This window comes from Actinoplanes sp. KI2 (assembly GCF_025630775.1).
Taxonomy (GTDB): Bacteria; Actinomycetota; Actinomycetes; order Mycobacteriales; family Micromonosporaceae; genus Actinoplanes.
Genome location: NZ_JAOSZE010000043.1, coordinates 1 through 91,876 on the forward strand (window position 1 = coordinate 1; position 91,876 = coordinate 91,876).

The following is a 91,876-nucleotide window of genomic DNA, read 5'->3' on the forward strand; positions in this document are numbered from 1 at the left end:
CCCCGTACGCGACGGACGGCAACCAACCACGCACGGAATGCTAAACCGCCGACGCCAGCAGCCGATCGGCCACCTCCGATCTGCGGTAGAGCACCGAGCGGCCGTGCCGGGCGCTGACCAGCAGCCCGCCGGCCCGCAGCGCCCGCAGGTGCTGGTTGACCGCGGTCGTGGTGACCCCGAGCCGGGCGGCCAGCTCGGTCGACGACGCCGGTGTGCCCAGCTGCACCAGCAGGCCGGCGCGCACGGTGCCGAGCAGCGCCGCGAGCGCTCCCGGCGACGGCAGCGGCTGCGGTTCCCAGAGCGTGCCCACCCCGCGAGCGGCGTAAATGATCAGCGGCGGCTCCTCGGGGGAGATGGGTGTCGAGGCGTTCCGCGACCAGACGCTGGGCGTCAGGGTGAGCTCGCCCGCGGTTGGCCGGGTCCAGGTGACCTCCGTCGTTCGCAGCCGCACCTCGACCACGTCGCCGACCAGGCTGACCCGCCCGGCAAGACCGGCGAACATGGCGGCCAGCCCGCGCTGGGCGATCTCCCGCCCGCGGTAGGTCACATCCGCCTCGAGCAGCGCCCGCATCCGCGGCCAGTGCGGAGCGAAACACCGCTCCCAGTAGCCCTCGAGCGCGGACAGGATGCGCGACAGCGGGGGCGGCCGATAGCCCGGGCCGTGCAGGCTCCGCAGGTCGCGCTCGACCACCGACGGCGGGGTGGCGGCGACGACCGCGAACTCGTCCTCGAGCCGGGCCACCGGCGAGGTCGGCAGGGGGTTGAGGAAGTCGGGGGTCCACAGGTCCCCGTTGACCATCTGATCCAGGGTCTCGGTGTCCAGATGGGAGCGCGCCCGGGTCAACTCGTGCAGCCATGGCAGGTACAGCGGATAGCGCCCCGGGTCGCGCCAGGCCCGCAGCGACAACGACAACTCGTTGAGCGGCGAGATCGCGAACCGGACGCCGGCAAGATCCTGGCCGACCAGCACGTACCGAACAACCATGAAGCAGAACGCTACATCGTTAGCCCTGATGAACATAGGCTGCGACAACTAGCGCGTGACCTTGGTGATGACGCGGCCCGGCCGCAGCCCGATCGAGCAGGCCCTGACCTGGGGCACCGCGACCTCGTCCTTGGCCAAGGGGCTGCTGTTCGGGGTCAGCGCGCTCTTCTTCACCCGGGTGATCGGGCTGTCCGCGCCCACCGTCGGGCTCGGACTGACCATCGCCGGCGGGGTGGGCCTGGCCGGCGCGTTCGGCTCGGGGTACCTCGCCGACCGGCTGGGCGCGCGGCGGGTGCTGCTGGCCACGACCGTCGCCCAGGGTGCGGCGCTCGGCGCGTACACGATCGCGCGCAGCGCCTGGGTCTTCGTTCTGATCGCCGGTGTCGCGGTGGGCTCGGAAGCCGCCCAGCGGACGGCCCGCACGACCCTGCTCGCGCGGCAGTTCACCGGCGGCGACCGGGTCGAGGTGCGCGCCCGGCTGCGGGTGGTCACGAACGTCTTCATCGGCATCGGGTCGCTGGCCGCCGCGGGAGCGCTCACGGTCGACACCGCCGCCGCCTACGCCGCCACGATGGCGGTGGCCGCGGTGCTCGTGCTGTCCGCGACGATCCCGCTGCGCCGGCTGCCCGAGCCGCCGCGGGCCCACGAGGACCGGCATCGGACGCCGCTGCGCGACTACCGGTACATCGGCATCGCGGCGCTGAACGGCCTGCTCACCATCCAGTTCGGACTGCTCACGGTGGGCGTCCCGCTGTGGGTGACCGGCCACACCCGGGCCCCGGCGGCCACCGTCGCGGCGCTACTGGTGATCAACACGGCGTTCGTGGCGCTGTTCCAGGTGCGGGCCGCGCGGCTGGCCACCGACGTCCGCACGGCCGGCCGGGTGGTGTTCGCCGCCGCGGGAGCGCTCACGGTCGCCTGCCTGCTGTACGCGGCCGCCGCGGACGGACCGGTCGCCGTGGCCACCGTCCTGCTCGTGCTGGGCGTGCTCGCGCACAGCACCGGCGAGGTCCTGGCCGAGGCGGGCGGCTGGGAGCTGGCGTTCGAGCTGGCCGACCCGCGCAACGCCGGCGCCTACCAGGGCGTCAGCCAGACCGGCCCGGCGGTCGGCGCGATGCTCGCCCCGGCCATGGTGACCAGCACCGCGATCGAGCACGGTGGACCGGGCTGGGCGGTGCTGGCCGGCACGTTCCTGGTCGCCGGCGCCGGCACCGCTGTTCTCGCGGCCACCGCGGTGAGAAGATCCGGTGAGTGAGCTGGTTGCGGCGGCACGACCCACAGCTGATGGCGGTCCGCCGGTCCGCCCGGGTCACGCTGGTCGCCTGCCTCGGCTTCTACCTCTGCCGGTATGTGCTCGACGCGCCCGCGATGGCCCCGTACGCGCTGTTCGGCGCGGTCGCGCTCGGTGCCCTCTCGCAGATCCCCGGCACCCCGTGGCAGCGCGCCCGCACGCTGCTGCTGGTACTGCCGGTCGCCTGGGTGCTCGTCTCGCTCGGCACGCTGCTGTCGGTCAGCACCGTCGCGGCGACGGCCGGCATGTTCCTGCTCGGCTTCACGGTCAGCTATGTCGGCGTGGGCGGCCCGCGGCTCGCCGGGCTGGCCGCGGGCATGCAGCTGCTGTACATCCTGCCCTGCTTCCCGCCCTACGACCCGGGCTCGCTGCCGGCCCGGCTGACCGGCGTGACGATCGCGATCGGCCTGCTCGCGGTGGCCGAGGTGACGCTCTGGCCGGACCCGGCGCCGACCCCGTACCGGGTGCGGCTGGCCGACGCGCTCGGCGCGCTGGCCGGTTGCCTCCAGGCGGTCGCGGACACCTGGGGCGGCGACGCGACCGGGCGGGACCGGCTGGCCGCGCTGCTTCCCGAGGCCACCGACGCCGCCGAGGCGCTGCGCCCGTCCCGGCTGCCGCCGCTGCAACGCCCGGCCTCGGCCGGCCGGCGCGACCGGGCGCTCAGCTCGGCGGCCGGCACCGCGCGGCTGCTGCTCGGCCGGGCCGTCGACCTGTACTTCACCGAGGAGCGCGGCTCGATCACCCGGCCGGCCGCGACCCATCTGGTGCGCCAGACCGCCGGCTGCACCGCCGCGGCCGCGGCCTGGCTGCGCGGCGAGGGGCCGCTGCCCGACACCGGACGGGTCGTCCAGGCGCTCGGCGAGTTCCGGATCGCCCGGATGAACACCGACCCGAACGGCGTCCCGCCGGAGCGATTGCGGTTGGGCGCACTCGCCCTCGCGCTGGGGGAGTGGACCAAATCGCTCGTCTTCGCGATCCGGATCGCCGCCGGCGAGAAGCCGGGCCATCCGGATCCGACGCTGCCGTCCGCGCGGCCGGGACCGTTCTGGTACGCGTACCGGAAGGCTCCGGCTCTCTATTGGCACCGCCTGCGCGAGAATCTCACGCCGCGCTCGGTCGCGTTCCAGGGCGCTCTCCGCCTGGCCGCCGCCCTGGCGGTGGCCCGGCTGCTGGCCGGCGAGCTGGATCTGTCGCACGGCTTCTGGGTGCTGCTGACCATCCTGACCGTGCTGCGCACCTCGGCCGCCGAGACGCGCTCGGCGTTGCGCCCGGCCCTGGTCGGCACGGTGGCCGGCTCGCTGGTCGCGGCGCTGCTGCTGATCGGCGGCATCGACCCGACCGTGTTCGCGATCGCGCTGCCGATCGTCATGCTGGTCGGTTTCGCGGCCGGCCCGCTGCTCGGCCTCGGCTGGTCGCAGGCCCTGTTCACGCTGGTCATCACGTTCGTGTTCGCGCAGGTCACGCCGGTCGACTGGCGGCTCGCCGAGGCGCGCGTGCTGGACGTGCTGCTGGGCGCCGCGATCGGGGTGCTGATCGGGCTGTTCGCGTGGCCGCGCGGGGGCGGCGGTGAGCTGCACCGGGCGGCGAGCACGTTCCTGTCCACGGCCGCCGAGGTCGTGCGTGAGACGGTCGCGGTGATGGCCGACGGGCGGCAACCGGGCGTGGCGCTGCCCACGGCCCGGCTGAGCGGGCAGCTCGCGGACGCGTCGTTCGCCCTGTACCAGAGCGAACGGCACTCGCCGGCGTCGGTGGACTGGCAGGCGACCCTGCTGGCCGGGCACCATGCGGTCCGCGGGGCGGAGGCGCTCGTCCGCTCGTGCCCGGCCGGTGGCCTGCTCCCGTGCGTCGAGCCGCTGACCGCGCTGGCCGCGGACGTCGCCGCACGCTACGAGGACGCTTCGGCGGTGCTGGCCGCGCACGCGACGGTGCCCGCCGCCGCGCCGGCGCCGGCCGGCCTGGTCTGGCCCACCGACCTCGGCCAGGACCTGTACGTCATCGCCGACCTGCGGACCTGGCTGGACGGGCTGCGCGAGGACCTCGCCGCGATCGGCGGCCGGCCCGAGGGGGCCGGCGGGCTGCGCGACCGGGTGACGCAGCTGGCGGACGGGGCAAGCTGAACTTCTGCCGTTTTGTCCGTATTGTCCGCTTGACTGCGCGATCCTGCGCTGATGGCACAGTTGACTCGGTCCTCGGCGATCCGCGGCGTGCAGGACCGCCTCGACGCGACCGTGCAGGCGTACCCCGGCCTGCGCCTCGAACCGGTCCCGGCGCAGTTCCTCCGGGTACCGCAGACGACGGCCGGCCGGCGGGTGACCCGCGGCGGCCGGCTGCCCGAGGCCGACGACGAGGTGTTCGAGGTGGTCGGCGAACTGTGGCGGGAGGCCGGCAGCCTGGTCACCGACGTCGCCACGCCGGACGGGCGGCAGTTCGAGGCCACCGACCCGGCCGGGTACGTGATCTCGCTGGCCCGCTACGGGATCGACGAGCCGGTGCTGAGCGTGGCGTCACCGCCGTTCCCGGCGCCGCTGCTGGACCGGGGACTGACCGCGGGCCTGATCGCGGGGGCCGGGGTCGGCTGTCTGGGGCCGTGCGTGGCGCGGATCGGGCCGTCCAGGGCGGTTCCGGCGCTCGCGTCGTACTGGGGGTGGGTGCCGCTGTTCGTGCTGGTCGCCGGCGGGAGCCTGTGGCTGCCGGAGACCCGCCGCTTCGGCTTCGGCCTCGCGGTGACCGGCACGATCATCGGCCTCACCGTGGCGCTGGTCCTGTCGAGCTGACCGCGGCCGGCCAGTAACAACCGACCTGCGACCCACCTTCTTCTGCCCGGGGCGCGCCTTCCGCCGAACGAGGGGGGCATGCGAATTCGCCTCGCGCTCGCCGCCCTGATGGCCGTGCTGTCCGTACCGGCCGGCGTGCCGGTGGCGGCCTCGGCCACGCCGGCGGCGGTCCGGGTGGTGACCTTCAACGTGTGCGGGAACGTGTGCCGGCACGGGGAGGTCTCCGCCACCTCGAGCAACGTCGCGTACCGGATCCGCAAGGCCGGCGCCTCGATGGTCATGCTGCAGGAGCTCTGCTACTCGCAGTTCCTCGGCATCCAGGGCCTGCTCGCGCGCTACGGCTACACGGCCGAGTTCGCGGCCGCGACCCGCGGCGGCCACTGCGACGACGACGACCGCAAGCACGGCCGGGCGTTCGGGATCGCCCTGCTCACCCGCGGCACGGTCACCGGGTGGCTCTTCCATCGGTTGCCCAACCCGGAGGGCGATGCGGAGGAGCGGGTGGTGCTCGCCGCCCGGGTGCGGCTGCCGGGGCGGTGGATCCTGGCGGCGACCACGCACACCTCCCGCGGGGGTAGCCTGCCGGCGCAACTGGACGCGATCCGGCGCTGGCTGGTGCCGCTCGCGGCCAACCGGCCCCTGGTGTTCGGCGGCGATCTGAACATCTCGCCGGAGGACCCCGCGATGGATGCCTTCTACGCGGCGTTCCACGAGGCCAACGTCGACCGCGAGAATCCGATGCCCACCTTCATCGAACCGGCCCGGAAGATCGACTATCTGTTCGGCAGCAAGGGATACCTGACGCCGGTCGGGGTGGGACGGTCCGACACCGGGTACTCGGACCACGACATGTACATAGGTGCGTTCCGGTAGGTCTGCGGGATCATGGCCGGATGGATCAGACGTTACGGAGCTGGATCGAACAGGCCCTCCCGGGGCGGCGGGTCGTCGCCGAACGGGACCTCACCGGCGGGTACAGCAACCAGAACACCGCGATCACCATGGACGACGGCGGACAGTTCGTGCTCCGCCGGTATCGGGGCGCCAACGCCTGCGCCGTCGAGGCCGCACTGGCCCGGCGGCTGACCGGCGTCGTCCCGATTCCCGGTGTCGTGGCCGCCGACGACACCGGCAAGACGGCCGGGGAGCCCGTCCTGCTCTCGGCGTTCGTCCACGGCCGGCAGCTCGGCGAGGTCCTCACCGGCGAGACGGCCGCCGAACTGGGCCGGGAGGTGGGCGCCACGCTGGCCGCGATCGGCTCGGTGACGTTCGCGGCGCCCGGGTTCTTCGCCGACGCGCGCCTCGAGCCCGGGCCGGCCGGCGCCGAGCCGACCGCCGGTCTCGACGCCTGGGTGGATCGCTGCCTGCGCGAGGGCAACGCCGCCGGCCATCTCACCGACGCCGAGCAGCGACAGCTGCGCCGCTACGCCGAACAGGCCACCCCGCCGCTGACCGCCCTGGCCGGCAGCAGCCGGCTCGTGCACGCCGACTTCAACCCCAAGAACCTGCTGGCTGCGCGGGACGGTGCCGGCTGGCGGGTGGTTGCGGCGCTCGATTGGGAGTACGCGTTCAGCAGCTCCCCGCTCTACGACGTCGGCAACATGCTCCGCTTCCCGCGGCCGCCCGGCTTCGAGGACGCGTTCCTGACCGGCTTCCGCGACCACGGCGGTGAGCTGCCCCCGGACTGGCGGCAGCTGAGCCGTGCTCTCGACCTGTACTCGCTGGCGGACTTCCTGACCCGCCCGGTCGAGCACCGCTACTTCGGCCGCGCGATCACCCGGATCCGGGCCCTGCTCACCGGTGACTGACCAGCCCGGTCGAGCACAGTCACTTCGGCCGCGCGATCACCCGGGCCCTGCTCACCGGTGACTGACCAGCGGCCCGGGACGGAAGTCCACAAAGGCCGGCGCGTCACCCAACCCGGTCGCCAGCGCCGCCTTCTGTAGGCCGCGGGTGGTGGCCGTGTGATCCCAGCGACCGGTCACCGCCCGGTGCTCGGCGGCCTGCACGGCGGCCACGAGCTCCGAGGCGGTGAACGCGCAGTGTCCGCGCCGGGCCACGAACGCCTGCCGCAGCAGCGGGCCGGACACCTGCTGGGCGTACCGGTTCTCGTACTCGACCGGCGCCAGCTGGTCGTACAGCGTGTGCACGGTCAGCGTGGGCACCTGCAAGCGGCCGGTCAGCGTCGAGGTGCGGGCGAGCGAGACGAGCGCCGGCCGATCGGCGCGCACCGAGGCATGCCGGGTCAGGTCGGCCAGGTCGGCGCGCAGGTCGAGGCCGGCCGCCCGGTAGAGGGCGGTCACCGTCGACCGGTACGGCGACCGGGCGAGCAGCGAGCCGTAGTCCACGCCGGTGTTCCAGGACGCGTTGCCGCCGGCGCTGAGCTCGATGAAGTACCGGGACGGCACGATGAACGGCAGCGTCGCGACCAGCCACTCGTACTGGGCCTGCGCGATCCCGGCGGCCCCGGTCGGCGGCGTGGCCTGCGACGCCGACCAGGTGGGCATGTTCAGCAGCGCGGTGCCGAGCGCGACCCGGGCCCGCCCGGCCGCGGTCGACTGAGCGGCGGTGGCGAGCGACGCGAGCTGTGCGGCCACGGCAGCACCGTCGGCCGGCGACGCGTAGCCCTCGAGCGCAATGGACTGCGCCGGGGCGAGCAGGCGGGCGATCGCGTACTCGCCGTCGAGCTGGTAGTTGTTCAGATCGATGCCGCCGCCGAGCAGGCCGCAGGTGGAGACCGCGGCGTCGAGCCGGCCGTGGGACCGTTCGGCCTCCTGGGTGCTGATCAGCCCACCCATCGAGGTGCCGAGGGCGATCGTGGTCCGCGGTGGCCCGATCAGATCGGTCACGGCCGCAAGGGCGCCGAACTGATCGCGGGTGGCGCCGGCCAGGGCCCACAGCGATCCGGCGGGGTCGTAGGACGAGCCGGCCAGCGCGTACCCCCGGTCGAGCAGGGCCTGCCGGTCGGCGTCGGAGGGCGCGTCGGCCGCGGTCAGCGTGCCGAAACCGTGGCTGTAGAGAAGGAGGGTGCCGCGCCAGTCCGCGGGGACGTCGGCGACCCAGGTGGCGCCGTCGGCGAGCGTTCCGGTGTAGTGCGTGACGACGGCGGTGTCGGCGTGGGCCGGGGCGGCGACGAGTGCGACAGCGAGCGGAACGGCGGCCAGCGCCGCCACGATGCGAGCCATCCGGCAAAGTTAGGCGTCAATATGACGTTCGTCAATATTTTGCCCGACGTCGCGGCACATGCCGCCAACATCGCCCGGGTAGGGTGCGGACGTGCCTCCCGTATCGGCCTCGGCGATCATGCTGACCTTCCTCGGCGACCACGTGCTCGACCGGCACATCTGCGTCTACTCGGGGAGCGTCATCGACGTGCTCGGCCGGGCGGGTGTCTCCGCGGAGGCGACCCGCTCCACGCTGACCCGGATGACCGGGCGCGGGCTGCTGCGCCGGCAGCGCAGCGGCCGGCGGATGTACTTCGGGCTCACCGAGCGGTCGGCCCGCATCCTGCACGACGGCTCGGTGCGTCTCTGGCAGACCGGCGCGGTCAACCGGGACTGGGACGGCACCTGGACGCTGCTCGCCTTCTCGCTGCCCGGCGAGCGCCAGCGGGAGCGGCACGACCTGCGTGCGGCGCTCGCGTGGGCCGGCTTCGGCCCGGTACAGGGCGGGTTGTGGATCGCACCGGGCGCCCCGGACGTCTCCGATCTGCTGTCCGAGCACATCCGGGTCTTCCGCGGCCGCACCGACCCGTCCACCGACATCGCCGAGATGATCGCCGGGGCGTACGACCTGGCCGCGCTCGCCGACCGCTACGAGGACTTCCGCACCCGCTGGGCCGGCGTCCGTCCGACCGACCCCCTGGCCACCAAGCTGCTGTTGATCACGGATTGGCTGCAGATCATCCGCCGCGACCCGCGCCTGCCGGCCGAACACCTGCCCGCCGACTGGCCCGCGGCCGGAGCCCAGGAGCTGTTCCGGGCCCTCAACGACCGGCTGACCGGACCGGCCGCCGAGATCGCGGCCGGCCTGCTGGACACCCTGCCCGACGAGGGCTGATCAGGCCGCCGTTCCGCGTTCGCGCTGGGCGCGCCGGGAGCCGCCGCCGAGGCGCTTGGTGTCCCGCTTCGCCACGTACATCGCCGTGTCGGCGCTGCGCATCAGGTCCTCGTAGGCGTCGGCGTCCTCGGGGAACATCGCGATCCCCACGCTGCCGCCGATCCGCACCTCTTTGCCCTCGATGGTGAACGGCTCGCGGAGGCGCTCCACGATCCGGCCGGCCACCGCGGCCGCCACCTCCTCGTCCGGGTCGCGGGTGAGCAGGATGGCGAACTCGTCGCCGCCCAGCCGGGAGACCACGTCGACCTCGCGGACCGCGCCGAGCAGCCGCTTGGACACCTGCTGCAGGAGGGCGTCGCCGGCGTGGTGCCCGGCGGTGTCGTTGACCTCCTTGAAGCCGTTCAGATCAAGAAGCATCAGCGCCGTACGGGTCCCGGTCGCCGCGGCCAGCTCGACGGCCTGTTCGGCCCGCTCGAGCAGGTACGAGCGGTTCGGCAGCCCGGTCAGCGAGTCGTGGAACGCCTGGTGGGACAGCTGCGCCACGTGTGCCTGGGCGGCCTGCCGCATGCCGGCGCTGTCCACGATCAGGCCGCCTTCGACCGACAGCTGCTCGGCGAGGATGCGGTCGCGGCTGGTCCATTCCCGGCGCGTGCTCTCGCCGCACACGATGGTGCCGACGGGGCCGTGGGCCGACCGGATCGGAATCGCCACGTACGACTTGAGGCCCATCAGCTTGACCGGCCCGTTGGGCATCGACGCGGCGCTTGCGGCGTCGGCGATCAGGGCGGGCTTGCCGTCGGCGGTGGCCTTCCACACCGGCACCTCGGTGGCCGGCATGCCGAGCAGGTGGGCGAGCTGCTCGTCGCCGTCCTCCAGCCCGACGCTGTGCATGTGCCGGATCCGCCCCTCGGGGTCGATGAGCCCGACCACGGCATATTCGGTGCGGAACGCCTCGGCGAACGAGGCGACCAGGATGCGGGAGGCCTCCTCGACGGTGTTGGCCTCCATGCCCTGCTCGAACAGGCGCCGGATGATCGTCGAGGTGTGCGCGAGGAACTGCCGCTGCTTCTCCGCGGCCAGGCCCTGCAGGGTGGTCGCGAAGTGCAGGGCGAGCGGGTAGAGGGTGTCCAGCCGGAGCAGGTCGAGGTTCGGGCCGGTCAGCAGCAGCACGCCGACGGTCTGCCCGCCGATGCGCAGGCGCACCGCCATCTTCTCGCCGTCGACCAGCGGCTTCGCGCCGGCGGCCATCCGGAACACCTTGCCCGCCGTGATCATGTCGCGGCTGCCCGGCTCACCGAGGCGGGCGACCGGGTTGAGCAGGCCGGTCTCCGAGTCGAGCTCGAAGACGGTGGCGGCGGTCATCCCGGAGGCGGCCTGGAGATAGGGCGCCGCGAGATCGAGCACGTGTTGTACCGACGGGGTGTCCTTGGTCATGAACCCGACCAGGTCGGCCAGCAGCGCGTCCTGTGGATCGCTCGGATTGTCCGGCGAATCCAGGACGGCGCCCCCCGGTCGCATTTCGCTGCTCACGCTCACGGCACTATGAGTCGGCAGGCACGACGTGAGATTAAGGGAACCACCCACCATCGCTTCGTGGCCGTTCGGTTGCGCTCAGTTACATCGTGCCCTCGTGTACATAGATCGGGATGAAACCTTGACGTAACCTGAGAAATATTGTTGGACTGTGTTGGCTCATGGCGAAACACGAGCGCACTCTTCCGCTCCGAAGGGAATTTCGCGCGTGAAAACACATGTTCGGGGCCGCTGGCTGCTCGCCGCCGGGTCCGCAACCGTCCTCCTCCTCAGCGTCGCCTCGTCCGCATCCGCCTCGGCCTTCGACTCCTTGCAGGCGGCCGTCACCCCGCAGCCCGCGCCGGTGATCCAGGCCGCCGACGGCTGGCACGCCGGTATCCCGCCGCTGGCCACGCCGTGGACAAGTAAGGTGGGGCCGGACAACGCCCTGCCCGAGTACCCTCGCCCGCAGCTGACCCGGGCCCGCTGGCAGAACCTCAACGGCGTCTGGGAGTTCGGCAAGGCCGCGGTCGGCGAGGCGGTGCCGACCGGCAAGACCCTCGGCGAGCGCGTGCTCGTCCCGTACCCGATCGAAAGCGCACTCTCCGGCATCCAGCGGCACGAGGACCGGATGTGGTACCGCCGCGCCTTCACCGTGCCGGCCGGGTGGAAGGTGGGCAGCGGCAACCGCCTGCAGCTGCACTTCGGTGCGGTCGACTACGACGCCAAGGTGTTCGTCAACGGCACCCAGGTCACCACCCACCGCGGCGGGTACGACGGCTTCGACGTCGACGTCACCGACGCGCTGACCGCGAGCGGGCCGCAGGAGCTGATCGTCTGGGCCGAGGACCTGACCGACGCGACCGGGCAGCCGATCGGCAAGCAGCGCCGCAGCAGCGACCACGGCATCTTCTACCAGGGCAGCTCCGGCATCTGGCGGACGGTCTGGATGGAGCCGGTGCCGGCGGCGAGCATCTCCTCGCTGTCGCTGACGCCCTCGGTCACGGATGGCGTTCTCAAGATCAAAGTCAACACCTCCGGCGGTACGGGGCTTCGCGTGCGTGCGGTCGCCCGTGGCGGCGGATCGATCACCGGCGCGGCCGACACCGAGTTGACCCTGCCGATGCCGCGCGCCCGGCTGTGGTCGCCGGACAATCCAAATTTGTACGACTTGTCGGTCGAGCTACTCAACGGGAACAAAACGGTCGACGCGGTCGGCTCGTACTTCGGGATGCGCGAGATCGGCACCGCGCTCGGCGCCGACGGCAAGCGACGGATCACGCTGAACGGCAAGATCCTGTTCAACATGGCCAACCTCGACCAGGGCTTCTGGCCGGACGGCCTGTACACCGCGCCCACCGACGACGCCCTCAAGTGGGACCTGCAGCAGGACAAGGCGATGGGCTTCAACGCCGTCCGCAAGCACATCAAGGTCGAACCCGACCGCTGGTACTACTGGGCCGACCGGCTCGGCCTGCTCGTCTGGCAGGACATGCCGGCCGCCAACACCGGCCCGATCCCGGCCGACTGGCGGGCGCAGTTCGAGTCCGAGCTGCACGAGATGGTCCGCGAACACCAGTCCTGGACCTCCATCGTCGCCTGGATCCCGTTCAACGAGGGCTGGGGCGAATGGAGCCGGGACGACACCGGCCGGATCGCCTCCGCCGTCAAGGAGCAGGATCCGTCCCGGCTCGTCAACGCCCACAGCGGCGTCAACTGCTGCAACTCGCACGGCGACTCCGGCGCCGGCGACGTGATCGACTTCCACCAGTACCTCGGCCCGGCGTCACCGGCGCCGTCCGGCAACCGGGTCGCCATCGACGGCGAGCACGGCGGGTTCGGCCTCAAGACGTCCAACCACATGTGGTTCGGCGACGGTCAGGCGTACGAGATGGAGCCCGACTCGGCCACCCTGACGTCCAAGTACGTCGCCAACCAGGAGGGCGTGATCACCTCGGCCCGGTACTGCGGGATCAGCGCGGCGATCTACACCCAGATCACGGACGTGGAGGCGGAGCTCAACGGCTTCTTCACCTACGACCGGCAGCTCGCGAAGATGGATCTCAAGCAGGTCCGGGCCATCAACCAGAAGATCATCAGGACGGCGGACGGCAGCGGGGCCAATGTGCCGCAGCCGCCGGCGGGGACGCCGGGGTTGACCGGGATCGCGTTCTGGCCGCTCGACGGGGACTATGGGTCGTTGACCGCGGTCGGCGACGCGCCCTTCGCCGACGGGCACACGGGTCAGGGCGTACACCTCAACGGTGGTTATCTGGACGCCGGCAAGCCGGTGCTGGACACGGGGTCGGACTATTCGGCGGCGGCGTGGGTCAAGCTCGACAAGGCCGACGGCGCGTTCCAGACGGTGGTCAGCCAGGACGGCGCCACGAACAGCGACTTCTATCTGCAGTACTCGGGGGCCGATCAGCGGTTCGCGATGAGCTTCGCGGGGGTGCGCGCGCTGGCGCCGGTGAAGCCGGAGGTCGGGCGTTGGTATCACCTGGTCGGTGTCCGGGACACGGTGAAGGGGGAGCTGCGTCTCTATGTGGACGGGCAGTTGGCGGGGACGGCCAGTGCGTGTATGCCGCAGGCGGCGCCGAGCGGGAACACGGTGATCGGGCGCGGGAAGTATGGGGGTAACAAGGTCGACTTCCTGGATGGGACGGTTGATCAGGTGCATCTGTATGACCGGGCGCTCAGCGCGGACGAGATCAGTCAGCTGTATTCGTCAGGTCAGTAGTGGTTGTGGCGAGGGGCGGTCCGGTGGTGGGCGCCCCTCGCTCGTTCGGCTCGATCAACCCTGGGGCGCTGCCCCAGACCCCGGCCATCGCTGCGGAGATCTCCCTGGCGTGTTTCTTGCGGTGGGGAGTGGGTGATCTCCTTGCGGCGGCTGCCATAGGGAATCTGAAGGTGGGAGGTGGCGCAACCAAACCCCGGTTGCGCCACCTCCCACCTTCAGATGGCGTTCGGCTGCCGTCGCAAGGAGATCACCCACCAACCGGTCAGTCGTTGGGGTCGCCTATCTGGTTGGCTCGGTCCAGGGCCAGGTCCATGGCCAGGACGCTGGCGATGATCAGCAGGGGGTCCGTGCCGGGGGAGACCCGGACGGCGTAGGTGTCGCGCATGGTCAGCCAGCGTTTTGAGACCGCTGCTACCTCTTGGCCGTCTTGTTCGATCACGTATTCGTGGTCGGTCAGGTCGCCCTTCATCTCCAGGTCGTGGGGGCCGGGGACGTCGATGGTGAACTTGTCGCGGAACGGGGTGAAGAGCTTCTTGCGGAGTTCGGCCGCCTTCTCGCCGCCGATGCGGATCTCGTAGGTCTGGCGTAGGGCGATCAGCTGGCGGTGGACGGAGGCCACCTCGTCGCCGTTCAGGTCTTCGATGACCAGTTTGTCGCGGACGGTGAAGACCTTGCCGTCCACGTGCAGGACCTTGGCGCCGTGTTCGTCCAGCACGTCGAAGTCGTCGCCGAGCGAGAAGAAGCGCTCCCTGATCACGAACATGTCAACCTCGTACGTTGTCGGTGGTTTGTGCCCTTGCCTCGGCCACGTCGGCCAGCAGCTGGTCCCAGACCGGGTCTCGCTGCAGCGGGATGGTCTCGCGGGTGCGCGAGTTCGTGTACGCCCACCAGGCGGCCACCCGGACCGGCCACAGGCCGACCCGGATCGCGCCGCGCAGGAAGCAGCGGTGGGCGACCAGGGTGGCGGCCAGCATCAGCGGGTCCAGGTCGTCGTCGGAGTCGATGGCCTTGCCCAGGGCTCGGACGTCGCGGTGCATCTCGGAGTAGGCGATCAGCGACGGCATCGCGGGGACGATCAGCTCGGTGTCCTCGGCGATGACGTCGTCCGCGTAGGACGGGGTGAAGACCAGGTCGTCGGGGGTGACGATGAGGGGGAGGATCTCGCGGTTGCGGCGGATGTCGAGCTGGACGGCCGGCTGCTGGGAGGGCACCCAGACGTCGGCGGTCTCCACCACGTCGTCGGGGTCGAGGGACGCGGTGTCGCCCAGGGCCGGCACGTGGATGTGCAGAGCACCCCGGCGGATCGAGACGTCGATGCCGGGGACCTCGGACAGCGCCTCGGTCAACTCAAAGCTCCGCATGCGTCCCTTATACGGCACTGACGCAAGATCAATGTGGGGCGGTTAAACAAATGTTTCTCGGGGGTATCTCAGTGATTGCGGTGGGAGCGCTCCCATGCGATGCTGTCCGAACAGCCGGGAGCGATGCCCCTCGATACGCCTCCGGCTGATCCCCCCGGCGCGAGGGTGCGCCATACGCAGCATGTCTCGAGGAGCCACCACATGAGACCTGTCCTCATCCGCGGACTGACCGCGGCAGCCGCGACCACACTCGTCGCCGGTCTTGGCATCTTTGCCGCGACCAGCGCGAGTGCCGCCGCCGGCTGTCGGGTCGACTACTCGGTGAACCAGTGGAACGTCGGGTTCACCGCCAACGTCACCGTCACCAACCTGGGCGATCCGATCTCCGGCGGCTGGAACGTCACCTGGACGTTCCCGGGCAACCAGCAGGTCACCCAGGGCTGGAGCGCGACCATCACCCAGTCGGGTGCGAACGTGACCGCGGCCAACCCCTCCTGGTCGACCACGATCGCCACCAACGGGACCGCCAACTTCGGCTTCAACGCCAGCTACTCGGGCACGAACACCGCCCCGGCGACGTTCAAGCTGAACGGTACGGCCTGCACGGGCACGGTGCCGACCACGCCGCCGACGACGGGTCCGACCACCCCGCCGACGACGCCGCCGACCACCCCACCGACCACCCCGCCGACGACGCCGCCGACCTCCACGCCGCCGGGCACCAAGGCCGACAACCCGTACGCCGGGGTCAAGGGCTACGTGAACCCGGAGTGGAAGGCCAAGGCCGACGCCGAGACCGGCGGCAGCCGGGTCTCCAACAACCCGACCGCGGTCTGGCTGGACCGGATCGCCGCGATCAACGGCACCACCGACTCGAGCTCCAACGGGTCGATGGGCGTGGCGGCCCACCTGGACGCCGCGCTCGCCCAGGGCGCCGGCTACATCCAGTTCGTGATCTACGACCTGCCCGGCCGGGACTGCTCGGCGCTCGCCTCCAACGGTGAGCTCGGCCCGAACGACCTGCCGCGCTACAAGTCGGAGTACATCGACCCGATCGCCGCGATCGAGGGCAACGCCAAGTACAAGAACCTGCGGATCATCAACATCGTCGAGATCGACTCGCTTCCCAACATCGTCACCAACACCGGTGGCCAGGCCGGCGCGACCGCGATGTGCGACACGATGAAGGCCAACGGCGGATACCAGCAGGGCATCGCGTACGCCCTGAACAAGTTCGGCGCGATCGGCAACGTCTACAACTACGTCGACGCGGCCCACCACGGCTGGATCGGCTGGGACTCCAACTTCGGTCCCGTCGCCGACATCATGTACCAGACCGCGGTCCTGTCCGGGAGCGTCAACAACGTCACCGGCTTCATCACCAACACCGCCAACTACTCCGCCCTGCAGGAGCCGTACTTCACCATCAACACTTCGGTGAACGGCACCAGCGTCCGGCAGAGCAAGTGGGTCGACTGGAACCAGTACGTCGACGAGCTCTCGTTCGCCCAGGCGTTCCGCACCAAGCTGATCTCGGAGGGCTTCAACTCGAACATCGGCATGCTGATCGACACGTCCCGCAACGGCTGGGGCGGCTCGTCCCGCCCGACCAAGGCGAGCACGTCGACCAACGTGGACACCTTCGTGAACGAGTCGCGCATCGACCGCCGGATCCACGCCGGCAACTGGTGCAACCAGTCCGGCGCCGGCCTCGGCGAGCGCCCGAAGGCGGCCCCGGCCGCCGGCATCGACGCCTACGTCTGGGTCAAGCCCCCGGGCGAGTCGGACGGGTCGAGCTCCCTCATCCCCAACAACGAGGGCAAGGGCTTCGACCAGATGTGCGACCCGACCTACAAGGGCAACGCCCGTAACGGCAACAACCTGACCGGCGCGCTTCCCAACGCTCCGATCTCGGGTGCCTGGTTCTCCGCTCAGTTCCAGCAGCTGATGGCGAACGCGTACCCGCCGCTCTCGTAACCCGCCCCCATAACCGCCGCCCCCCGCTCTCTTCCCACGAGGAGCGGGGGGCGGTGCATTTCCTGCTAACGGTGCAGTTCAAAACCCCCAAAAATCCTAAAACATATAATACGGGGTTTTCGACAAGTCCCGTTTTGACGAGCCCGGCTCCGTCGCTGGTCACCCTCCTCGCGCGGCTGCCGGGTTGTCTTGCGTGGTGATAGTGAGCTACGCTCACTGTGATGGACGCTCACGATACTGCCTTCGCGGCCGCGCTCGATCGGCTGCTGTTGCTGACGGTGCTGCTCAACGACGACATGGAGCGTGAGCTGCGAAAGATGGGGCTGACGCCGTCGCGCACGTCGCTGCTCTGGATGTTGCGGCGGCTCGGGCCGGCGCCGCAGAAGGCCCTCGCGGAGGCGATGCACATCGCGCCGCGGACGGTTACCGGGCTGGTCGACGGGCTGGTCGCTACCGGGTTCGTCACCCGGGAAGCGCATCCCGAGGATCGCCGGGCGTTTCTGGTCACCTGCACCGCGAAGGGGACCGCGGCGATCGAGAAGCTGGAGGCCGACCAGCGCGAGTTCGGCCGGCAGCTGTTCGGGCGGATGCCCGCCGAGCGGCTGGACGGGCTCGTCGCCGGGCTCGACGACGTACTCGCCACGTTGCACGGCCTGGGATTGAGGAGCCCGTACTGATGAGATCGCTGATGCGGTACGAGATGATGCTGTGGATCGCGCTGTACCGGTGGGTGTTCCGCCGGCCGGAGCCGGTGCCGCCGGGGAGCGTGCCGTTCTCCTACTCCGGCGCCGGTACCACGCTGCTCATGGCCTTCATCGTGGTGTCGGCGATCGAGATCCCGGTGCTCCACCTGCTGCTGCCGTGGACGGTGGTGCGCATCATCGCGTGGATCGTCGGCGTCTACGGTCTGCTCTGGATGATCGGGCTGCTGGCCACCCTGCGCGTCTACCCGCACCTGGTCGGCGAGCCGGGCATCCGGATCCGCAAGTCGATGTCGACCGACCTGACCGTGCCGTGGGAGAACGTCCGGGCCGTTCGGTCGCGGGGCCGTTCCCTGCCGCCCGGCGGCCAGACCCAGTTCGAGAACGGCGTGCTCTCCTTCGGCGTGGCCGGCGGCACCACGGTCGACCTCGTTCTCTCCGAGCCGATCACGCTGCCCGAGAAGAAGACCGGCGGCGAGCCGGTCACCGAGATCCGCTTCCACGCCGACCGGCCCGACGAGTTGGTCGCCGCCGCGCAGACGAGGCTGACCGCACGCACCTGACGCTCCCGCCGATGCACTAGAAAGGGTGGGTGGAGATTGAGAAGGTCGCCTGGAACGAGGCGAACCGGCGGCTGACCGCGGCCGCCGGGTCGGTGGTCGGCAACCGGTACGACGACAACTACGACGTCGTGCACCTCGACCCCGGGCGGGCCTTGGCGGTGGTGGCCGACGGCATGGGTGAGGGCGCCGGCAGCGCCGCCGCCGGCCGGACGACCGTCGACGTCTTCGTGCGGGACGTGCCGAAGGGGTGCGTCGCGGCCGCGCTGCGGGTCGCGGTCGACCAGGCCCAGCAGGAGGTCCGCCGGGCCGCCCGCACCCTCGACGAGCTGACCGGCTGCACGATGACCGCGTTCGTGGCCGACGCCCATGCGGCCGCCTGGATCGTGCAGATCGGCGACTCCCGGGCGTACCGCCTGCGGGGCGGCCTGCTCGAACTGCTCACCACCGATCACACGATCGCCTGGCTCGGCCTGCTGAACGGATGGTTCACGCCGGACTCGCCGGAGGGGCAGACGGCCCGGTACCGCCTCACCCGGTACGTGGGTCACCCGGACAGTCCCGAGCCGGACGTGCTGAACGTGAGCCTGCAGCCCGGCGACGTCTACCTGCTCTGCACCGACGGGGTGACCGACCAGCTCTCCTACGAGCGGTTGAACCAGTTGCTCGGCACGACTCCGGACCCGGCCGAGGTCGTGCACCACCTGCTGACCGACACCATCGAGGCGGGCGGCGCCGACAACGCCACCGCGGTGGTGATCAGAGTCGAGCCGACGATCTGAGCTACCTCGTCGCGGCGAAGTTGCCGTAGACGTGGATGCGTTTGCGATCGACCGAGAAGGCGTACGCCTCGTAGGTGTCGTCGGCGGCGTCCCGCGCGCCGCCGCCGTACCGCGCGGTGAGCTCGTACGTGCCGGCGGTCAGCGTCGATCCCGGGCGCAGCACGAAGTGGTAGAGCAGCGCGTCCGGCTGCTTCTCGACCGTCGCCGTGACGGTGTCCACCGAGGACTCGAAGCCGCCGGGGGTCAGTCCCGGCGTCGTGGTCACCCGGATGGTCAGGTCGAGCTCGGTCAGGTCGGCGCCGGCCTGGAGCGTGACCCGGCTGCGGCCGGTGGCGACCAGCGAGCCGTCCGACCGGAGGGTGCCCTTGGTCACCTGGGTGTCGCCGGGGTGGCCGCGCACCGGGCTCGCCGGCGGCGGGGCCGGCGTGGTCGTGGTGGGCGCGGCCGGGCGCGTCCGGCCGGTCGCACCGTGGCTCGGGGACGCGGTGGCGGTGGCGACCTCGCCGAGCGACGACGACGGCGCCGGGGCGGGGGTGGTGACCGCGGGCGGGGCGGCGGGCGTGGCCGGGGACTGGCCGGCGATCGCCCACTTCGCGACGCCGCCGAGCCCGAGCACCGTGAGCACGGCCAGGGCCGAGCCGGCCAGCCGGAGGAACCTCCCCCGAGGGCCGGTCGGCTCTGCGTGGTTGGCGGCGATCCGGTTGAGCATCGCGGTGCGGTCCGGCGTGTGCTCGTCCAGCGCCGATCGCAGCTGATCGCGGAGGAAGTCGTCGTTCATCGGGCCACCTCCGGGTCGAACTCCAGGTCCGCGAGCAGCTCGGCGAGCTGTTTCGCGCCGCGCGAGGTCTGACTCTTCACGGCGCCGACCGAGATGCCGAGGATGTCGGCGACCTCGCGTTCGGGCAGGTCGAACGCGTACCGCAGGACGACGCAGGCACGCCGCCGGTAGGGCAGGCGCTTGAGCGCGGTGCGCACGTCGAGCACGGCTGGCACGTCGGGGGCGGCGGCGCGCTCCCCGCGCAGGCCGAGCAGCGCCAGGCCGCGCCGGGCGCGACCCTGGCGGCGGATCCAGTTGCGGGTGAGATTGGCGACGATTCCCCGGGCGTACGCGGCGGGATCGCCGGCCGCCGAGACCCGGTCCCAGTGCTTCCACACCTCGGTCAGGGCGTCCGCCGCGAGGTCGTCGGCGACCGCCGGATCGCCGCTGAGCAGGAACGCGAGCCCGGCGAGCGAGGCGTGGTGCTGCTCGAAGAACCGGTGGAAGGCCTGCTCGCGCACCGGCGTCGCCCTCCACGAGATCGGACAGATCAGCCCGACGACGATAGCGGAAGCCGGTCCAGCAAGCCATCGGCGACCGTCAGTGCCGGTTCCCGGTACGCCTCGGCCAGGTCGCGGAAGACCTTCTGCGCCCGGGCGGCGGGCCAGTCGGCCGGCAGATGCTCGACCGGCAGCCTGGGGTCGCGCCGGATCGCGTCGAGCCATTCCGCGGTCAGCCGCAGCCGGATGGCGAGGGGATCGTCGCCGGCGGCCGAGCCGTCCCATCGCGACAGGAACCCCGCGTACCGACCGGACAGCTCGGGTAGGTCATAGGTGTCGCTGATCAATGACGAGATGTCGCTGTCGGTGGTGGCGTGGAAGACTCGGGCGTGTGCCGCCAGCCCGAGCGAGGCGACGATGCCGGCCGCGTCGACCCGGCCGGGCGCGATCCACAGGCCGCCCTGCACCGGCCCGAAGCCCGACCACGCCAGACGGGAGCGCAGATCGTGCCGCTCCCGCTGCATCGACTCGGGCAGGGAGAAGCTCAGCAGTGTCCACGTACCGTCCCAGCGGTCGTTGACCGCGCCGTCCTGCCAGATCCGGGCGCGCCCGTCGCGCAGGATCGCCGCCGAACGCTCGGTGAGACCGAAGTACATCCTCCGGCCGACCGGCCGCCGGTGCAGCAGCTCGCGCCCGACCATCCGGCTGAGCGTCGAGCGGGTGGCGTGGGTGGAGACGCCGGCCCGCCCGAGCGCCTCGATGATCCCGCCGGCGCCGAGGCAGACGCCCTGGTCGAGCGCGTACGTGCCGAACAGCATGAGCATCAGGTCCTGCGGTTGCATGTCCCAATGTTAGGCACATTCTTGACGGCCGTGAAGGACACGCCTAACTTCGAGGGCGTGGACATCACTCTCAACGGGAAGGTCGCGATCGTCACCGGCAGCGGTCGGGGCCTGGGACTCGCGTACGCCAAAGCTCTGGCCGCCGCCGGCGCGAAGGTGGTGGTCAACGACGTCGATCAGGCCACGGTCGACGCCGCCGTCGCCGAGATCAAGGGCGACGTGGCCGGCGTGACCGCCGCGGTCGGCGACACCGAGAGCGCCGAGCGCCTGGTGCAGGCCGCGGTCGACGCCTTCGGCCGGCTCGACGTCCTGGTCACCAACGCCGGCATCCTGCGCGACCGGGTGCTCTGGAAGATGAGCGACGACGACTTCGACGAGGTCGTGCGGGTGCACCTGCGCGGCACCTTCACCTGCGCCCGGGCCGCCGCCGTCCGGATGCGTGAGCAGGGCGAGGGCGGGCGGATCCTGCTGATCAGTTCGCCGGCCGGCCAGCGGGGCAACTTCGGGCAGACCAACTACGCCGCGGCCAAGGCCGGCATCGCCGCGATGGCCCGCACCTGGGCGATGGAGCTGGCCCGCAACGAGATCACGGTGAACGCCGTGGTGCCGGTCGCCGCCACCGCGATGACCCGGACCATCCCGGCGTTCGCGCCGCTGATCGACGAGTCCGAGCGCACCGGCGAGCCGTTGCCCGCCTGGGTGCGCCGCGACGAGGGTCTGGGCACCGTCGAGGACGTGACCGGCCTGATCGTCTTTCTCGCCAGCGACGCCTCGGCGGGCATCACCGGCCAGGCGATCGGCGTCGGCGGCGACCGGCTGGCGCTCTGGGCGCATCCCCAGGAGAGGACCGTCGCCTTCAGCGACGGCGGGTGGAGCGCTTCCGACATCGCCGCCGGCTGGTCGTCGACCTTCGAAGACCTCGAGTCGTACGGGATTCCCGCCCCGAAACCACCGGCGGCCTGAGATGGATCTGGACTCGCTCGTCGCCATCGACGTCCACACGCATGCCGAGGTGAGCAAGGACGGCCACACGTCGCTCAGCCCGCAACTGCTGGCGGCTTCCGGTGCGTACTTCAAGGCGCAGGGCCACCGGCAGCCGAGCATCGACGAGATGGCCGCCTACTACCGGGAACGCCGGATGGCCGCGGTGGTCTTCACGGTCGACGCCGAGCACCTGACCGGGCAGGCCCGGATCGCGAACGAGGAGGTCGCCGAGAGCTGCGCGGCCCACCCCGACGTGCTGATCCCGTTCGCCAGCGTCGACCCGCACCGGGGCGCCGCCGGCGTGCGCGAGGCCCGGCGGCTGGTGCGCGAGCACGGCGTCCGCGGCTTCAAGTTCCACCCGAGCCTGCAAGGGTTCTCGCCGGACGACCGGATGGCGTACCCGCTCTACGCGGCGATCGAGGAGCTGGGCGTGCCGGCGCTGTTCCACACCGGGCAGACCGGGATCGGGGCGGGTGTGCCCGGCGGTGGCGGGATCCGGCTGCGCTACTCCAACCCGATCCTGGTCGACGACGTGGCCGTGGACTTCCCGGAGCTGCGGATCATCCTGGCCCACCCGTCGTTCCCCTGGCAGGACGAGGCCCTTGCGGTCGCGACCCACAAACCGTACGTATATATCGACCTCTCTGGATGGTCGCCCAAGTACTTCCCGCCCCAGCTCGTCCGGTACGCCAACACGCTGCTGCGGGACAAGGTGCTGTTCGGCTCCGACTATCCGGTGCTCACCCCCGACCGCTGGCTCGCCGACTTCGACCAGCTGGACATCAAGCCCGAGGTCCGGCCCCGGATCCTCAAGGACAACGCCGCCCGGCTCTTGAACCTCACGAAGGAGACCCCCGCATGATCACCGTGAACGGCATCGACGAGCTCAAGGGCCTGGCCGGGCAGGACCTCGGCCACAGCGAGTGGCTGGAGATCACCCAGGAGCGGGTGAACACGTTCGCCGACGCGACCGGCGACCACCAGTGGATCCACGTCGACGTCGAGAAGGCGAAGGCCGGGCCGTTCGGCGCGCCGATCGCCCACGGTTACCTGACGCTGTCGCTGGTCATCCCGCTCTTCGGCGAGCTGTTGAGGGTGGACGGGGTGAAGATGGGCGTGAACTACGGCCTGGAGAAGGTGCGCTTCCCGCACCCGGTGCCGGTCGGCTCGAAGATCCGGCTGCACGCCACGGTGGTCTCGGTCGAGGACGTTCCCGGCGGCACGCAGAGCACGTTCGACTTCACCGTCGAGATCGACGGCGTGGCCAAGCCGGCCTGCGTGGCCCGCACGGTCTACCGGCAATACGTCTAGCCATGCGCAACGCAGGCTTGGGGGCCTGGCCCGCACGGCGAGCGCTGATCTCGCCGGACCGGGTGGCGCTGGTCTTCGGCGACCGGCCGACCACGTACGCGCAGCTGCACGACCGGGTCGCCCGGCTCGCCGGCCGCCTGCGGGTGGCCGGGGTCGGGCCGGGGGACCGGGTCGCGTACCTCGGCCCGAACCATCCGGCGTTCGTGGAGACGATGTTCGCCACGTACACGATCGGCGGGGTGTTCGTGCCGCTGAACTTCCGGCTGACCGCGTCCGAGATCGACTACCAGCTGGCGGACAGCGGCGCGAAGCTGCTCGTCTACGGGCCGGAGTGCGCTTCGACGGTGGCGGCGTCGAGCGCCGAGGTGGTCCGGGTGCCGCTCTCGGCGTACGAGGAAATGGTCCTGGACGGTGAGCCGGCGGCGGACGACGTGGCCGTCACCCTCGACGACCCGGCCTGCATCCTCTACACCTCCGGGACCACCGGGCGGCCGAAGGGCGCGGTGCTCACCCACGGCAACGTGATCTGGAACAGCTACAACGTGCTGGTCTGTGTGGACGTCACCGGCGACACGGTGACCCTGACCAGCGCGCCGCTGTTCCACGTGGCGGCGCTCAACCAGTGCCTGCTGCCGACGTTCCTCAAGGGCGGGTGCTCGGTGATCATGCCGGCCTGGGACGTCGGCGAGTGCTTCGACCTGATCGAACGGCATCGGGTGACCTGGATGTTCGGGGTGACCACGATGTTCGCCGGGCTGGCCCAGTCGCCGCGGTTCGCCGCGGCCGACCTTTCCTCGGTACGCAACATGATGGTCGGCGGTGCGGCGGTGCCGAGCGCGTTGATCCGCACGTATCAGCAGCGCGGCCTGACGTTCTGCCAGGGCTACGGAATGACCGAGACGGCGCCGGGGGCGACCTTCCTGGAGGCGCCGGAGAGCGCGGCGCACGTGGGGTCGGCCGGGGTGCCGGTGATGTTCGCCGACGTGCGGTGTGCGGGGCCGGACCTGTCGCCGGTGGCGGCCGGAGAGCCGGGGGAGGTGCAGGTCCGGGGGCCCAACGTGTCGCCGGGATATTGGCGCGATCCGCGGGCGACGGCGCAGGCGTTCACCCCCGACGGCTGGCTGCGGACCGGCGACCTCGCGGTGGTCGACGCGTCGGGCCACTACTTCATCGTCGACCGTTTGAAGGACATGTTCGTCTCCGGCGGGGAAAATGTGTATCCGGCCGAGGTGGAGGCGGCCATCTTCGAGCATCCTTCGGTCCTGGAGGCCGCGGTGGTGGGGGTGCCCGACGCGAAGTGGGGTGAGGTCGGGCGGGCGTTCGTGGTGCTGGCGCCGTCCGCCTCCCTCGACATATCTGACTTGTCCGACTTCCTTGCTTCGCGGCTTGCTCGGTACAAAATCCCGAAATATCTGGATGTCATGGAAGCGCTGCCGCGCACCGGGTCGAACAAGGTCCGGAAGGCGCCGTTGCGGGAGTTGCCGCTGCCGTCCTGATCAGCCCGGGGACGGGTCGTCGCGGAGCCGGCTGTACAGGTAGCCGTCCCGCCACCGGCCGGCCCGGAACTCGCAGGCCCGGATCACGCCCTCCAGTGTGAAGCCGGCCTTCACGAGCGAGCGCTGCTCGGCGAGGTTCTCCGGGTGGGTGCCGGCCTGGATGCGCTGCACCGGGGTGTGCGCGAAGAGGTAGTCGCAGAGCATCGCCTGCGCCCGCCAGCCGATGCCGCGGCCGCGCCACTCCGGCAGCAGCGCGATCCCGATCTCGTAGTGCGGCCCGGCCGCCCCGAACTGGCCCTTCCGGTAGCTGACGAACCCGGCGGCGGTTCCGTCGTCGTCCACCGACACCATCAGCCACGTGTCGTCGGCGTCCAGAAACCCGTCGGTGGCGAAACGGCGGGAGATCTTCCCGGCGTCGCGGAAACCGGCCCAGTCCAACCCGATCAGGCCGGGCTCGGTCAGGAACCGCCGGAGCAGCGGCAGATCGTCCTCGGTGACCGGCCGCAGCGCGACCGACGGCTCAGCCACGGGACGGCGGGGTCAGGTCGAGCGACACCACCCGGCACCGCTGGGCGAGCGGGAACCGGGCCAGCACGTCGGCGATCAGCTCGCGGGTGCGCTCCCCGGACGGGCCATAGTGGTAGCGCTCGCCGCGGTCCAGCGGTTGCAGCCGGGCATTGAGCGTCACGAACATTCGGCTGGGCACCGCGGCATGCTACCCGCTACCCCCGTGTGCCGGCCGCCCGCCCGCGGAAGCGTCGCGAGTGGAAGGATCTACGGCGTGGATGCCAGCACCCAGGAACTGCGAGACGCGCACGACGTGCTTTCGGACTGGTACGCGAAGAACCTGGTCGGTGTGCTCGAGAGCATGCCGGTCGAACGGGCGATGCTCGACCTGTTCGCCGAGCTGACGCTGGCCGTGGGCACCGAGGTCGCCGACGTCGGCTGCGGCACCGGACGACTGCTTCCGTACCTGGCCGGCCGGGGTCTGGCGCCGCGCGGAGTGGACCTGTCGCCCGGGATGGTCGAGGTCGCCCGGCGGGAGCACCCCGGATTCGCTTACGAGGTCGCCGACCTGCGGGAGCTGCCGTTCGCGGACGGGTCGCTGGCCGGGGTGGTGTGCTGGTTCTCGTTGATCTTCCTGGCGCCGGACGCGAGGGCGGTCGCGTTCGCCGAACTCGGCCGAGTCGTGCAGCCCGGCGGCTACCTGGTGACCGCCTTCAAGCACGGCGACGGCACGTTGCGCCGTAACGGCCGAAGCACCGATCTCGGTGTCGACTTCGATCGGTACTGGCTCTCGCCTCAGGAGATGCTGGACCGCTTCGCCGAAGCCGGCTTCGCTCCGATCTTCCAGGGCAGCACGCCGCCCGAGGAGGGCGAGCCGCCGTACGGTTACCTGCTGGTCCGCAGGACCGGCTCCGGCAGCGCCGGCTGATCGCTTTGGATCGGGACCGGTCCGTCAACGCCACCAGCCGTCGAGCGGCGTCACCGGCTGGGCCCGCTTGTGGCGGGTCGCGCGGAACAGCGCCTCCACCCGGGCGGTCACCTCGGGCGTGACGTCGGCGCCCTCGAGGTAGTCGTCGAGCTCGCGGTAGGTCAGGCCCAGCGCCACCTCGTCGGGCAGGGCCGGGCGGTCGTCCTCGAGGTCGGCGGTCGGCACCTTCTCCCAGACGCTCGGCGGCGCGCCCAGCTCGCGCAGCAGGGCGGCACCCTGGCGCTTGGTGAGCCCGGTCAGCGGGGTGACGTCGACGCCGCCGTCGCCGTACTTGGTGAAGAAGCCGGTGACCGCCTCGGCGGCGTGGTCGGTGCCGGCGACCAGCATGTTCAGCTGGCCCGCGATCGCGTACTGGATGACCATGCGCTCGCGGGCCTTGATGTTGCCGCGAACGAAGTCGCGCAGGCGCGGTTCCTCGCCGAGCAGCTCGCGCAGGCCCAGCGCCGCCTCGGCCGCGACGGCGTCGGCGCTGGGCTTGACGTTCACCGCGATCGACCGGTCGGGACGGATGAACTCCAGGGCGATCTGCGCGTCGTGCTCGTCGGCCTGCACCCCGTACGGCAGCCGGACGGCGACGAAAGTCGCGGCGCGACCCTCCGCGCGCAGCTGTTCGACGGCGAGCTGGCAGAGCCGGCCGGCGAGCGTGCTGTCCTGGCCGCCGCTGATCCCGAGCACGAAGCCCGCGGCCGCGGTGGAGAGCAGGTACTCCTTGAGGAAGTCGACGCGCCGGCCGATCTCCGCGCCGGGGTCGATCTCCGGCCGGACGCCGAGCTCGGTCAGGATCTCCTGCCTCAGGTCTGCCATGCCCGCACTGTACCCGGGATGATCACGTCAGCTCGCCGTCGGACGGACAGGTCAGCTTGATCGCCAGGCGTCCCTCAGCCGCACCCGGGCGCCGCTGCGCAGCACCGCGTTGCGGTAGATGCGGGCCGCGACCCAGAGCAGCACCGGGATCACCACGATCATGCCGGCCAGCGACACCACCGCCTGCCAGGCCGGCACCACGCCGAGCGCCAGGCGGACCGGCATCAGCGTCGGCGCGAAGATCGGGATCATCGAGAGCACCGCGGCGATCGGCGAGCCGGGGTTGCTCGGCAGGATCGAGATGCCGATCACGTAGCCGACCACCAGCAGCATCAGCACGGGGGTGGTCGCGGCGGCCACCTCCTCCTGCCGGGAGACCAGCGACGCGACCGCGGCGAACGCGAGCGAGTAGGCGGCGTAGCCGAGCAGGAACCACACGATCAGCCAGACGATCGCGCTGACCGTCGAGATCGAGTGCAGGTGCAGCACCCCGGTGGCGACGGCGGCCGCGACTCCGGAGAGCGCGATCGCCGAGACCTGGACCAGCCCCACCGTGCCGAGGCCCAGGACTTTTCCGATCATCAACTGCCATGGGCGTACGGTGCCCAGCAGGATCTCGACGACGCGACTGGTCTTCTCCTCGACCACGCCCTGGGCCACCGCCTGGCCGTTCAGCAGCAGCGCCATGTAGATCAGGATGCTGGTCAGGATGCCGATCGCGAGCTGTTCGCTGTTGGCCTTCTTCGGCGGTTCCAGAGCGGTCACGGTCACCGCCGCGGCGGAGATCGCGGTGGCCACCTTGGCCGGGTCGCCGCCGAGCGCGGTCACCTGCTGGTCGAGGGCGGCGCGCTGGGCGACCAGTTGCAGGACCGAGCGCAGATCGTCGCCGAGGGTGGTCTTGACCACGACCCGGATCGAACCCGGCGCGCCGACCAGCAGCGCGTCCAGCTTGCCGTCGGCCACCTGTTGACGGCCGGCCTCCTCGGCGACGTCCCGGGTGTGGATGTCGACGTGGATCGCCTGCGCGGTCGAGGTGAGCGCGGCGGTCAGCGGGGCGGTGCCGGGGGTGAGGCCGACGTCTTGATAGGACGGTCCGCCGCCGGCGAGCTTGGTGGCCACCGCGATGCCGACCAGGATGAGGACGCTGACCAGGGTCGCGATCCGGAAGGCCTTGGAGCGCAGCCGGGTGGTGATCTCGCGGTTCGCGATCAGCCGTACGGTGCCGAGACTGGTCATGACTGGTCCTCGATGCTCGCGATGGGCTTTTCGCCGGCGCTGACTGTGGGCTTTTCGCCGGCGCTCACGGTGGACTCCTCATCGGCGCTCACGGTGGGCTCTTCGCCGGCGCTCACGATGTGCCGGAACAGGTCGGTCAGCGACGGGCGGGCGCGGGTGAACTCGTGCACCGGGCCGGTCGCCAGGGCCGCATGCAGGATCGCCTGGTCGTCGGCGCCGTCGTGCAGGGCCAGCCGGGTGCCGCCGGCGGACTCGGCGAGCACCGTCACGCCGGTGAGCGCGGCGGCCCAGCCCGGCGGGGCGGCGGGCGCCCGTACGATCAGCTCCTCCGGCCCGCCGGCCCGGAGCTCGTCGACCGTGCCCACGGCGACCATGCGACCCTGCCGGACGATGCCGACCCGGTCGCACAGGCGCTGCACGAGGTCGAGCTGGTGGCTGGAGAACATCACCGGCACGCCGGCGTCGGCCTTGTCGCGCAGCACGCCGCTCATCACGTCGACCGCCACCGGGTCGAGGCCGGAGAACGGCTCGTCGAGCACCAGGATCTCCGGGTCGTGCACCAGCGCGGCGGCCAGCTGCACGCGCTGCTGGTTGCCGAGCGACAGCTTGATCACGTCGTCGTCCCGGCGGCCGGCGACGCCCAGCCGCTCGACCCAGCGATCCACCGAGGCGTGCGCCTCCGCCGGCGACATGCCGTGCAGGCGCGCCAGGTAGACCAACTGCTCGGCGACCCGCATGCGCGGGTAGAGGCCGCGCTCCTCGGGCATGTAGCCGATGCGCCGGCGGGTCTCCAGCCCGATATGGCGGCCCTCCCATCGGATGGCGCCCTCGTCGGCCTCCAGCACGCCCAGCACGATGCGCATGGCGGTGGTCTTGCCGGCGCCGTTGCTGCCGACGAGGCCGAAGATCTCGCCGGAGCGCACCTCGAACGTGATGCCCTGCAGCGCGACCACGTCCCCGTAGCGCTTGCTGACCCGATCGATTTCCAACTGGCGGTTCATGGGAAATGTGATATCACTATGATAGGCACCGGAGCAAGGAGGATTCCATGACCACCTACCAGGAGCGCCCCGCGAACGGGGTGCCCGGCATTCCCGTGTTGTTCGGCGGCCTCGCCGCGGTGGTGGTGGGGGTTGCCCTGATCGTGGTGGCCGCCCCGGTCACCGTGACGATCGGTGTCGTGCTGCTCGTCGCCGACGTGATCGTGCTGCTCGGGCTGACCCCGGTCCGGCCCGGCCAGGCCCGGGTCGTCCTGCTGCTCGGCAAGTACACCGGTACCGTCCGGGAGACCGGGCTGCGCTGGGTCAACCCGTTCACCACGAGGCAGGCGATCTCCACCCGGATCCGTAACCATCAGACCGAGGTCACCAAGGTCAACGACGCGGACGGCAACCCGATCGAGATCGCGGCGGTCGTGGTGTGGCAGGTCAGCGACACCGCGAAGGCGGTCTTCGACGTGGACTCCTTCGAGCAGTTCGTCGCGATCCAGGCCGAGACCGCGGTGCGGCACATCGCGAACAGCTACCCGTACGACGCGCACAGCGAGGGCGAGATCTCGCTGCGGGACAGCGCCGACGAGATCACCCGGCGGCTGGCCGAGGAGATCGGCGACCGGGTGGCGTCGGCGGGGGTGTCCATCGTGGAGGCGCGGCTGTCGCATCTCGCGTACGCCCCGGAGATCGCCCAGGCCATGCTGCGCCGGCAGCAGGCCAACGCGGTCGTGGCGGCCCGGCAGCGGATCGTCGAGGGCGCGGTCGGGATGGTCGACCTGGCGCTGACCCGGCTCTCCGAGCAGTCGATCGTCGAACTGGACGAGGAGCGCAAGGCGGCCATGGTGTCCAACCTGCTGGTCGTGCTCTGCGCCGATCGGGACACCCAGCCCGTGGTCAACACCGGCACCCTCTACCACTGATCCGGCGCGATGGCAGAGCGCAAGAGCATCCTGCTGCGCCTCGACCCGGCGGTGCACGATGCGCTGGCCCGCTGGGCGGCTGCCGAGTTGCGCAGCACGAACGCCCAGATCGAGTTCCTGCTGCGGGAGGCGCTTCGCGAGGCGGGAAGGCTGCCCACCGAGGCGGGGAAGATGCGCCGGCCGGGCCGCCCGCGCCGCGCCGACCCGGACGAGCCCGAGGCCTCGGACAACCCCCAGTAGACCAGCAGAGGCGCCGCCGCCCAGCCGATCACCAGTACCGCGACGAGGGAAAGCGCTCGGAGCATCGGTTACCTCCCGGGCGGCGTCGGACTCCACAAGCGACGGTGCTGGACCGAAACGTAGATACGCGACCCTAGCCTGCAGGTACCGTCTCGCGCCGACCCTTCGGGGCAGCGCTATGCGGGTGGGTGTTCGGCTTCGGCGGCCAGCGCGCCCTTGGCGTGCCGGTACCAGACGGCCGGCACCGCGCCCGCCAGGAACGCCTGCTCGACGAGCCGTTCGCGGCGCTCGGCGTCGGTCTCGGCCGCTGCCCCAGTGTTCTCGCCGGGCCGCGGCAGTCGCGACGGGGTCGTGATCAGGGACCGGGCGGCGCGCCGGCGGCGCAGCACGAGCCGGACGAGGGCGATCGTCGCGAACGGCGCGACGACGATGGCCAGGAGCAGCGACGCATTGCCCATCCTCGATCGCCTCCCCGCTGCGAAGGATGTCGCCATCGATTGTGATCCCACTTCCCATGCGACGCGAGCGGTCTGTCCCGTACCGGAAAATTGCGGTACCGATCGCCCTCGGAGTGACCAGCCGCCTTGACGTTGGCGGCGCGACGGCGGAAGATTTCTCCGGGAGAAACCTACTTTCGGAGAGTGAGAACTCGATGCGGCTGATCACCTTCGACGACGGGCGCGTGGGGCGGATCGACGGGGAGACCGTGATCGAGCTCGGCTGCGGGTCGATGCGGGAGTATTTCGAGCGCGGCGGGAGCGTGCCGGAGACCGGTGCGCGGCCGGCGCTCGCGGATGTGACGCTGCGTGCGCCGATCCAGCCGAAGAAGTTCTTCCACACGGCGGGCAACTTCGCCGTGCATCACGAGGAGTTGCAGAAGGTCAACTGGTCGCACCCGGTGCACAAGGGGATCGTGTTCTTCCAGAACGTGGACGCGATCATCGGGCCGGAGGACGCGATCGTCTACCCCGAGGGGCTGACCAGGGAACTGGACTACGAGCTCGAGCTCGCGGTGATCATCGGGAAGAGCGGGCGCTGGTTCGGGCCGGAGGAGGCGGTCGACCACATCGCCGGTTACACGGTGTTCAACGACATCACCGCCCGGGACATCCAGCGGCGCGAGATGAAGTCGGGCGTGTTCTCGTTCTCGAAGGGGATCGACACGTTCTGCCCGATCGGGCCGTGGATCGTGACCGCCGACGAGGTTCCGGACGCGCAGAAGCTGGCGATGGAGCTGCGGGTCAACGGCGAGGTCCGGCAGTCCGGCAACACCGACCAGATGGTGCTGTCGATCCCGCACCTGGTCGCGTTCCACTCGCCGCAGGGCTACACGGCCGGCGACATCATCACCACCGGCACGATCTCCGGGGTCGCCGCGGTGCAGCCGAACCCGTTCGACTTCTACCTCAAGCCGGGCGACGTCGTCGAGGCCGAAATCGCCGGCGTCGGCACGCTGCGCAACCACGTGGTGCCGTGGAGCGCCGCGCACGACACGCCTCCCTACTCCGGGTCGCTGTACTCCGAGGACCTCTGATCATGCGATTCGGCACGATCGACGGGCGGCTCGTTCTCGTTCGCGACGGGCTGGCTCTGGACGTGGCGCGGCACGGCCCATTTTCGAGCGATCCACTCGACGTCCTGGCCAACTTTGCCGCGTTCGTCACCTGGGCGCGGGAAACCGACTATGCGGGCGCGGTGCCGGCGGAGAAGCTCGGGCCGCCGGTGCCCAACCCGCGGCAGGTCTTCGCGGTTGCGCTCAACTACCGCCCGCACGCCGCCGAGGCCGGCTTCCAGCCCCCGGACGAGCCGCTGGTCTTCACCAAGTTTCCGTCCTGCATCACCGGACCGGACACCGAGGTGACGCTGCCGCCGGGCAAGCCGGACTGGGAGATCGAGGTGGTCGCCGTGATCGGTCGTGGCGGCTACCGGATCGCCCGCGATCGGGCGTGGGACGCGATCGCCGGGCTCACCGTCGGGCAGGACCTCTCCGAGCGGGTGGTCCAGTCGCGCGGCGCCCCGGCGCAGTTCTCGCTGGGCAAGTCGTTCCCGGGGTTCGGCCCGATCGGCCCGGTCGCGGTCACGCCGGACGAACTGCCCGACCGCGACGACCTGGCCTTCGAGTGCCGCCTCGACGGCGAGGTCGTGCAGCACGGCCGCACCGGCCAGATGATCTTCCCGATCGACGACCTGGTGGCGCGCATCTCGGCGATCTGCCCGCTGCTGCCCGGCGACCTGATCTTCACCGGTACGCCGGCCGGGGTCGGCAACCGCCGGACTCCGCCCCGCTATCTGCGGCCGGGCGAGACACTGGTCAGCACGGTCGACGGGATCGGCGAGATCCGCCAGCGGTTCGTCCAGGCGGCGCTTGGGGATTGACGGCCGGTGCGGCGTCGGAAACTAGAGCAGGAACGAAACCGATCGGCGGACCACCTCCCGGGCCGCCGGCTGGTCCAGCTCGGGGAACATGTGCGTGGCGCCGGGGATCAGCTCGACGATGGCGGCGGCGCCCACCCGGGTGAGGGCCGACGCCAGCCGCGCGCTCTGCCGGGGTGGGACGGCCCGGTCGGCGGTGCCGTGCAGCAGCAGGAACGGCGGCGCCCCGGCGTGCGCGAAATTGACCGGGCTCGCCGCCGCGGCCAGGTCCGGGCGATCGTCGAGACCGGCGCCGATCAGTTGACCCTCCCGCGACGCGGCACTGCGATCGCCGGTCCCGCCGGCCTCCTCGATGTCCTTGGCGAGCGCGTCGAAATCGGTCGGCGGATACCAGCAGACGGCCGCCGCGATCGGCGAGCCGGGCGCGAGGGCGGCCAGCGCCGCCAGCTGACCACCGGCCGACGTCCCCCAGCACACGATCCGATCAGAAGCGATCCCGTACGCCCGATGTGACTCCCTGAGGAAGCGCAGCGCCGCCTGCACGTCGTCGAGCTGGGCCGGGAAGACCGCCTCGCCGCTCAGGCGGTAGTCGACGGCGGCGACGGCCAGCCCGAGCGACGCGACCTCCTCGAAGAACCAGGACGCGGCCGGCCCGGGGCCCTCTCGCCGGCTGCCCGTCCGCCATCCGCCGCCGTGCAGGTAGACGCAGAGCGTGCCGGCGCCGGGCGGCACGTACAGATCGAGCGCGAGCGGCCGGAACCCGTTGTGCCGCGCGTACACGACGTCCCGGTGCACGGAAATGGTCATGCGGCTGCGGGAGCCTTGTGGAACCGGCCGGCCTGCATGATGACCCGCAGGTTGTCGGCGTCCTGCAGGATGCGTACGTCCTCGGCGGGGTTGCCCTTGACCACGAGCAGATCCGCGACCCAGCCCGGCTTGAGCATGCCGATGTCGCCGAGGCCGAGCAATTGACCGCCGTATTGGGTGACGGCGGTGAGCACTTCCAGCGGCGAGTAGCCGAGAACGTCCACGAACAGCTCGAGGTCGCGGGCGTTGCGGCCGATCGGGTTGTTCGGGAAGCCGTAGTCGCCGCCCGGCAGCGCGCGGATGCCCCGGCGCCGGATCTCGGGGTACACGGCGGCCATGCCCTCCAGCGCGGCGACCGATCCCATCTTCTCGGCGACCTCGCGGGTGATGCCGAACTCCTCGCCTTCGTAGACGTTCGCGTAGATGATGCCCGGCGCGGGGGAGACGAAGACCGAGTCCTTCACCGATTCGAGCAGATCGAGCGCCTCCTCGTCCGCGTACGTGCAGTGGTAGATCGATCGGAAACCGGCCTTGACCGCGATTTTGACCGACTCGGCCGACTGGGCGTGGCAGTTCAGCCAGACGCCCGACTCGCGGGCCTGCGCGCCGGCCGCCATCGCCTCCTCGAGCGTGTACTGGGTGAGGTGCGAGCCGCCCTCGATGAACACGTCGTCGTTGCTGAGCAGGAACTTCACGCTGTCGTAGCCCTGGGCCGCCATGTCGCGGACCCAGCGCGCACAGGCTTGCGGCCCCTGCCAGTCCGGCTCCACGTGCCCGTCCGGGCGTACCGGATGATTGTCCCGCTCCATGCTCGCCGCGCGCATGCGCGGACCCGGCACCGCACCCGCCTTGATCTTGTCGCGCAGGATCACCTCGACCGGCATGGGCAGGATCGATCCCGCCGAGTACGCCGAGGTGAAGCCGGCGTCGAGCAGGATCGACGCGTTCCGCTCGGCGCGCGCGAGCTCGCTCGGGAGGCCCTCGATGTGGTGGAAGAACGACACGTCCAGCGGCGGGTTGAACGACGGGTCGAGGTGACCGACCGCCGAGGGGAAGGTCAGGTGCGCGTGCGACTCCACCATGCCGGGCATGACCGTGCAGCCGGTGGCGTCGAACACCTGGTCGTCGCCATGATCGTCCTGCCAGGCCGCACGCACCTCGACCACCCGGTCACCCTCGACGACCACCTCGCCCGGCGCGGGCGCGCTGCCGCTGCCGTCGAAGACGAGTCCGTTGGTGAAGACCGTGCGCGTCATGACCTATCACTTTCACCAGGTGATAACGGCTTTCCGGAGCGTTGCCACCCGAGTGTTTCCGGTTCCGACTCGAGTGTCAATGGTCGTACGGAAGCTTGTTTTTCTCACTCTCCGAAAGTAACTTCCGCCGCATGACCGAGTCACGAAGATCCGGCACGCCCGGATGAGCCCGCGCGACCCGGCCGGCGAACAGCGGGTCGGGAAACCCCGGCTGCCCCGCATGCGGCCGTCGTCGTTGTCGGACGACCAGCGCGCCCTGTACGAGGCGATCGCCGGCGGCCCGCGCGCGTCCGGGCCGTTCCCCCTCGTCGGCGAGGACGGCGCGCTGGAGGGGCCGTTCAACGCGATGTTGCTGCAGCCCGCGCTGGGTGCGGCGCTGCAGGGCCTCGGCGCCGCGGTTCGCTACCGTACGGGGTTGACCGCCCGGGCCCGGGAGATCGCCGTCCTGACCGTGGCCCGGGTCTGGGACAGCGCCTTCGAACGGCACGCGCACGAGGCCGTCGGCCGGGCCGCCGGCATGTCGGACGCCGAGCTGGCCGCCCTCCGCGAGGGCGACCCGAGCGCTTTCCCCGACCCGTACGAACGAATGGTCCTTTCGATCGCCACCGCCCTCGCGTCCCGCTCCGACCTCACCGATCACGAATACGCGGAAGCGGTCGGCGTGCTCGGCCGCCCGATCGTGTTCGAGCTGACCACACTGGTCGGCTACTACGCCACGCTCGCCCTGCAGCTGCGGGTCTTCCGAGTCTAGGATCGACGCCTATGAGCGTCATGGACTACGACGAGGTCTACCGCTCGAGCCGGCCGCCCTGGCAGATCGGCGGCCCGCAGCCCGCGCTCGTACCGGTGCTGGAGGATGAGGTCCGCGGCCCGCGGGTCCTCGACGCCGGCTGCGGCCAGGGCGATCTGGCGATCGAGCTGGCCCGCCGCGGTTTCGAGGTGACCGGCTTCGACATCTCCGCCGTGGCGATCGACCAGGCGCGTGCCAAGGCGGCCGCGGCCGGCGTCTCGATCACCTTCGGCGTTCAGGACGCGACCCGGCTGTCGCTGCCCGCCGCGTCCTTCAACTCGATCTTCGACTCGGGCCTGCTGCACAGCCTGCATCGGATCGGTCCCGACCAGGTCGACGCCTACCTGGCCCAACTCCCCGTCGTGGCCGCCCCGGGCGGCGCGCTTTTCATCGTCGCCGTGTCGGTGGAGGCGGGCGAGGGATGGGGCATCACCGAGGACTTCCTGCGCGAAGCCTTCGGACCGCCGTGGTGGACGGACACGACCGTCGAGCCCGTCCGAGTGACGGCGATGCCGGAGGGAGAGTCGCCGCTCTCGTTGCACGCCCACCTCTTGCGAACGGTCCGAACCTAGGCCATCGCAGGGGTGTGCTTGGCCCGGACGCGGATGCGGGTCGGGCCGCTCAGGACGGTGAGGTCGACGGCCAGGTGGACGGTCGCGTCGGTGGGCTGGATGGGGATGTCGAAGGTCCAGCCGGGGCCGGCCTCGACCTCGGGCGGCCCCGCGGCCGCGCCGGACCAGTCGCCGGCCGGTTCGTAGTAGCCGCGCCAGGCGGTTTCCCGCCAGTCGACGGTGCTCAGATCGAGCCTGATCGGGTCGGTGCCGCGGTGGGACAGCCTCGCGATGGTGGGCTCGGGGTGGGACACCGCGACGGCGGCGTGCGGGAAGTCGGTGAGGCGGCTCAGCAGGTGGCGGGCGGCGGTGGCCAGCGGCGACGACACGCCGGCGATCGCGGTCGGCTCCGCGCCGGGCAGTTCGAGCGTCTCCTGGCCGGAGACGGGCGGCGGGGGAGCGGACGGTGGCGCCGGCCGATCCGAGTCGATCAGCGCCCGGAGCTCGGCCAGTTCACCGGACGGGAGCACACCGGCGAACCAGCCCACGCCGCCCTCGCTCACGCTGCGCCAGCCCGAGATGGCGCCGTCCTCGGACACCTCGACGCTTTCCGCGACGGCCGGTGTCTGGCTGCCGTCCGTGACCACCAGTCGCAGGATCATCGACGCTTCGCCTCCCAGGTGCCGCCGAGTGCCTGGCCGAGGATAGCCATGAACTCGGCCACGTGGCGCGGTTGCGCGCCGTGGTCGTGCGGGTCGAACTCACGGCCGGGATCGCCCAACAGCGAGGCGCTCGAATAGCTGAACACCTGGATGGTGGCGTAGCGGTCGTTGTCGTCGGGCAGCGCGGCGTTGAGGTCGAAGATCAGATCGCCGGTCAGCGCCACGGCCGGCTGGGCCGGGACCGGCGGCGGGCCGGGTGCGGCGGCGACCGCGGGCACCGTCGTGGTCGCCAGCTTCGCGTACGCGGCCACGACCTGCTGGGCGAAGGCGCCCTCCCGCACGCCCGCCCCGGTGCTGGCGGCCCGGGCGTTGGCCGAGTTGCGGGCGACCATCGCGTTCTGCAGGTTGGTGGCGATCGTCGCGGGCGGGATGCCGGGGCCGGTCGCGTCGCCCACCGGCGGTTCGTGACCGGTCGCCCGCACGTAGTCGCCGGGGTGCAGTTGGTACTCGTCCTGCAGGCCGATCAGGTGGCCGAACTCGTGCGGGACGGTCGAGGACGCGTTCGGGTCGGCGGCATACCACGTGCCGGCGTTGGCCCGGCCGGTGCCGGCCACCACATTGACCGTGCTGGCGTCGCCGCCGGCGCCGCGGACCATGCGGAAGTCGACCGGCATCTGTTTGCCCGAGGCCGGCTCGACGCCCATGTACTGGTTCCACGCCGTCTGGACGTGCGAGAACCAGGCGGCGGGGGCGGGCAGACCGGTGAAGTTGACCTTCACCGTGACCAGCATGCGCTTCGCCTGAATCTCCCAGGAGTACCGGGACGCGCTCGCGCCGGTCATGCCGTAGGTGGCGCCGCCGACCACCTCCGTCCACTGCCGCTCGACCGCGCCCACGGTCGAGCCGGGCGCGACCGCGTCGAGCGCGTCCCAGGTCGCCTTGTCCGCGGTGCCGGTGACCGGCACCTTTCCGGTCTGGAACGCCTGCAGCGCGGCGGTCGTCTTCGGTCCGAAAACGCCGTCGACGACCAGCGGCGGCGCGGCGCCCGCCTTGTTCAGCTTCTGCTGCAGCTCCTGGACCGCCGGGCCCTGGGTCAGCCCGCCGACGCCGGTGACCGGATGCAGCGAGGTGCCGGCCACCTGCGTGCCCAGCGAGTTCGCGGTGTCGCTCGGGGTGTCCTGCTCGACGTTGCGGGCGACCGCCCCCTCCGGCGCGACGAACCCGCCCTTCACCTTCGCGTCCAGATCCGCCCACATCGCTGCGTCGACCGTACCGGTGGGAAACCTTTTCAAAGCGGCGATTTCGTACGCGATGACGGCGACCAGCATGCTCCCGTCGAAGACCGCGTTGACGGCCAGCCGGGGACTGGCGCCGAGCGCGTTCAGCTTCTGCTGCGCGAACGCGACGTCGGCGCCGGTCGAGCCCATCGTGAGCACCGCGCGCACCGGGGGTGGCAGGGCGGCGAACGCCGCGTCCAGCCGGGCCTGGGTGACCGGGTCGAGCACGCCGGTCACCGGCGTGATGCCCGCGGTGGTCTGGAAGGTCCGCACCGCCGCCTCGGTGAGCGGCCCGAACCGGCCGTCCTCGGTGAGCGGCAGCGCCGAGGCCTGCACCCGGCTGAGCTTGACCTGCGCGTCCCGCACCGCCTCGCCGTGCGCGCCGAACCGGACGCCCGCCGCGGCGGGAGCGCCCACCGGCGGGGCGGGCGGCGCGCCGGCCCCGTCGCCCTGCTCGGCGAGGCGGGCGATCTGTGCGTTGCCGGCGAACGGGGACAGCTCGGCGAGGGCCGGCGCGGCCGGCGTGCCCGAGAGCATCCGGGCGATCGCGGCGTTGCCCGCTCCGGGCAGCACGTCCGGACCGGGCCGGCGGGTGGTGATCGGATCTGGCGGTTTTCGCTCGGGCGGGAGGCGATCCAGCGCTTCCGAGGCGTCTGTCATGGCACGCCTCCGATCATTTCTGCTCGACGGCCGACAAGGAGAGGGTCGACCGCCGCGCGGCATCTGCCAAGGGCAGTCGGGGCGTCCTTTCGAGCATTCATCCGCGGGAGAACGTGTCCGGCGTCACGGACGCGCCGCTCTGTCCGTGCGGTCCTGGTTTGTGACGTTCATTGCTAATGGATCAGCGGCTCAGTTTGCGCCGTGGCCGGTCGAACCCACGGGGGACGAATTTCTATCCTCCGTCCGTTCGGGAAAGGCGCTTGATGACTAGCACCACCACGGAACTACGCCGCCCGGCACCGCCCCCGGCCGACCCCGCCGCCGGGCACACAGGCCGCTGGTGGGCACTGGTCGTGCTGGCGATGGCCCAGCTCATGGTGGTGCTGGACGCCACGATCGTGAACATCGCGCTGCCCACCGCGCAGCGTGACCTGGGCTTCGACGACGCCTCCCGGCAATGGGTGGTCACCGGCTACGCGCTCGCGTTCGGCAGTCTGCTGCTGCTCGGCGGGCGGCTGTCGGACTTCTTCGGCCGTAAGCGGATGTTCCTGATCGGCCTGATCGGTTTCGCGCTCGCGTCCGCGCTCGGCGGCGCCGCGAACGGTCTGGAGATGCTCATCGTCGCTCGTGCCCTGCAGGGCGCGTTCGGCGCGGCCCTCGCCCCGGCCGCCCTGTCGCTGCTGTCCACCACGTTCACCGAGCCGGCCGACCGGGGCAAGGCGTTCGGCATCTTCGGCGCGATCTCGGGCGCCGGCGGCGCGGTCGGCCTGCTGCTGGGCGGTGTCCTGACCGAGTACGCGTCGTGGCGCTGGTGCCTCTACGTGAACCTGGCCATCGCCGCGATCGCGGTGGCGGGAGCGCTCACGAAGCTCCAGGACGAGCCGGTCACCAGCCGCAACAAGCTCGACATCCCCGGCGTGATCACCGCCGTCGGCGGCCTGGTCGGGCTGGTCTTCGGTCTCGGCAAGGTGGAGACCGACGGCTGGAGCGCCGCGATCACGCTGATCCCGATCATCGTGGGCGTCGCCCTGCTGATCGCTTTCGTCGTGATCGAGACCCGGGTGGAGCACCCGCTGCTGCCGCTGCGCGTCGTTCTCGACCGCAACCGCGGCGGCTCATACGCCTCGATCGGCATCGCCGGCGCCGGCATGTTCGGCATCTTCCTGTTCCTCACCTACTTCCTGACCGTGTTCCTCAAGTTCTCGCCGATCCAGACCGGTCTCGCCTTCCTGCCGATGCTCGGCGCGATCATGCTCTCGGCGACCACGGCCGGCTCGATCCTCACCCCGAAGATCGGCCCGCGCCCGCTCGTCCCGGTCGGCGCGCTGATCGCGGCCGGCGGCATGGCCTTCCTGACCCGGCTCGACCTGACCTCGACGTACGCGGCGAACGTCCTGCCCGGCCTGCTGATCATCGGCTTCGGGCTGGGCCTGGTCTTCGCCCCCACGCAGAACGCCGCCACCAGCGGCGTCGAGCACCGTGACGCGGGCGTCGCCTCGGCAATGATCAACACGGTCCAGCAGATCGGCGGCTCGATCGGCACCGCGCTGCTCAGCTCGTTCGCGACCAGCGCGGCGACGCACTACGCGAGCAGCCACAAGCCGTCCGCCCTGCTCGCGGCGCAGGCTCAGCTGGCCAGCTACCACACGGTGTTCTGGTGGTCGGCCGGCTTCTTCGTGCTGGCGGCGATCGTCGCCACGCTGCTGTTCCGCACCGGACCGCTGGACGTGGACCCGGACGCCCCGCCGGCCATGGCCCACTGATCCGACACACCACCCATCGCCCCGGTCGCGCTCACCGCGCGGCCGGGGCGATCGGCGTTCGGGCCGTGTGCGCTCACGGCGCGGGCGGGGTGGTGGGGGCTTGGGCCGTGCGCGCTCACAGCGCGGGCGGGGTGGTGAGGGCTTGGGCCGTGCGCGCTCACGGCCCGGGGCGCTGTGGTGGGGGTTCGGGACGTGCGCGCTCACGGCCCGGGCGGTGTCGGGTTGGGACGTGTGCGCTCGCGGCTGCGGTGCGGCGCTATCGGCGGCCGTGCGGCACGTGGCGGCCCGTCCGTGGGTGGAAGACCCGGCGCAGCAGATGCCAGGTGCCGGTCACGCCCCAGCCGGTCGTGGTGATCAGGCGGTCGCCGACGATGGCGAACTCGGCGACCAGCGACGCCGCCCGATCCATTGCCCGCCGGGCCTGCTCGAAGTCTTCCGGGTCGTCGCGCAGCGCCCACAGCCGGCGGGCCTGGTCCCAGGCGTGCGCGCGGGTCACGGTGACCAGCATGCGCTGACTCCAGTCGTCGAGCGGGCCGACGAACTCGTCGATCTCCAGCTGCCACCGGGTGGAGAAGCCGCGCCGCAGCGGCGGGATCTCCTCGTAGAAGATCTGGTTGACCAGCAGGTAGTCCGGGTGGATCAGATCGTCGGTGGGTGCGCCCAGGTCGGCCCAGGTGCCGATCAGCGCGAGCGACAGGTCGTGGTTGATGTGCGCGTTGACGCCGAGCATGGCCGCGGTCAGCTTGCTCATCTTGAGGTCCTTGCCGCGCTTGAACAGCACCTCCCACACGTCGGGGGTGTCCTCGTCGTCCTGGTTCCACAGCTCGAGCGCGTCGAAGTAGCGCTTGGCGAACTGGACGTCGAGCAACTCGAGGAAGTTGGGCTGGTTGACGCCGTCGCCGCGCAGGGCGCCGTCCACCCGGCGGGTGATCCGGTTGTAGAGCGAGTTGAACGCGGCCACCCGGTTGGCGGCCGGGCTCGGCGGCAGATCGTCCAGGATCGCTTGGATGGTGTCCAGCTTCTTGATGACGTCGGTGATGCCGGCCGGCTGGGTGGCCAGCACCTCGGCCATCCGGTCCCGGCACGGATCCCACCCGCGGCCCGCCGGGATCGCGAGCGCGGACAGCTCGAGGCGCTTGTCCTTGAGCGTCTCGGCGCTGCCGCGAACGCTCTCCCGGTCGAACGTTGTCGTCATGCCAACAGGGTGCTGACCTCGGGCCGATACCGCCAGCACCCTGTCGGCTACACGTCGCGCGCGATCGGCCACTGTGGTGCGTCGCATCGACGGGAAAATCGGCTGACGACCGCACCGGCGACCGATACGGTGGCCGGATGTCGGTGACCTACCTGGTTCTCGCGCCCTCGCGGGGACCGCTGCACTCGTTCCGCACGCGCGCCCGGGGCCTGGCCCTGGCGATCGCCGCGTAGCCGAACCGTTCCTCGCCGGGGCCCACGAGTCCATTCCGGATCGGACGGGCCTTTCCGCACCTGTCGCGTCGCACCATCGGACCGACGGGTTCGTGCCGGGCTCGCCCGTGTCTCTCAGACGGGACCCACGGCCTCATGGCAACACCGACCCGGCGCGAGCATGCCCGCGCCCGGCGCACTCTGGGACAGAACTTTCTCGCCGACCCCGCGCAGGCCCGCCGCCTGGCGGCGCTCGCCGTGCCGGGGCCCGGCACGCTCGTCTACGAGGTGGGGGCCGGCCGGGGCCACCTCACCCGGCCGTTACTGGCGATGTGTGAGCGGCTGGTCGCGTACGAGATCGATGTGAGCATGACCCGGCACCTGCCGGACGATCCGCGGCTGAGCGTGCGGACGGAGGATTTTCTGGCGGCGCAGCCGCCCGGCGAGAGCTTCGTCGTGGCCGGCAACATTCCGTACGCGTTGACCGCGGCGGTCGTGCGCTGGTGCCTGGCCGCGCCGACGCTGCGCCGGGCGACGCTGCTCACCCAGCTCGAATACGCTCGGAAACGATCGGGCGACTACGGCCGGTGGAGCCGGATGACCGTGCTGACCTGGCCGGAGTTCTCCTGGCGGCTGGCCGGGCGGGTGCCGCGCACGGCGTTTCGCCCGGCGCCCCGCGTCGATGGCGGCATTCTGCAGGTCGAGCGGCGGCCGGTGCCGCTGGTGCGACCCGAGCTGATGCCCGCGTGGCACCGGCTGGTCGCGGACGGTTTCAGCGGTGCGGGTGGGTCGCTGCACGCCACCCTCGTGCGCCGCTACGGCCGGCGGGCCTACGGCGTGACGAGGGCGGCGCGACTGGACCCCGACGCGCCGGTCGGCGAGGTGTGGCCGGAGCAGTGGCTCACCCTGTTCCGGCTGCTGGGGCCACGATGAGCGGGCCGAGGCCGGAGCGGTGGCTCACCCTGTTCCGGCTGCTGGGGCCACGATGAGGGTGCCGAGGCCGGAGACCGCGTCGATGGTCAGGCCGCCCGAGTCGTTGTCGCCCCCGCCGGCGCGCAGCGTCGTGTTGCGATCGATGCCGTCGGTCTCGTCGCCGTTGAGGATCACCCGGCCGCCGCCGTCGCGCAGCAGCGCCTTGACCGGCACGCGCACCGGCGTGGTGATCCGCCAGGTGTTCACACCGCCGACCATCCGGATCGGCAGCGTCTCGTCCGGCGTCGGCAGCGCCATACTGATCCGGGCCACGCCGCCGATCAGGTCGATCCGCCGGATCCAGCCCTTGGCCAGCGCGAAGTTCTCCTCGCGAGCGCCGCCGGTCATCCGCACCGACCAGGTGACCTTGCTGTTCAACCGCACGTCGAGCCGGCCGGAGCCGTTCTTGTCGACGGCCTGCGCGGTCAGCTGCATGCTGCTGCCGTCGCGGGTCAGACGCGTCTTGAGTCCGCTGCCGGCGGGCGTGCTGACCCGTACCGGATCGGTTCCGATCGCGGCGACCGTGACGTTGATGACGGCCACATCGGACGCCAGCTCGAACGTGCCGGAGGTGAACGGCAGCGTCGCGGGCGGTGCGGTCGTGCCGGTCGACGGCGCGGCGCTCCCGGTGGCCGTCGCCGAGGCGGATGCCGGGGCCGGCGCGATCGACACCGGCGGGCTGGGCGCCGGCTCGGAGGCCGCGGCCGAGGGCTGGGGGGCGCCGGCCACCGGGGTGGCGGTGTCGCGCTGCACCAGCCGGGTCAGCACCACCACGCTGCCGCCCAGGAACACCATCGTGGCCAGGGCGCCGAGCAGCAGCCGCAGGCCCTTGCGGGCCGGCGGGGGCGGCGGGCTGATCAGGCGTTGCGGTTGCGGATCTTGCGGGTACGCCGGGGGAGCGGCCGTCGCTCGGTTGTCGGTGTCGGGGTAGTAGTCGGCCTGCGGGCTCATCCGATGTGGAGCGTCTGGCCAGTAATCGGAGATGCGCGGCCACTCGGCGGTGTTGGGTAGGTCGGAGGCGTCCACGCGATCGTCTCCTCGAGTGCGGCTACGGATGGCGTCGACTGGCAATACGCAGCGCACCCGGCCGGGAGTTCATTTTCTCGCCACGGACTCGGGAAGACGGCCAAAGAAGGGCTTAAATCTCACTCTTGCCCTTCGTGCCCTTCGCCGCAAGAATGCCTTTTCGAGAGTTTAAGAGTGCCTTAGGCGACGGCCGTAGGAGCGGATGCTACATGCGTCACGACAGCTATCGGAGCGTCGCCTATCGCGCCCTTCCGTCCGGTCCCGCCGCGGCTCAGGCCGCCCGGGCGCGGCGGGTGCTCGTGGCGTGCGCGCTCGCCGTGGCGTCCGGGGTGGCCGCCCTGCTGACGTTTCTCTACCCGCCCGGCGATCCCGCCGGGCCGGAGCAGGTGGTGCAACAGCTCATCAACCCGCCGGTGGACTGGATCCCGTCCCCGCCGGTGTCGGTGCTCCCGGCGCCGAGCAGCAGTTTCACCACGGCTCCGGTGGACGCCGGTCCGACCCGAAGCCGCGCCACGCCGCGGACGACGTCGGCGTCGACGTCCCCGAAGCCGTCCGCACAGCCGGCCCCGGCGGCCGAGCTGAAGGTGGGCGCGACGGTCGGCCTGGCGGTCGCGGCGGCACCGGACTACCGGGTGCGGCACCGCGACTTCATCGGCCGGGTGGACCGGTTCGGATCGGGCACCGACGCTCGGGAACGCGCGGATTCCCAATTCGTGGTCCGAAACGGACTCGGCCGGGACGGCTGCATTTCGCTCGAATCAGTAAACCTTCCGGGCTATTTCCTGCGGCACCGGGACTTCGTTCTCCGGCTCGACCGGCGCGACCGATCGGAATTGTTCGCCCAGGACGCCACCTTCTGCACGGCGCCGGCCCGCGGCGGGACCGCCTTCGTTCTGGAATCGATCAATTATCCGGGGCGGGCGCTGGTCGTGCACCGGGACTACGTCATCTACCTCGACACGGGCCAGGGTACGGCGTTCGTTGTGCGCTCGCCGGTCTAGATTTACCGGTCATGACTGACCTTCTGCTGGCCGTCGTGGTGGAGATGCGGGACGGCGCCGTCGCGGCCGGGCAGCGGTACGAGGACGAGGTGCTCGGGCTGCTCGGCCGGCACGGCGGGACGCTGGAGCGGCGCCTGCGCAGCGGTGACGGTGCCACCGAGGTGCAGCTCATACGGTTCGGCGCGGCGGCCGGGCTGGAGGACTTTCTGGCCGATCCGGATCGGCTTGCGCTGCGGGCCGCGGTCGGCGAGGACGCGCCGGCCGCGCGCGTCGTCGAGGTGCGCGACGTGTAGCGCGACCGGCGATGCGTACCGTCTAGGCTCCTGCCTGCTCCAGGCGGTTCAGCTGCTCCTCGGTCAGCTTGACGTCCAGCGCGGGCAGGGCGTTCTCGAACTGCTCCGGCGTGCGCGGGCCGATCAGCGGGATGACACGGGGGCCGGTCTGGTGCAGCAGCCAGGCCAGGACCAGCTGGTTCGGGGTGACGCCGGCCTCGGCGGCCACCTCGGTGACCGCGGCCAGGCGGGCGTCGGCGTCGGGCCCGGCGTAGCTGTCCATCATCCAGTGGCTCGCACGCTTCTCGGGGCTGTCGTAGATGCCCTTCACGATCGGCGAGTAGGCGACCAGCGTCTGATCGTCGTTGTCCCGCAGGTAGTCCAGCTGCTCGGCGTCCACGATGGAAGCCGAGGCCAGGCCGGCCCGCGGGCGCAGGTAGCTGTGCTGCTGCTGGACGGCGACCGGGAGCGGCCAGCCGTTGCGCGCGCACAGTCCGCGGATGCGCTCCAGGCGCCAGGTGCGCACGTTCGACCAGCCCAGGTAGCGAACCTTGCCCTGCTGGACGAAACCGGCCAGCGCCTCGAGCGTCTCCTCGGGCGGGGTGGCCCGGTCGTCGACGTGAATGTAGTAGAGGTCGACGTGGTCGGTGCCGAGCCGGCGCAGGCTGCCGTCGAGGGCGTCGCGCAGGGTCTTCGCACCGGCGCCGGCGAAGGTGCGACGGGCCAGCTCCCAGTTGGCGGTGCCGTCCTCGGCCCACAGGTCGGGGGAGTAGTGCGGCAGCGCGCTGCCCTTGGTGGCGAGGAAGACCCGGTCCCGCTTGCCGCCGTCGCGCATCCAGCGGCCGAGCAGTTCCTCGCTGTCGCCGCCGCGGCCGCCCTTGCGGGCCCACCATTCGTAGCAGTCGGCGGTGTCGATGAACGAGCCACCCACCTCCAGGTACCGGTCGAGGATCCGGATCGAGTCCGATTCGCCGGTGGCGTTCCCCATCTGCATAGCGCCCAGGGCGAGCTGGCTGACCTGCCGGCCGGTGCGGCCGAGTTCGATCGTCTGCATGACGACGACGCTATTTCCTGGAGTGCGCTCCAGGTCAAGCGCCAGTGTGCGTGGGTCCGGACGGTTCGGGGTATGTCGATGGCATGACCACCGCCGGGCCGGGACTGGTGGCCGGGCGGTATCGGGTGACCGAATCGCTCGGCGAGGGCGGCATGGGCCGGGTCTGGCGGGCCCGGGACGTGGTGCTGGACCGCGACGTGGCGGTCAAGGAGGTCGTGCTCCCCGCCGAGCTGCTCGCGCGCGAACGGGATGCGCTGCGCCGGCGGACGCTGCGCGAGGCGCGGGCGGCGGCGCGGCTGACGCATCCGAACGTGGCGCGGGTGTTCGACGTCTTCGAGGTCGACGAGCACCCATGGATCGTTCTCGAGCACGTCCCGTCGCGGTCGCTGCAGGAGGTGCTGGACGCGGAGGGGTCGCTCGAACCGCGGCGGGTGGCGCAGATCGGGCTGGCGCTGCTCGATGCGCTGCGGGCGGCGCACCGGGCCGGGGTGCTGCACCGGGACGTGAAACCGTCCAATGTGCTGCTGGCCGCGGACGGCCGGGTGGTGCTGACCGACTTCGGGATCGCGACGATCGAGGAGGACGGCGGCACCACCAGCTCCGATCTGCTGCTCGGGTCGCCGCAGTACATGGCGCCGGAGCGGGCGCTGCGCGGAGAGTCGGTGGCGGCCTCGGATCTGTGGTCACTCGGGGCGACGTTGTACGCGGCGGTGGAGGGGCGGCCGCCATATCAGCGGCCATCGGCGGTGGGGACGTTGATGGCGCTGGCGGCGGAGGAGCCGGAGGCGCCGCGGCAGGCCGGTGTGCTGGGAGCAGTGCTGGCGGGGCTGCTGCGCAAGGATCCGGAGCGCCGCATCGATGCGGACGAGGCGGGGCGACTGCTGCGGGCCGCCGCGGCGCCGGTCGAGGAATCGTCCGCCGTCGTCCGCTCGTGGCTGCGGCGCTGGCGGTGGGTGCTCGCGCTGTCGGTGACGCTTCTGATCGTCGCCGGCACGGTCGTCGTCCTGGCGGCCACCGCGGAGCGCGCGGGGAACGGCGAGCGCGCGGGGAACGGTGAGCAAGCGGGGAACGGTGAGCGAGCGGGGACCGGGCTGGCACCGTCCGCCGGGCCGACCGAAGCGACGTCCCCGAGCCCATCGGTCACCCCGTCGGTCCCCTCCTCGGCCGCGGCGCGTCCGGATGCGAGCTCGGGCAGCCGGGTGACCCTGCCCGCCGTGCCGAGCGGATGGACCGACTACCGCGATCCGACCGGGTTCTCGGTGTACGTGCCGAAGGGGTGGACCAGATCGCGGGAGGGGTCGATCGTGTACTTCCGCGGCGCGGGCCGGGTCCTCGGCATCGATCAGACCACGCACCCGAACATGAACCCGGTCGCGGACTGGCGGGGCAAGGCGGACTACCGCGTCGCGCACGGTGACTTCCCGGGATACCACGAGGTCCACATCGTGGCGGTCAACTACTTCGTCAAGGCCGCGGACTGGGAGTTCACCTTCGACGGGTCGCACGCCCGGCAGCACGTCAACAACCGCGGCGTGGTGGTGAACGATCATCAGGCGTACGGAATCTATTGGCAGACGCCGGATTCGTCGTGGGGCGACGCGTACCCGGACCTGCAGTTGGTCTTCCGTAGTTTCCGGCCCCGGCCCTGACCAGGCAGAATAGCCGAGCGGCTAGGTGCCCGCATTACCCGGTAGCATCCCGGAATGCACGAGAACCGGCCCGGCACGGCCCGCGAGCGGTTGCTCGCCGCGGCGCTCGACCTGTTTGCCGAGCACGGGGTGAGCGGCACGTCGCTGCAGATGATCGCCGACCGGCTCGGCGTCACCAAGGCGGCCGTCTACCACCAGTTCCAGTCCAAGGACGACATCGTGCTCGCAGTGATCCATCCGGCGCTCGAGCGGCTCGGGCCGCTCGCCGACCACGCCGAGGCGCAGCGGGGGCAGACCGCCCGCCGGGAGACGGTGCTGGCCGGGATCGTCGACCTGGTCGTGGACGAGCGCAAGGTGACGACCACGCTCAGCTTCGATCCGGTCGTGAAACGCCTCGTCAGCGCGCATCCGGCGCTGCGCTCGCTGCACCGCATCCGGCAGCTGCTCGGCGGCAGCGCGCCCGACCCGGGCAGCCGGGTGCGGATAGCGGTGCTGAGCGGCGGGCTGATCATGGCGGGGGCCGACCCGGCGGTGAAGGGCCTCGACGACGAGGACTTCCGCGACCACCTGCTGGCGGCGGCCCGCCGCATCCTGAAAGGCTGACCGGGGCGCGATCCTGAAAGGCTGACCGGGGCGCGATCCTGAAAGGCTGACCGGGGCGCGATCCTGAAAGGCTGACCGGGGCGCGATCCTCAAAGGCTGACCGCGGCGCGATCCTCAAAGGCTGACCGCGGCGCGCCGAGCCGCTGATCGGGAAGTGCGCGGGCCGAGTGCAGCACCCCGCCCACCCGGTCATTTTCGCGCTCTTAGCCAACTCTTAGGGAAGCGTGCGGCACCTTTAACCTGCGCCGTCGATGGTAGGAGCATGTCCATCGCGTCGCCGCCGATCGTCCGCCGTGCTCCGGCGGCTCCACGGTGGTGGGCGGATCTGGGTGGCCTGGCGGCCGGGACGTCGTTGCTGGTCGTGACGGCGCTCTGGGTGTCGGATGGCGGCGTGCAGGCGCTGTCGGACGGCAGCTTCGCGCTCGCCGCCGGCCAGATCACCGGGCTGTGGGCGGCCGACCTGCTGTTGCTGCAGGTGCTGCTGATGGCCCGGGTGCCGATCGTGGAGCGCGCGTTCGGTCAGGATCGGCTGGCCCGGTGGCACCGGTGGGTCGGTTTCAGCTCGTTCTGGCTGATGGTGACGCATATTGTGCTCATCACGATCGGGTATGGCAGCCTCGTCCGGTTCGTCCAGACCTTCTGGGAGCTGACCGTCGACTATCCGGGCATGCTGCTCGCGGTGGCCGGCAGCGCGCTGCTCGTCCTGGTCGTGGTGACCTCGCTGCGCGCGGCCCGTCGCAGGTTGCGCTACGAGTCGTGGCATCTGCTGCACCTGTACGCGTACCTGGGCGTCGGTCTGGCACTTCCGCATCAGCTCTGGACCGGTCAGGACTTTCTCGCCTCGCCGGCCGCCACGGTCTACTGGTGGACGCTCTACGCGGTGTCGGCGGGGGCGGTCGTCGCATACCGGATCGGCCTGCCCGCCTGGCGCAACTGGCGGCACCGCCTGGTCGTCTCCCATGTGGCCGTGGAGGGGCCGGGTCTCACCTCGGTCTACCTGAGCGGGCGGGAGCTCGATCGGCTGCCGGTGCGGGCCGGACAGTTCTTCCAGTGGCGGTTCCTGGACGGTCCTGGTTGGTCGCGATCGCATCCGTACTCGCTGAGCGCCACGCCGCACGGCGGCCTCCTGCGGATCACCGTGAAGGATCTGGGCGACGGCAGCGCCCGGGTGGCGAGGCTGTCACCGGGGACGAAGGCGCTGGTCGAGGGGCCGTACGGAAAGCTCACCAGCGAGACGTACGCCGGCGGCCCGGTCACCATGCTCGCCTGCGGGATCGGCGTGACCCCGCTGCTGTCGCTGCTCGGCGAGCTGCCGTACGGGCCCGGCGAGGCGACGCTGATCTACCGGGCCCGCAGCGAGGCGGAGATCGCGTTCCGGTACGAGCTGGAGTGGTTCGCGGCGCGGCGCGGCGTCCGGGTGGTCTACCTGCTCGGCCGGCGCGCGCAGCGGGAGTCGTGGTTGCCGGCGCAGTACGCGGACCACGCGGACGCGGCGGCGCTGACCGAGATCGCGCCGTACGTGGCGCGGTCGGACGTGTACATCTGCGGGCCCGAGGTGTGGGCGGAGGCGGCCCGGGCGGCGGCGCGGCAGGCGGGGACGCCGGCCGAGCGGGTGCACACCGAACTGTTCTCGTGGTGAAGACGGAAGGGACGAGATGCGGCGGATAACACTGTGGCTGTTCTCCACGGTGGCGGCGGTGGTGTTGCTGTTCAGCTATCGGACCAGCTTGGCAGGGCCGTCCTCCGCCCCGGCTGTCGCCTCGGCGCCGCTGAACGCCGGTTCCGGCGGGGAGAGCGACGACGACGGGCCGGCGACCGGCGGCGCCTCGACGAGCGGCGGCAAGACGTACGCCGGGTCGGTCGCGCAGACCCGCTGGGGGCCGCTGCAGGTCAGCATCACCGTCTCGGGCGGAAAGATCACCGACGTGGCGGTGCCGACCTACCCGAGCAACAACGGCCGCGACGTGGAGATCAACTCGCAGGCGCTGCCGATCCTGCGCCAGGAGACCCTCGACCGGCAGAGCGCCGACATCGACGCGGTCTCCGGCGCTACCGTCACCAGCGACGGCTACAAGGAGTCGCTGCAGTCCGCGCTGGACGCCGCGAACCTGAGGTGAGAGGGGACCCGTGCGGATCCTGGTGGTGGAGGACGACGCGGCGGTGCGTGACTCGCTCGCTCGTACCCTGCGGTTCGAGGGCCACCGGGTGGACACGGCCGCCGACGGGGTCGAGGCGCTCGACGCGGTGCGGGAGGCCGAGCCGGACGCGATGATCCTCGACGTCAGCATGCCGCGGCTCGACGGCCTGCAGACGTGCCGCCTGCTACGCGCCGACGGCGTCGTCCTGCCGATCCTGATGCTCACCGCCCGCGACAGCGTGGGCGACCGGGTGGCCGGGCTGGACGCGGGCGCCGACGACTACCTGGTCAAACCGTTCGCGTTGCAGGAGTTGCTGGCCCGGCTGCGGGCGCTGCTGCGGCGCTCGGTGCTGACCGCGCCGCCGGGTCCGTCGGAGCCGGCCGGCGACGACTGGCTGACCTTCGCCGACGTACGCCTCGACCCGACCACCCGGGAGGTGTGGCGCGGGGCGCGGGCGCTGCGGCTGACCCGCACCGAGTTCGCGATTCTCGAGGCGTTCCTGCGGCACCCGCGGCAGGTGCTGACCCGGGCGGCGCTGTTCGAGCAGGTGTGGGGGTACGACTTCGGCGAGTCCTCCAACAGCATCCACGTCTACCTGGGATATCTGCGGCGCAAGCTGGAGGCGGAGGGCGAGCCGCGGCTGTTGCACACCGTTCGCGGGGTGGGTTTCGCGCTGCGGGAGGAGCCGCTGTGACTACCCCGTCGGCCCCCGCGGCCTGGTGGAACCGGCGCAGCCTGCATTCGCGGCTGGCGCTGCTGGTCGCCGGGACGGTCGCGCTGGCCCTCGTGGCGTTCGCGGCGGCGTCCTGGATCGCCGTGCGGGAGCTGCAGGAGCATCGGATCAAGGCCCAGCTCAGCGCCGACGCGCAGGCCATCGCCCAGGCGCCCGGCCAGTGGGCGGCCGCCCGCCCGGAGCGGCCCGCCCCGGGCTTTCCCGGCGCCGGGCGGCCGGGCCGGGGCCCCCATCGCGGGGAGCTGGGGCCGCGCTGGCAGATCGTCGACGGGTCGGGCACCGTGATCAGCTCGCCGGACAACCCGCTGCCGGTGACCGCGCGGGGCCGGGCGGCGGCCTCGGGGCAGACCCGCCGGCACCCGGTGCAGGAGCGGGTGTCCATCGGCGGCAGCCACTACCAGATGCTGACGTTCCCGCTGAACGGCGGCGGCGCGGTGCAGGTGGCGATCAGCGAGGACGATTCCCGGCGTACGCTCACGGTTCTGGCGTTGCTGCTGGCCGCCGGTTGCGTGATCGGCATCGCGGCTGCGGCCCTCGCCGGCCGGGCGGTGGCCCGCACCGGCCTGCTCCCGGTGGAGCGGCTCACCTCCGCGGTCGAGGACGTCGCGGCCACCACCGATCTGACCCGGCCGATCGAGGTCACCGGCGAGGACGAGGTCGCCCGGCTGGGCCGCTCGGTGAACACGATGCTCGCCGCGATCGACAGCTCCCGCCAGGCTCAGCGGGCGCTGGTCGAGGACGCCGGGCACGAGCTGCGCACGCCGCTGACCAGCATCCGCACCAACGTGGAGCTGCTGCTCGCGGTCGAGCGGCAGCCCGAGCTGGCGCATCGGCTGCCGCCGGAGGACCGCGCGAAACTGCTCTCCGATCTCGACGCGCAGGTGCGCGAGCTGGCTACGCTGACCACCGAGCTGGTCGAGCTCGCTCGCGAGGAGACCACCCGGGAGGAGCCGGAGCCGGTCGAGCTGAGCGATGTGGTGACAGCCGCGATCAATCGCGTACGGATCAGAGCGCCCGGCCTCACCTTCGACGCGGACCTGTCCCCGGTGACGGTGACCGGGCGCCCGGGCGAGCTCGAGCGCATGGTCGTGAACGTTCTCGACAACGCGGCCAAGTGGAGCCCGCCCGGCGGCGCGGTGACCACGACGCTCACCGGCGACGGGACGCTGACCGTCTCGGACACCGGGCCGGGCATCGCCGAGGACGACCTGCCGCACGTCTTCGATCGGTTCTACCGGGCCACCGCGGCGCGCTCGATGCCCGGATCGGGCCTGGGCCTGGCGATCGTGGCGCAGACCGCCGCCCAGCACGGCGGAACGGTCACGGCCGGTCCGAACCGGCCCCGGGGCACCACCGTGACGATCAGCCTGCCGGCGGACTCCTGATCGGAGCGTCAGGCCGGCCCGCCCAGCTGGTCGATCGAGCGCAGCGCCTCGATCACGCTGGAGATGTGCTCGCGCATCGACTCCTCGGCGACCTTCGGGTCGCCGGCGCGGATCGCCGCGATGATCCGCTCGTGCTGGGGCAGCGACTGCCGCGGCCGGCCGGGCAGCAGGGAGAGCACGAACTGGTGGCGGACCAGCTGGCCGCGCAGCGTGCCGACGATCCGATCGGCCGTGCGATGGCCGGCGATCTCGCGGATCAGCGCGTGCAGCCGGCCGTTCAGGTCGTGGTAGCGCCGATGCTCGCCGGCCTCGACCGCGCGCCGCATGAGCAGGCCGATCTCGTCGAGCTCGGAGGCGCGCCGGTCGTCGATCCGCTCGGCGGCCCGGGCGGCGATCAGGCCCTCGACCACCATGCGTACCTCGGTGATCTCGACCGCCTCGTCGAGTGACACCTTGCGCACCAGGGCGCCCCGGTTGCGCTGGGTCTCCACCAGGCCCTCGGCGGTCAGATCCTGCAGGGCGGCGCGCACGGTGAACCGGCTCGCCGTGAACCTGGTCATCAGCTGGGCCTCGACCAGCCGCTCACCGGGCAGGAACTCGCCCTTGAGGATCGCGTCGCGCAGGGCGTCGCTCACCTGCCGACGGTCACCGTCGCGCTCTGCCGCCATCGATATTCGTCGTCCTTGTAGTCGCCGCCGGACCGGGTGCGGGCAAGAATACCGCCCACCTGCGGCAACGCGCTGTCAGGCCGGGGACGGCGGGTCGTGTTCCGGGAACGCCAAAGGTACGACCAGTATCGGCCGTATTCTGCCGATATCCGGTCCGGGTAACCGGCACCAGTTTCGCGGGAAGGCCGCCCGACGATGGAGGTCATCAAGCCGGCACTAGGCCGGAGCGCTGTGCCGCGGCCCCGGTACGCGCTGATCGCGGTGATCGCGGTGACCGTGCTGGCGGTGGTGGCCGCCGTGGCGCCGGCGCACATGCTCATGTTTGGCTGGGTGGCGCTGGGTCCCGCGCTCGCCGCCGCCTCGGCGAAGCCGAAGGTGGTGCTGGCCGTGGGCGGCTACTCGCTGGTCGCCGGATTCGCCATCTCCACCTGGCAGGGCCTGCTGGGCACGGCCGACCAGATCCTGCGGCTGCTGGTGCTGTTGTGCGTCACGGCGATCGGCTGGGCGATGGCCCGCCACCAGCTACGGCTGGAGCTGTCCGCCGCCAGCGCCGCCGAGGAGCGGGAGATGCTGGCCGCCCTGACCGAACAGTCCGCCGACGCGATCATCGGGAGCACGCTCGACGGCAACATCACCACGTGGAACGGCGGCGCCGAGCGGATGTACGGCTACCGGGCGGACGAGGTGGTCGGCCACAAGCTGGCGACGTTTCTGTCACCATGGCACGCGGCGCGGGTGCCGGAAGCTCTGGAGCTGCTCCGGAAGGGCGAGCAGGTCCGCATCCCGGAGACGGAAGGCCGGCGCAGCGACGGCACTGTCTTCCCCTTGTCGATGGTCGTGTCGCCGATCCGGGACCGGCACGGCCGGGTGGTCGCGGCGGCCGCCACCGAGCGTGACCTCACCGAGGTGAAGCGGCGGGAGGCCGAGGAGAAGGCGGCCAAGGAGCGGCTGGAGCGGGCCACCCGGCTGGAGAGCCTCGGCCAGCTCGCCGGCGGCGTCGCTCACGACTTCAACAACCTGCTCGCGATCATCCTCAACTACACCGACTTCCTCGCCGAGCAGGTCACCGGGGACGGCGCCGGCGACCTCGCGCGGATCCGGGACGCGGCCGAGCGCGGCCGGACCCTGACCGGCGAGCTGCTGCTGTTCGCCAAGCGGGAGCCGACCCAGACGGAGATCGTCGACCTCAATGTGGTCGTCACCGACGCCGGCGACCTGCTGAGCCGCACCATCGGCTCCGGCGTCCGGCTCGAGTGCCGGCCGGGCCCGGACCGGGTACCGGTGCGCGCGAACCGCGGCCGGCTCGACCAGATCCTGCTCAACCTCGTCGTCAACGCCCGGGACGCGATGCCCGACGGCGGCGTGGTGACGATCGGCACCGAGGCCGCCGAGCCGGCCGGCGACGCGGCCGAGTCGTTGCCGCCGGGGCGGTACGCGACGCTGACCGTCCGCGACACCGGCACCGGCATGACGGACGAGGTGAAGAACCGGTTGTTCGAGCCGTTCTTCACGACCAAGCCGGCGGACCGGGGCACCGGACTGGGGCTCGCGACCGTCTACGGCATCGTCGGCGACGCCGGCGGGCACATCGGCGTGGAGTCCGAACTGGGCGTGGGCACGACGTTCCGGATCCTGTTGCCGCTGGCCGAAGAGCCGGGCGAGTCGTCGGCGGAACCGGCCCGGACCCCGCCGGCGCAGGGCCACGGCGAACGGGTCGCGGTGCTCGACGACGACCCCAGCGTGCGCGACCTCGTCGTCCGCATCCTGCGGGACAACGGATATCAAACCGTCGAGCTGACCGAGAATGCGCTCGCGGAGGCGGACCTGAGTGGCGTCGCGCTGCTGGTCACGGAGGCCGTGGGGCCCGCTGCCGCCGAGCACCTGCGCAGCCGGTTCCCGGGACTGCGCGTGCTGTACCTGTCCGGCCGGAGCGAGGCCGACCCGGCCCTGGTGGGCAAGCCGTTCACGTCGGCCGAGCTGCTCGCCGCCGTGGGCGACGCGCTGACCGCGCTCAGTCCCGCCCCATCCGGTCCCGCGGAGACAGGTGCTCCACGGTGATCCGGCCCCCTGCGTAATGTCCGATCCGCCACTCGCACCTGGCGCCCGGAACGATCTTTGTGCAGCATGGCGGGGTGCCGCCGTCATCTCCGTTCTCGCAAGCCCGTCAGCAGGCCCAGGCCCTCGCCGAGGGCGGGAATCCCGACGGGGCGCGGGACGTGCTCGAGCGGGCGATCGAGCTCGGGCGGGCCGATCTCGCCGCGGGGGACCGGGAGCTGCTGACCACCATGCAGCAGCTGGCCGCCCTCCATCGGCGGGCGGGGGATCCGGCCGCGGCGCGCCGGTTGCTCGAGGAGGCCTACGAGGCGGGCCGGCGGGTCGGCGAGGCGGATCCGGTGCTGGTGACCGTCGCGTACGACCTGGCGGTGGTGGCCGGCGAGCTCGGTAACCGGTACGAGGCCGGCAAGAACTACGGTCGGGTGGCGCAGTTCGGGCCGGGCGTGCTCGGTGCGGACCACCCGATGGTCGACCAGGCGCGCGCCTACCTCGCCGCGGAACCAGAGGCGGCACCCGCGGCACCCGCGTCGTCGCCTCCTGCCTCGCCGCCGGCGTCTGCCTCGTCAGCTCCTGCGTCGGCGCCGTCGTTCCCGGTGACGGCACCGCCGATGCCGCTGTCGCCGGTCGTCTCGGCCGCGCCGGCGCCCGTGCCGGTCGAGTGGACGGCGCCCGCCCGGCGCTCGCGGACGCCGTGGGTGCTGGGCGGTCTGGGCGCCGTCGTCCTGATCGTTCTCGCCGTGGTGGGTGTCGTGGTCCTCCGGCCGGGCGGCTCGTCCGGCGACGGCACCGCGCTGGGCCGGCCGGCCGGTCCGGGAGCGGCCACCACCGCGCCCACGAGCGCCGCCATCACGCCGGCGCCCACGAGCGCCGCCACCACGGGTCCGGCATCGGCGCCCGGGACGACCCGCATCGTCACGCCGGCCGACCGCAGCAAGGTGTCCTGGCCGTTCGACGCGCGTTTCACCGTCTCCGCCGCGGACCTGGCAGCCACCTCGTCCGACACCGTGCTGGCGGTGTCGGTCTGCGTGGCCGGGATCTGCTACCTCGACGGGAACATCAAGTTCACCGACGGGGTCCCGGACCCGTACACGATCTATCTGGGCGACCGGAAGGGCGGCAACCACCAGGCGTGGGTGCTGCGCGTCGACCGGATCTCCAAGGTGACCTACGCCAAGCTCGTCAAGGATCGGGAGGCCGCGTTCGCGGACGGCACCTGGGGCGCCCGGGGCACCTCGATGTCCGACCTGAACGACCACCCGGTCAGCAGGGTCACGGTCATCAAGTCGGCGTGAGTCGGGGCCCGGCATGGCCCGCGCGGGCTGCAACCAGGGCATGCCGCCGGGCGCGTGGTCGATCACGATTAGGGTTCCTACTATCCGGCCTTGCCCACGCGGACCCGAGGAGTGGTGATGTTCGTACGTACCGACGAAATGCTTGCCGGAGGGGAGCGGACCGGCGCGGGCACCTGGGCCGACGTGCGACAGCCGGTTCCCGCGCTCGCGATCCACTTCGGGCGGTGACCGGGATGTCGGACGAGACGATCGGGATCATCGGGGCCGGCATCGTGGGCCTGGCCATCGGCCGCGAGCTCACCAAACGCCGTCCGGGCGCGCGGGTCGTGGTGGTGGAGAAGGAGAGCCGCGTCGCGGTGCACCAGACCGGGCACAACTCCGGGGTCGTGCACGCGGGCATCTACTATCAGCCGGGCAGCCTCAAGGCCCGGCTCTGCACCCGCGGCGCGGCGATGCTGCGCGAGTACTGCGCGGACCGCCAGTTGCCGTACGACGAATGCGGGAAGTTGGTCGTCGCGGTGACGGCGGACGACGTGACCCGGCTGGACGCCCTCGCCGCCCGTGCCGGGGTGAACCTGGTACCGGGGCTGCGGCGGGTCGGGCCGGAGGAGATCCGGGAGATCGAGCCGCACGGGACCGGGCTGGCCGCGCTGTACTCGCCGAAGACCGCGATCACCGACTACGTGCGGATCGCCCAGTCGTTCGCCGACGACATCGTGGCGGCCGGCGGCGAGGTGCGGTTCGCCTTCCCGGTCACCGCCGTGCGGCAGGATACCGGCGGCCTGTCCGTTTCCTCCCCGGCCGGCGAGGTGCGGGTCGACGAGCTGATCGTCTGCGCCGGCATCCAGAGCGACCTGGTGGCGGGGCTGGCGGGCGACACCGCGGCGCCCCGGATCATTCCGTTCCGCGGCGAGTACATGAAGGTCAAGCCCGAAAAATCCGATATGGTACGCGGGCTGATCTACCCGGTGCCCGACCCGCGGTACCCGTTCCTCGGCGTGCACTACACCCGTCGCGTGGACGGCACGCTCGAGGTGGGCCCGAACGCGGTGCTCGCCACCGCCCGCGAGGGCTACCGGCTGGCCGACTTCTCGGCGCACGACCTGTGGGGGATCGCGTCCTGGCCGGGGGCCTGGCGGATGGCGGCCAAGCACTGGCGGACCGGCATCAAGGAGATGTACGGCTCGGTGTCCAAACGCGCCTACATGAAGGCGGCGCGCCGGTACGTCCCGGAGATCGGCGTGCAGGACGTCGTGCGGGCCGGCGCCGGCGTCCGGGCGCAGGCCCTGGACCGCGACGGCAGCCTGGTCGACGACTTCCGCATCCACCGGCTGGGGCGGGTCACGGCGATCCGCAACGCGCCCTCGCCGGCCGCGACGTCCAGCATGGCCATCGCCGAGCACGTCCTCGACGTGATCGAGGGGAGGGCCGGATAGGGCACGTTCCTGCCACCACTGCGTTAACGTGACCTTTATTCACGTATGAGTTTTAGCGGGCGCATTCCATCGACGACCGTGAAAACCTACTGTCCGGTACATGTCTCGGATCGCGGCCGGTCTGGCCGCCGTCGTCACGGTGGGCGCCGTCCTCGTCCTGCCGCCCCACCCCGCCCTCGCCGCGAGCGGTTCCTTCACCGCCCTCACCTACAACGTCGCCGGGCTCCCCGAGGGCCTGTCCAGCGCGCCGACCCCGCGCGACACGGCGACCACGGCCGTCGGGCAGCGCCTCGAGCCGTACGACATCGTGCACGTCCAGGAGGACTTCAACTACCACGCCAACCTGTACGCCGCCGACACGCACCCGTACCGGACGCCGACCAGCGGCGGGGCCGGGATCGGCAGCGGGCTCAACACGCTGTCGGACCTCGCCTACGACGCCGACGACTTCGAGCGGGTGCACTGGAACTCGTGCCAGCTCGACTCCGGCGACTGCCTGACCCCGAAGGGCTTCACCTTCATGCGGGAGCGGCTCGCCGAGGGCGTGTACGTGGACTTCTACAACATCCACACCAACGCGGGCACCAACGCCGGCGACCAGTCCTCGCGGGCGGACAACCTCAGCCAGCTCACCTCGTTCATCGCGTCCCACTCGGCCGGGAACGCGGTGGTGGTCATGGGCGACTCCAATGCCCGCTACACCCGTACGGGTGACACGATCTTGAATTTCGCCCGGAGCAACGGCCTCACCGATGCGTGGGTGCAGCTGGAGCGCGGCGGCGTGCCGCCGGCGATCGGCACCGACGCGCTGCTCTGCGACGAAAACGCGATCACCGACACCTGCGAGGTGGTCGACAAGGTCCTCTACCGGAGCAGCAGGTTCGTCACCCTCGACGCCACCGCCTACCACAACGAGCACGCCGGTTTCCTCGAGACGTCGTCCGGGCTGATGCTCAGCGACCACGACCCGATCAGCGTGCGGTTCACCTGGTCGACCACCGCGGCGTTCCAGATGAGCGAGCAGTTCGGCGGCCCGCACGGCGACTACTACACCGACATCGACCGCGTGCCGGCGGCCGGCCGGGCCGGCGTGCTCTCGATGCGCGCGGGCAGCCGGGTCGACCAGGTCGCGCTCACCCTGAGCACCGGCACCGTGCTCGCACACGGCGGGACCGGCGGCACCGCCAGGTCGCTCACGCTGGGCAGCGGCGAGTACGTGACCTCGGCGAAGCTGTGCGAGGGCAAGTACAACGGCACCACCCGCATCTTCTACGCCCAGTTCACCACCAGCACCGGCAACACCCTGGCCGGCGGCACCACGACCTCGGACTGCGTCACCCGCACGGCGCCCGGCGGCTGGCAGGTGGCCGGCTTCCAGGGCCGCTCCGGTGCCGAGGTCGACAAGCTCGGCTTCATCTACACCCAACGCTGAGCCGACTGACTGATCACAGACAGTTATCTACCGGCGCCGCCCGGGCCGGGTCTACCGTGCGGAGGGGCGGTGTCGCCCCGACGCTGCGCTGCTGGGGAGACGCCGCCGGGAGGTCAGGGTGCTCGCTGATGCCAGAAAAGAAAAGGCACTCGGCCCTTCCGTGCCGGTCGGGCTGGAGATTCCGGCGATCGGCGTACGGACCGACGTGGTGCCGATCGGGTCGCGGCCGGAGCGGGCACTCGACGTGCCGGCCGCGAGCGCGGACGCGCCGGTCGGCTGGGACCGCCGGACGCCCGCGCCGGGGGAGGCCGGGTCGTCGGTGATCGTCGGGCAGGCCGACGCGGTGGCGGACGGGCCGGCCGCGTTCGCCCGGCTGCGGCTGCTGCGGCCGGGCGACGAGATCCTGGTGGACCGGGCCGACGGGGTCCGCGTCCGGTTCGTGGTGACCGGCGTCGGCCTCTACCCGCGCAAGGCCTTCCCGAACGAGCGGGTCTACGGCCACCGCGACCACCCGGAGCTGACCCTGGTGACCCGCGGCGGCACGATCGACAACACCAACCTTGTCGTGTACGCCCGGAGCGTGCCGGACTGAGCCTCGGGCGGCGCTCGGAGTCCCTCGGGCGGCGCTCGGAGTCCCTCAGGCGGCGCTCGGAGTCCCTCAGGAGGCGCTCGGAGTCTCTCAGGAGGCGCTGGGAGTCCCTCAGGCGGCGGCCGGGCCGACCGATGCTGCGGACGTGGAACTGGTGCGCCGGATCCCGCCGCGGGCCGGTGGGCTGCTGATCGTCCTGGTCGCCGCGATCTTCGTCGGGCTCGGGGTCAACGACGTGCTCGGCGGCTGGGTCGCGATCGGGATCGACTACCTGCCGATGCGCAACGCGGCCCAGGCGCTGCTGGCCGGCCACTCCGTCTTCACCGATCCGCTCTTCGTCTACCCGCCGACGGCGGCCGTCGTGCTGCTGCCGACCGCGCTCGGCTCGCTGACCGCCGGCTTCGTCGCCTGGGTGCTGGCCGGACTCGCCGCGCTGGTGCTGACGGCGGCGATCGTGACCCGCCAGGCGCCGCCCGGTCGCCGCCCGGCCGTCTTCGGCGTCGCGATCATGGGCCTGCTCGGCGGCGTGATCGCGACCCGGTCGATCTTCCTGGGCAACCTCAGCGAGCTGCTGGTGCCGATCGCGGTCGGCGCACTGCTCGCGTTCCGCCGCGGTCGCTGGCTGCTCGGCTGCGCCTTGCTGGCCGCCTCGCTGCTGGTGAAGCCGCTGCTCGCGCCCCTGGTGCTGGTGCCGGTGCTGCACCGGCAGTGGGGGTCGCTGGTCAAGACGATGGTGCCGGGCGGCGCGCTGCTGCTGCTCGCGATGGCCCTGGTGCCCGGCGGCGCGACCTTCCCGAGCGTGCTGCGCTACTGCCTGACCGGCACCAATTTGCACGGCGAAAACGCGGTCAACAACCTGTCGCTGCGCGGCTGGGCCGAGGGGCAGCACGCGCCGCACCTGCTCGGCGTGGCGGCGGCCGCGGTGACCCTGGTGGTGGTCGCGGCTTTGGTGTGGCGGCGGTCGCGCACGGGCGACCCGCCGTCGCCGATCTGGCTGGGCGCGGTGCTGCTGTTCGGCACGTTCCTGGCCGGCGGCATCTCCGAGGTGCACTTCCTGCTCATCGGGTACGCGATCGTCCTGCTGCACATCGTGGTGGACCGGCCGCCGGCGCTGCTGTTCGTGCCGGGCCTGGCGCTGCTCGGGATGCCGGACGCCTACCTGACCGTGCTGCTCGGCCAGCGGGCGGACGCGCAGAGCTGGCTGGTCGGCGCCGAGATCCTGCTGCTGGCGGCACTGCTCGCCGCGCCGACGGTCAAGCGGACGGCGCCGGCCCCCACCCTGATCCCGGCGGCGGCGTGACGCCGACCCGGGACGGTGGACGCCCCGGCCGGGGCTGTGCTGCTGCCGGCGCGTGGTCCTCCGGACGGCGCGGAGAACCCGGGCCCCTCCGGGGCTGTGCTGCTGCCGGCGCGTGGTCCTCCGGACGGCGCGGAGAACCCCGGCCCCTCCGGGCCGTGGCGCTGCTCGTCCGGTGTCGGCGGGCGGTCGCGGCCGCGCTTGCCGCGGTGCTCGGACTGCTCACGCTGACCACGACGCCGGATCTCGCGGACTTCGCGCGCGCCGCCGACCTGCTGCTGCACGGGCGGTTCGGCGAGGTCTACGCGCAGCCGTGGAACCAGGCCGGGCCGGCCCAGCTGCTGATCAGCCGCGTGCTGATGATCGGTGCGTCGCCGGACGGCACGCTCTGGCCGCCGCTCGTGGCGCTCTGGTCGGCGGCCCTCGTCGCGGGCGTGATGTGGCTCTGCCGCGGGGACGTGCGGCGGGAAGCGGTGGCCGGCCTGCTCGGCCTGCTCTGGGTGGCGGTGCCGATGCCGTGGAACGGTCACCCCGCGGAGTTGGCGGTGCCCGTGCTCTGGGCGTACGCGATCGTCTGTCAACGACGCGGCCGTGATCTCGCCGCAGCGGCCCTGCTCGCGCTCGGCGTCGCGATCGCCCCCTGGGCGGTCATCGCCGTGCCCGGGCTGCTCGCCGCCGCGCGGCCGCTGCGAGCGCTGCGGGCCGGAGCGCTCGCGGTCGTCATGAGCGTCGCCTGCTATCTGCCGTTCGTGCTCACCGGGCAGTTCGCGATGTTCCGGTATCGGTGGGGGGTCGCGCCCGGGACGGTGGCGTCGCTGCTCGGCCTGACCGAGGCCGGCTGGTGGCTGCGCCCGGTCCAGGGCCTGGTCATGGTGGCTGGCGTGGCGATGATCGCGTGGCGGATGCGGGGCGCGCGCCTGGCGATCGCCGCGGTCCCGCTGGCCGCCGCGCTGCTGCGGGTGGCGACCGACCCGGTGGCCCAACCGTACTACTGGTATCCGGCCGCGGTGGCGTCGCTGCTGCTCCTGGCCATGATGCGGCGATGGGTGCTCGCGGCGGTGCTGGCCTATGGGGTGCTGCTCGGCGAGTCGGTGTCCTGGCCGCTGGCCACCGGGCTGGCCTGCCTCGGGCTGCTGGTCGCGGTGACACCGCTCCGGTGGCCCGCTTTCCGGCGGGTGCCCGCCGCGAGCTGAGCAGGTCCGTCTCCGGCGGAACGACCCGGCCAAAGGAGGCCCGACTCAGGCGGAACGACCCGGCCGAAGGAGCCCCAGTCCCCGGCGGAACGACCGGGCCGAAGGAGGCCCCGTCTCAGGCCGGGTCGATCAGCTCGCCGCCCCAGTCCTCGGGGGCCATGTCGGCCAGCGTCTCGGAGAAGATCCAGACGTGGCCGGCCGGGTCCTCCGCCTGGTACTGGCGCTCGCCGTACTCGAAGTCGGTCGGCTCCATCGTGATCTGTGCGCCGTTCGCGCGGGCCCGCTCGCAGTGCGCCCGCGCGTCCTCGACCCGGACCAGCACGGTGTGCGTGACGACGCCGGGCGTGGGCGGGCGGCGCTGGTTGCCGGTGTCCGCCACGATCAGCGCGCCGTCGCCGAAGCGCAGCTGCGCCCGATGGTCCTCGCCGATCCGCACCCGCTCGGTGAAGCCGTAGGCGGCGGTGAGCCAGGCGACCGCCGCCCGCACGTCCGGATAGGTGAGCACGGGAACCACGGTCGGGGCGGGAATGGATCGATTGGTCTTCATGAGGTCCACTCAGACCGGTGTCGGCGCCGGGTAGTCGCCGGTCATGCAAGCCGTGCAGAAGCCGCCGGGCTCGGGGGTGATGGCCGTGAGCATGCGGTCGAGCTCGAGGTAGGCCAGGGAGTCGGCGCCGAGGTGGTCGCGGATCTCGTCGACGGTCATCGTGGCGGCGACCAGCCGACTGCGATCGGAGGTGTCCAGGCCGTAGAAGCAGGACCACCGATAGGGTGCCGACAGCACCCGCAGGTGGATCTCGGCGGCGCCGGCGTCGCGCAGCAACCGCATCGTGGCGCGCAGCGTGGTGGCCCGCACGATCGAGTCCTCGACGACGACCAGCCGCTTGCCGGCCACGTTGTCCTCGATCGCGTTGAACTTGATCCGTACGGCGTTGTCCCGCAGCGCCTGGGTCGGCGCGATGAACGTGCGGCCGATGTACCGGTTCTTGATCAGGCCGTCGCCGTACTCGATGCCGGACTCGGCGGCGTATCCCTGCGCTCCCGGAACCGACGAGTCCGGAATCGGCATGACCATGTCGGCGTCGACCGGCGCCTGCCGGGCGAGGGCCTGGCCCATCCGGCGGCGGGCCGCGTGGACGCCGACCCCGGCGAGCCTTCCGTCCGGGCGGGCGATGTAGACGAACTCGAACGAGCACAGCGCCCGGCGCCGCGGCGCGGCGAACCGGAAGCTGCGGACGCCGTCGTCGTCGATGACGACCGCCTCGCCCGGATCGACCTCGCGGATGACGCGGGCGCCGACCACGTCGAGAGCGGGCGTCTCGGAGGCGAGCACCCAGCCGCCGGTGTCGCACCGGCCGAGGAACAGCGGCCGGAAGCCGTGCGGATCCCGCGCGCCGATGAGCCGGGTCTCGTCCATCATGACGAACGAGTAGGCGCCCTCCAGCCGGGGCAGGACGGCGGTCAGCGCGGCGGTCAGGTCGCCCCCGGCGTCGCCGGTCAGCGCGTCGGCGAGCAGCGCGGCAACGACATCGCTGTCGCTGGCGTCGGGCCGGCCGGCGGCGAGCTCGGCGGTGTTGACCAGGTTGCCGTTGTGGCCGAGGGCGAAGAACACGTCGCCGGCCTGGCGGGCGACCGGCTGGGCGTTGTGCCAGGCGCTGGCGCCGGTGGTGGCGTAGCGGGTGTGTCCGATGGCCATGGTGCCGGACAGGGCCTGCAACCGGTGCTGGTTGAAGATCGCGGAGACCAGCCCCATGTCCTTGTCGACGAGGATCTTCGTGCCGTCGCTGACCGCGATCCCGGCGGACTCCTGGCCGCGGTGCTGCAGGGCGAACAGGCCGAGGTAGGTGAGATGAGCTACGGGTTGCCGCGGGTCGCGTACGCCGAAGACGCCGCAGGCCTCCTTGGGACTGTCGCTGCCGTCTGCCACCGGCCGAACTATACGGTCGTGGCAGGCGCGAATGTCCGGCACCGCCCCCGCGTCAGGGTGCCGGGCGGGTGTAGAACGGCTCGGTGTGCTCGAGCAGCCACCGGGTGATCGGGTCGGCCGGGTCGTCGAGGAACACGGTGTCGACGCCGTAGGGGAGTGGCGCGTCGGCGACGGCCGCATCCACCGCGTCCAGGATGTGCCGCTGCCCGGCCTCGTCGTGGTGGTCGGCGCGGATGCCGATCAACAGGGTCGGCGGCTGGTCGCCGGCCTGGGCCAGCGCCCGCCGGGCCTCGATCACCGCCGGCACCGGGGCAAACCGCGCGGCCAGGGCGGCGAGCAGGCCCTGCGGCTCGGTCTCCGGCGTGCCCAGCCGCAGCCGGCCGCCGGCCCGGACGGTGGTGCGGCCGCCGCGCAGCGCCCGCACCCCGTCCGGGTTCACCGGCAGGCCGTGCTCGGCGCCCGGGTTGACGGCCAGCCCCAGGTCGCCGGCGAGCAGCGCGGCCAGCTGTTTGCCGGTCAGCTCCAGGTGCCCGGCCGGGCCCGCGCCCACGGCGAACTGCTCCGCGGAGGTGTACGCGGCGACGTACGGCCGGCCGTCCAGGACCAGGACCGGGAGCTGGGCGTTGCCCTGGGCGTCGGCGCCGGCCGGCAGCGGCACCCACAGCGGGTTGTCGGCCAGCGCCTGCAGCAGCCGGTCCGGCGACATGCTGCCGGCCCGCGCACTGGCCAGGGCCTGCTCGAGCTCGTTGGCCGGGAACGCCATCGTCTCCCCACATCGTCGAGGTTCTTCACCGCAAACCGTAGATCACGTGTCGTGCAGCAGCCGCCGCAGCTCGCCGGTCAACGCGGCCAGCCGCTCGTTCGCCGCGACACGTTCCTGCGGGTCGGCCCGGTAGATGATGAAGTCGCCGAAGTTGCGGCCGCCCGAGTACAGCTGGTCGAAGGTGAGCGCCGCGTACTTGAGGACCTCGTCCGGGTCGTCGTCGGTCTCGAGGATGTCCAGCAGCCGGCGCAGCCGGTCGTACCAGCCCAGCCGGAACCCGGGGTCGGCCTCCCGCAGCGCCAGGTCGCGCAACTGCGCCGCGATCGGTACGGCGGCGGCGATCCGCTGCCGGGGATCGGTCGGTGTCATGGCAGTGGTGTCTCCCCGACCACGGTGCCGCCCTTCCACGGCTCGGGAATGTAGATCTGCTGGCCGCCGCCGACGTAGACGCCGCCCATCGACCCTACCGGGCCCGGATACACCTTGGTCCCGGCCGGAATGTTGATCGCATACACGGCGTCGACGTTGGAGGTCCCGATCCAGCCGCCGTCGGCGTCGAGCCAGACCGGCTTGACCGCCGAGTCGATCCGCACGCTCGCGACGCTCTGCGGCGGCTCGGTGGTGAACCACCGGCCGAACGGGTTGCCGCCGCTCTCCCCGCCGCGGTAGAGCACCCGGTCGTCGGCCAGTTCGACCTCGTCGTAGCGGCCGCCGGCGAAGTTCGCGGCCGGCGGTGTGGCACCCTCGGCGAGCGGCCCCGGGTTCTCCACCATGTTGTACGTGTAGTCCTCGGGAGCCTTCGGCGCGAGCGGGTCGTGCGGTGCCCCGCGACCGGCCGGGGCGCCGTCGGGGGCGGACCTGGACAGCCGGGCGAGCAGGTTCTTCAGCCCGGTCAGCGTCTCGCCCAGCTTGTCGATCATCGGGTGCAGTCTGCGGAGGCTGTTGAGCAGCGCCCGTACGAAATGCTGAATCTTGTTGACCCAGGTGGCGACCAGCGTCGACACCTGCCCGATCACCACCGGGGTGGCGATGCCCAGGGTGAGACCCTCCTCGGCCAGCCACTGCGGCAGCCGGGCCGCGAGGGTGCCGACGAACTGGGCGATCAGGTCCCGGACGATGCCGCGGACCAGCCCGACCAGCAGCCCGGCGCCCTCCACCGCGTAGGAGATGCCCTGCGCGGCGACCGCGATGCCCTCCAGCGCGGACGCGTGCGCGGCCGCGTGGTCGCGGTAGGCGTCGCCGGACGAGCCGAACCAGCCGGCGACCTCCTGCCGCACCCTGGCCACGAAGTCCTGCCGGGCCGCGTCGGTGAACGCGGCGACGTTCTTCCAGGTGGCGGCGTGGGCGGCCACCTCGTCGGCGTTACCGGCCAGCCAGTCGAGCGCCTCCTTGAGCGGCCGGACGTGTTCCATCAGCCAGGACACGCCCCACGACACCAGCGACCCCAGCGGGTCGATCGCCAGGGACAGAATGTCGAGGCTGGTGCCGACCCCGCCGAGGGTGCCGTCCACCCAGCTGTGGTTCTGGATGCCGCTGTTTATCTGGTAGGCGTCCTCGACCAGGCCCAGCCCGGTGTTCCACTGGGTGGAGTCGTGCGCCTGCACGACCAGCGGGCTGCTCACAGCGGCAGCTCCGGCAGGGTCGACGCCGGACCGGCGGCGGCGATCCGCCGTCCGTTGGCGGCGTCGGTGGTCTCGGTGCCGTCGGCCACCGCCCGCAGTCCGAGGGCGGTCTCCTGCAGTCCGTCGACGCTCTCGCCCAATGCCTGCACGGCGAGCGTGAAGGCCGGTTCGAGGATGGCCGGCAGGAACTGGCACAGCCGGCCGTAGGCGCCGGTGTCCATGGTGACTTCCCGCACGGCCGACCGGGCCTGCTCGACCGCGTCCGCGACCGCCTCGACGCTGCCGGCGTGCCGGCGCACCGCGGCGGCCGGGAACTGCACGATGTCACCGCTCATCGGACGGCTCCGGCGGCGCGGGGAAACGCCGGGCGAACCCATCGACGACGGCCCGGCCGGTCTCGGTGTCCGCGCCGACGGTGCGGTCCACCTCGGCGGTGACCTGCTCGCTCAGCCGCCGCTGCGCGGCCCGCATGACGGCGAGAATCTCCCGGCTGAGCTCGCGGCCGGAGCGCCCGTGCACCTCGTCGGTGAGGTCGAGGTCCTCGACCTGGCCGGTCGACCCGACCGTCACCGTGATGGCACCGTCGGCACTGCGGGCCTGCCCGGTCAATGCCGACACCTGCCGGGCCAGGTCCGCCGTCCGCGCGGCCTGCTGACTAACGCCGGCCACCCAGGCGTCGAGCCAGTCCTCCGCGGCATCGATATCAGAGGTCATCGGCGGTGGATCATGCCATCGGCCGGCGGGGTCGCGCAAGGACGCTGTCAGGTGTAGCCTGACGGTGTCAGGGCTTACCTGACAGACTGCGACCGCCGGAGGGAAGAAATGACCAGCGAGACGCCCGCCGCCGCCACGGCCAGCCCGTTGTGCTGCTCCTTTTGCGCCAAGCCGAGCTCGGCCGTCGAGAAGGTGATCGCCGGCCCCGGCGTGTACATCTGCAACGAATGTGTCGAGCTGTGCAACGACGTCCTCCGGTCCGAGGGGCAGGACCCCATCGATTCGGCGGCCCGGCTGTCCGCCTGGGAGGACGAGATGACCGACGAGCAGATCCTCGATCAGCTTCCGCGCGTCGCGGCGGCCGGGGCGCAGACCGAGGCCAGCCTCCAGCGACTGGTCACCATCCTGCGGGAACGGAGAGTGACCTGGGCGCGCATCGGCGCGGCCCTGCGGATCACCCGGCAATCCGCGTGGGAGCGGTTCTCCGGCGAGGAATAGCCCGGGCTCACGGTGCGGCGTTCAGGAGGTCCACCGCGCTGTGCTGGCAGCCGTGGTTGGTGCCCCGGAACGGGCCCGCCCAGTGCGAGCCGTAGCTGTCGAGGCTGTCGCGGTCGTTGGCGTACGCGCTGTCGGCGTTGCGCTGAAGATAGGTGTTGTAGGCGCCGCCGGTCGTGGCGTTCAGGACGCCGAGTCCGCGGATCGCGGCTCCCTTGAACGACACCCCGTCGCCGCTGCAGGCATCCGGCTCGTTGGGCTCCCGGAGGATCCCGCCGGGCGACAGGTAGCCGCTGGTCGTCAGGGCGTCGCCGATCCGGCGCGCGGTGGCCAGGGCGCCGGCGTCACCGGTCAGGCGATTCAGCTCGACGAGCGCATTGATCAAAACCCCTTGGTTGTACGTCCAGGTCACGTCGCCGTTGTTTTTGCAGGTGGACAGGTTGACGCCGTCGTTGACCAGGTTGTTGCCGTTGAGCATGCCGGTGCTCTGGAACCAGGTCCAGCCCGCCTGCGCCCGCTGCCGGTAGGTGGTGTCCCCGGCGATGCGGCGGCTGAGCGCGGCGTCGAGCTGGATGTAGAGGCTGTTCGTGATGGCGTTCTTGGCGCTGCGGCCGGTGTTCCAGTAGACGCCGCCACCGCAGCGTGAGTCCCAGTAGCCGTACATCCAGTCGGCGTCGGAGCGGGCGGTGTTCAGGTAGCGGCTGTCGCCGGTCAGGTCGTAGGCGGCCACCCAGGCCAGCCCCCACCAGCCGGTGTCGTCGAGGTACGTGCTGCGGAACTGGCCCGAGGCCGCGTTGACCTGCTTGTCGTACGTGCTCGCGATCGCGTACCGGTAGCTGTTCATGCCGCTGCGCTGAATGTTGTTGATGATCGCGGTCAGCGCGTTGGCGCCGGTCCACCAGCCGTTCGTGTCGAACAGGCCGGTGCCGCGGTCGAAGCGCATCATCAGTGCGGTGGCCGCCGCGGTGCGCCGGTCCCAGGCGTTCCACGTGCTGCGCGCCCATGCGGTGCAGACGATCTCCGGCCGGTCGCCGGCCTTTCCGCAGGCCCGTAGTGCGCCGACGCCGTTGCTGCCCCAGTCGTCGACGTTGAACTGGCCGGTGCGCCGGGCGGTCGCGCCGGCGGCGATCGTGGCGTCGCCGAGCCTCGAGCCGTCGGGCCACGTACGGCCGCCGTCGAACGACCGGTCCAGCCAGACCTCGTCGCCCGGCGAGCCGTTCTCGACCGAGCCGGAGGCCATCGCGTCGGTGTCGTTGACGTGCAGCTTGACGACGCGGCCGTACAGGCCGGCGGTCACCGGGACGCGGTCGACGGGCGCGAGCGCCGGGTCGCGGCCGTCGCAGTAACGGTTGCAGATGGCGGCCGCCCGCGCTGCCGAGACGGTCCCGGCCTGCAGAAGAACGGTCGCCGCCACCGCCAGGACAGCCCCGGCGGCCGGGAGCGAACGCCACGTTGTCATATAGTTAACAAAGCTGTGACATCGGCAGTTGTCAATTAACACTGCCCGGACGGGCAACCGAGACCGCGGTCAGCGCGGCAGGTCGCGCTTGACCACCTTGCCGGTGGCGTTGCGGGGGAGGGCGTCGAGGAACACGATGTCGCGCGGCACGCAGAAGCGGGCCCGATGGGCGCGCACGTAGGAGCGGATCGCGTCCGCCTCCAGGGTGGCGGGGGAGCGGAGGACCACGTACGCGGCGAGCCGTTGGCCGTACTCCTGGTCGGGGACGCCGACCACGGCGCACTCCAGCACCTCGGGCAGGTCGGCGAGCAGGCCCTCGACCTCGGAGGGGAAGACGTTCTCGCCGCCGGAGACGATCATGTCGTCCTCGCGGCCGTCGACGAAGATGCGGCCGTCGGCGTCCACGTGGCCCAGGTCGCCGGTGGCGAGCAGGCCGTCGCGCAGCTCCCGGGAGCTGCCGTTGGTGTAGCCCTCGAAGAGCATCTCGTTGCCGACGAACAGCCGGCCGGTCGTGCCCTGCGGAACCGGCTCGCCGGACGGGGAGAGCACCGCCACCGCCGTCCCGTGCGGCGGCCGCCCGGCGGTGTCCGGCGCGGCCCGCAGGTCGGCCGGGGTGGCGATCGACGCCCACGACGCCTCGGTCGAGCCGTACAGGTTGTACAGGATGTCGCCGTACCGGTCCATGAACCGGGTCGCCAGCCCGCCCGGCAGCGCCGACCCGCTGACCGCGGCGATCTCCAGCGGCGGCAGCGGCAGGTCCGGCGCCAGCTCCATCAGGCTCTGCAGCATGACCGGTACGGCGATCAGGGCCGTGCACTGCTGCGCCCGCATCAGCTCCACGACCGGCGCCGGCTCGAACCGCCGGCGCAGCACGACCGTGGCGCGCAGCGCGAGCGCGATCTGCAGGCCGGCGAAGCCCCAGGTGTGGAAGAGCGGAGCCGCGATCATCATCCGCACCCCGGCCCGCAGCGGGATCCGGTCGATGATCGAGCACAGTGGGCGGAACCCGCCGGGGGTGGGCCGCTGCGCCCCCTTCGGCATGCCGGTGGTCCCCGAGGTCAGCACGATGGTGCGCCCGGGCCGGGCCGGCGGCGACAGGACGGTCGCGTGCGTGGCGGAGATGAGCTCGGCGGTCCGGCCGACGTCCAAGGCCCCGGAGAACCCGGGCAGGAGCCCGGCGAAATCCGCGTCGTGCACGACGGACGTGAGCTCCTGCGCGGAGATCACCGCGGCGAGCTGCGACGACGACAACCCGGTATTGATCAGGACCGGGTCGGCGCCGACCGAGGCCACCGCGATCAGCACTACGATCATGTCGGCCGAGTTGCGGCACAGCACGCCGACCCGATCGCCGGCCGAAATGGGCAACGCCGCACCGAGCCGGCCAGATCGATCAAGCATTTCCGCGTACGTCCAGGAAGCGCCCGAGGCGTCCACCACGGCCACCCGGGAAGGGGACCGGGCGGCGGCCTGCCGCAGTTCCCCGGCGAGCCCGTAGCCCCATTTTCCGAGTTCCCGGAATTGTTGCAGGACCCGATGCGGCGGCCCGGGCCGCAACAGCCCGCGGCGCGCCATCGTGGCAACCACGAAGGGCGCGTCCATCACCGGATGGGCATTCCGGAGATGGCCCGGGAGATCACCAGCCGCTGGATCTCGCTGGTTCCCTCGAAAATGGTATAGATCTTGGCGTCCCGGAACATCCGCTCGACCGGATGTTCGCGCAGATACCCGGCCCCGCCGAGAATTTGCACCGCCTTCTCGGTGACCGCGACCGCGACCTCGCCGGCCTTCAGCTTGGACATCGACCCTTCACCGGCCTCGAACGGCCGGTCGTTGCGGCCCATCCACGCCGCCCGCCACACCAGCAGCCGGGCCGCGTCGATCTCCGTTCGCATGTCGGCGAGGGCGAAGGCGATCGCCTGGTTCTCGATGATCGGCCGCCCGAACTGCACCCGGCTCTTCGCGTACCCCAGCGCGTACTCGTAGGCCGCCCGGGCGATGCCGATGGCCTGCGCGCCGACGGCCGGCCGGGACAGCTCGAACGTCCGCATCGCCGCCTGCCGCGAGGCCCGCTGCCCCGAGCGCGCCCGGGCCAGCCGCTCGTCGAGCGCCTCCTTGCCGCCGAGCAGGCAACTTCCGGGCACGCGTACGTCGTCGAGAAAGACGTCCGCGGTGTGCGAGGCCCGCAGCCCCAGCTTCTTCAGCTTCCTCGTGCCGACCAGCCCCGGCGTGCCCGGCGGCACGATGAACGCCGCCTGCCCGCGGGACCCCAGCGACGGGTCCACCGACGCGGTGACGACGTGCACCTTCGCGATCCCGCCGTTGGTCGCGTACGCCTTCTGCCCGTTGAGCACCCACTCGTCCTTGGCGGCGTCGTACACCGCCCGGGATCTCATCGACCCGACGTCCGATCCCGCCTCCGGCTCGGTAGAGCAGAACGCGCCCACGGCCGGCTCCGCGGCGTCGCCGAAGCATTGCGGCACCCATTCCACCAATTGGTCCGGGGTGCCCGAGCCATAGATCGCCGCCACTGCCAGCGACGTACCGGAAATCGCCATCGCGATCCCGCCGTCGCCCCAGAACAGCTCCTCGTTCACCAGGGGGAGGCTCAGGCCGGACATGTCCGACCAGGTGTTCACGAGAAACTCGAAACCATAGAGGCCGATCTTTGCGGCTTCCTGCAGGATCGGCCAGGGCGTCTCCTCGCGCTCGTCCCATTCGGCAGCGGCCGGCCGGATCACGCCCTCGGCGAATCCGTGCACCCAATCGCGCAGGTCCGTTTGCTCCTCATTGAGATCGAGCCAGAATTCCATGCGCGCGGACACCTCTCCGGGCCGAGACGATCGTACTCGTCGGTAACGTTACGGTGGCGTAACCTGGCCCGCAAGATGCGGACGCTTTCCGTCCACCCGGAAATCCCATCCGTCCGCGCGTTCGACCGCGGTGAATCCGACCGTCGACGGCAGCGTGATCGGCTGCTTGAACGCCACGTCCACGGTGTACGCCGCGGGCAGCCGTCCCTCGAGGGCCGCGACCGCCCGCGCCTTGGTCCACATGCCGTGCGCGATCGGCCGGGCGAACCCGAACAGCCTCGCCCCGATCCGCGACGTATGGATCGGATTGTGATCGCCGGAGACGGCGGCATAGTCGCGCCCGACCCGGCCCGGCACGCCCCAGATCGCTGTCGGCGCGGGCGCCGGCGGGTAGTCGCGCTTCCCGCGCCCCGCGCTCTTCCCCGCGTTCTTCGAGAGGTACGTCGAGACGCCGGTCCACACCGTCTCGCCGTCGACGGCCGCGGTCGCCACCATGTCGAACACCCGTCCCCGGTCGTGGGAGCGCAGGTTCTCCGCATGGACGAGCAGATCGAGCCGCTCCGCGGTGGCCACCGGCCGGTGCACCGTGATCCGGTTGGCGACGTGCACGATCCCGACCGCGGGGAACGGAAAGTCCGACGCCGTCATGAGCGCCATCGCCAGCGGGAACGCGAGCACGTGCGGATACGTGGCGGGCAGCGGGTTGCCGAGCCGGAACCCGCAGACGCGGTTGTAGCGGGCGAGCCGGGCGAGGTCGACCGCGACCGCCCGCCGCACGATCTCCCGGGCCGGGAGGGACGAGCCGCGCCGGGTGGGCAGCAGCCCGAGCGCCGCCTTCAGATAGATGCCGGCCGGATCCGCGGAGAGCTCGACGACGTCCATCGGCTCACGCTCCCAGCAGGCTCTGCCCGCAGACCCGCACCACGTTCCCGGTGACGGTGGCCGAGCCCGGCGACGCGAACCAGGCGATCGTCTCGGCCACGTCGACCGGCAGGCCGCCCTGGGACATGCTGTTCATCCGCCGCCCCGCCTCGCGGAGGAAGAGCGGCATCTTCGCGGTCATCGCGGTCTCGATGAACCCGGGTGCCACCGCGTTGATCGTGATGTGCCGCTCGGCCAGCACCGGCGCCATCGACTCGACCAGCCCGATCACGCCGGCCTTGCTGGTGGCGTAGTTCGTCTGCCCGCGGTTGCCGGCGATCCCGGCGATCGAGGCCACGCCGATGAGCCGGCCGCCCGAGTTGATCAGGTCGCGGGACAGCAGCAGGTCGTTGATCCGCTCCTGGCTGGACAGGTTGACCTCGAGCACCGAGTCCCACCTGCTCTCGTCCATCCGGGCGATCGTCTTGTCCCGGGTGATGCCCGCGTTGTGCACCAGGATGTCGAGCCCGGTGAGGTGCCCGGCGAGCCGCTCGGCCGCGTCCGGCGCGGTGAGGTCGAGCTGGACCGCCCGGCCGCGCACGTCGTTGGCGACCCCGGCGAGCGCGTCCCCGGCGGCCGGCACGTCCAGCGCGATCACGTCGGCGCCGTCCCGGGCGAGCACCCGGGCGATGGCCGCGCCGATGCCCCGGGCGGCGCCGGTGACCAGCGCGGTCTTCCCGGCGAGCGGGTGGTCCCAGTCGGCCGGGGCCGGCGCGCTGCCGGCGCCGACGTGGATGACCTGGCCCGACACGTACGCGGATCGGCCGCTGAGCAGGAAGCGCACCGTGGATTCGATCGCGGGTTCGCCGCCGGGCGAAACGTAGACGAGCTGGGCGGTGATGCCCCGCCCGAACTCCTTGCCGATGCTGCGGGTCAGCCCCTCCAGGGCGCGCTGCGCGGTCGCCTCCCGCGGGGTGGCCGCCGACGAGGGCGGGGTGCCCAGCACGATGACCCGCCCCGACCCGCGCAGCGAGCGCGCGGCCGGATGGAAGTAGTCGTACAGCGCGCGCAGCCCGGTCGAGTCGGTGATCCCGGTGGCGTCGAAGACGAGAGCGCCGTACCTGGTCTGCTCATCGAAGGCCGTGGTGGTGTCGAAGAGCTTGCCGACGACGTCGGCCAGCCGGCCGCCGGGGGCCGCGCCGAGCAGCACCGGGCCGTTCGTCAGCGGGTCGCCGACCTGGTACCGCCGCAGGCGGGGCGGATCGGGCAGCCCGAGCCGCTTGACGACGCCGCGGCCCATGCCAAAGTTCGCGAAGTTCGCGTACCTGTCTCCCATGCGCGTAGCCTACTCGTCAGTAGGCTTTGGAAGTGAAGGAGATTGCCGTGCAGAGCGTGCGTCGCGTCGCCGTGCTGGGTGGAAACCGGATCCCGTTCGCCCGCTCGAACAGCAAGTACGCCGAGGCCTCGAACCAGGACATGCTGACCGCCGCGCTGGACGGCCTGGTCGCCCGGTTCGGCCTGGCCGGTGAGCGGCTCGGCGAGGTGGTGGCCGGCGCCGTGCTCAAGCACTCCCGCGACTTCAACCTCACCCGCGAGACCGTGCTCGGCTCCCGGCTCGACCCGCGCACCCCGGCGTACGACATCCAGCAGGCCTGCGGGACCGGCCTGGAGGCGGCCATCCTGGTCGCCAACAAGATCGCGCTGGGCCAGATCGACGCGGGCGTGGCCGGCGGCGTGGACACCACCTCGGACGCGCCGCTGCAGCTCAACGAGGACATGCGCCGCGCGCTGCTGGCGCTCAACCGGGCGCGGACACTGCCCGACCGGCTGAAGGCGATCGCCCGCCTCCGGCCGCAGCAGGCGTTCCAGCCGGCGGTGCCGCGCAATGCCGAGCCGCGCACCGGGCTGTCCATGGGGGACCACGCGGCGATCACCGCGCTGAAGTGGGGCGTCACCCGGGAGGACCAGGACGCGCTCGCACTCGCCTCACACCAGCGCCTGGCCGCGGCGTACGAAAGCGGCTTTTTCGATGATCTTGTGACGCCCTATCTGGGGCTCACCCGGGATCAGAACCTGCGCGGCGACACGACGATCGAGAAGCTCGCCAAGCTCAAGCCGGTCTTCGGCAAACAGGACGCGACGATGACCGCGGGCAACTCGTCGCCGCTGACCGACGGCGCCTCGACCGTGCTGCTGGCCGGCGAACAGTGGGCCGAGCAGCACAAACTGCCGGTGCAGGCGTGGTTCGTGGACGCCGAGGACGCCGCCGTCGACTTCGTGCACGGCGAGGAGGGGCTGCTGATGGCCCCGGCGTACGCGGTGCCCCGGCTTCTGGCTCGCAACGGGCTCACCCTGCAGGACTTCGACTTCTACGAGATCCACGAGGCGTTCGCGTCGCAGGTCCTCGCCACCCTCGCGGCCTGGGAGTCGCCGTCGTTCTGCAAGGAGAAGCTGGGCCTGGACGCGCCGCTCGGCTCGATCGACCGGGCCAAGCTCAACGTCAACGGCTCCTCGCTGGCCGCCGGCCACCCGTTCGCGGCCACCGGCGGCCGGATCGTCGCGACCCTCGCCAAGCTGCTGGCCGAGAAGGGCTCCGGCCGCGGCCTGATCTCGATCTGCGCGGCCGGCGGTCAGGGCGTGGTGGCCATCCTGGAGCGCTGAAGGCGGGCCGCGAAGTCGGCCGGCGGCATCGGCTTGCCGAACAGATAACCCTGCAGCAGCGGGCAGCCGGCCTCGCGCAACGTGTGCACGTCGGCCTCGTCCTCGACGCCCTCGGCCACCGCCGACATGCCCAGCGCGCGGGCCAGCCAGAGCACGGCCTGGATGATCGAGGTCTTGCGCGGATCGGCGGACAGGCCGGCCACGAACGAGCGGTCCAGCTTCACCACGTCCGCGGGGACCGACTGCAGCCAGGTCAGCGAGCTGTAGCCGGTGCCGAAGTCGTCGAGCGCGATCCGTACGCCCAGGCCCTTGATCGCCTCCAGGCGTTCCTCGACGTCGACCGAGGCGACCAGCAGCGCGGTCTCGGTGATCTCCAGGACCAGCCGCTGCGGATCCAGCTCGGGGTTGTCCGCCAGCAGGCCGGCGAGCAGCGGCACGAAGTCCGGCTCGGCCAGCTGCCGCGGGCTCACGTTGACCGTCACGTAGCGCAGCCGGTCGCGCCATTCCACGAGGTGGCGCAGCGCCTCGACCAGCACGTGCTCGCCGAGCGGCACGATCAGGCCGGTCTCCTCGGCGGCCGGCACGAACCTGTTCGGGCCGTGGATCTCGCCGTCCGGCGTCCGCATCCGGACCAGCGTCTCGGCGCCGAGGATCTCGCCGGTCTCCGTCGCCACGATCGGCTGGAACCAGACCGGCAACGTCTCCCGCCGGTCGCCGTTGAGCGCCTCGCGCAGCAGCTTCTCGGCCACGATCCGGTCCTGCACGGCGACCCGCATCTGGTCGCTGAAGACCTGGATCCGGTTGCCGCCGCCGCGCTTGGCCGCATACATGGCGGTGTCCGCGGAAAGCACCGCGTCCTCCGCGCAGCCGGGCTCGGTGGCCACGGCCAGGCCCACGCTCGCCGACAGGGCCAGCACGTGCCCGGCCACCGGCGTCGGCTCGGCGAGCTCCTTGACGATCGCGTGACCCAGCGGCGCACCCGCGTCGAGTCCGCCCGGCAGCGCCACCACGAACTCGTCGCCGCCGAAGCGGGCCAGCAGGGCGCCGCGCGGCACGAGCCCGTGCAGCCGGGCCGCGATCGAGCGCAGCACCAGGTCGCCGGCCGCGTGCCCGGAGCCGTCGTTGACCGACTTGAACCGGTCCACGTCCAGATAGAGGATGCTCGCCGGGCCGGGCGTGTCCGCCATCATCGCGGCCAGGTCCTGTTCGAAGCCCTGCCGGGAGAGCAACCCGGTCAGCGGGTCGTGCCGCACCTGCCGGCGCAGCTCGTCGTTGTGCTGGTGGGTCGCCGTCACGTCCATCAGATGCACCACGATCAGCTTGAGCCGGCCGTGCTTGTCGTGCATCGCCGAGCTGTGCACCTCGACCCAGGTGGTGGAGCCGTCGTTCCGGCGGTAGGCGCGGGTCGCGTTGACCGAGTCGTGCCGGAGCAACTCGTCGAACAGCGGCGGCACGTCCCCGATCGGGGTGATCGGCAGGTCCGCGACCGAGAAGCCGTCCGGAAGCACGTCCGGCAGACGCAACCATTTCCGGTACGCCGAGTTGGTCCGCAGCAGGCGACCGTCCACGGCGAGCATCGCCATCGGCACCGGGGTCTCGTCGAACGCGATCGCCAGCTGGGCCTGGCTGTCGTCCAGGTTGTCCTGGGCCCGGCGCTCCTCGGCCGAGGCCAGGTACCAGCCGACCACCAGGAACGACGCGCAGAAGAGCACGGCCACGCCGTGCAGCAGTGCCCACAGCATCGGGTGCAACCCGGCGTCGGCGTGGCCGTGGTCGAAGGTGCTGCCGTTGAGCAGCGAGCCGAGGATCCCGTGGTGCAGGGTGGTGGCGACCAGGAACACCCCGAACGGCGCCCAGTCCCGGTAGAGGGCGAGCGCGGCCACCGCGATGAAGAAGGTGAAATGGGCCTCGGTGAGGCCGTGGCACATGGCCACGAACCCGCCGCAGGCCGCGGTGAGACCGAGCGCGACCGCGACCGAGGGCAACCGGCGTCCGGGGAGCCGGGCCGCGGCGACCACGCAGGGCAGCACCACCAGGACGGTCACGAGCCAGGACCGGGTCAGCCCCTCGTCGCTGAGCACGCCGAAAATGGTTAGACCGACGACCGTGCCGGCGAGCAACATGGTCAGCAGCCGATGTCGGCGCACCCAGTCGTCGCGACGGAGCCGGCCCGCGTTGCGCAGCCAGCCGAATCTCCCGGTGGACATACGTCACTGATCGGCTTGTCCCCGATCCGGAACAGGTCCGCTCGGTTGCGGGTGGGTTGCCTCACATTCCGATACGGAGACGTTCCGTTTCGCTTCCTCGAGGACTAGCGTTCCCTTCGGATACGGAACCGTCTCGTTTCGAAATTGCGGGGAACCCACATGGACACTCCTGCCGCTGTGCAAACCGGCCACCCGAGGCGCTGGGTCATCCTCGGCGTCCTGGTCATCAGTCTGCTCGTGGTCGTGCTCGACAACACGGTGCTCAACGTCGCCTTGCGCACGATCGCCGACCCGGTGCGCGGGCTCGGCGCCACCCAGAGCCAGCTCGAGTGGGCCATCAACTCGTACACGCTGGTCTTCGCCGGTCTGCTGTTCACCGCCGGCATCCTGGCCGACCGGCTCGGCCGCCGGATCACCCTGATCACCGGCCTCGCGCTGTTCGGCATCGCCTCGCTGACCTCCGCGTACGCGGACTCCGCCGGCCAGTTGATCGCCGCCCGCGCCCTGATGGGCCTCGGCGCGGCGGCCGTCATGCCGGCCACGCTGTCGATCATCGCGAACGTCTTCGCGCCGCACGAGCGCGGCCGGGCCATCGGCGTCTGGGCCGGCGCGGTCGGCCTCGGCGTCGCGATCGGCCCGATCGTCGGCGGCCTGCTCCTCGAGCACTTCTGGTGGGGCTCGGTCTTCCTGATCAACGTGCCGATCGTGGCCGCCGGCATCGTCCTGGGCCTGGTCATCATCCCGGAGTCGCGCGACCCGAAGCCGGGGCGCATCGACGTGGTCGGCGTGCTCCTGTCGATCGTCGGCATCGGCCTGCTCACCTACGGCGTGATCAAGGGCGGCGAGGACGGCTTCGGCTACACGCTCGCCTGGTCCACGCTGGCCGCCTCGGTCGTGGTGCTGATCGGCTTCGTCCTCTGGGAGCGCCGCATCGCGTACCCGTCGCTGGACGTGCGGCTGTTCACGAACAAGACCTTCGCGGCCTCGACCGGCATGATCGGCCTGATCTTCTTCGCCGCCATGGGCGCGATGTTCTTCGGCGCCTTCTACCTGCAGCTGGTCCGCGGCTACGGCCCGCTCGCCTCCGGCGCGCTGTTCGTCCCGTTCGCGGTCGCCCAGATGGTGTTCGCCCCGCGCAGCGCCGCGATGGTCAAGCGGTTCGGGCCCAAGGCGGTCAGCACCACCGGCCTGCTGCTGGTGGCGGCCGGGCTCACGGCGTGGCTGTTCATCGACGCGACCACGCCGATCTGGATCGTCGGCGCGGCGTTCTTCGTGATGGGCGTCGGCATGGCCAACGTGATGCCGCCGGCCACCGAGACGATCATGGCAGCGCTGCCCCGGGAGAAGGCCGGCGTCGGCTCCGCGGTCAGCAACACCATCCGCCAGCTCGGCGGCGCGCTCGGCGTGGCGACGCTCGGCGCGGTCCTGTCCTCGGTCTACCGCGACCAGCTCGGCTCCGCCACCGACGGCCTGCCGGCGGCAGCAGCGGGCGCGGCCCGCGAGTCCATCTCCGGGGCGTACGCGGTCGCCGAGAAGGCCGGCGCCGCCGGTCCGGCCCTGATCCACGGCGCCAACGACTCGTTCGTCACCGCCATGCACTACGCGTCGATCGGCAGCGTCATCGTCGCCCTGCTCGGCGCGGTCGTCGCGGTGCTCTGGCTGCCGGGCAAGCGCCCGGCCGCGGCGCCCGCCGCGTCCTCGGCCGAGGGTCTGGCCGAGGAGCAGGGCGTGGAACTGGTCGAGGCGTGACCCGTAAGTAAGAATGAACGCCATGACCACCGCTGTGAACGAGACCGGTCAGGACCGCAAGGCTCCTGGCCGGCCTCGCAGTGCGCAGGCCGACGAGGCCATCCTCGACGCGGTGCTCGAGCTGCTCAGCGGCGGGCACAGCGTCGCCGCCATCTCGATCGAGGCGGTCGCGTCGAAGGCCGGGGTCGGCAAGGCGACGATCTACCGCCGCTGGCCGAACAAGGAAGCGCTGATCATCGACGCGGTCGCCTCGATGAAGGGGCCGCTGCCGGTCCCGGCCGGCGAGTCGGTCCGCGACGACCTGGTGATGCTGCTGAAGGCGTCACGCACCGGCCGGTCGCTGCGGTTCGGCCAGGCCGCGGTGTGCCTGATGCCGGAATTCCTGAGGGACGACAGCCTGCACGACATGTGGCGGGCGGTGATGGAGCCGCGCCGCGAGGTGACACGGCAGGTGCTGCGGCGCGGGGTGGCCACCGGCGAGCTGCGGGCCGACCTCGATGTCGAGCTCGCGCTGCTGATGCTCAACGGCCCGTCGATGATGCAGAACATGTTCCGCTGGAACCCGGCGGTGCCGGCGGAGGGGTTCGCCGAGGCGCTGGTGGACGCGTTCCTGCGGGGCGCGGCCGCCTAGCGTCGGTAGGCAAGTCGGGCCGCCGTGTTGCGGACGGCGATGCCCGGGCGGGTGCTGGGCACGATCATCGCGGCGGCAAGGCGGGCACGACGCCCCTTCGGGTCGGTGCGGCGGCGGTGTTCCGTCTCGTAGCGCTTGAGTGCCGTGGCTGGGCCGCTGTTTTTCAGCGCGTTCGCGAGCGTCAGCGCGCCGGCCATCGCCATGCTCGACCCGTCGCCGAACAACGAGACCGACGCGGCCGCGTCCCCGAGCAGCGTGACCCGCCCGTTGCTCCAGCTCGGCAGCACCACCTTGCTGACGCTGTCGAAATAGAGGTCCTCCGCCGCACGGACGCGCTCCAGGTAGGTCGGGACAAGCCAATTCCGATCATTTGCGTACGCGTGAAGCAGCACCCGCTTGTGCAGTGCGACATCCCGATGGTCGAACCCCGGGATGGCCGGGCCCCGGAAGATGAACGCCAGGAGCGCGTGGTCCCGGGACGGATGCACGGAGATCAACCGGCCGGGCGTGTTGTACATCAGCGCCTCGCCGGGATGGTCGACCGGCTCGCCGAGCGGCGTGGTCGCCACGTAGACCCCCAGGTGCCGCACGAACGTCGCCTCCGGCCCGAACGCCAGGCGCCGGACGGCCGAGTGCAGCCCGTCGGCCCCGACCACCAGGTCGAACCGGCGCGGCGCGGACCGCTCGAAGGTGACATCGACGCCCGCCGGGTCCTGCGTGAACCCGGTGATCGTGTCGTCGAACACGAACTCGGCGTGGTCGCGCGCCGCCGCGTACAGGATGCTCGCGAGATCGGCCCGGGGCACCTCGATCTCCGCGGTCCCGGCCGGGCTGCGGCCGGCCGGCATCGGCAGCCGCTGCCGGCGCCGGCCGCGTGAGTCGATCAATCGCATCGCGGTGACCGTGGTGGCGGCCTCGCGCAGCGCCGGGACGACGCCCATCTGCTCGGCCACCGGCAGGGCCGGTCCGCGCACGTCGACCGGGTTGCCGCTGGAGCGCTGACCCCGCGCCCGCTCCACCACCGTCGGCCGGAAGCCCGCGCGGGCCAGCCAGTACGCCAGGGTCGGACCGGCCACGCCGGCCCCCACGATGAGCACGTTTCGCATGCTTCTCACCATAACTGCACTGAGTGCAGACTTGCAATGAGTGCTGACTTGCCATCGGTGCCGTAGGATGTGGATCGTGTCACTGCGTGAACGCAAGCGGGCCCGGACCCGGCAGGCCCTCGTCGATGCCGCCGTCGACCTCTTCGAGCGCAACGGCTACGAGCGGACGACGGTCGCCGACATCGCGGCCGCCGCCGAGATCGGGACGCGGACCTTCTTCAGCTACTTCCCGACCAAGGAGGATGTGCTGTTCCCGGAGACCGACGCCCGGCTGCGGGCCACCGTCGCCGCGATCGACAGCCGGTCGCCGGGGGAGGGGCCGGCCGAGGTGCTGGTGCGGGCGCTGCGCGAGGTGACCGCGGAGAGCACCGACCTGACCGGCCGCACGGCGCGGCTGCGGATGCGGCTGATGCTCTCGGTGCCGGCGCTCATGGGCCGGGGCCTGCAGCTTCAGCTGGCCGGGCAGCGGCAGATCGCCCGCCACCTGCAGGCGGCGTATCCGGCACAGCTCGACGCGGTCTCCGCGGCGGCGCTGGCCGGGGCGCTGACCGGGGCGGTGACGGGGGCGTTGCTGGCCCTGTTCGAGGATCCTGATCGGCCCGACGATCCGGAGGCCCTGAGAATTGCCGTCGAGCGGGCTACCGAGATTGCGCTTTCTCCGTGGAAGCGAACCGCACTGGAGGGGTCGCATGAATGAGCCGTTCGAGACGCTGTCCCTCCAGGGAGCGCCGGTGATCGCCGCACCGGATGGATCGGCGGTCCGTCCGCTGTGTGTCATCCCCGGTGCTGGCAGCTTCGCCCACTTCAGTCTCGAGCCCGGCGAGGTGGCGCGCGCCGTCGTCCACGCGACCGTTCAGGAGATCTGGTACGTGGTGGCCGGCGACGGCGCGATGTGGCGTCGATCGGGCTCGATCGCGGAGACGGTCGCCCTGCGCCCCGGGGTCTGCCTGACGATCCCGGTCGGCACGGCGTTCCAGTTCCGGGCGGGCGAGTCGAGGCTGGAGGTCGTCGCCGCGACCATGCCCCCATGGCCGGTCGAGAGCGACACCGAGGCGACGCCGGTCGACGGGCCGTGGGAGCCCACCTTCTAGTCTTCCCCTTCCCCCGGTCCCCTTCTGCTGTACCCCATCCTCCCCGTCTCCGTTTGCGGCCCCTTCCGCTTTTCATCGAGCCGGGTCTATGCTGACGCCGCGACTGTTGGGAGCGCTCCCAGTCGCGTTGCCGCCATCCACCGAGCGGCCGTCCGAAGGAGAACCCGTCATGGTCCGTCGTCGATATCGGCGTCTCGCGGCGGCGGTCGCGGCCGCCGCCGCGCTCGTGCTGTTCGCGTTCCAGTTCGCGATGCCGGCCAGCGCCGACACCGTCACCGGCAACGCCACCTACTTCGATGCGCTCGGCGCGCCGTACGGCGGCTGCGGTCTGCCCCAGGCCCAGCTGGACTCGCAGGACTTCGTCGCGTTGAACGTCTACAACACGCCGGGGGACTACAACTTCTATCCGCGCCCGGTCACCGACGCGTCCAAGGTCGGCCAGTGGAACAACGGCTTGAACTGCGGCCGCTACGTGCAGGTCACGGTCGGCGACTACTGCACCGGCGTGAACGACGGCGCACAGAACCAGGCGTTCTGCCGCAACGGCTCATGGGTGAGCGACGCCTACAACGGCGCCACCCTGACGATGATCGTGGCCGACAGCTGCGGCGACTCGAACGCCTGGTGCCGCGACGACCCGAACCACCTGGACCTGGCGAAGGACTCGCTCAACCGATTCGCCCGCAACGGCTCCGCCGTCGGCGACATGTACCCGAACCACTGGAACAACCGCCACATCAGCTGGCAGTACGTGGCCGCCCCGAACTACACCGGCGACATCAAAATCGGCTTCCTCCAGGGCGCGCAAGCCTACTGGCCGGCGATCGCCGTCTCCCACCTGGCGAACGGCATCCACGGCGTCGAGTACTACTCCGGCGGCACGTGGCAGACCGCGAAGATGAACAGCGACATGGGCGAGTCCTACATCATCGCCGGCCTAACCTCAGGCGCAACAAACTTCCAGATCCGCGTACGCGACGTGAACGACCAACTCATCAACGGCGGCCGCGTATACAGCTTCTCCCTCCCGTCCTCCTGCGGCACCCAGTGCTCCACGGCGTACACGGCAACGACCTACACAACCAGCGGCGGCAGCACCTTCCCGACGACCCCACCCACCACGTCACCGACCACCCCGCCCACCACCACTCCGACAACGCCGCCCACCACGTCACCGACCACCCCGCCCACCACCACTCCGACAACGCCGCCCACCACAGCCCCGACCGGCGCGTGCACCGCCTCATCCGCCGTAGTCAGCACCTGGTCCGGCGGCTTCCAGAGCACGGTCACAGTCAAGGCAGGCAACGCCCCGATCTCCACCTGGACCGCCAAGTGGACCTTCACCAACGGCGAGCAGGTAACCCAACTCTGGAACGGCACATACACCACCAGCGGCTCAACCGTGACCGTCCACAACGCCTCCTGGAACGGCTCACTACCAGCCAACGCCACCACTACATTCGGCTACACCGGATCCGGCACACCAGCCACAGCCACCATCACCTGCAACACCCCATAACCGCCCCGGCCGGCGACCGCCGCGGCCGGCGACCGCCCCGGTCGGCGACCGCCCCGGCCGGCGGCGGCACCGGCTCGTGAGCGCTCCGGCCGCGGCGGCACCGGCTCGTGAGCGCTCCGGCTCGCGGCGGCACCGGCTCGTGAGCGCTCCGGCTCGCGGCGGCACCGGCTCGCGAGCGCTCCGGCTCGCGGCGGCACCGGCTCGCGAGCGCTCCGGCTCGCGGCGGCACCGGCTCGCGAGCGCTCCGGGCTTGCGGCGGCACCGGCTCGCGAGCGCTCCGGGCTTGCGGCGGCCCCGCTGGCGACGGCACCGGCTCCCGGCGGCCGCACGGCCGGCGACCGCCCCGGCTTGCGGCGGCCCCGCTGGCGACGGCACCGGCTCCCGGCGGCCGCACGGCCAGCGACCGCCCCGGGTTGCGACGGCACCGGCCCGCGACCGCCCGGGCCGGTGCCGCGTCAGCCATTGACGGCGCCAGCGCGGCCGGGTGCGTCTCGAGTCGGATGCCGCTGGCGGCGGCAGCGGCCCGTTCCACCATCGTCGAAATCTGCTCCAGATTCCTCCTCGATACTCAGTCTCAACTGGGGGCCGGAACCACCAGACCGGACTCGTATGCGGCGATCACCAGCTGGGCTCGGTCGCGGGCGTTGAGTTTGGCGAGCAGGTGCCCGATGTGCGTTTTGACCGTGGTCTGCCGAAGGTTGAGGTGGTCGCCGATCTCCGGATTGGACAGGCCGCGCGCGATCAGCAGCAGCACATCGCGCTCGCGATCGGTCAGCCCCTCGATCTCACGGCCGACCGGGCGGACCGGCGGCAAATTCCGCGCGTACTCGGAAATCAACCGGCTCGTCACGGTCGGCGCCAGCAGACTCTCGCCGCCCGCGACGACGCGAATGCCGTAGAGCAGATCGGCCGGTGGCGCGTCCTTGAGCAGGAAGCCGCTGGCCCCCGCGCGGAGCGCGCCGTACACATACTCGTCCAGATCGAACGTGGTCAGCACCAGCACCCGCGGCCCACACCCGGGCGCCCGTGCCGAGCAGATGCGCCGGGTAGCCTCGATGCCGTCCATTTCCGGCATTCGAATATCCATCAGCACCACATCGGGCCGAACGCCGGCCGCGAGTGCGACCGCCTCGACCCCGTTGCCGGCTTCGCCGACTGCCTCCATGTCGGGCGCTGTCTCCACGAGCAAGCGGAAGCTATGCCGAACCAGAGTGAGGTCGTCGGCGATAAGCACGCGAATCGGCCCGTTCACGATGCACAGGGTAGGCGTGCGGACACGGCAAACCCACCCTCCGGTCGCGGCCCGGCCTGGAACGACCCGCCATACATCAACACCCGCTCCCGCATCCCGATCAGTCCGTGCCCGACCCGTCCGCCCGGAGACATCCGAGCCTGAGCCCGGTCGTCGGCGCTTGGGCTGGCGCGCTGGTTGTTCGGGCTTGGGCTGGCGTTCTGGTGGTCCGCGCTTGGGCTGGCGCATCGGTTGTCCGCGCTTGGGCCGGCGTGCTGGTTGTCCGCGCCTGGGCTCGCGCGTCGGTTGTCCGCGCCGGGGCTGGCGCGCTGGTTGTCCGCGCTTGGGCTGGCGCGTCGGTCGTCCGCCCTCGGGCCGACCTGCCGGCCGTCGTCGGTCACCTCGATGCGGACCTCTCCAGCCTCGACGGTCACTGAGATCTCGCAGCTGGTGGGTGCGGCATGACGAACAACATTGGTCAGAGCCTCCTGAACTATCCGGTAGATCGACAGGGCCATGCCCCCGGGCAACGTCTCGGTGCCGCGCAGGTCGAGCCTGACCCGCACGCCCGCCTCCTCGGCCCGTCGCACCAGCGTCGGCAGGCCGGACGGGCCGGGCAGCGGGGCGAACTCGACGCCCCGCGCCCCGGATCGCAGCACCCCGAGCAGCTGCCGCATCTCGGTGAGGGCGGTCCGGCTCGTGGACTCGATCGCGCGCAACGCCTCCTGCGCCTCGGTGGGGCGTACGGCCATCACGTGGTTGGCGGTGCCGGCCTGCACGGCGATGATGCTCATGCTGTGGGCGACCACGTCGTGCAGCTCCCGCGCGATCCGCAGCCGTTCCTCGGCGACGGCACGGTCGGCCAGCTCAGCGGCGGCGCGGGCAGACTCCGCCCGGCGCGCCCGCACGGCCTGGCCCGCGGTCCAGGCACCGGCCAGGAAACCGACGCCAAGCACGGCGGTGCGCAGCCGGGGCGAAGCGCCGTAGGGGGTGCCGGCCACCGAGCCGACGACCAGGATGACGATTGCGATCCCGCCGGTCAGGTTGATGGACAGCCGGGAGCGGCCGGCGGCGAGACCGACCGGATAGAGCGCGAAGGAGGCCGCGACGAAGGGATCGGCCAGCACTCCAAGGATCAGCGCGCCCACCGAGGCGGCGAGGACAGCCATGAAGACGGGCGCCGGCCACACCCGGCGCAGGGCGAGCGGCATCCCGATCACCACCATGAGCGGGACGGAAACCCGCGTGGGTAGACCAGCATCGCCGACCGCGGTGGGGGCGAACAGCACCAGATACGCGATCGCGGCCAGGCCGTCGAACGCGATCAGCTTGCGGCTGCTCAGCCGGGGGATGCGGTCCACGGCGGCCAGGGTAGCCGCGGCGGCCGACAGGCGCCTCGGACTACGGTATGAGGGACCGTGGTCCGATGTGTCCGGCGCCGCGCTGCGGCATCGTAGCCGTCGTGATCGAGGTCAACGAGCTGACCAAGCGGTACCGCAACGCGGTTGCCGTCGACGAGCTCTCCTTCACCGTCGAGCCGGGCATGGTTACCGGCTTCCTCGGCCCGAACGGCGCGGGCAAGACCACCACCATGCGCGTCGTGCTGGGTCTGGCCGCGCCGACCGCCGGCACGGCCCTGGTCAAGGGCCGGGCCTACTCTTCCTTCAACCACCCGCTTCGCGAGGTCGGCGCCCTGCTCGATGCAAATACGGTGCACCCCGGCCGCTCCGCGGTCGAGCATCTGCGCTGGCTGGCCCGCACCAACGGCATCGGGACGGGCCGAGTCACGGCCGCGCTCGACCAGGTCGGCCTCACCGATGTGGCCAGGCGTCGAGTCGGGCGCTATTCGCTCGGCATGCGACAACGGCTCGGCATAGCGGCAGCCCTGCTCGGCGACCCGGGTGTCCTGATCTTTGACGAGCCGGTGAACGGCCTTGACCCGCAGGGCGTCCGCTGGGTCCGAGAGCTGATGCGTTCCCTTGCCGCCGAGGGCCGCACGGTGCTGATCTCCAGCCATCTGATGAGCGAGATGGAGCTGACCGCCGATCGGCTCGTCATCATCGGCCGCGGCCGTCTCCTGACGGACACCACGGTCGGCGAGCTGATCAGCAGCGAGGGCTTCACCACTCTCGAAGACGCGTATCTCTCGCTCACCGAGGAATCGACCGTGCACCGGGCGGGCGGTGATCGCCGATGATCGCCCTGCTCACCGCCGAGTGGATAAAAATCCGCTCGTTGCGGTCGACGATCTGGACGCTAGCGTCGGCGATCGCGCTGAGTGTCGGCCTGGCCTACCTGGTCGGATCGAGCTTCCGCGCCGGCTTCGACGAGATGACCGCGGACGCCCGGGCGAGCTTCGATCCGCTGTTCGCCACCTTCTACAGCCTCACCCTGGGTCAATTGGCCCTGGTCGTGTTGGCCGCGTTCGTGGTCACCGGCGAGTATTCGAGCGGCACGATAAGTACGTCGTTGACCGCAGTGCCTCGACGTGGCCTCTTCTACGCCGGCAAGGTGCTGGCCGGGGGCTTACTCGGCGGCGCGGTTGCTGCGGTGACCGTCCCGCTCACCTTCATCGCCGCGCAGGTCGGCCTGGGTCCGCACGGCACCGCGTTCACCTCCGCGGGAACGCCGGAGGCGGCCCTTGGGGCCTGCCTGTACCTGGCACTGATCTACCTGTTTGCCACAGGCGTCGCCATGCTGTTGCGCGGATCGATTCCTACCCTCGCGGTGCTCCTGCCGCTGCTGTTCCTGGGGTCGCAGGGCCTGGGCAACGTGCCGAGGGTGAAGGCCGTGGCGCAGTATCTGCCCGACCAGGCCGGCATGGTCGTCATGCACCTCACCGGCCCGGCCGGCGATCCACGGTTCGGCCGGCCGTACGGGCCTTGGCTGGGCCTCGGCATCATGGCCCTCTGGACAGCCATCTCTCTGCTGGCGGGCTACGTCGCCCTACGACGCCGGGACGCCTGAGATGCACACCATGATCGGCCGCCCCGCGGCGCGAGTGATGTCTCCCGCGGCGCGATTGATGTCTCCCGCGGCGCGGGCGTTGTCTCCCGCGGTGCGGGCGTTGTCTCCCGCGGTGAGGGCGTTGTCTCTCGCGGTGAGGGCGTTGTCGCGCGCGGCGCGGGCGCGCCGCAGTGCGGCACCGTGGCCAGGCGTGGGTGACCCGGACCGGGTTCACGTGCCCGCCCGACGCAGGCCTGACCGAGCAGAACGTCCTGCGCGTGGCCGGTCGACCCCGACAGCAGGACGGTCGGCAGATGGTGGCGGGGTAGCCGCGGACCGTGCGGTGCAGGGGTCAGGGGTGGCTGACTCGGATCGGATCCACGTGCCAGATGGTGGAGAGGTAGTCGCGGACCGTGCGGTCGGCGGAGAAGAAGCCGGTGCGGGCCGTGTTCAGGATCGAGGCGCGGGTCCAGCGGTCCTGGTCCTGCCAGGCGCGGTCCACCTCGGCCTGGCAGTCGATGTAGGCGCGGTAGTCGGCGAGGGTCAGGTATTCGTCGTGGTCCAGCAGGGAGGCTGCGACCTCCTGACCCACGCCGCCGAAGGCGCCGGCGGCGATCGCGTCGAGGGCGGCTCGCAGCTCGTCGTCCCAGGCGTAGTAGCCGCGTGGGTGGTAACCCGTGGACTTCAGCTCGGTCACGCCGGGAGTGTCCAGGCCGAACAGGAAGAAGTTCTCGGCGCCGACCCGGTCGCGGATCTCGATGTTCGCCCCGTCGAGGGTGCCGATCGTGATCGCGCCGTTCAGGGCGAGTTTCATGTTGCCGGTGCCGGAGGCCTCCTTGCCGGCCAGCGAGATCTGCTCGCTCAGGTCGGCGGCGGGGATGATGAGCTCGCCGAGGGTCACGTTGTAGTTCGGCGGGAAGACCACCTTGAGGTACGGGGAGACCGCTGGGTCGGCGTCGATGACGGCCGCGACCGCGTTGATGAGCCGGATGATCGACTTGGCGGCGTGGTAGGCGGGAGCCGCCTTGCCGGCGAAGAGCACCGTGCGCGGCACGTACGAGGCGCCGGGGTTGTTCTTGATGCGGTGGTACTGCGTGATCACGTGCAGGAGCTTGAGCTGCTGCCGCTTGTACTCGTGGAACCGCTTGACCATCACGTCGGTCAACGAGTCCGGGTCGCCGAGGCCCAGGCGTACCTTGTTGGCGCGTTTGATCTCTCGCCAGCGGGCGCGGAACTCGGGGTCATCGGCCAGCTCGGCGAGGCCGTCGAGCCGTTCCAGGTCGTTGATCCAGCCGGAGCCGCCCAGCGACGAGGTGATCAGGTCGGCGAGGGTGGGGTTCGCGAGCCGGACGAAGCGGCGGGGCGAGACGCCGTTGGTGACGTTGCGGAACTTCGCGGGCCACAGCTCGGCGAAGTCGCGCAGGGTGGTCTCGGCCAGCAGACGGGAGTGGAGCTCCGCGACGCCGTTGACCGCGCTGGTGCCGGCGCAGGCGAGGTTCGCCATCCGTACCCGGCGCTCCGGCTCTTCCTGGATGAGCGACATGCGGCGTACACGATCAAGGTCGTTCGGGAAGCGGGTGCGGACCTTCGCGAGAAGCCCCTCGTTGATCAGGTAAATGATCTCGAGGTGGCGGGGGAGGAGGCGCTCGAAGAGCGTTACCGGCCAGGTCTCCAGGGCTTCCGGCAGCAGAGTGTGGCAGGTGTACGCGAAGGTGCGCTGGGTGATCGACCACGCTTCGTCCCAGGACAGCCGCTCCTCGTCCACCAGCAGTCGCATCAGCTCGGGAATCGCCAACGTGGGGTGGGTGTCGTTGAGCTGAATCGCTGTCTTGTCGGCGAAGTCGGTCCAGGACGAGTTGCGCAGCCGGAAACGGCGGATGATGTCCCGCAGCGCGCACGAGACCAGGAAGTACTGCTGCTTGAGGCGCAGTTCTCGGCCTCGTTGGGTGCTGTCGTCGGGGTAGAGCACCTTGCTGATGGTCTCCGCCTCGACCGCCGCCGCGACGGCCTCGGCGTACTGCCCGGCCGAGAAGCGGGAGAGGTCGAACGACGACTCGCTGCCGCGGGCGCTCCACAACCGGACGATGTTGACCGTTTCGGTGCCGTAGCCCGGCACGAGCATGTGGCTGGGCTCGCCGAGCACGACCTCGCCGGGCACCCAGGTGGTGTTGCCGTCGGCGTCGCGCTCGGTGTGGCCGTAGAAGAAGACGGTCTGGCGGTCGTCCGGGGCGGGGAACTCCCACGGGTTGCCCTGGAACGCCCAATCGTCCGGCTTTTCCACCTGCGCGCCGTCGGTGAAGGCCTGCTTGAAGATGCCGAAGTCGTAGCGGATGCCGTAGCCGACTGCGGGGATGTCAAGCGTAGCCATGGCGTCGAGCAGGCAGGCGGCGAGCCGGCCCAGGCCGCCGTTGCCCAGGCCGGGCTCGACGTCGAGCTCTTCCACCTCGTCGGGCGAGAGCCCCAGCGTCTTGAGCGCGGCCGCCGCGACCTCGCCGGTGTCCGAGTAGAGCAGATTCTGCTCGAGCTGGCGGCCCAGCAGATACTCGGCGGAGAGGTAGTAGACCCAGCGCGGATTCGCCGCGAATTGTGCGGCGGCCGTCCGTGCCCGCCGGGCCGCGAGCCGGTCCCGCACGGTGAGCGCCAGGCTCTCGTACGCGTCCTGCGCGCTCGCCGATTCCACGGTGGTGCCACGCCGGTAGTAGAGGTTGCTCAGCATGTCCTGCTCGAACTCGGCCGGCGTGGTTCCCAGCGGTCGCAGCCCGATCCCGTTTCGAAGCTCCATGACCCCAGACACTGCCACGCGGAGGTAGCCAACAGTTGTCGGTCGCGTGAGGCGTCGAGTTCAGCCCGGACGACCCGGGCCACCCTTCCGCAGGTCCGGCGCTCCCGCGCTGCGGGGCTGGGAGGCTGCGATGCGCTGGGCCGGCGGCGCTGGGAGTTGCGGTGCTCGGCGGCTGTGGCGCTCAGACGGAGCGAGTTGTGTGTCTGGGTGCGGTGCTTGGCGTTGCGGCGCCCTGCAGTGCGGTGCTCCGGCACCGCAGCGCACGGCAAGGCAGGGCTGCGGTCTCCGGCGCGCTGGGGGCTGTGGTGCTCCTGCGCGGTGGGGCTGCGGTGTTCCTGCGCGGTGGGGGCTGTGGTGCTCCTGCGCGGTGGGGCTGCGGTGTTCCTGCGCGGTGGGGGCTGTGGCGCTTCTGCGCGGTGGCGGCAGCGGTGCTCCGGCGTTGCGGGGGTTCGAGGGTTGCGGGGGTTCGACGGTTGCGGGCGTTCGGGGCTGCGACGACCCGCCCGCCGAAGGCCGCGTCGCGGGTGATGAGAGGGGTGAATCTCAACTTGAGGTCGAGGGTTGAGGGTGACGGTGAGGTTGACCTTGAGGGTCGGCTCGTCCCGATGGCAGGAAAGCAGATGGCCTCGGGCTTAG

General features: G+C 71.6%; 88 protein-coding genes. 48 read left to right on the forward strand and 40 right to left on the reverse strand.

Translation table 11 applies throughout. The features are described from left to right. Positions 1-40: 40 nt before the first annotated feature. Positions 41-985 carry an ArsR/SmtB family transcription factor gene (locus ODJ79_RS35940; protein WP_263028125.1) on the reverse strand — a complete coding sequence of 315 codons (945 nt, stop codon included), beginning with the start codon at positions 983-985 and terminating at the stop codon, positions 41-43. Between the two features lie 55 nt (positions 986-1,040). Here ODJ79_RS35940 and ODJ79_RS35945 point away from each other — a divergent pair, with 55 nt between their 5' ends. From ODJ79_RS35945 to ODJ79_RS35965, 5 genes are all read left to right on the forward strand, one after another. Next, entirely contained in the window at positions 1,041-2,240 is a 1,200-nt protein-coding gene (locus ODJ79_RS35945) for an MFS transporter (RefSeq protein WP_263028126.1), read from the forward strand. After that, positions 2,237-4,393, forward strand: coding sequence for an FUSC family protein (locus tag ODJ79_RS35950; RefSeq protein ID WP_263028127.1), 2,157 nt, complete (start codon positions 2,237-2,239; stop codon positions 4,391-4,393). Before ODJ79_RS35945 ends, ODJ79_RS35950 begins: the two co-directional genes overlap by 4 nt. Before the next feature lie 51 nt (positions 4,394-4,444). Further along, positions 4,445-5,050 carry a hypothetical protein gene (locus ODJ79_RS35955; protein ID WP_263028128.1) on the forward strand — a complete coding sequence of 202 codons (606 nt, stop codon included), beginning with the start codon at positions 4,445-4,447 and terminating at the stop codon, positions 5,048-5,050. Between the two features lie 78 nt (positions 5,051-5,128). Next, entirely contained in the window at positions 5,129-5,923 is a 795-nt protein-coding gene (locus tag ODJ79_RS35960; RefSeq protein ID WP_263028129.1) for an endonuclease/exonuclease/phosphatase family protein, read from the forward strand. Positions 5,924-5,943: 20 nt separating this feature from the next. Next, complete coding sequence (locus ODJ79_RS35965; RefSeq protein WP_263028130.1) at positions 5,944-6,858, forward strand: phosphotransferase family protein; 915 nt, start codon at positions 5,944-5,946, stop codon at positions 6,856-6,858. Between the two features lie 51 nt (positions 6,859-6,909). Here the strand turns inward: ODJ79_RS35965 and ODJ79_RS35970 are convergent, their stop codons facing one another. Beyond that, positions 6,910-8,235 carry a hypothetical protein gene (locus ODJ79_RS35970; protein WP_263028131.1) on the reverse strand — a complete coding sequence of 442 codons (1,326 nt, stop codon included), beginning with the start codon at positions 8,233-8,235 and terminating at the stop codon, positions 6,910-6,912. Between the two features lie 91 nt (positions 8,236-8,326). Here ODJ79_RS35970 and ODJ79_RS35975 point away from each other — a divergent pair, with 91 nt between their 5' ends. Next, positions 8,327-9,109, forward strand: coding sequence for a PaaX family transcriptional regulator C-terminal domain-containing protein (locus ODJ79_RS35975; RefSeq protein ID WP_263028132.1), 783 nt, complete (start codon positions 8,327-8,329; stop codon positions 9,107-9,109). On the opposite strand, the gene ODJ79_RS35980 is transcribed toward ODJ79_RS35975, so the two are convergent. Next, positions 9,110-10,627: a sensor domain-containing diguanylate cyclase gene (locus tag ODJ79_RS35980; protein ID WP_263028133.1), complete on the reverse strand. Its 1,518-nt coding sequence runs from the start codon at positions 10,625-10,627 to the stop codon at positions 9,110-9,112. 223 nt (positions 10,628-10,850) lie between these two features. On the opposite strand from ODJ79_RS35980, the gene ODJ79_RS35985 reads away from it, so the two are divergent. Further along, positions 10,851-13,361 carry a LamG-like jellyroll fold domain-containing protein gene (locus tag ODJ79_RS35985; protein WP_263028134.1) on the forward strand — a complete coding sequence of 837 codons (2,511 nt, stop codon included), beginning with the start codon at positions 10,851-10,853 and terminating at the stop codon, positions 13,359-13,361. 262 nt (positions 13,362-13,623) lie between these two features. Here the strand turns inward: ODJ79_RS35985 and ODJ79_RS35990 are convergent, their stop codons facing one another. Further along, the gene (locus tag ODJ79_RS35990; protein WP_263028135.1) at positions 13,624-14,124 is read right to left on the reverse strand and encodes an LURP-one-related/scramblase family protein; all 501 of its coding nucleotides are present in this window, start codon (positions 14,122-14,124) and stop codon (positions 13,624-13,626) included. Between the two features lies 1 nt (position 14,125). After that, positions 14,126-14,722 (reverse strand): hypothetical protein, encoded by a 597-nt coding sequence (locus ODJ79_RS35995; RefSeq protein ID WP_263028136.1) that lies wholly within the window; start codon positions 14,720-14,722, stop codon positions 14,126-14,128. Positions 14,723-14,923: 201 nt separating this feature from the next. On the opposite strand from ODJ79_RS35995, the gene ODJ79_RS36000 reads away from it, so the two are divergent. The 4 genes from ODJ79_RS36000 to ODJ79_RS36015 all read left to right on the forward strand — a co-directional run bounded on the left by ODJ79_RS36000 (position 14,924) and on the right by ODJ79_RS36015 (position 18,742). Further along, positions 14,924-16,699, forward strand: coding sequence for a glycoside hydrolase family 6 protein (locus ODJ79_RS36000; protein WP_263028137.1), 1,776 nt, complete (start codon positions 14,924-14,926; stop codon positions 16,697-16,699). Between the two features lie 221 nt (positions 16,700-16,920). Then, positions 16,921-17,376, forward strand: coding sequence for a MarR family winged helix-turn-helix transcriptional regulator (locus tag ODJ79_RS36005; RefSeq protein ID WP_263028138.1), 456 nt, complete (start codon positions 16,921-16,923; stop codon positions 17,374-17,376). Continuing rightward, positions 17,376-17,963: a hypothetical protein gene (locus ODJ79_RS36010; protein ID WP_263028139.1), complete on the forward strand. Its 588-nt coding sequence runs from the start codon at positions 17,376-17,378 to the stop codon at positions 17,961-17,963. The genes ODJ79_RS36005 and ODJ79_RS36010 overlap by 1 nt, the downstream gene beginning before the upstream one ends. Before the next feature lie 29 nt (positions 17,964-17,992). Beyond that, positions 17,993-18,742, forward strand: coding sequence for a PP2C family protein-serine/threonine phosphatase (locus ODJ79_RS36015; protein WP_263028140.1), 750 nt, complete (start codon positions 17,993-17,995; stop codon positions 18,740-18,742). Between the two features lies 1 nt (position 18,743). Here ODJ79_RS36015 and ODJ79_RS36020 read toward each other — a convergent pair whose 3' ends face one another. From ODJ79_RS36020 to ODJ79_RS36030, 3 genes are read right to left on the reverse strand one after another with little or no spacing between them, the layout of a single operon-like run. Continuing rightward, on the reverse strand, positions 18,744-19,520 hold the full coding sequence (locus ODJ79_RS36020) for a hypothetical protein (RefSeq protein WP_263028141.1): 777 nt from the start codon (positions 19,518-19,520) through the stop codon (positions 18,744-18,746). Further along, the gene (locus ODJ79_RS36025) at positions 19,517-20,020 is read right to left on the reverse strand and encodes a SigE family RNA polymerase sigma factor (RefSeq protein WP_263028142.1); all 504 of its coding nucleotides are present in this window, start codon (positions 20,018-20,020) and stop codon (positions 19,517-19,519) included. The genes ODJ79_RS36020 and ODJ79_RS36025 overlap by 4 nt, the downstream gene beginning before the upstream one ends. Positions 20,021-20,049: 29 nt before the next feature. Further along, positions 20,050-20,841, reverse strand: coding sequence for a PaaX family transcriptional regulator C-terminal domain-containing protein (locus ODJ79_RS36030; protein ID WP_263028143.1), 792 nt, complete (start codon positions 20,839-20,841; stop codon positions 20,050-20,052). Between the two features lie 30 nt (positions 20,842-20,871). On the opposite strand from ODJ79_RS36030, the gene ODJ79_RS36035 reads away from it, so the two are divergent. From ODJ79_RS36035 to ODJ79_RS36050, 4 genes are read left to right on the forward strand one after another with little or no spacing between them, the layout of a single operon-like run. Then, positions 20,872-21,804, forward strand: a complete 933-nt coding sequence (locus tag ODJ79_RS36035) for an SDR family NAD(P)-dependent oxidoreductase (protein ID WP_411267406.1) — start codon at positions 20,872-20,874, stop codon at positions 21,802-21,804. A gap of 1 nt (position 21,805) precedes the next feature. Further along, entirely contained in the window at positions 21,806-22,687 is an 882-nt protein-coding gene (locus tag ODJ79_RS36040) for an amidohydrolase family protein (RefSeq protein WP_263028144.1), read from the forward strand. Beyond that, on the forward strand, positions 22,684-23,136 hold the full coding sequence (locus ODJ79_RS36045) for a MaoC family dehydratase (protein WP_263028145.1): 453 nt from the start codon (positions 22,684-22,686) through the stop codon (positions 23,134-23,136). The genes ODJ79_RS36040 and ODJ79_RS36045 overlap by 4 nt, the downstream gene beginning before the upstream one ends. 2 nt (positions 23,137-23,138) lie before the next feature. Continuing rightward, positions 23,139-24,632: an acyl-CoA synthetase gene (locus ODJ79_RS36050; RefSeq protein ID WP_263028146.1), complete on the forward strand. Its 1,494-nt coding sequence runs from the start codon at positions 23,139-23,141 to the stop codon at positions 24,630-24,632. Here the strand turns inward: ODJ79_RS36050 and ODJ79_RS36055 are convergent, their stop codons facing one another. Both ODJ79_RS36055 and ODJ79_RS36060 read right to left on the reverse strand, forming a co-directional pair. After that, complete coding sequence (locus tag ODJ79_RS36055; RefSeq protein WP_263028147.1) at positions 24,633-25,160, reverse strand: GNAT family N-acetyltransferase; 528 nt, start codon at positions 25,158-25,160, stop codon at positions 24,633-24,635. Continuing rightward, positions 25,153-25,338, reverse strand: a complete 186-nt coding sequence (locus ODJ79_RS36060) for a hypothetical protein (RefSeq protein WP_263028148.1) — start codon at positions 25,336-25,338, stop codon at positions 25,153-25,155. Before ODJ79_RS36060 ends, ODJ79_RS36055 begins: the two co-directional genes overlap by 8 nt. Before the next feature lie 75 nt (positions 25,339-25,413). On the opposite strand from ODJ79_RS36060, the gene ODJ79_RS36065 reads away from it, so the two are divergent. Further along, on the forward strand, positions 25,414-26,067 hold the full coding sequence (locus ODJ79_RS36065) for a class I SAM-dependent DNA methyltransferase (RefSeq protein ID WP_263028149.1): 654 nt from the start codon (positions 25,414-25,416) through the stop codon (positions 26,065-26,067). Positions 26,068-26,091: 24 nt separating this feature from the next. Here ODJ79_RS36065 and nadE read toward each other — a convergent pair whose 3' ends face one another. The 3 genes from nadE to ODJ79_RS36080 are packed head-to-tail and all read right to left on the reverse strand — an operon-like array spanning position 26,092 to position 29,168. Then, on the reverse strand, positions 26,092-26,931 hold the full coding sequence (gene nadE / locus ODJ79_RS36070; RefSeq protein ID WP_263028150.1) for an ammonia-dependent NAD(+) synthetase: 840 nt from the start codon (positions 26,929-26,931) through the stop codon (positions 26,092-26,094). 51 nt (positions 26,932-26,982) lie between these two features. Continuing rightward, positions 26,983-28,167, reverse strand: a complete 1,185-nt coding sequence (locus ODJ79_RS36075; RefSeq protein ID WP_263028151.1) for an ABC transporter permease — start codon at positions 28,165-28,167, stop codon at positions 26,983-26,985. Beyond that, a complete protein-coding gene (locus tag ODJ79_RS36080; RefSeq protein ID WP_263028152.1) occupies positions 28,164-29,168 on the reverse strand; it encodes an ABC transporter ATP-binding protein in 1,005 nt (334 codons plus the stop codon). Before ODJ79_RS36080 ends, ODJ79_RS36075 begins: the two co-directional genes overlap by 4 nt. Positions 29,169-29,215: 47 nt before the next feature. Between ODJ79_RS36080 and ODJ79_RS36085 the strand changes: the two genes are divergently transcribed. Together ODJ79_RS36085 and ODJ79_RS36090 are read left to right on the forward strand one after the other, a co-directional pair. Further along, entirely contained in the window at positions 29,216-30,079 is an 864-nt protein-coding gene (locus ODJ79_RS36085) for an SPFH domain-containing protein (protein ID WP_263028153.1), read from the forward strand. Positions 30,080-30,088: 9 nt separating this feature from the next. Then, complete coding sequence (locus ODJ79_RS36090) at positions 30,089-30,319, forward strand: hypothetical protein (RefSeq protein ID WP_263028154.1); 231 nt, start codon at positions 30,089-30,091, stop codon at positions 30,317-30,319. Between the two features lie 176 nt (positions 30,320-30,495). Here the strand turns inward: ODJ79_RS36090 and ODJ79_RS36095 are convergent, their stop codons facing one another. Next, positions 30,496-30,777, reverse strand: a complete 282-nt coding sequence (locus ODJ79_RS36095; RefSeq protein ID WP_263028155.1) for a hypothetical protein — start codon at positions 30,775-30,777, stop codon at positions 30,496-30,498. Positions 30,778-30,971: 194 nt separating this feature from the next. On the opposite strand from ODJ79_RS36095, the gene ODJ79_RS36100 reads away from it, so the two are divergent. Both ODJ79_RS36100 and ODJ79_RS36105 read left to right on the forward strand, forming a co-directional pair. Then, complete coding sequence (locus tag ODJ79_RS36100) at positions 30,972-31,853, forward strand: fumarylacetoacetate hydrolase family protein (protein ID WP_263028156.1); 882 nt, start codon at positions 30,972-30,974, stop codon at positions 31,851-31,853. A gap of 2 nt (positions 31,854-31,855) precedes the next feature. Beyond that, complete coding sequence (locus ODJ79_RS36105; RefSeq protein ID WP_263028157.1) at positions 31,856-32,695, forward strand: fumarylacetoacetate hydrolase family protein; 840 nt, start codon at positions 31,856-31,858, stop codon at positions 32,693-32,695. 21 nt (positions 32,696-32,716) lie between these two features. On the opposite strand, the gene ODJ79_RS36110 is transcribed toward ODJ79_RS36105, so the two are convergent. Then, a complete protein-coding gene (locus ODJ79_RS36110; RefSeq protein WP_263028158.1) occupies positions 32,717-33,499 on the reverse strand; it encodes an alpha/beta hydrolase in 783 nt (260 codons plus the stop codon). Continuing rightward, positions 33,496-34,755: an amidohydrolase family protein gene (locus ODJ79_RS36115; RefSeq protein ID WP_263028159.1), complete on the reverse strand. Its 1,260-nt coding sequence runs from the start codon at positions 34,753-34,755 to the stop codon at positions 33,496-33,498. The genes ODJ79_RS36110 and ODJ79_RS36115 overlap by 4 nt, the downstream gene beginning before the upstream one ends. 163 nt (positions 34,756-34,918) lie before the next feature. Here ODJ79_RS36115 and ODJ79_RS36120 point away from each other — a divergent pair, with 163 nt between their 5' ends. Both ODJ79_RS36120 and ODJ79_RS36125 read left to right on the forward strand, forming a co-directional pair. Beyond that, positions 34,919-35,506, forward strand: coding sequence for a carboxymuconolactone decarboxylase family protein (locus ODJ79_RS36120; RefSeq protein ID WP_263028160.1), 588 nt, complete (start codon positions 34,919-34,921; stop codon positions 35,504-35,506). Between the two features lie 11 nt (positions 35,507-35,517). Continuing rightward, positions 35,518-36,117 carry a class I SAM-dependent methyltransferase gene (locus ODJ79_RS36125; protein ID WP_263028161.1) on the forward strand — a complete coding sequence of 200 codons (600 nt, stop codon included), beginning with the start codon at positions 35,518-35,520 and terminating at the stop codon, positions 36,115-36,117. Here ODJ79_RS36125 and ODJ79_RS36130 read toward each other — a convergent pair. Beyond that, positions 36,114-36,758 (reverse strand): hypothetical protein, encoded by a 645-nt coding sequence (locus tag ODJ79_RS36130; protein WP_263028162.1) that lies wholly within the window; start codon positions 36,756-36,758, stop codon positions 36,114-36,116. The two genes, ODJ79_RS36125 and ODJ79_RS36130, sit on opposite strands and share 4 nt — an antisense overlap. Beyond that, a complete protein-coding gene (locus tag ODJ79_RS36135; RefSeq protein WP_263028163.1) occupies positions 36,755-38,695 on the reverse strand; it encodes a peptidoglycan-binding domain-containing protein in 1,941 nt (646 codons plus the stop codon). Before ODJ79_RS36135 ends, ODJ79_RS36130 begins: the two co-directional genes overlap by 4 nt. Before the next feature lie 263 nt (positions 38,696-38,958). Here ODJ79_RS36135 and ODJ79_RS36140 point away from each other — a divergent pair, with 263 nt between their 5' ends. Further along, a complete protein-coding gene (locus ODJ79_RS36140) occupies positions 38,959-40,458 on the forward strand; it encodes a DHA2 family efflux MFS transporter permease subunit (protein WP_263028164.1) in 1,500 nt (499 codons plus the stop codon). A 256-nt stretch (positions 40,459-40,714) separates the two neighbouring features. On the opposite strand, the gene ODJ79_RS36145 is transcribed toward ODJ79_RS36140, so the two are convergent. Continuing rightward, positions 40,715-41,653, reverse strand: coding sequence for a DUF5995 family protein (locus ODJ79_RS36145; RefSeq protein ID WP_263028165.1), 939 nt, complete (start codon positions 41,651-41,653; stop codon positions 40,715-40,717). 368 nt (positions 41,654-42,021) lie between these two features. On the opposite strand from ODJ79_RS36145, the gene erm reads away from it, so the two are divergent. Continuing rightward, entirely contained in the window at positions 42,022-42,798 is a 777-nt protein-coding gene (gene erm, locus ODJ79_RS36150) for a 23S ribosomal RNA methyltransferase Erm (RefSeq protein WP_263028166.1), read from the forward strand. Between the two features lie 24 nt (positions 42,799-42,822). On the opposite strand, the gene ODJ79_RS36155 is transcribed toward erm, so the two are convergent. Further along, the gene (locus ODJ79_RS36155) at positions 42,823-43,863 is read right to left on the reverse strand and encodes a hypothetical protein (protein ID WP_263028167.1); all 1,041 of its coding nucleotides are present in this window, start codon (positions 43,861-43,863) and stop codon (positions 42,823-42,825) included. Between the two features lie 209 nt (positions 43,864-44,072). Between ODJ79_RS36155 and ODJ79_RS36160 the strand changes: the two genes are divergently transcribed. Together ODJ79_RS36160 and ODJ79_RS36165 are read left to right on the forward strand one after the other, a co-directional pair. Beyond that, complete coding sequence (locus ODJ79_RS36160; protein ID WP_263028168.1) at positions 44,073-44,864, forward strand: AbfB domain-containing protein; 792 nt, start codon at positions 44,073-44,075, stop codon at positions 44,862-44,864. Positions 44,865-44,875: 11 nt separating this feature from the next. Next, the gene (locus ODJ79_RS36165) at positions 44,876-45,157 is read left to right on the forward strand and encodes a hypothetical protein (protein ID WP_263028169.1); all 282 of its coding nucleotides are present in this window, start codon (positions 44,876-44,878) and stop codon (positions 45,155-45,157) included. 22 nt (positions 45,158-45,179) lie between these two features. On the opposite strand, the gene ODJ79_RS36170 is transcribed toward ODJ79_RS36165, so the two are convergent. Beyond that, the gene (locus tag ODJ79_RS36170; protein ID WP_263028170.1) at positions 45,180-46,190 is read right to left on the reverse strand and encodes an aldo/keto reductase; all 1,011 of its coding nucleotides are present in this window, start codon (positions 46,188-46,190) and stop codon (positions 45,180-45,182) included. Positions 46,191-46,273: 83 nt separating this feature from the next. Here ODJ79_RS36170 and ODJ79_RS36175 point away from each other — a divergent pair, with 83 nt between their 5' ends. The 6 genes from ODJ79_RS36175 (at position 46,274) to ODJ79_RS36200 (ending at position 52,698) form a co-directional block, all read left to right on the forward strand. Continuing rightward, on the forward strand, positions 46,274-47,839 hold the full coding sequence (locus tag ODJ79_RS36175; protein WP_263028171.1) for a serine/threonine-protein kinase: 1,566 nt from the start codon (positions 46,274-46,276) through the stop codon (positions 47,837-47,839). Between the two features lie 54 nt (positions 47,840-47,893). Then, on the forward strand, positions 47,894-48,442 hold the full coding sequence (locus ODJ79_RS36180; RefSeq protein WP_263028172.1) for a TetR/AcrR family transcriptional regulator: 549 nt from the start codon (positions 47,894-47,896) through the stop codon (positions 48,440-48,442). 262 nt (positions 48,443-48,704) lie between these two features. Next, complete coding sequence (locus ODJ79_RS36185) at positions 48,705-50,081, forward strand: ferric reductase-like transmembrane domain-containing protein (protein ID WP_263028173.1); 1,377 nt, start codon at positions 48,705-48,707, stop codon at positions 50,079-50,081. A 16-nt stretch (positions 50,082-50,097) separates the two neighbouring features. Continuing rightward, a complete protein-coding gene (locus tag ODJ79_RS36190; protein ID WP_263028174.1) occupies positions 50,098-50,559 on the forward strand; it encodes an FMN-binding protein in 462 nt (153 codons plus the stop codon). A 10-nt stretch (positions 50,560-50,569) separates the two neighbouring features. Continuing rightward, positions 50,570-51,274, forward strand: coding sequence for a response regulator transcription factor (locus ODJ79_RS36195; protein WP_263028175.1), 705 nt, complete (start codon positions 50,570-50,572; stop codon positions 51,272-51,274). Continuing rightward, positions 51,271-52,698: a sensor histidine kinase gene (locus ODJ79_RS36200; RefSeq protein WP_263028176.1), complete on the forward strand. Its 1,428-nt coding sequence runs from the start codon at positions 51,271-51,273 to the stop codon at positions 52,696-52,698. The genes ODJ79_RS36195 and ODJ79_RS36200 overlap by 4 nt, the downstream gene beginning before the upstream one ends. An 8-nt stretch (positions 52,699-52,706) precedes the next feature. Here ODJ79_RS36200 and ODJ79_RS36205 read toward each other — a convergent pair whose 3' ends face one another. After that, positions 52,707-53,333 carry a GntR family transcriptional regulator gene (locus tag ODJ79_RS36205; protein ID WP_263028177.1) on the reverse strand — a complete coding sequence of 209 codons (627 nt, stop codon included), beginning with the start codon at positions 53,331-53,333 and terminating at the stop codon, positions 52,707-52,709. Further along, positions 53,330-53,572 carry a hypothetical protein gene (locus ODJ79_RS36210; RefSeq protein WP_263028178.1) on the reverse strand — a complete coding sequence of 81 codons (243 nt, stop codon included), beginning with the start codon at positions 53,570-53,572 and terminating at the stop codon, positions 53,330-53,332. Before ODJ79_RS36210 ends, ODJ79_RS36205 begins: the two co-directional genes overlap by 4 nt. A 25-nt stretch (positions 53,573-53,597) precedes the next feature. Here ODJ79_RS36210 and ODJ79_RS36215 point away from each other — a divergent pair, with 25 nt between their 5' ends. The 7 genes from ODJ79_RS36215 to ODJ79_RS36245 all read left to right on the forward strand — a co-directional run bounded on the left by ODJ79_RS36215 (position 53,598) and on the right by ODJ79_RS36245 (position 62,660). Further along, on the forward strand, positions 53,598-55,424 hold the full coding sequence (locus ODJ79_RS36215) for a PAS domain-containing sensor histidine kinase (RefSeq protein WP_263028179.1): 1,827 nt from the start codon (positions 53,598-53,600) through the stop codon (positions 55,422-55,424). Between the two features lie 74 nt (positions 55,425-55,498). Next, entirely contained in the window at positions 55,499-56,713 is a 1,215-nt protein-coding gene (locus ODJ79_RS36220; protein WP_263028180.1) for a tetratricopeptide repeat protein, read from the forward strand. A gap of 233 nt (positions 56,714-56,946) precedes the next feature. Next, positions 56,947-58,149 carry an L-2-hydroxyglutarate oxidase gene (gene lhgO, locus ODJ79_RS36225; RefSeq protein ID WP_263028210.1) on the forward strand — a complete coding sequence of 401 codons (1,203 nt, stop codon included), beginning with the start codon at positions 56,947-56,949 and terminating at the stop codon, positions 58,147-58,149. A 100-nt stretch (positions 58,150-58,249) separates the two neighbouring features. Further along, positions 58,250-59,581, forward strand: coding sequence for a jacalin-like lectin (locus ODJ79_RS36230; protein WP_263028181.1), 1,332 nt, complete (start codon positions 58,250-58,252; stop codon positions 59,579-59,581). Between the two features lie 118 nt (positions 59,582-59,699). After that, entirely contained in the window at positions 59,700-60,173 is a 474-nt protein-coding gene (locus ODJ79_RS36235; RefSeq protein WP_263028182.1) for a sortase domain-bontaining protein, read from the forward strand. Positions 60,174-60,315: 142 nt separating this feature from the next. Continuing rightward, positions 60,316-61,470: a glycosyltransferase family 87 protein gene (locus tag ODJ79_RS36240; RefSeq protein WP_263028183.1), complete on the forward strand. Its 1,155-nt coding sequence runs from the start codon at positions 60,316-60,318 to the stop codon at positions 61,468-61,470. 155 nt (positions 61,471-61,625) lie between these two features. Continuing rightward, positions 61,626-62,660: a hypothetical protein gene (locus tag ODJ79_RS36245; RefSeq protein WP_263028184.1), complete on the forward strand. Its 1,035-nt coding sequence runs from the start codon at positions 61,626-61,628 to the stop codon at positions 62,658-62,660. 115 nt (positions 62,661-62,775) lie between these two features. On the opposite strand, the gene ODJ79_RS36250 is transcribed toward ODJ79_RS36245, so the two are convergent. From ODJ79_RS36250 to ODJ79_RS36280, 7 genes are read right to left on the reverse strand one after another with little or no spacing between them, the layout of a single operon-like run. Next, positions 62,776-63,207 (reverse strand): VOC family protein, encoded by a 432-nt coding sequence (locus ODJ79_RS36250; RefSeq protein WP_263028185.1) that lies wholly within the window; start codon positions 63,205-63,207, stop codon positions 62,776-62,778. A 9-nt stretch (positions 63,208-63,216) separates the two neighbouring features. Next, positions 63,217-64,587 carry an amidophosphoribosyltransferase gene (purF, locus tag ODJ79_RS36255; protein WP_263028186.1) on the reverse strand — a complete coding sequence of 457 codons (1,371 nt, stop codon included), beginning with the start codon at positions 64,585-64,587 and terminating at the stop codon, positions 63,217-63,219. A gap of 52 nt (positions 64,588-64,639) precedes the next feature. Continuing rightward, on the reverse strand, positions 64,640-65,350 hold the full coding sequence (locus ODJ79_RS36260) for an enhanced serine sensitivity protein SseB (RefSeq protein ID WP_263028187.1): 711 nt from the start codon (positions 65,348-65,350) through the stop codon (positions 64,640-64,642). A gap of 42 nt (positions 65,351-65,392) precedes the next feature. After that, positions 65,393-65,719 carry a hypothetical protein gene (locus tag ODJ79_RS36265; protein ID WP_263028188.1) on the reverse strand — a complete coding sequence of 109 codons (327 nt, stop codon included), beginning with the start codon at positions 65,717-65,719 and terminating at the stop codon, positions 65,393-65,395. Next, positions 65,716-66,972 (reverse strand): WXG100 family type VII secretion target, encoded by a 1,257-nt coding sequence (locus ODJ79_RS36270; RefSeq protein WP_263028189.1) that lies wholly within the window; start codon positions 66,970-66,972, stop codon positions 65,716-65,718. The genes ODJ79_RS36265 and ODJ79_RS36270 overlap by 4 nt, the downstream gene beginning before the upstream one ends. After that, positions 66,969-67,307, reverse strand: a complete 339-nt coding sequence (locus ODJ79_RS36275) for a type VII secretion target (protein ID WP_263028190.1) — start codon at positions 67,305-67,307, stop codon at positions 66,969-66,971. Before ODJ79_RS36275 ends, ODJ79_RS36270 begins: the two co-directional genes overlap by 4 nt. Continuing rightward, on the reverse strand, positions 67,297-67,686 hold the full coding sequence (locus ODJ79_RS36280) for a YbaB/EbfC family nucleoid-associated protein (protein WP_263028191.1): 390 nt from the start codon (positions 67,684-67,686) through the stop codon (positions 67,297-67,299). Before ODJ79_RS36280 ends, ODJ79_RS36275 begins: the two co-directional genes overlap by 11 nt. Positions 67,687-67,794: 108 nt before the next feature. Here ODJ79_RS36280 and ODJ79_RS47280 point away from each other — a divergent pair, with 108 nt between their 5' ends. Next, a complete protein-coding gene (locus ODJ79_RS47280; protein WP_411267407.1) occupies positions 67,795-68,184 on the forward strand; it encodes a ClpX C4-type zinc finger protein in 390 nt (129 codons plus the stop codon). A 7-nt stretch (positions 68,185-68,191) separates the two neighbouring features. On the opposite strand, the gene ODJ79_RS36290 is transcribed toward ODJ79_RS47280, so the two are convergent. From ODJ79_RS36290 to ODJ79_RS36310, 5 genes are all read right to left on the reverse strand, one after another. After that, positions 68,192-69,640, reverse strand: coding sequence for a glycoside hydrolase family 76 protein (locus ODJ79_RS36290; protein ID WP_263028192.1), 1,449 nt, complete (start codon positions 69,638-69,640; stop codon positions 68,192-68,194). Between the two features lie 69 nt (positions 69,641-69,709). Continuing rightward, positions 69,710-71,242 (reverse strand): AMP-binding protein, encoded by a 1,533-nt coding sequence (locus ODJ79_RS36295; protein WP_263028193.1) that lies wholly within the window; start codon positions 71,240-71,242, stop codon positions 69,710-69,712. After that, positions 71,242-72,453, reverse strand: coding sequence for an acyl-CoA dehydrogenase family protein (locus ODJ79_RS36300; protein WP_263028194.1), 1,212 nt, complete (start codon positions 72,451-72,453; stop codon positions 71,242-71,244). Before ODJ79_RS36300 ends, ODJ79_RS36295 begins: the two co-directional genes overlap by 1 nt. A gap of 48 nt (positions 72,454-72,501) precedes the next feature. Beyond that, entirely contained in the window at positions 72,502-73,335 is an 834-nt protein-coding gene (locus ODJ79_RS36305) for a MaoC/PaaZ C-terminal domain-containing protein (RefSeq protein ID WP_263028195.1), read from the reverse strand. Positions 73,336-73,339: 4 nt separating this feature from the next. Beyond that, positions 73,340-74,650, reverse strand: coding sequence for a 3-oxoacyl-ACP reductase (locus tag ODJ79_RS36310; RefSeq protein ID WP_263028196.1), 1,311 nt, complete (start codon positions 74,648-74,650; stop codon positions 73,340-73,342). 47 nt (positions 74,651-74,697) lie between these two features. Between ODJ79_RS36310 and ODJ79_RS36315 the strand changes: the two genes are divergently transcribed. Beyond that, positions 74,698-75,975: an acetyl-CoA C-acetyltransferase gene (locus tag ODJ79_RS36315; RefSeq protein WP_263028211.1), complete on the forward strand. Its 1,278-nt coding sequence runs from the start codon at positions 74,698-74,700 to the stop codon at positions 75,973-75,975. On the opposite strand, the gene ODJ79_RS36320 is transcribed toward ODJ79_RS36315, so the two are convergent. After that, positions 75,945-78,182 (reverse strand): putative bifunctional diguanylate cyclase/phosphodiesterase, encoded by a 2,238-nt coding sequence (locus tag ODJ79_RS36320; protein WP_263028197.1) that lies wholly within the window; start codon positions 78,180-78,182, stop codon positions 75,945-75,947. The genes ODJ79_RS36315 and ODJ79_RS36320 overlap by 31 nt on opposite strands. Positions 78,183-78,341: 159 nt before the next feature. Between ODJ79_RS36320 and ODJ79_RS36325 the strand changes: the two genes are divergently transcribed. Both ODJ79_RS36325 and ODJ79_RS36330 read left to right on the forward strand, forming a co-directional pair. Beyond that, entirely contained in the window at positions 78,342-79,931 is a 1,590-nt protein-coding gene (locus tag ODJ79_RS36325) for an MFS transporter (protein WP_263028198.1), read from the forward strand. A gap of 22 nt (positions 79,932-79,953) precedes the next feature. After that, positions 79,954-80,562, forward strand: a complete 609-nt coding sequence (locus tag ODJ79_RS36330) for a TetR/AcrR family transcriptional regulator (protein WP_263028199.1) — start codon at positions 79,954-79,956, stop codon at positions 80,560-80,562. On the opposite strand, the gene ODJ79_RS36335 is transcribed toward ODJ79_RS36330, so the two are convergent. After that, positions 80,559-81,668 (reverse strand): FAD-dependent monooxygenase, encoded by a 1,110-nt coding sequence (locus tag ODJ79_RS36335; RefSeq protein ID WP_263028200.1) that lies wholly within the window; start codon positions 81,666-81,668, stop codon positions 80,559-80,561. The two genes, ODJ79_RS36330 and ODJ79_RS36335, sit on opposite strands and share 4 nt — an antisense overlap. Before the next feature lie 67 nt (positions 81,669-81,735). Here ODJ79_RS36335 and ODJ79_RS36340 point away from each other — a divergent pair, with 67 nt between their 5' ends. The 3 genes from ODJ79_RS36340 to ODJ79_RS36350 all read left to right on the forward strand — a co-directional run bounded on the left by ODJ79_RS36340 (position 81,736) and on the right by ODJ79_RS36350 (position 84,281). Next, on the forward strand, positions 81,736-82,365 hold the full coding sequence (locus ODJ79_RS36340; RefSeq protein WP_263028201.1) for a TetR/AcrR family transcriptional regulator: 630 nt from the start codon (positions 81,736-81,738) through the stop codon (positions 82,363-82,365). Continuing rightward, positions 82,358-82,759 (forward strand): cupin domain-containing protein, encoded by a 402-nt coding sequence (locus ODJ79_RS36345; RefSeq protein WP_263028202.1) that lies wholly within the window; start codon positions 82,358-82,360, stop codon positions 82,757-82,759. Before ODJ79_RS36340 ends, ODJ79_RS36345 begins: the two co-directional genes overlap by 8 nt. A 169-nt stretch (positions 82,760-82,928) precedes the next feature. Then, on the forward strand, positions 82,929-84,281 hold the full coding sequence (locus ODJ79_RS36350) for a cellulose binding domain-containing protein (protein ID WP_263028203.1): 1,353 nt from the start codon (positions 82,929-82,931) through the stop codon (positions 84,279-84,281). A gap of 574 nt (positions 84,282-84,855) precedes the next feature. On the opposite strand, the gene ODJ79_RS36355 is transcribed toward ODJ79_RS36350, so the two are convergent. Then, the gene (locus tag ODJ79_RS36355) at positions 84,856-85,533 is read right to left on the reverse strand and encodes a response regulator (RefSeq protein ID WP_263028204.1); all 678 of its coding nucleotides are present in this window, start codon (positions 85,531-85,533) and stop codon (positions 84,856-84,858) included. After that, on the reverse strand, positions 85,530-86,873 hold the full coding sequence (locus tag ODJ79_RS36360) for a histidine kinase (RefSeq protein ID WP_263028205.1): 1,344 nt from the start codon (positions 86,871-86,873) through the stop codon (positions 85,530-85,532). The genes ODJ79_RS36355 and ODJ79_RS36360 overlap by 4 nt, the downstream gene beginning before the upstream one ends. A 101-nt stretch (positions 86,874-86,974) precedes the next feature. Between ODJ79_RS36360 and ODJ79_RS36365 the strand changes: the two genes are divergently transcribed. Together ODJ79_RS36365 and ODJ79_RS36370 are read left to right on the forward strand one after the other, a co-directional pair. Beyond that, positions 86,975-87,709, forward strand: a complete 735-nt coding sequence (locus ODJ79_RS36365; RefSeq protein WP_263028206.1) for an ABC transporter ATP-binding protein — start codon at positions 86,975-86,977, stop codon at positions 87,707-87,709. After that, positions 87,706-88,479 (forward strand): ABC transporter permease subunit, encoded by a 774-nt coding sequence (locus tag ODJ79_RS36370; RefSeq protein ID WP_263028207.1) that lies wholly within the window; start codon positions 87,706-87,708, stop codon positions 88,477-88,479. Before ODJ79_RS36365 ends, ODJ79_RS36370 begins: the two co-directional genes overlap by 4 nt. Before the next feature lie 331 nt (positions 88,480-88,810). Here the strand turns inward: ODJ79_RS36370 and ODJ79_RS36375 are convergent, their stop codons facing one another. Next, positions 88,811-91,240, reverse strand: a complete 2,430-nt coding sequence (locus ODJ79_RS36375; RefSeq protein WP_263028208.1) for a glycogen/starch/alpha-glucan phosphorylase — start codon at positions 91,238-91,240, stop codon at positions 88,811-88,813. Between the last annotated feature and the right edge of the window lie 636 nt (positions 91,241-91,876).

What these genes read in the sequence shown, in the direction of transcription:
- ODJ79_RS35940 (WP_263028125.1), bottom strand. Translation starts at nt 985, where the DNA reads ATGGTTGTTCGGTACGTGCTGGTCGGCCAGGATCTTGCCGGCGTCCGG.
- ODJ79_RS35955 (WP_263028128.1), top strand. Translation starts at nt 4,445, where the DNA reads ATGGCACAGTTGACTCGGTCCTCGGCGATCCGCGGCGTGCAGGACCGC.
- ODJ79_RS35960 (WP_263028129.1), top strand. Translation starts at nt 5,129, where the DNA reads ATGCGAATTCGCCTCGCGCTCGCCGCCCTGATGGCCGTGCTGTCCGTA.
- ODJ79_RS35965 (WP_263028130.1), top strand. Translation starts at nt 5,944, where the DNA reads ATGGATCAGACGTTACGGAGCTGGATCGAACAGGCCCTCCCGGGGCGG.
- ODJ79_RS35970 (WP_263028131.1), bottom strand. Translation starts at nt 8,235, where the DNA reads ATGGCTCGCATCGTGGCGGCGCTGGCCGCCGTTCCGCTCGCTGTCGCA.
- ODJ79_RS35980 (WP_263028133.1), bottom strand. Translation starts at nt 10,627, where the DNA reads ATGCGACCGGGGGGCGCCGTCCTGGATTCGCCGGACAATCCGAGCGAT.
- ODJ79_RS35990 (WP_263028135.1), bottom strand. Translation starts at nt 14,124, where the DNA reads ATGTTCGTGATCAGGGAGCGCTTCTTCTCGCTCGGCGACGACTTCGAC.
- ODJ79_RS35995 (WP_263028136.1), bottom strand. Translation starts at nt 14,722, where the DNA reads ATGCGGAGCTTTGAGTTGACCGAGGCGCTGTCCGAGGTCCCCGGCATC.
- ODJ79_RS36000 (WP_263028137.1), top strand. Translation starts at nt 14,924, where the DNA reads ATGAGACCTGTCCTCATCCGCGGACTGACCGCGGCAGCCGCGACCACA.
- ODJ79_RS36005 (WP_263028138.1), top strand. Translation starts at nt 16,921, where the DNA reads ATGGACGCTCACGATACTGCCTTCGCGGCCGCGCTCGATCGGCTGCTG.
- ODJ79_RS36010 (WP_263028139.1), top strand. Translation starts at nt 17,376, where the DNA reads ATGAGATCGCTGATGCGGTACGAGATGATGCTGTGGATCGCGCTGTAC.
- ODJ79_RS36020 (WP_263028141.1), bottom strand. Translation starts at nt 19,520, where the DNA reads ATGAACGACGACTTCCTCCGCGATCAGCTGCGATCGGCGCTGGACGAG.
- ODJ79_RS36030 (WP_263028143.1), bottom strand. Translation starts at nt 20,841, where the DNA reads ATGCAACCGCAGGACCTGATGCTCATGCTGTTCGGCACGTACGCGCTC.
- ODJ79_RS36040 (WP_263028144.1), top strand. Translation starts at nt 21,806, where the DNA reads ATGGATCTGGACTCGCTCGTCGCCATCGACGTCCACACGCATGCCGAG.
- ODJ79_RS36045 (WP_263028145.1), top strand. Translation starts at nt 22,684, where the DNA reads ATGATCACCGTGAACGGCATCGACGAGCTCAAGGGCCTGGCCGGGCAG.
- ODJ79_RS36050 (WP_263028146.1), top strand. Translation starts at nt 23,139, where the DNA reads ATGCGCAACGCAGGCTTGGGGGCCTGGCCCGCACGGCGAGCGCTGATC.
- nadE (WP_263028150.1), bottom strand. Translation starts at nt 26,931, where the DNA reads ATGGCAGACCTGAGGCAGGAGATCCTGACCGAGCTCGGCGTCCGGCCG.
- ODJ79_RS36075 (WP_263028151.1), bottom strand. Translation starts at nt 28,167, where the DNA reads ATGACCAGTCTCGGCACCGTACGGCTGATCGCGAACCGCGAGATCACC.
- ODJ79_RS36080 (WP_263028152.1), bottom strand. Translation starts at nt 29,168, where the DNA reads ATGAACCGCCAGTTGGAAATCGATCGGGTCAGCAAGCGCTACGGGGAC.
- ODJ79_RS36085 (WP_263028153.1), top strand. Translation starts at nt 29,216, where the DNA reads ATGACCACCTACCAGGAGCGCCCCGCGAACGGGGTGCCCGGCATTCCC.
- ODJ79_RS36090 (WP_263028154.1), top strand. Translation starts at nt 30,089, where the DNA reads ATGGCAGAGCGCAAGAGCATCCTGCTGCGCCTCGACCCGGCGGTGCAC.
- ODJ79_RS36095 (WP_263028155.1), bottom strand. Translation starts at nt 30,777, where the DNA reads ATGGGCAATGCGTCGCTGCTCCTGGCCATCGTCGTCGCGCCGTTCGCG.
- ODJ79_RS36100 (WP_263028156.1), top strand. Translation starts at nt 30,972, where the DNA reads ATGCGGCTGATCACCTTCGACGACGGGCGCGTGGGGCGGATCGACGGG.
- ODJ79_RS36105 (WP_263028157.1), top strand. Translation starts at nt 31,856, where the DNA reads ATGCGATTCGGCACGATCGACGGGCGGCTCGTTCTCGTTCGCGACGGG.
- ODJ79_RS36110 (WP_263028158.1), bottom strand. Translation starts at nt 33,499, where the DNA reads ATGACCATTTCCGTGCACCGGGACGTCGTGTACGCGCGGCACAACGGG.
- ODJ79_RS36115 (WP_263028159.1), bottom strand. Translation starts at nt 34,755, where the DNA reads ATGACGCGCACGGTCTTCACCAACGGACTCGTCTTCGACGGCAGCGGC.
- ODJ79_RS36120 (WP_263028160.1), top strand. Translation starts at nt 34,919, where the DNA reads ATGAGCCCGCGCGACCCGGCCGGCGAACAGCGGGTCGGGAAACCCCGG.
- ODJ79_RS36125 (WP_263028161.1), top strand. Translation starts at nt 35,518, where the DNA reads ATGAGCGTCATGGACTACGACGAGGTCTACCGCTCGAGCCGGCCGCCC.
- ODJ79_RS36130 (WP_263028162.1), bottom strand. Translation starts at nt 36,758, where the DNA reads ATGATCCTGCGACTGGTGGTCACGGACGGCAGCCAGACACCGGCCGTC.
- ODJ79_RS36135 (WP_263028163.1), bottom strand. Translation starts at nt 38,695, where the DNA reads ATGACAGACGCCTCGGAAGCGCTGGATCGCCTCCCGCCCGAGCGAAAA.
- ODJ79_RS36140 (WP_263028164.1), top strand. Translation starts at nt 38,959, where the DNA reads ATGACTAGCACCACCACGGAACTACGCCGCCCGGCACCGCCCCCGGCC.
- ODJ79_RS36145 (WP_263028165.1), bottom strand. Translation starts at nt 41,653, where the DNA reads ATGACGACAACGTTCGACCGGGAGAGCGTTCGCGGCAGCGCCGAGACG.
- erm (WP_263028166.1), top strand. Translation starts at nt 42,022, where the DNA reads ATGGCAACACCGACCCGGCGCGAGCATGCCCGCGCCCGGCGCACTCTG.
- ODJ79_RS36160 (WP_263028168.1), top strand. Translation starts at nt 44,073, where the DNA reads ATGCGTCACGACAGCTATCGGAGCGTCGCCTATCGCGCCCTTCCGTCC.
- ODJ79_RS36165 (WP_263028169.1), top strand. Translation starts at nt 44,876, where the DNA reads ATGACTGACCTTCTGCTGGCCGTCGTGGTGGAGATGCGGGACGGCGCC.
- ODJ79_RS36170 (WP_263028170.1), bottom strand. Translation starts at nt 46,190, where the DNA reads ATGCAGACGATCGAACTCGGCCGCACCGGCCGGCAGGTCAGCCAGCTC.
- ODJ79_RS36175 (WP_263028171.1), top strand. Translation starts at nt 46,274, where the DNA reads ATGACCACCGCCGGGCCGGGACTGGTGGCCGGGCGGTATCGGGTGACC.
- ODJ79_RS36180 (WP_263028172.1), top strand. Translation starts at nt 47,894, where the DNA reads ATGCACGAGAACCGGCCCGGCACGGCCCGCGAGCGGTTGCTCGCCGCG.
- ODJ79_RS36185 (WP_263028173.1), top strand. Translation starts at nt 48,705, where the DNA reads ATGTCCATCGCGTCGCCGCCGATCGTCCGCCGTGCTCCGGCGGCTCCA.
- ODJ79_RS36190 (WP_263028174.1), top strand. Translation starts at nt 50,098, where the DNA reads ATGCGGCGGATAACACTGTGGCTGTTCTCCACGGTGGCGGCGGTGGTG.
- ODJ79_RS36210 (WP_263028178.1), bottom strand. Translation starts at nt 53,572, where the DNA reads ATGACCTCCATCGTCGGGCGGCCTTCCCGCGAAACTGGTGCCGGTTAC.
- lhgO (WP_263028210.1), top strand. Translation starts at nt 56,947, where the DNA reads ATGTCGGACGAGACGATCGGGATCATCGGGGCCGGCATCGTGGGCCTG.
- ODJ79_RS36230 (WP_263028181.1), top strand. Translation starts at nt 58,250, where the DNA reads ATGTCTCGGATCGCGGCCGGTCTGGCCGCCGTCGTCACGGTGGGCGCC.
- ODJ79_RS36250 (WP_263028185.1), bottom strand. Translation starts at nt 63,207, where the DNA reads ATGAAGACCAATCGATCCATTCCCGCCCCGACCGTGGTTCCCGTGCTC.
- ODJ79_RS36260 (WP_263028187.1), bottom strand. Translation starts at nt 65,350, where the DNA reads ATGGCGTTCCCGGCCAACGAGCTCGAGCAGGCCCTGGCCAGTGCGCGG.
- ODJ79_RS36265 (WP_263028188.1), bottom strand. Translation starts at nt 65,719, where the DNA reads ATGACACCGACCGATCCCCGGCAGCGGATCGCCGCCGCCGTACCGATC.
- ODJ79_RS36275 (WP_263028190.1), bottom strand. Translation starts at nt 67,307, where the DNA reads ATGAGCGGTGACATCGTGCAGTTCCCGGCCGCCGCGGTGCGCCGGCAC.
- ODJ79_RS36280 (WP_263028191.1), bottom strand. Translation starts at nt 67,686, where the DNA reads ATGACCTCTGATATCGATGCCGCGGAGGACTGGCTCGACGCCTGGGTG.
- ODJ79_RS47280 (WP_411267407.1), top strand. Translation starts at nt 67,795, where the DNA reads ATGACCAGCGAGACGCCCGCCGCCGCCACGGCCAGCCCGTTGTGCTGC.
- ODJ79_RS36290 (WP_263028192.1), bottom strand. Translation starts at nt 69,640, where the DNA reads ATGACAACGTGGCGTTCGCTCCCGGCCGCCGGGGCTGTCCTGGCGGTG.
- ODJ79_RS36295 (WP_263028193.1), bottom strand. Translation starts at nt 71,242, where the DNA reads ATGGACGCGCCCTTCGTGGTTGCCACGATGGCGCGCCGCGGGCTGTTG.
- ODJ79_RS36300 (WP_263028194.1), bottom strand. Translation starts at nt 72,453, where the DNA reads ATGGAATTCTGGCTCGATCTCAATGAGGAGCAAACGGACCTGCGCGAT.
- ODJ79_RS36305 (WP_263028195.1), bottom strand. Translation starts at nt 73,335, where the DNA reads ATGGACGTCGTCGAGCTCTCCGCGGATCCGGCCGGCATCTATCTGAAG.
- ODJ79_RS36310 (WP_263028196.1), bottom strand. Translation starts at nt 74,650, where the DNA reads ATGGGAGACAGGTACGCGAACTTCGCGAACTTTGGCATGGGCCGCGGC.
- ODJ79_RS36320 (WP_263028197.1), bottom strand. Translation starts at nt 78,182, where the DNA reads ATGTCCACCGGGAGATTCGGCTGGCTGCGCAACGCGGGCCGGCTCCGT.
- ODJ79_RS36325 (WP_263028198.1), top strand. Translation starts at nt 78,342, where the DNA reads ATGGACACTCCTGCCGCTGTGCAAACCGGCCACCCGAGGCGCTGGGTC.
- ODJ79_RS36330 (WP_263028199.1), top strand. Translation starts at nt 79,954, where the DNA reads ATGACCACCGCTGTGAACGAGACCGGTCAGGACCGCAAGGCTCCTGGC.
- ODJ79_RS36335 (WP_263028200.1), bottom strand. Translation starts at nt 81,668, where the DNA reads ATGCGAAACGTGCTCATCGTGGGGGCCGGCGTGGCCGGTCCGACCCTG.
- ODJ79_RS36340 (WP_263028201.1), top strand. Translation starts at nt 81,736, where the DNA reads ATGTGGATCGTGTCACTGCGTGAACGCAAGCGGGCCCGGACCCGGCAG.
- ODJ79_RS36345 (WP_263028202.1), top strand. Translation starts at nt 82,358, where the DNA reads ATGAATGAGCCGTTCGAGACGCTGTCCCTCCAGGGAGCGCCGGTGATC.
- ODJ79_RS36350 (WP_263028203.1), top strand. Translation starts at nt 82,929, where the DNA reads ATGGTCCGTCGTCGATATCGGCGTCTCGCGGCGGCGGTCGCGGCCGCC.
- ODJ79_RS36370 (WP_263028207.1), top strand. Translation starts at nt 87,706, where the DNA reads ATGATCGCCCTGCTCACCGCCGAGTGGATAAAAATCCGCTCGTTGCGG.
- ODJ79_RS36375 (WP_263028208.1), bottom strand. Translation starts at nt 91,240, where the DNA reads ATGGAGCTTCGAAACGGGATCGGGCTGCGACCGCTGGGAACCACGCCG.